We start from the raw sequence: 115,343 nt of genomic DNA, 5'->3' as shown, positions 1-115,343 counted from the left end.
TAGGATTAGCGTAACTTACCAAGAGGGAATATATCCAACCAAAGAGAAACTTCACTTAGGTGGCCAGAGCCTGGTTGCCAGTGCGAGTTACGATTCTTCATTGGGCGTAATGACTCTATTTGAGGATTTTAACCAACAACAAACTCACATACAGTATGACGGCCTTGGCCGAGTCACTGATATCATTGCGCCGGGCGACAGCACTAGTGCGCCCACACAATCGTTTGAATATCATTACCAGCAAAATTTTGATGGCGTCATGGTTAACTGGATCCGCAGTTTACAACGTCTTGAAAAAGATGGCCGCCATATTGAGCGCCGCCAATATTATGATGGTGGCGGGCGCAATCTAATGAACGTAAGCCAAACGGAGCAAGGTCCACGCGTCAGTTTGAAGAATAATTTCGATAGCCGTGGACTACTGGCCACTGAAAGCATGCCCTATTTTTCGGCGAGTATGGCTTTTCATTCTGGGATGGGGTCACAAGTCATTCGAAACAAATACGACGCGACCAACCGTACAATCAGTAAATACCTACCAGCCACTGTCTCGCAAGGTGAAACGTTTACCTACAACGAGTACTTGCCTCTTAAGTCATGGGTACAAGATACCGCACAAACGGTTATCGGAGGCCAACACAGCGGAGCCGGTAAATGGTTAATATTTGATGGCCTAGGTCAATTACGAGAGGTAAAAGAATACGTTGGTGTGGATGTCAATGGTGAGCAAAGCACTCTGCAAGATTGGACCACTCGATATGAATATGACGCGCTCGACAATTTCACTCGCTTAACCGATGCATTTGGCAATACCCGAACTATGCTTTACGACGGTTTAAGTCGTCAAACGTATCGAGATGACCCAAACCGTGGACAAGCTTGGTTTAGCTATGATGCTGCGAGTAATCTAGTTGGTACCATAGATTCACGAGGCATGGCACACACTTACCTTTATGATGGCCTTAGCCGACAAATTGAAGAGCGTTTCTATCAAGACCAAACGGCTATCCCAGCAACAGGTTTCCATTCGCTGATTCTCGATCCAACCAAGGGCCGTATCTCTAAGCGGTACCAATATGATAGTAATCTAGATAAACAGCTCCATCATTTGAAAGGCCGACTTGCACAAGTTATCGATGAAGCAGGAAGCAGCTGGTTTGGTTACGATCAAAACGGTCATCGTACTGTTGAAAAACGTCAAATCAAAGCCTTTGGTCAACAATCGGATATTTATACAACTAAGCGAGCGTTTAATAGCGCCGGTAAATTAACACAACTGACTTACCCAGACAGTACCCATCTTGACTACCAATACGGTCAAGGCGGTGAATTATTGGCGATGGGTAACATTATCAACAACATTTCGTATAGTGCCTCTGCGCAATTGAGCCATGTTCAATATGGTAATGGCATGCAAAGTGACTATGAATATGATGCGCTGAACCGACTTAAGAGCCGAGAAACCACTCGTCATTCGGACAGAACACGTCTTCAGTCACTCAATTATCAATATGATGAGGTATCGAACTTACTCGGCATTACCGACCAACGAACAGAGCAAGATAAAAAGACCATTGCCAAAGAACTAGGGATCGAGAATCAATATTCTGAGCTCGACCAAACGCGTTTTTATGACTACGACGATTGGTATCGAATTGCACTCGAACAAAATAAGTTAAAGCTCACTCAATACCGTTTTGATCCAATTGGTAACCTTATTGCTAAAAACACCAACGATCCAATCCTAGGTGACAACAACTTAACCTTACGCTACGGCGGAAACACAGGCACTGGAGAAGATAAACGCTACAACCGACAAGGGTTACGCACAACCGATACAGCAGGACCACAAGCGCTCACCCATGCTGACGTAGGTATCAGTTATGATGCGGTAGGCAACCAGCTACGCTCAGGGAATCAACAATTCCAGTGGGATCATGCGAACCGCTTGAAGCAAGTCGATAACCCGAAAAACCAAGCAAAGTACGCCTATGACCACAACAATAAACGACGCCTCAAAGTCGTTAAGGACAGAAAAGGAAAGGTCACAACAACTTGGTATATCAGTGATGATGCTGAGATTCGTGAAGGTCAGCTGATCAAGTTTGCTCGTTTAGGCAGCCACCGTGTAGCCAAGACAAGCAAAAGTGATGACACCTTCACTCCAGAAGTTTATTATATTAAACAGCACCTTGGCTCAACAGAACTGACTGTGGACAATTCTGCTCAAGTCATCAATGCGTTCAATTACGAACCATTTGGTGATGTGGAAGCGCAATTTGGTCAATCGGATAAAACGGTTTATCGTTTTACCGATAAAGAGCAAGACAAAGAATCTGGACTTGGTTATTTCTCGCAACGCTATATGAACCACAGCTACGGGCAATTCATCACCCCCGATCCTGTGTTTGCAAGAGAGGCCCGATTCACGGATCCTCAACGCTGGTCACCTTATGCCTATGGGCGAGGTAACCCGATTGCTTATGTTGATTCTGAAGGAAAGTGGGTAGTTCAATTTACTGCGGGGGTTATTGGTGCAGCTGTGGCGGGATTCACAGAGGCAATGGACCCGAACCATGATGCGTGGTCTATTACCCGGAAAGCTGCGATTGGCGGTTTGGTAGCTGCGGCATCAACAGTTCCCGGAGGCGCGCTTGTTGCTGGAGGTGTAGGAGAAATGGTAGAACAAATTGCAACCGATGATTATGATGCGATAAAAGTTGCTGAGCAGGCAGTACTAAATATGGTGTCAGGTAAATTTGCATCTAAGTTAACCAAAGGGCTACAACCAAAACCTTTACCTAACAACAACTTAACACAATCCATGAACGGGATGACCCCATCAACAACACCACGTATCTTAGCTAACTCTGCAAGCTTGAAGGCAAAGGCTAAAGCTCCAATAGTCAAAGAAGTCCTTTATGGTAGTGCTTTTACTACAACCTATTCTACAGTAAAGAAATCTCTAGAATCCAAATTAGATTCACCTGCTTCGCATCTTTCTCAAGGTGATTCTGAAAGCGGAGGAGATGGTTCTATAGGGGTAAACGGAGGGGATAGCCCTGGTCCAAGCGATGGGGAAGAAGGAGATGCTAGTGACAAAAGCGAGGATTAACCACAAAATTATACTGGTAAAGTTAAATATAAACCTTTAAAGAAAGCGACTTTATATAGGCCCCCGTGGGGGCCAAACCTAACGTTATGATTTAATGAGTTCACCCCAATTTAAATATACTGAATAACTAAAGATCCAAAAATAAAAATTATCAATAGAATTGAGAATGATAGTATATTAATCTAGTGCTAGTTAATAGAAGGGAGCATGACCATTTTAAATTATTAAAAAAACCGAATAGATGTAAAAATCCAATTAAGACTATCGATTGAGACTATAATAAAGCCATATGAAAAATTTATTTCCATTTTTTAAATTTTCTTTTTTTCTGATAGGCTATGCTGTTGTATCTTTTGCACTTTACGAAGTTGTTGGAGATACATACAAATTCTGGACATCTGGCATAGAAAAACAAGCAAAAGTAATACAACTTGATCATATTAACGTCCATATGAGAGGGTTAAAAACCTATTACTATCTATTAGATATAGAGGGAAAGCGCTCTGTACATAAGTTCAATTTTGAATTGATAGAGAAGCGATACTATAACGTATTATCTATCAACGATGGGGAAAAAATAATACTAGGAAATAAAAATAGTAGCCTACTTGATGTTTATTCATCCTTGTTTGGAACACTTCCTGCTTATATGAGTATTGCAGTGCTTTTTTATTTACTTTATGGAGCTTTAAAGTCTCATTTAACAAGACCTAGAAATCCATACGATTAAACATAATCGCATGGATTTGTTCAAACATGGCAATCAAGTACTGTTGTTAAGGTGACAAACTTTAAAGCAACTCAGACACCACATCGGCTAACAGGTGGAATTGAGTAGACGGCTAGTGACGAGTCTATATAAATTTAATTAAATGTTACTTAAATAGCCCCTCTGGGTCTGAGGGCTCCCCACAACTAGCATAGAAAAATCATATAGATAGCATGAAAAAGTAGGCAGATTCATTTTAGTCGGCAATCATAGCATCAACTGAAAAGAACTGATCGACGAGTCCTATGAACCTATCCCCGATCCTGTGTTTGCAAGAGAGGCCCGATTCACGGATCCTCAACGCTGGTCACCTTACGCCTATGGGCGAGGCAACCCGCTGAGGTATAGCGATCCTACGGGGGAGTTTCCTCAAATAGTAGGAGCTGTAATTATTGGGGGAGCCGTCGGAGCCTTTGCTAATACTGCAGGTCATATGTTAACTAGTCGTGACTGGTCACTAGACACGCTGCAAGAAAAAGCGTTGGAAGGTGCGGCTTGGGGAGCATTTGGAGCATTGACTGGCGGGGTTGGGATAGCCAAAAACCCTGTAGCTAATAATATGATTAGTTGTGGAGTAGCTATGGTACAGGAGTTTGTATCAACAAAAATGAAAGATAACTATGACGCAAAATATACACAGGCCTGCATAAATGCAGTTGCCGGCAACTTCGCTAGTAAAAATTTAATGTTAGCAGAAAAACAAGTGTTGAACCCCTATGGTCGACATCCAGTAAACAAAAACCTACCAAACAACCTGAAAAAACATGTTAGTCAAGGTCTTTCTGATAACGAAGTTCCTTTTAATACTCTAAAAGATATTTCCGCAGCTACCTCAGTAACTACGTTGGCTAATTCATTAATGAGTACAAGAACGCCTAAAGATGATTCGAAGGAAAATGGGTTAAATAGTAACCCTGGTGATAGTACTCAAGGGGCACTCAATGACTCACAATCAGAAGCTGGGCCGACAAAGGTCTCAGATTCAGATTCAGATTCAGATTCTTAATTAAACTATAAAAAGGAGCGCGAGCCGCTCCTTTCTAAACGGTATCTTCATGATGATTATTGCAACTAAGCTAATAAAAATAGCATTAATAATAACCTTTGGTGCGTTCTTTAGGTACCTTTGGGAATCATTAAGACTATGGTTCGATGATTTCAAATCCGTAATAACTTCCAGCACATTAGCAAATAATGATTTAGCAATGTTTTTTTTAACTCTAGAGTGGTGGACTTTTTTCATCTCAATACTGTCCTTATTGGTGATTTTTGACGCGTGCGTTAGCTTTCTATCAATTTTCATGTTTACAAGCTCAAGGAAAATAAAAAAACATCTATCACTCGCCAACGACTTTTAATTTTTATATATTTTTAAACAAGGCTATTTATCCTGTCAGTAGTTTCCTTGCCATGCTTTACATATTTATATTTTCACACAAATTTATACCATATGTAGAATTAATTTTAAACTCAGCAAAAGTTACAAACGATGCGTCAGAAAAATATATCGAAGATATGAGATTTTTTTCACATATACATTCCCTACTTTTGGTTATGTTATATTAAAATCAAAGAAAAAATCGAAAAATACATTGAAAAATCAAAGTTAAGTTAAAAAATCGATTCAATCAGTTATTATTGTAAGATAAAAACTATATAAACAAACCGACTAATCAGAAAATAAAAATCGACTAATATTAATTAAAATCCAATAAATCTACTGACGGTAAGAAAAATGGAAATAATGGTGGAACCAATCATCGAAGTAGTGATGGTCTAGATAATGATGGAGAAAGTACCGGTGGAGCAAATAGTGGAGCTGAACAGTCATCAAACACTAAGCTAGACTAAGATGACAAAATAGATCAAAACATAGCCCTGCTGAACAGGGCTATGCTATTTTTAATCAATATATAATAGAGGGATAGGATGAATAAAGAAGATACAATTAAAACGAATGCTTGGTTTTTATTTTTTACTCTACTCCTTTGTTATTCAATTTTTTTTGGCCTAAAGTCATGATAGGTAAAGGAGAAGTGTATTTTTTTCAACAGCTTCATTCTCAATTACAACCATTTTTTTTGTATTCCTTTCACCCTACTTTATCTACTTCAATTACAATTTTCTGACGGGGCATGTAAACAAAGACCTCTCACGTGAAGTATCCATTTTTATCTTAGTGCTAGCGATTCTCACCCCCATTTATCCTAGTTTTGTGTATTACTCAGATCTTGACACTTTGAAAGCTCAACATAGTGAATACTATTGCGGTACAGAACTTAAAATAGGGCGCTCAATGCCGTTACTCGAAAGGTTTTCATTTAATAAACAGTGTGAAAAATAAGAATAAAGAATGGCTAAGAAAATATCAGAACATGAGTACTCGATAATATGCTTAGTAATCATTACTGAAAAGCGAGCCACTAGGGCTCGCTTTTCAGTATTTAGATTTAAGCTAAATTACAGAAGTTCTACTGACTGCTGAGCGATAACGAACTCTTCGTTGGTTGGGATGACCATCGCTACTGCACCTAGCATCTCTGACTTAGCGATGATGCCGTCAGCACCAAAGCGAGCAGATTCGTTACCAGCGACATCTTCAACAAAACCTAGGATCTTAAGGTTTTTCAGGATCTCACGACGGATTGGTAGAGAGTTCTCACCGATGCCACCTGTGAAGATGATGCCGTCTAGAGAATCTAGTGTTGCAAGGTAAGAAGCAACGTATTTAGCTACACGGTATGTGAATACTTCGAAAGCCAGCTTAGCGCCTTCATGACCCTCTTCCATAGCTTCTAAAATGCCACGAGCATCGCTCGTAAGACCAGACACACCTAGAAAGCCAGACTCCTTGTTAAGAGAGTTGAAGACTTGCTCTTGTGACCAACCTTTCTTAAGAAGGTATTCAATGATGCCTGGGTCTAAGTCACCACAACGTGTACCCATCATGAGGCCAGAAAGTGGTGTGAAGCCCATTGATGTATCAACACTGTTACCGTCTTTGATAGCACATACTGATGCGCCGTTACCTAGGTGAACAGAGATGAAGCTAGATTCTTCAACAGGCTTGTTTAGCATCTTCGCAGCTTCACGGCTTACGAAGTAGTGGCTCGTACCGTGGAAGCCGTAACGACGTACACCAAAGTCTGTGTATAGCTCTTTAGCGATTGCACCAGTAAATGCGCGTTGTGGCATTGTTTGGTGGAAAGCTGTATCGAATACAGCGAACTGAGGCAAAGAAGGGAAAGCTTCAATCGCAGCGCGGATGCCGATAGCACCAGCTGGGTTATGAAGTGGAGCAAGATCAGATAGGCTTTCAATCTCGTTCGTTACTTCTTCAGTAATACGAACCGTTTGAGTGAACTTCTCACCACCGTGAACGATACGGTGACCGATAGCCACGATATCTGCCGTGAAGCCAAGGTCTTCCATCAGGCCTACCAATTTGCCAATAGCAATCTTGTGGTGGCTACCTTCACCCTGAATAGCAATTTCAGTTTTCTCGCCTTGGTATTTCCAGCTCATACGAGCATCTTCAAGACCAAAACACTCCCCTAGGCCACTTAATACTGCTTCACCAGAAACAGAATCGATTACAGCAAATTTAAGGGATGAACTACCCGAGTTAATAACCAGAACAAACGAATTAGACATTGGATATGGATCCTGTTTCAGTACGAATTAGATGAAGCGTTTACTTCAATTTTAGTTAAGCCCATTATTCAATAATTTTTGAATCTTTCAACTTTTGTTTTGAAAAAATCACCAAATGAACACAGTTAAGTTGATCTTAGTCATTAATTTATTTATTTCGAGAGAAAAATTAAAAAATAGTTGAATAAGAAAGTGAATAAACAGGTGACGCAAACGACTGCTAAAATTATTTTTAGCTAGATTTAGTCATTTGGCGTGTTGTTCAAAACGTCACCGCTATTGAGTTGAACCAGCGAAGTTCCGATACCTACCTCCACTAAACATGACCTCAGCCTTCCTCCTAATAAACCACCTCACGGCAATTTAAACAGCTTTCTCTCGTTTGGCCCTTAGCTTGTAGCACGTCATTTAAGTATAGCCTTACAACGCGATACAGGTACGTTCACGGCGCTAAAGAGAGTGCTTTACCCCTTTCGTAGAAAATCGGGGTCGTTCACTTTTAATGTTGGCCTAAAGGGATATCAATTTGGGCGTGAGATGGGGTTTTTAACTGCAAGCGATGCGGTCGGAAAGAGAAACGAGTAGGCACAAAAAAGCCGAGCATGTGCTCGGCTTTTAAATTCAGTGTCTAGACTAGAGCGTCTAAGCTAAAGGTTGATTAACCTTCGTTGCGCTCTGGACGACGACCACGGTTACCGCCGTTGCCATGGCCACGTTCGCCACGGTAGTTGCCACGGTGATCGCCACCACGGTTACGGTCGAAACGACGCTCGCCATCACGGCCGCCTTCACGGTTGCCATCGCGGTTACCGTCACGGTTGCCACGGTATCCACCGCGACCGCCTTCACGATTACCATCGCGGTTGCCATCACGGTTTCCGCGGTAACCACCACGACCACCATCACGACCACCACGGCCACCGTTACCACGACGTGGTTCACGGAAATCGTTGAAGTCTACAACAACAGCACCAGCTTCTTTTTGACGGATGCGTAGCTTGCTTAGTTTACCAGCAGTTTCAGAGTTCATTGCTTTTGGCAGTTGAACGTAAGTTGAACCTTGGTCAAGTTTGATAGCACCGATAGAACCTTTAGTTAGGCCAAGTTCGTTTGCAAGTGCGCCAACGATATCTTTAACCTGAACACCTTGCTCACGGCCAACTTGTAGTTGGTAAGTATCCCAGTCTTGAGTATTGAAGTCACGGCCACCGTTATCACGGTTTTCACGACGCTCTTTACGACGGTTCTTGTCACGCTCGATAGCAGCGATCATTGGGTCTTCACCAATGTAGAACAGTGGGCTCTTACCTTGCTGACGCTTAAGAAGCATTGCAGCTAGAGTAGCAGCATCAACGTCTAGAGACTCTTGCAGGGTAGTAATAAGACCTGCGAAGTTTTCTAGAGCTTTGCTTTCTTTCTCTGTTTCAAGCTCAGCGCCTAGCTTAGCAACACGTGCTGCAGCAACTTGGTCACGTAGAGGAAGTTGGATTTCTTCCATTGTAGACTTAGTTACGCGCTCGATAGTGCGAAGCATACGAATTTGGTTTGTGCGAACTAGAAGGATCGCTTTACCTTTACGTCCAGCACGGCCAGTACGACCAATACGGTGGATGTAAGATTCAACATCGAATGGGATGTCGTAGTTGAATACGTGAGTGATACGTGGAACATCAAGACCACGAGCTACAACGTCAGTTGCAACTAGGATATCGATAACACCTTGTTTGATGTGATCAACAGTACGCTCACGTAGAGACTGAGGAATATCACCGTGCAGTGCAGCAGCTTTAAAGCCACGTGCAGATAACCAATCAGCTAGACGCTCAGTGTCTTGACGAGTACGTACGAATACGATTGACGCGTCAGTTTCTTCAGTTTCTAGAAGACGAGACATTGCTTCGTCTTTTTCTACGCCTTTAACAACCCAGAAGTTCTGTGCTACTTTGTCAACTGTGTGGTTAGTACCAGCAACGTCAACTTTTGCAGGGTTACGTAGGTAACGGTCAACAATAGTCTTAACCATTGGAGGCATAGTTGCAGAGAAAAGTACACGTTGTGCAGTTTCTGGAGCTTGCTCAAGAATCCAAGTAACGTCATCTACGAAGCCCATTTTTAGCATTTCATCTGCTTCATCAAGAACAAATGTGTGTGCTTCATCTAGGTGTAGACGGTCACGAGTTAGTAAGTCTTTAACACGACCTGGAGTACCAACAACAATGTGAGCACCACGGCTTAGAGCACGCATTTGGTCAACAATTGAAGCACCACCGTAGATTTCAATAACTTTAAGACCTTTGATGTCACGGCCAAGGTTTTTGATTTCCGCAGCAACTTGGATCGCTAGCTCACGAGTAGGAGCCATGATAATTGCTTGTGGTTTGTGTTGGTTTAGGTTGATTTTGTTTAGTAAAGGCAGAGAGAATGCTGCTGTTTTACCAGTACCAGTCTGTGCTTTACCTAGTGCGTCACGGCCTTCAAGAAGAAGAGGAATAGCTGCTGCTTGGATTGGAGTCGGAGAAACGAAACCCATGCTATCAAGAGCTGAAAGGATGTTTTCGTTTAGGGCTAATTCATTAAATTGAATTACAGATTCGGACATTGGGATCCCACTATATATAAGTAAACAAAAGGTCCCGGGAGCTCTACCATTTCCAATACTGATCCAATCAGATACTGATTCCATTCAGAGTTACGAAGCAGTAATAAAACACTTCAAGCCATTAGGGACGTCTAAGGGAGGCGGATTATTCCTTAAATGCATAAAAAAAGCCAGAAAAAATTGAATTACATCACATATTTTTCGGTTTTCTTTCAATGCTGGCTATCATATCGTCAAAACTTGATGAATATCTCGTCATAGCCGTTTACATCAATTGAATTGAACATAGTAAATAAGAAGGTAATTTATTTGCTCTCCCTTCGGCTTTAAGTAGTAATCAGGCCCCGCAATGATTATAGTGTGCTCAATTGTTCTCGTAAGATAAAAGTAAGATGTTTCAAGATAACCCTCTACTCGCTCAGCTTAAGCAACAAATCCAAGAAACCCTCCCAAAAAAGGAAGGCACAATCAAAGCCACTGAAAAAGGGTTTGGTTTTCTAGAAGTCGACAGCAAAACAAGCTACTTCATTCCGCCTCCATACATGAAGAAATGTGTGCACGGTGACAAAGTGATTGCCATCATTCGCACCGAGAAAGAGCGTGAAGTTGCAGAGCCAGAAGAATTGGTTGAACAAGGTCTTACTCGCTTTATTGCACGAGTTAAGCTTTTCAAAGGCCGCTTAAACGTTGTACCTGACCACCCTCAGCTTAAAAAGCTGCAATTAAAAGCGAAAGCAAAGAAAGGCCTAAACCCAGAAACGCTTAAAGAAGGCGACTGGGTTGTTGCTCATATCATTCAGCACCCATTGAAAGGTGACAACGGCTTCTTAGCTCAAATTTCAGAAAAGATCACTGACGCTGACGACAAGATCGCACCTTGGTGGGTAACACTTGCACAGAATGACTTACCAAATAGTGAACCTGAAGGTATCGATAATTGGCAAATCAATGACGATGCCGATCTTGAACGTGTAGACATGACCCATGTTCCTTTTGTGACTATCGATGGCGAAAGCACAAAAGATATGGACGATGCACTTTACGCTAAGAAGAAAGAGAACGGTGATTTTGAACTGACTATCGCGATTGCTGATCCTACCGCTTACATCTCTCCTGATGACGCAATGGACAAAGTGGCGCGCGAACGCGGCTTCACGATTTACCTGCCTGGTCGTAACATCCCAATGTTACCTCGTGACCTTGCAGACAACCTATGTTCGCTTATCGAGAACGAAATTCGCCCTGCCCTATGCTGCACAGTAACCGTGTCTAAAGATGGCGTTATTGGCGATGACATCAACTTCTTCGCGGCGAACATTAAATCTCACGCTCGTCTGGCGTACGACAACGTATCAGACTGGCTAGAAACCGGTGCATCAGAGAAGTGGCAACCATCTGAAAAAATCGCAGCGATTGTTTCTGACCTACACGAATTTGCACAAGCACGTTCAGCATGGCGCTCAGCAAACGCAGTGGTATTCCCAGATCGCCCTGACTACCGCTTTGAACTTAGCGAAGATAACGATGTTGTTGCTATTCACGCAGACATGCGTCGTAGTGCGAACAAGTTGGTTGAAGAGTCGATGATCAGCGCAAACATCTGTGCAGGTCGAGTATTAAAGGAAAGCTTCAACCAAGGTGTGTTTAACTGCCACTCTGGCTTCAAAGCCGAGAAAGTTGCAGACGTTCTTGAACTGGTTAATCCACAAGCAGAAACACCGTTCACAGAAGAGCAAATTATTTCTCTTGAAGGCTTTGCTGCACTTCGCCGCTGGTTAGGCTCTTTAGATAATAACTACTACGATAACCGTATCCGCAAGTTCCAAGCGTACAGTGAAATCAGCAACGAACCTGCACCACACTACGCGATGGGTTTAGACATTTACGCGACTTGGACTTCTCCAATTCGTAAATACGGCGACATGATTAACCACCGTATGCTGAAAGCACATATCCTTGGTAAAGCGCCAATTCAAACACCAGATGAAACGATCGGTGATGAACTTGCACTACACCGCCGCCATCACGGTATGGCTGAGCGTAATGTTGGTGATTGGTTGTATGCTCGCACGCTAGCTAACGCACCAGCAGAAGAAACACGCTTCCAAGCAGAGATCTTCGACATTAACCGTGCTGGTATGCGTGTTCGCTTGCTAGAGAATGGTGCCGCTGCATTTATCCCTGGTTCTCTCATTATTGATAATAAAGAAAGAATCGAGTGCAACAGTGATATGGGTACTGTATCTATCGATAAAGAAATGGTATACAAACTGGGAGACGTTTTAGAAGTAGTTCTCTCTGAAGTTAATCAGGAAAGCCGTAACTTAGTAGCAAAACCTACTCAAGTATTTGCGGACTTGCCTAGCGAGCCTGAAACAACAAATGAAACCGAAGCTTAATAGCTGTAAAGGATAGGCCTTTCAAGGTCAAAGCTTTCAAGGTCATAAGCTTCAAAGGTTCACTTCTAAAGGCGCTAATTATTAGCGCCTTTTTTGTAAATGTCTCATGCTTAAACAATACTAAAATTAATAAGCAACTCGTTTACAACGTCAAAGAAGCACATTATGTCATCAATAACAGTTACTCAATTCAGAAACTTCATCCCCAGGAAACGAGAACGGTACCCCGCCTCTAAAAATGGTATTTTCATCGTTTCAAAAGGCAGTATCTCTTTCGTGCTCCCCGATGGCACCGAAGCCTCATTGCAGGCAGGCGATTTCACACTTTATAACTCAGGCCAAATCAAAGACATCACAGTAGATACAGAAAACGGCGAATTCAGCGCAACCTGCTTAGATTTTGATTTAGATATTTTCCAGAAGTTCATCAACCAATTCAGCGACCTAGAATCCACTCGAGTCCCCAACCTGTACATCAAATTCAACCAAACCGATACTGAGATCTGCGAGCTGAAAGATCTCATCATGTCTTTAGCTCATTCTTCAGCTAAAAATGACTACGCACTCACTCAATTAGGGTTAGGTTTACTTTCACTGATGGTCGAACAATACCCTGCTCTGCTGGTTATCATCGCACGAGCTTCAAGGTTAACGGTGACGCAAAAAGTCATTCACTACATTGAACAGAATATTGAAAATAATATCTCTTTAGACACACTAGCCAGCTACATGGGAATGTCGCCAGCCACACTGAAACGCCGTTTATCGGCTGAAGATCTTTCATTTTCAAACTTATTAAAGATTAAACGTATTGCCCATGCCGCAACGCAACTTAGAACGTCGACTAAATCCATTACTCAAATCGCGTACGAGTCTGGCTTTAAGAGCGCTGCGCACTTCAGCACAGCCTTTAAAACGTATCATGGGAAGACACCGAAAGATTTCCGTTCTCTCATCGCACAATCTCAATTACAAAGCATGAAACCACAAGTGTAAGACGCGACCTGACACCTAGAGCAAACTATTTGCTTGATTGAGAATGAACAGAAGGCGTAGCTCTAGTGCCACGCCACCAGCGAATTAAAACAGACCTTTATGACCAAAAATACGATTTAGGGTCTTTTTCTATTTCAGACAACACAGCATCAAGGTCTTTGGATTGAGGAAGGTACGGATAAGGCCCCCAAGCGATGATATCGGTTGTTTCATCACTCTCTAATGGCACAGTAACCAACCAGCAAGCAGAATGCTCATCAAACGTCACGCAGGCAATGTCGTTTGTGTAATCACTATGAGATGAGTCGAGCAGATAATGAGCCTGTGAGAACATCACGCCGCCCTTACACTCTTCATATAACGATTTACCGAGTTCGACAGGTAAACTGCTATTACGGGAAGTACAGAGCTTTTCAGCCCCAACGAGAAGGCGATTAAGTTCGATATGAATGACGGACATAACACTCCTTGTAACTTCATAGGCATTCTCTAAGTAGGAATCCCTTTAATTAGCTTAGGACTCAACCAACATTTTAGCGAACGTCCTCATACAAAATCACAATCACGCTCCCATTAACGGATTTTGTGTAAATAAACTTACCACTGTTATTGCTGAATTACGCGTTCATTGACTCATTCAATCACCATACAAAGAGCGTATGGAATTTCACAAAAGTGTCATATAACCGACCTATCATATGCGACAAATGTTATTAACTAGGAGTTGTTTATGTTACGAGTCGCGCTTGCCTCTCTTTTATCCTTAGCCCTGTCTTCTCAAGCTGCTTTTGCACAAGAAACCAATATTTCGGGCTCCACTTCTGTTTCTCGAGTGATGGACGTATTAGCTGAGGAGTACAACAAGACTCACCCTGATAACTACATTGCCGCTCAGGGCATCGGCTCGACAGCGGGTATTACCATGGTTAATAAAGGTGTGGCTGATATCGGCATGAGCTCACGCTACTTAACTGACCAAGAACAGAGTGACAAACTCAAGGTATTCCCTATTGCCTTTGATGGTCTAGCTGTTGTAACTAACCGCTCAAACAGCGTGAGTAACGTTTCTCGCGAGCAACTGTTTGATATCTACAAAGGTAAAATCACCAATTGGAAAGAAGTAGGTGGTGCCGATCAACCTATCGCGGTTGTGACACGTGAAGCGTCTTCAGGTTCACGCTACAGCTTCGAAAGCTTACTTGGTTTAACAAAGATCATTAACGACCGTTTAGTGTCTGACATCAACCCAAATAACTTAGTTGTTAACAGCAACAGCATGGTGAAAACGATCGTAAATCACAACCCACACGCTATCGGCTTTATCTCTGTTGGTTCAATCGACCGCTCTATCAAGGCCATCACTTTTGAAGGCGTAGAGCCGACATCTAAAAACATCGCAAACCACAGCTATGAACTGGCTCGCCCATTCTTGTTGCTGCACAAGACGGATTCAGTTTCTGAAGAGAGCAAAGACTTCATCAAGTTCGTGAAATCCAAACAAGGCCAAGACCTGATTGAAGAATACGGCTACACTCGCATCAAATAAGTGAGTAAGTTTTATCTTATGAAAACAAAAAGAGAGAGCATCACGCTCTCTCTTTTTTTTGAATCTTTATAAATCGCTTACTTTCAAACCACTTAGAAGTGAAGTTGAATCACTGAAACGATAACAGCGCCAGGACGACGAACACCTTCGATTTCTACACGAATCTCGCGCTCAATCTCTAGGCCTTTCTTAATAGGCGTTACTTTAGTTAACGTACTTTTTGCACGAACGTTGCTGCCCGATTTAACAGGGTATGGAAAACGAACCTGGTTAAGGCCAATGTTCACAACCATCTTCGCTGTTGGGAATTGAGATTTGTCAGGATCAACGCTATCGGTTAGACGCGGAAGCAAAGACAAAGTTAAGAAACCGTGTGCGATGGTCGTTTTGAACGGAGAATCAGTTTCTGCTTTCTCTGGCTCAGTATGGATCCACTGCATATCTTCAGTCACAAGACCAAATTGGTTGATGCGATCTTGGCTTACATTGATCCAATCGCCAGTATGAATAACTTCACCAATCTTCTCGTTTAGCTCATCAAACACAAGTTGTGCTTCTGGCTTTAGTACGATTGGTTGCTCTACTGGCACATCTTCGTTTACCGCAGGTTTGTGGTGATCACGAACCCATGCAAAGAAGTGACTATTTTGTGTACGGTTCAGAAAGTCGCCCCAGTACTCTCTAAGAGCTGGAGACATCCATTGCATAAACTCTGAGTGTTGCGATGACAAGCTGTCGCCTCGGTGTTTAAATAAATCAATGACCTTCATAAGAACCTCAATGCACAAAAAATTTCAATATAACTTCGTAATTTTGAAACAGTTCACACTATTGTGCAAATAGTTTCGAGCATACAAGCGTTAGCTGAACACCTGTATTTCATTATTAAACAGCAGCTTACCAATAAAACATCATTTTATTAGAAAACACAAAATAGAGTGTTAGCTCTATCACATAATAAAGATTTGATTATATAAAAAGCATTTTTATTACTCTGACGCATAAAAAAGGCTTAGCACACTGCTAAGCCTCAGTTTTTACAAGGATTAAGTTTTTACAAAGAATCCGCTTTATGAAGAGTGACCTCTTCTACTCATCATCAAGTGGCACTAATTTAGTATTACCGCCGTGTGCTTTTTCACGTTTACGCTGCACAAATGCATAGAAGCCTGGGATTAGGAACGTACCTGCTAGTAATACACATAACAGACCACCAATCAGTGAAATACCAAGAGAGTTCTGGCTCACGTGACCAGCACCCGCCGCAAAGATAAGCGGGAAGATCCCTAAAATGAACGACCAAGACGTCATGTTTACAGCACGGAAACGCAATGTACCGCCCTTCACGGCTGCATCTTCAATTGGTACATCTTTCTCTTCACGCTCAACTTTCGCGAATTCCACAATCAAAATTGCGTTCTTCGCGGCCAAGGCTATCAAGAGAACCAAACCAATCTGCGCGTAAAGGTTCAACGGTGTGCCTGTTAGGTTCAATGCCAAGAAAGAACCTAAGGTTGCCACGGGTACAACTAAGATAATCGCAATAGGTATTGTCCAGCTCTCGTATTGAGCCACCATAAACAAGTAGATGAAGATCAGTGCCAATGCGAACGCGAAGATCGCTTGGTTGCCTGCTAGTACTTCTTGGTAAGCCATACCAGTCCATTCGTACTGGTAACCTTGTGGCAGAACTTCTGCCGCTACACGTTCCATCGCCGCGATCGCATCACCACTTGAGTAACCCGGTGCTGGCTGGCCTTGGATTACTGCACTGCGGTACATGTTGTAACGCCATGCTACATCGGGTTCAAAGATCTGATCGTAAGTCACAAGCGTACTTAGCGGGATCATCTCACCAGCAGAAGAGCGTACGTGGAATCGTTGTAGGTCATCCATGCTGCTACGGTGGTCACTGTCTGCTTGCATGGTTACACGGAAGTTCTTACCAAACATGGTGAAGTCGTTCACGTACAACGAGCCAAGGTTACCTTGTAGCGTTTGGAAGATTTCCGACAACGGAATACCTAGCTGCTGCGCTTTCTCACGGTCAATATCAACATAGTAGTGAGGTACGTTGGCGCGGAAAGTACTGAATGTATGTGAAATCTCAGGCTGCTTGGTCGCCTCAGTAATCACGTCATTCATCACCATCGCTAGGTCAGTTCGGCTACGGCCTAAAGTGTCTTCAAGGACAAATTCAAAACCAGACGCTGCACCCATACCTGGTACCGCTGGCGGTCCCATTGCAAATACAATCGCCTGAGGCAGTTCAGTCGCAGCGCGTCCATTAATACGCTGTGAGATAGCCTGTGCTGAATGTTGACCATCCAGTGCGTTACGCATGTCCCAATCGTGAAGCTTGATGAACATCGACGCACCATTCGACGCAGAAGCGCCCGTCATGAATGCGTAGCCGTTAACCAGTGTCACACCATCAACACCCGGTTCTTGCTCAACCATCTCTAGTAATTGCTTGGTTACATCTTCAGTACGAGACAAGGATGCCGCATCTGGAAGCTGAACGTTAACCAGCAGAATACCTTTATCTTCTTGAGGTACGAACGCCGTAGACGTTGTCTTCGCAAAGTAAGTCACAGCCGCCAAAGCCACGATGAAGAAAGTGAATAGCAGCACGCCTTTCTTAACTAAGAAACCTGCCACTTGACCGTATTTGTTGGTAACGGATTCTAGGCCACGGTTAAAGGCTTGGTACCAACGAGCAGTGTTACCACCACCTTGTTTAAGAACCAATGAACACAGTGCTGGTGACAGCGTTAATGCGTTGATCGAAGAGATAACAACCGCGATACAGATAGTCAGCGCGAACTGACGGTACATGATGCCAGTAATACCCGGAAGCATTGCAACTGGAATGAATACCGCGAGTAGCACCAAGGTTGAAGTAATAATTGGGCCCGTCACTTCTTTCATCGCGATCAGCGTAGCTTTACGCGGTGAAATCGTTGGGTCTTTAGCCATGGTGGTGTCGACGTTTTCGATAACCAATATCGCATCATCTACTACGATACCAATTGCCAAGATCAAACCAAACAGAGTTACCGTGTTGATGGTAAAGCCCGTCATCTGCATGATGGCAAATGTACCAATCAAAGATACAGGAATCGCAACAACAGGAATCAAGGTTGCACGAGCACTACCCAAGAACAGGTAAGTAACTGCGATAACAAGCAAAATAGCTTCGATCAGCGTTTTTACTACCCCTTTGATCGACTCAGCAACGAAGACTGTCGTGTCGTAACTCGCTTCATAAGCAACACCTTCAGGAAAGTTTTTGCTTAGGTTGTCGAGCATCGCCATTACGGCTTTACCACTTTCCAACGCGTTAGCGTCTGACTGAAGTGACAGCGTTACGATCGACGCATCTTGACCACGGTATTTACCATTACCGTCGTAGAACTTTTTACCAAGCTCAACACGTGCAATGTCTTTTAAGTAAACCGTTGAACCATCTTGAGTGGCACGAAGTACAACGTTCTCAAACTCATCCGCCGTTTCCAGTCGGCCTTTTGTTACCAAGTTGAATTGTACTTCTTGTGCGTTGTTATAAGGTGCAGCACCAATACGACCAGCAGCAACTTGAACGTTCTGTTCCGCCAAAGCACGGTTCACGTCAGAAGTGGTGATATTGAGGTTAGCCATTTTCTCAGGATCTAACCAGACACGCATCGCGTATTCACCACCACCTAGCACGTTAACTTCACTGATGCCCTTCACACGAGCCAGTTGGTCTTTAATGTTTAGGTTAACGTAGTTGATCAGGAATTGATCGTCGTACTCACCATTTGGAGAATAGAAGTTCAATACCATCAAAAGGTCTGGCGAACGCTTTTTAACAGTGACACCCACCATTCGAACTTCTTGTGGAAGCTTCGATTCGATTTGAGCAACTCGGTTCTGAACGTTGACCTGAGCCATATCTGGGTCAGTACCAACATCAAAAGTCACGTTAAGGTTGTATGAACCATCGTTAGCACTCTTTGAAGACATGTAGATCATATCTTCAACACCGTTCACCGACGTTTCTATGGGGTCGGCTATCGCCTGTTCCACTACTTCTGCACTTGCACCTGTGTAAAAAGCAGACACACTTACCGAAGGTGGGCTAATTTTTGGGTATTCCGCCACAGGCAAGATAGCGAGAGAGATCGCACCTGCCAGCGTCAATATTATGGATATAACAAGGGCAAACTTAGGCCTTTGAATAAAGAAACGACTTAACATATCTCCGCCCCTTACTCTGCTTGCTCAGTCGCAGAAGGTTGAATGCGAACAGACATACCGTTACGAACACGCTGAAGGCCTTGAGTAATAACGGCATCGTCTTTCTCTAGACCAGAGTGGACAATCACACCCCCTTCAACCTGTCGACCCATCTCAATGTTTCTACGCTCAGCGACAGGAGCTGCTTCACCTTCAACTAGCACCATAACAAAGTCGCCTTCAAGGTCGGTTTGAACCGCGCGGCGAGGAATGGTTACAACATCAATAGATTGCTTCTCACGCAGCTCAACACGAACGTGCTGACCAGGAAGAAGTTGCTGGTCTGGGTTATCGGCAATCGCGCGCATCGCGATCGTACCAGTGTTTAGATTGATACGGTTGCCCAAGAAATCGAGCTGACCTAGGTGTTCGAATGCTTCGCCATTTTCAAGCATGATTTGCACCTCAACACGATCAGAATCGCTGCTGCCGTCACCTTCAATACGGTCCATACCTAACTCAATACGCTCACGCTCACTGATACTGAACGATGCATGGATTGGGTCTAAGCTAACTAAAGTCGTTAATACGCCAGAAGATGGAGAAACCAGATCACCCGTGCTCACTTTGGTATCGCTAATACGTCCAGAGAAAGGCGCAACAATCTTAGTATGAGAAAGCTGAACGTTAGCGGCATTTAGCTGAGCTTGACCAGCTTCAAGCTGTGCTTGAGAACCTAATAGGTTTGCCGTCAATGCATCGAATTCCGATTGAGAAATACTGCCTTTAGGAAGTAGGTTCTTACCACGGTTGAAATCTAGTTCAGCCTTTTTAAGATTGGCGTTAGCTTGAGCAACGGCCGCTTTAGCACTTGCGACTTCAGCTTCAAATGATGAAGGCTCAATCGAATAAAGCAGCTGCCCTTTTTCGACCATTTGCCCTTCATTGAAATGACGGCTTTGAAGATAGCCAGAAACCTGCGCAGTAATTGCCGTATCTTCAACCGCTTCAATACGGCCGATGTACGACTTACTTTGCTGATGAGAAATAACGCTAACATCCTGTACAGCTACGAGAGGTAATGGCGCTTGCTTGGCATTCTGGGCATCTTGCCCACATCCAGCAAGAATAAGAGAGCTTGCAAGAGCCGTAAGGATTAACTTTTTACGCATGGTTATACCGTCACTTATGAGAAATTGAACAGCATAAAAGTTACGTAACACAATTGCTTCAAATGTCCGAGGAATATCAATTATAACTCGCAAAAGTGTTTCAACTTGTAAATTGAAATTGGATATATATCAACCCTTTACAAACCATCAACAATTCATGATCAAATATACGTTTGTTACTTCCCCTCTCTGTATATATTGTCTAACATAATATGGTTTCAATAATAAAAACTCATACTTCCTTGTTAAGGTAATTCGAATGATTTCAAAATGGGCAAAACGTTTCTATCAAATGGCGGAATTAGTCGGTTCCTGGAGTAAAGATCCGTCCACTCAAGTTGGTGCAGTTATCACCAAACACAACCGTATTGTTTCAGTTGGCTTTAATGGCTACCCTCATGGCGTATCGGATAGTGCTGACACTGATGATCGTGAGATGAAATACCTAAAAACGCTTCACGCAGAAGAGAACGCAATCTTGTTTGCTAAGCGTGATTTAGACAGCTGTGAAATCTGGGTGACTCACTTCCCTTGCCCAAACTGCGCAGCGAAAATCATCCAAACCGGTATTTCTGCGGTTCACTGCCCAGAGCAAAGTGAAGACTTTCTTTCTCGCTGGGGAGACAAGATCAAAGTGAGCCAAGATATGTTTGAACAAGCAGGCGTGCAAGTCGATTGGTTGCCACTGGCAGACCTAGATTAAGCGAACAGATAGTTAGAACAAAAAAGCCGAGAGTCGATATTATCGCTCTCGGCTTTCTTTTGTTTGGGGCTCAGCGGACTGCAGGATTAAGCACTGACAGGAAATGCTTCAGCGTATGCTTCCATGAAATCTTTACGAATCTCTTGCTCTAGATGAACCGCCTTCTCGGTTGGACAGAAAATCATAAAATGGACTTCTTGCTCACCGGTTGAACTGCTTGTGATGTGGATATGCGGCTCAGAGCCAGGAAGGTCGACACCAGCGTGTTTTTCGATAACGCCGTTATAACGACGAGCAACATCGATAAACTCTTCACAATGCTCTTCAATTTTGACAATAAGACCCGGCACCATTGGGTACAGGTTCACGAAGTCTTTCACCGTCACCGTAAAGCTATGGTAAACGTAACGCTTCATGAAGTTGAGGTTCTTTACAGGATAAGTAAAGAACATGCTGTTAGGCAGCGTAGCGGTCTTGCCAGTGAAGTGGTATTGCCCATGATACAAGTCGATTTCTTGAATCACAGTCGCCATCAAGTTGTGTTCAATCACCTCACCACTGATTTTACCCACTTCAATCCAATCACCAATTCTAAATGAGCGTGAGCTAGCACGTTGAATAGAGCCGGTGAAACACAAGATGATCTCTTTTGACGCCACCACTATCGCAACGGCAATTGCTGTTACTGAGAGAGCAAACTCACTGATTTCAGATTTCCAGAGAAGAAAAAGCGTTATAACAATAATCGCAAAGGTGCCGTTTTTAGTACGGGACATCCAATTACGTTGGTCTTCGCTAAGGAAAGCAACGTCACCCCTAATTTGAGATAAGGTGATTCGGCGGATGATTAAAATAAGACTGATAATCAGCGCACTAAAAATAAACTTATGAGCGAGTAGGAAATCTATTACTTGCCACACTTTTTCCATTACTTAATCCTTAGCATTACAACATTTAGCTCTACAACGTTTAGCTTTACAAGAAAGCCGCTAATATCAGTGCTATGAAAAAGCGCTCAACTCCAGAGCGCTCGTGTTCATTCTGATATTAACTATTAGGGCGTGTTGACCTTTCGCGGTTAAATTTCGTTCGGATGGGGACGCCTAGTCAAAAGCGTTTTAATCGCGGCGAGGGAGATGTAGCATAATCATTCTAAGCAAATATCCCTCACAAAGAGTAAAACGCTTTTTGCGGGTCGCCCAGCTCGAACCCTTCGGGCAGCGTTTGCTGGTCATTTCTACTACGTTATCGGCTTCTCATGTAGGCTAGCAACACATCGACGCCTCTGTCTTGTATAAATACCCAGCAACTCGCTGCGAAAATCAACTCGAAAGAGCAACACGCCCTAGAAGGCTATCATTTTATCTTGGCAGAAGTAATAAATTGGCCAAAAGTTTCACACCAAATCACAACGGTATTAAATCGATTAAGATCAGTACCTTCCGGTAGTTCAACCATAAACCGGTCAAATGTTTTGACATCTCCGACTCTGAGTAACTCGCTCTTACTGTCATTAAAGGCTTGCTCGGTTTCAATGAACTTAGGAGATAGATAGACCTTGTAGTCCGGTCCAGGAGCAAGTTCGCCTTCAAACGCAATCGCGCTTTCTGAGACCGACACGACCCCCTCGCCCCAGTGCAAGAAATCGCTATCTTGGCGGTCTTTAGTGAACTCACCAGTATAAATCGCCTGCTGGCTGATCGCTTGCACTGAGCTCGAAGATGGAGAATCAGGCTCAATTAAGATGGGTAATGCGTAAACACCAAGCCCAAAACCAACAGCACCCACGGCTAAGTGGGTGCAAAGTAAAACTAACTTTTTCATCGCGTACTCCCTTATGCTTAAAGAGAGTATTATTGAATACTCTCAAAAATACAAAGAGATATCGCGCTAAAGGCCGCTATTTTTGGTAGTGAACGGCTGTGCGTTGTGACAGTTCAACAATCACTTTCACCGCTTGTTCCATGCCTTGAATGGTAATGAACTCGTGAATACCGTGGAAGTTGTAACCGCCAGTAAAAATATTCGGGCATGGTAAGCCCATGAATGACAAGCGAGCACCATCTGTACCACCTCGGATCGGTTTGATCATCGGCTCCACATCGCACTCGATCATCGCTTGCTTAGCCAACTCAATAATGTGCTGATGAGGTTCAACCATCTCTTTCATGTTGAAATAGCTATCGGTAAGAACCAGTTCAACACGGCCTTTCTCAAGACGCTCATTTAGCTCATCCACTTTTTGTTGCATGAATGCCTTACGCGCTTCTACGCCTTCGCGCTCAAAGTCGCGAATGATGTAGCCAAGCTCAGAGCGAGCGACACCCATTACCGCTGACTTCAAGTGGTAGAAACCTTCATAGCCTTCAGTGCATTCTGGCGTTTCTTGTGATGGCATCATCAATTGGAACTGCGCAGCGATGTTCATCGAGTTCACCATTTTACCTTTCGCAGTACCAGGGTGAACGTTCACACCGTGACAGATAACATCAGCACTCGTGGCATTGAAGTTCTCAAACTCCAGCTCACCAACAGGTCCACCATCAATAGTGTACGCCCATTCGGCGCCAAACTTTTCTACATTAAATAAATCCGCACCACGGCCAATCTCTTCGTCTGGCGTGAAACCAATGCAAATATCACCGTGTTTAATTTCAGGATTTGCTTTGAGGTAAGCGATAGCACTGATGATTTCAGCGATACCCGCTTTGTTGTCGGCACCAAGCAGAGTAGTACCATCGGTTGTAATAAGGTCATGACCATGAAGAGCATCAAGATCTGGGTATTGGCTTGGGTTTAAGCTCTCACCACTTGTGCCTAATTCTATCGTTCCGCCTTGGTAATCTCTAATCATCTGTGGTTTCACGTTCGCACCTGATGCGTCAGGAGCGGTATCCATGTGCGCGACAAACCCAATCGCAGGTACTGGATAATCGACGTTCGACGGCAGTTTCGCCATCAAATAGCCATTTTGATCTAAAGAGACATCAACTAACTCTAATGCGATCAATTCTGATTTTAAGACTTCTGCAAAGGTGATTTGACCCGCTGAACTTGGGCACTGTGGGTTAGAAGGGTCGGATTTCGTATCGAAAGTAACGTAATTCAGAAAACGTTCTACAAGCTTTTCCATAATTCATCTCACCATGGATTAAGTAATTGATTTACTGACTTAATAGTTAGGGCGCATTGATAAGTAATTTGTTATTAGAAATAATACGTACGCAGAGTCAGTAGCGAGGTTTTTCATCTTACGCCCCTGACCATCTATGTATTTGCTCTAAATCATTATTGTGTGAAATTAGAGAGGCTTCCTATACTTGAAAACAGAGGGTTTCGTCAGTTCCAATATTGCATACGGATGATAAGCGGTCGCTTTGTACGCATTCTACGCCCTTCGCTCTCAGCCTAAAAAAAGTACAAAGTGGATGATGATCACAGTTTATCCTTGATGCAGAATCTGTCATACGTTACACGGAGATATAGTTATGACGATTAATAAATATTTCATTTTCTATCCTCAAGCCTCTGAGGAAACACTTCAGCCAGTATTAACTGAGAAAGAAGTTCAAAGGCAGGAAGCTCTAAAGCAGGCGCAGACCCAAGGTGGGTTCGATACAAACGCAGCCTAGTAACTGAATGGATCTCTAGTACCATTAAGACCCCTATAAAAACGCTCTACTCACTATCCGGTAGAGCTTTTTTATTTCTAATGCAGTACTCATTACTCGGCGTTCGAATGCGCTAAAACTGTCGTTACATTACCTTTTCCACTAATCCCTTCTTGCATACCATTTTCACAACTAATGCTTGCTGCTCACAGCGCTGAGAAATGACTCATTAAAGTACCTCAAGCCATACCTTGTCTTACCATTTTGTGCTAATAATTCATATTCGTTTTCATTCCTCACTCGCCCTCTTTTCAAAACTATAATGCGAGTACCAGAGAACCCAACAACAGGAATCCTGAATTCAATGGAATATTCAAAGTTAGGAAGTAGTCAAATTCCCGTTTCCCGAATCTGTCTTGGTAGCATGACTTGGGGGCTGCAAAATACTCAGCAACAAGCTGACCAACAAATCGAATACGCATTAAGCCAAGGTATTAACTTTATTGATACTGCAGAAATGTACGCAGTGCCGCCTTCTCCTGACACCTATGGCAAAACCGAAACGATTATCGGTGACTGGTTATCACGCAATCCAAAGCGTCGCCAAGAGTTGATCATTGCCAGTAAGATTGCCGGCCCTGGCTTACCTTGGGTCCGTAACGGTGGCCCTATCACAGGTGAAGCGGTGATCGCCGCAGTTGATGCATCACTAAAGCGTTTGCAAACAGACTACATCGATCTGTACCAACTTCACTGGCCAAATCGCACAACACCTCACTTCGGTAAACATTTCCCGAATCAGATTCGTTTTAGCGACATCGACCGACAACAGCATGAAGCTGAAATGTTGGAGATCTTACAAGCTCTGGCAAGCTGTATTAAAGCCGGCAAAATCCGCCACGTTGGTCTATCCGATGACAGCACTTGGGGCATTAACACTTACCTAAAGTTAGCCGAGAAGCATGACTTGCCGCGTATGGTCTCTATCCAAAATGAATTCAGCCTGCTACACACGAAAGACTGGCCATATTTGATTGAAAACTGCGTGCATGAAGACGTCGCTTACTTACCGTGGTCACCTTTGGCGGCCGGTATGCTTAGTGGCAAATACATTGATGGCGCAAGGCCGGAAGGCAGCCGTTGGACTTGCATGCAGCGCAAAGGCATTTTCCGTGATACTGAATTGGCTAATGAAGCAGTTAAAGGCTACGTAGAAGTGGCAAACGCTCATGGATTCACGCCGAGTCAGCTCGCCTTAGCATGGTGTAACCAAGTGGATGGCGTTACCTCAACCATTATTGGTGCAACCACCATGGAACAGCTCAAAGAGAACATAGCAGCGTTCAGCAAGCCGCTTTCTGAAGAGATTCTGACTGATATCAACACCGTCTTTAAGCGCTATCCTGTACCGTATTAAGCAGTAGGCTAAGCTTATCAGGTTCTGTTGAGCTTAAGTTGACCCTATAAGAGCGCACTATTTAGTGCGCTCTTGTTTTTTCAGTGGGTCGCTTTTGCTTTTATATGGATCGCATTAGCTTATCGCACTTTTGGTTATCTAACCTTTGCTCTATAATGCGCGGGCTTATATCTAGGATAAAAACATGATTTCAAAAAACCAATTAAAACTCCTTCGTGCTTTGGGCCAAAAGAAACAACGTAAAGCCCACGGCCTGTTTCTAGTTCAAGGTGAAAAGAACGTTCTTGAGCTATTCAATAGTGACTTAGTCGTGAAGAACGTCTTTGCTACTGCTGATTTCTTATCTGAAAATCACGCATCACTGATTGAGTTTGATTGTGTTGAAGCCTCGCTAGACGATCTAACCAAAGCGAGTACTTTGGTCAGTAACAATGCGGCAATTGCCGTGGTTGAGATTCCAAAGGTTGAATTACCGGAAGCGACAGGTTTGATGATCGCGCTTGATGGTGTATCTGACCCGGGCAACCTAGGTACGATCATTCGCGTAGCAGACTGGTATGGCATTAAGCATATCGTTGCGAGCAGCGATTGCGCTGACCCATACAATCCTAAAACGATCAGTGCGACCATGGGTAGCTTTGGCCGAGTACACGTAAGCCAAACAGACTTACCGGCTTACTTAGAGCAAGCTAACCTGCCAGTTTACGGCGCGTTTTTAAAAGGTGAAAGTGTTCATAAGACTGACTTCACTGCAAATGGCATTTTGCTGATGGGCAGCGAGTCTCACGGTATCCGTGAACATGCGGCTAAGTTCGTGACGGACAAAATCACCATTCCAGCATTCGGTGGCGCTGAATCTCTAAACGTAGCAATGGCGACAGGTATCATTCTTGACAATATGCGTCGTCAACATAGTTAGAGCTCATTCACTCACTGACTAACAAGCAGTGTGCAGATATTAAAAAAGGCGTATTGATTAAATCAGTACGCCTTTTTATTTGAGCTTTTAAGGATTATTTCTCTAGCATTGCCAACTTATCAGGCACACCATTCCACTTTTCCGCATCATCCATCGCTGGTTTTACTTCTGTTTGCACAGGCCAAATCTCAGCAAGTTCTGCGTTCACTTCGATAAAGATCTTTTGATCTTCTGGCAACTCATCTTCTTGGAAGATCGCTTGAGCATCACATTCAGGTACACACAAGCCACAATCAATACATTCGATTGGGTTAATTACCATGAAATTGGGGCCTTCATGGAACGCATCTGCGGGACACACTGCCACACAGTCTGTGTATTTACATTGAATACAATTATCGCCTACGACAAATGCCATGATGCTCTGCTCTATAAGTTAGTCAAAATTGAAGAATGGGGATAATACTCATCCCAAAGCAAAATTCAACATCATACGGCTCTAATATCATGTCTATTTGCTTCATGTTTCCAAATTAGTATGACAGATAAATCAAATTCTCGTAAAATGCGCGCCATTGTGAGCTTATCGCTTCTTCCCAACATCAGTGTTACACCAAACTCTGCATTCACTAGAAGCGGTCTAGCTAAGACACCTATAAGAACGAGACATCGAAATGATACGTTTAACCGAAATTAAACTTCCACTAGACCACGAAGAGTCTGCCATTCAAGAAGCGATTGAAGCGAAGCTTGGCATCAACTCAGATCAGGTTATCTCTTTTAATATCTTTAAACGTGGCTACGATGCTCGTAAGAAATCAAAGATCCTGCTTATCTACACGCTGGACGTTCTCGTTGAAAACGAAGCTGAGCTACTAGAAGCCTTTATCAGCGACCCACACGTAAAAGTGACTCCTGACATGGAGTACAAGTTTGTCGCTAAAGCTGTTGAGAATCAAACTGAGCGCCCTGTTGTTATCGGCTTTGGCCCTTGTGGTCTATTCGCTGGTCTAGTGCTTGCTCAAATGGGTTTCAACCCAATCATCGTTGAGCGTGGTAAAGAAGTTCGTGAACGTACTAAAGATACTTTTGGTTTCTGGCGTAAGCGCACTTTGAACACGGAATCAAACGTACAGTTTGGTGAAGGTGGCGCTGGTACATTCTCTGACGGTAAGCTATACAGCCAAGTAAAAGATCCAAAACACTACGGCCGTAAAGTAATCGAAGAGTTCGTTGCAGCTGGCGCACCAGAAGAAATTCTATACGTAAGTAAGCCGCACATCGGTACCTTCAAGCTGGTTACCATGATCGAGAAAATGCGCGCTTCTATCATTGAGCTAGGTGGTGAAATTCGCTTCAGTACTCGCGTAGACGACGTTCACATGGAAGACGGTCAAATCACAGGCTTAACGCTTTCTAACGGTGAAGAGATTAAGTCTCGCCACGTTGTACTAGCTGTTGGCCACAGTGCTCGTGACACGTTCGAAATGCTACACGACCGTGGCGTTTACATGGAAGCGAAGCCTTTCTCTGTTGGTTTCCGTATCGAACACAAACAGTCAATGATTGATGAAGCTCGTTTTGGTAAGAACGCAGGCAACCCAATTCTAGGTGCTGCGGACTACAAACTGGTTCACCACTGCAAGAATGGCCGCACTGTATACAGCTTCTGTATGTGCCCAGGTGGTACTGTGGTTGCAGCAACCTCTGAAGAAGGTCGCGTTGTAACTAACGGTATGAGCCAATACTCTCGTGCGGAACGTAACGCAAACAGCGCAATCGTTGTTGGTATCGATCCAGAACGCGATTACCCAGGTGACGCTCTAGCGGGTATCCGTTTACAACGTGAACTAGAAAGCGGCGCGTTTGTACTAGGTGGCGAGAACTACGATGCTCCAGCACAGAAAATTGGCGACTTCCTGAAAGGTCGCGATCCAAGTGCTCTGGGTGATGTACAACCATCATTCACACCGGGTATCCACCTAACGGACATTTCAAAAGCGCTGCCTGACTTTGCAATCGAAGCGATTCGTGAAGCAATCCCAGCGTTCGAGAAGAAGATCAAAGGTTTCTCTACGCCAGACGGCCTACTAACGGGTGTTGAGACTCGTACGTCTTCTCCGGTATGTATCAAGCGTGGCAAAGACTTCCAAAGCATCAACCTAAAGGGCTTCTTCCCTGCAGGTGAAGGCGCAGGTTACGCAGGTGGTATCCTGTCTGCTGGTATCGACGGTATTAAGGTTGCAGAAGCACTTGCACTGTCTATGGCAGAACAGAACCAAGCTGAGAAGATCGAAATCGCTTAAGAGCTCAGTTAACGGTCTAAAACAAATATCAAAAAGGGCTCAATGAGCCCTTTTTTAGATCTTAATATTAGCTATCCTAGCGCAGCCGTTACTTTTCATCTGCCTCTAACTGCTTAGGGTTCCACTTCCCTTCATGAATCGCCGAGTTGACATCTCTTCTTGGTAGCCAACCCATGGTTTCAAGTTCTGGTTTATCTTTGAAGTGATCAACGTAGCCGATACACAAATATGCAACGATATCGATGTTCTCTGGGATATCTAGAGCATCACGTAGTGTTGAGTCGTGAAGGATACTTACCCACCCTAACCCTAGGTTTTCTGCCCTTGCCGCAAGCCATAAGTTTTGAACTGCACAGACTGTGCTGTACAAATCCATCTCTTGTTTAATGGTTCTGCCGAGCACAACCTTTCCAGTTCGATTGCGATCGCATGTCACGCAGATGCCGATAGGTGATTCAACAATACCTTCCAACTTTAAGCGCTTATACATCGCCTGCTTTTCATCGGTGAACATTTCAGCGGATTCTGCATGCGCTTGATTGAAGCCCGCTTTGATCTGCTGCTTGGTTTCGATATCACGAACAACGACAAAGTCCCAAGGTTGCATAAAGCCAACGCTAGGCGCATGGTGCGCCGCAGTTAACACACGTATCAATACGTCTTCAGGGATCTCATCAGGAAGAAACTGACCACGAACATCTCGGCGAGAAAAAATCGTTTTATATACGGCTTCGCGTTCATCTGGTGTAATTTCCATACTTCCCTGTCTTATCGTCGTGTTGTTGAGCCAGTATTATCCAACTAAAGTGTGTATGTTGCTAGCAGTACACAAGCAACATGGTAGAATGCCGCCATTAATCTTATCCTTGTATAAGATTGTTGAACCTTTCCATCGCTATTTAGCCAAATCATACCGAGAAACTTATGCCATTTTCCAAGCTTGGATTAAGCTCACCTATTGTTAAAGCCGTTGCAAAACAAGGCTACGAAAAGCCAACCTCTATTCAAGAAAAAGCAATTCCAATTGTACTTTCTGGTAAGAACCTTATTGCGGCAGCACAAACAGGTACAGGTAAAACTGCGAGCTTTGTTCTCCCTATCTTAGAAATGCTAAGTAAAGGTGAAACACAACGTAAGAAACGCATCCGTGCTGTGATCCTTACACCAACGCGTGAGTTGGCGGTTCAAGTTGAGCAAAACATCAAGAAGTACGCGAAGTTTTTAAACCTAACGTCTTTAGCAATGTACGGTGGCGTCTCTTACCAACATCAAAAAGATCGTCTGATTGAAGGTGTTGATATTCTAGTGGCAACACCAGGACGTTTGATCGATATGTACGGACAGCGCGCGGTTCACTTTGATGAGGTTGAAGTGTTAGTACTGGATGAAGCAGACCGCATGCTAGACATGGGCTTCATCGAAGACATCAACAAGATCATCGCTCGCTTACCGCAAGATGTGCAAAACCTGCTGTTCTCAGCAACGCTTTCTACACCGGTTCGTGCACTAGCGAAGAGTGCTATCAGTGATGCTGAAGAGATTTCAATTGCCAAGACAGACGCTTCGAAAGCGAACATTGAGCAATGGCTAGTAACAGTAGATAAAGACCGTAAATCGGCACTACTGAGCCACATGATTACTGAAGGTAACTGGGATCAAGCGCTTATCTTCATCGAAACCAAGCATGGTGCAGCAAAATTGGTTGCTCAACTTGAGAAACGTGGCATTCAAGCTGAAGCGTTCCACAGTGGACGTAGCCAAGCGATTCGTGAAAAGATCTTAGCGGACTTTAAGAAAGGTCACCTTAAGTTCCTAGTGGCAACGGGCGTTGCTGCACGTGGTATTGATATCGATAACCTACCACGCGTTGTTAACTACGATATGCCTTTCCCAGCAGACGATTACGTTCACCGTATTGGACGTACTGGCCGTGCTGATGCAACGGGTGAAGCGATCTCTTTCTTATCAAAAGATAACTTCAAGAACCTATGCATTATTGAAAAGCGCCTTGGTCACTTAATTGAACGCCGCGTGGTTGAAGGTTTCGAACCACGTAAAGAAGTGCCTATTTCGGTGCTGAACTTTGTTCCTAAGAAGAAAAGAGAACAGCAAGCAAAAGAAGGCAAGTAATTAACCGAGCTTGATTTCAAGCCACAGCGTATTGCCAAATTATGACAAAACGAAGCCAACTAAGGCTTCGTTTTGTTCTGTAAACCAGTGAGAGTTAGAGGGAAGCCAATGATCACCCCAATTGCAACACGATTAACCCGAGGCCAAGACTTAAAGCTTGAACTACAAAAGCTAGTGACCAAACATAATGTCGCAGCGGGCTCTATTGCATCTTGTGTGGGCTGTGTCTCCCAACTCAATATTCGCTTAGCAAACGCAAACCATACAAAGTTAATTCAAGCGCCGTTCGAAATCGTGTCGGTCATGGCAACACTAACGCCGAACCACCAGCACGTTCACATTTCGGTAGCTGATGAGAATGGCGATGTGATTGGTGGTCATTTACTTGAAGGAACCATCATCGCAACCACCGCTGAATTGATTCTTCATCGCTACGATACCTTGACCTTCAGCAGAGAGCATGATGATTCGACAGGTTACACTGAGCTCACTATCAGTGATAACCCGCAATAAGCTGGCTACACCGATGGCAATACCAACGCTTATATAAAGCGATACAGATAAACAGTTATTAGGAAACACCATGGCTCCACACTCCGCAGACTCCGTTATCGTTCTCGATTTCGAAACCACTGGCTTGTCCCCAAATATGGGCGATCGAGCGATAGAAATTGGTGCCGTGAAACTCGTTAATGGCGAAGTGGTCGACACCTTTCAACAACTGATGAACCCGGGATTTCGCGTGAGTGGGTTCATTGAGGGCTATACCGGAATCACTAATCGTATGTTAAGCAGTGCTGCAAGCTGTGGAGAAGTGATGGATGAATTTGCAGACTTCATTCAAGACAGCCAATTAGTCGCTCATAATGCCTCATTTGATAAGCGCTTTCTTGATGCAGAGTTAGAAAATATTGGTCGTGATTACAGTGGACAATTTGCATGCTCAATGCTGATCGCTCGCCGCCTTATCCAAGACGCACCAACTCATAAGTTAGGTGACCTTGTGCGTTTCAAGAGTATCGATAACGATGGTACTTTCCACAGAGCGTTAGCCGATTCAGAGATGACAGCAAGACTATGGTTATTAATGATTGATGAGTTGCAGAGTGACCACGGTATATACCAACCTAGCTTCCAGTTGATGCAGAAAATATCGAAGACAGCCAAAGGTGCAATTCCAAAGCTCCTGATGAGCAGCCGAGGTTAAGTGCATTCGCAATAATTAGAATAAGTAAAGGCTGCTCTATATTTCTAGAGTAGCCTTTTCTTTTATTGGCAAGGCTTACTTGCGCCCTACTCTTGCAAGGTAATCAATGTTGACTCAAGGCTCTCTAATTCATTCATGAAATAAGACCATTGCTTATCACTACTTACCGCTGCGATGTCCACTAAGAACTTGGCGGATGTCTGCATATTCTTGTTGAGTTGAGATTCCAAACCGTCAGGGTAATAAGACTCATTGTTCAAAAGCAACTTCATAATAATCGGCTGAGAGATATGCAAGTCGCTCTTCTTTTCCATGAGCAGAGTGAGATCTTGATAAGTATTATTTTGATACTCTCGCCAGCCATCATTGGTATTTATCCACTCTTGAGACCACGTCATAATAATCTGTTGTTGTTCTTTAGATACCGATCCTAACCATCGCTCTAGTCGTTCCTCTATTCGCTCGCGATATCGTTCTCTAGAATCATCATCATTCAAAGATAATCTCTCTTCGTAAAACTCTTGCTGCTTTTTTCTAAAGCTCATTAAGAATTCACTATCCTGCTTTGGGGTAAGCTGCATACTTAACGCATAAATATCAGGAGAGAATTTATTAACGATGGTTCGAATGTGATTCTTTATTTGCTCACTTTGCTCAACAACAAAAGCGGGACTCAACTCTGAACGATTGATATTTTTCAGCACTTGTAGCTGTTCAATATAAAGCGGCAGCTGAGTTTGTTTGTGCCATGCTTGAAGAGAGTCTAAACGAGCCTCTAACTCAGACTCTTGGCTATTAGAGAGAGAAACAAAGTCTTCTATGTAACTCACCGCAAACCAACTGATGTTGTTATAAGCGAATTTAGTGCCGCATCCAACAAATAGGAAACAGACAAATAGAAGTAACCAACGGCATTTTCTCATTACACCCTCTCACAGCCTATTACAAATCAGTAAACCCAAACGACAAGATAGATTTACTCTTGATCTTATAACATTAGCTATAAAAGCAAGTTCTCGTAAAACTTTCAGATAAATTGAGACTTAGCCTTGCCAAATAAGCTATTTCGGCAAATTATTAAAATAAAACCTATTGTTAGCAGTGATATTATTCGGCTTTTTTGCTTATTTGAAATGCAAGTTGGAAATAGCTGACGCTTTAAATGAGTATCGAATGAACAGTATTTGGGAGGGAAGCTTATGGCCGCTATTCCTGAAAATACCAGCGCGTTAGAATACGAGCTTTGCTATTTTGACGATGGGAAAGTAACTACTATGACCATAATAGCGAGCAACCGGCAGGAAGCGATGACTTGGTATCTTAACGAAGGGAAACATCTGAACGACCTTTATTCGATAAGGCCCGATGAATAGAGAGCAGATTAATCCTTATATAGAATGGGTAAATAGACCACCCCATTAAGAGACACCCTTTACTGCACCGCGCTTAATGTGACAGTAAAGGGCTAGAATCTCGAATTACTTCAGAATTCGGGCTCGGAATTGACGGCCCTTCATTTTGCCTGATTCGATCTTATTCAATGCTTTCTTAGCAACAGAACGCTCTACCGCTACGTAAGCACGCATTGCGAATAAGTTAATCTTACCTACTGATTTACCATCGATACCACCTTGACCAGTCAGTGCACCAAGAATATCACCCGCACGAAGTTTAGCTTTCTTACCACCATCAATCTGGATGGTTACCATGTTTGAGTAGTAAGGCTTAGCAATTGGTTTTGCCGGTAACTCAGATGGCTCAATCGGCATGTCCATGTACTCATCAATTTGAGCAACACGGTACATCTCTTTTTCGCTAAAGAAGCTGATCGCCACGCCTTTGCTACCTGCACGACCTGTACGACCAATGCGGTGTACGTGAACTTCTGGGTCACGAGATAACTCGAAGTTGAATACTGCATCTAGGTTATCAACGTCTAGACCACGAGCCGCAACATCAGTCGCTACTAGAATCGAGATGGTTTTGTTTGAGAACTGGACCAAAGCTTGGTCACGTTCACGCTGTTCCATGTCGCCATGCAGCTCGATAACACTGAAGCCACGGTGGCTAAGTTCGTCAGTTACGTTCTGTACTTCTTTCTTAGTGTTACAGAACACAACCGCAGATTCTGGTTGGTGATGAAGTAACAGCAACTCTAGAGCGTCATCACGAGCTTCAGAACCCTCTAACTTGTAGAAGTGTTGTTGGATGCTTGAGTGATCGTGCGTTGATTCAACCTTCACCATTTCAGGGTTGCGCATGATGCGGTCTGCAACAGATTTGATCTGTTTAGGGAAAGTCGCACTGAATAGCAGAGTTTGACGTTCTTTTGGTGCTGCATCGATAACTGCATCCAACGCGTCTTGGAAGCCCATCTCTAGCATGCGGTCCGCTTCATCTAACACAAGCGTGTTCAGCTCAGACAAGTCAATGCGGCCTTTTTCTAGGTGATCGAGAATACGACCTGGTGTACCTACAAGAATGTGCGCGCCATGCTCTAGTGAGCCAATTTGCGGCCCCATTGGCATACCACCACATAGTGTCAGCACTTTAATATTGTGAATGCCACGAGCAAGCGTACGAATCTCTTTTGCTACTTGGTCTGCCAGTTCACGAGTCGGACATAACACTAAAGACTGAACACGGAAACGCTTAACGCGCAGGTTTTGTAGCACACCTAAACCAAAAGCAGCTGTTTTACCTGAACCCGTTTTACCCTGACCGATAACGTCCTTGCCATTTAGGATAGTAGGAAGACTTAACGCTTGGATCGGCGTCATTTCAGTATAACCAAGAGAATCCAACGTATGCAGAAGCTCAGGTTTAAGGGCGATTGAAGAGAATTTTGAAGTGCTCAATGGAAATATCCAACTGGTGAAAAACAGAGTGCATTATGAGTGTTTTTGAAAATTATTCCACCTTAATCACAGTTTTGAAGAAATAGGTCGGGCGAACACAAAAAAGCCAGCTTTCTTAGCTGGCTTTCGCTTCTATATGAATTGCTTTCTATGGCACACCGTGACCTTTAGAAGCCACCCACACGCGATACCATTGCTCGCGAGTCAGTTCGATTTTCAGTGCATCAACAGCTGTCTTAACGCGTTCAATCTTACCAGAGCCAATAATCGCAATAGGATTAGACGGTAAACGACGTACCCACGCGTAGATGACTTGATCAATGCTATCAGCACCCACTTCTAAACGAATCGCCTCAAGCTCTTCACGAACGCGAACCGCTTGTGCAGATTCACCACTGAAGATGCTACCGCCACCTAGGCAAGACCACGCCATTGGACGAGTGCGGTTCATCTGCAGCTGATCAAGCGTGCCATCATGGGCAACGTCGAAATTCAATGGGTTGATTTCAACTTGGTTAGTCACCAAAGGTTTGCCCAGTCGAGATTGCAGTAGCTCGAACTGTCGTGGCGAAAAATTAGAAACACCAAAGTGTTTAACTTTACCGACTTTGTGCAGCTCAGCGAACGCTTCTGCCACTTCATCAGCATCCATCAATACATCAGGACGGTGAATCAGCAGCACATCGATATCGTGAACGCCTAGACGCTCTAATGAGTTATTTACTGATTGGTAGATATGCTGTGCGCTGGTGTCGTAGTGATTGATCTTACGCTCAGGAGTGTGGTCACCACACAGGTTGATATCGCACTTGGTGACAATTTGAATCTCGTCACGAAGGCCAGGCTCTAGTGCAAGTGCCTCACCAAACAACTTTTCACATTGGTAGTTACCATAGATGTCTGCATGATCCACCGTTGTGATACCAAGATCTATGTGTTGCTTAAGGAAAGCTAGACGTTGTTTCGGGGTCATGCCCCACTCTGCTGTACGCCAGTATCCTTGCACCAGCTCAGATACTTCTGGGCCTTGTGGCGCTATCGTTACTTTTGCAACCATGGGTTGTCTCCTTTATCAATACTGAGCGTATCCTATGCTCGTTTTACCGAGGGCTCAACGTTTAACAAATGGCAAAGGTAAACGCTTGCTAAAACTGTGAGAGCAACAGAAAAACCAACACTCAAATCAATAATAGCTTGCTGTCTGGCTCTCAGGCGTTCTACGAAAAAGGTGGTTTACTCGAATGAAAAATAACACTTTCTATAAATTTGAGTGATTAAAAGCGATTAAGTTCCACGGTCAGACTCGCACCGTCATTGATGAGCTCAACCCAAGGTGATTCAACATTAGGGACATTCCACCGGCTTATTTGCTCCGAAGAGTTGTGCGAACCATTCATAAACTCGATCAACCGCTTGTCCACGATGTCAGCACTTACTCCTTCCCTTTCTGCCTGCTCAAGTTGGCTCACAACATCGAACTCATCTTCCCCAATACGAATTGAACTGAGCGCAAAACCATCTTGGCGTAGGTAAGCTTGAAGTTTGGTATAACTTAATTTGGAATATGGCAGGGTGAAACGAACGGCTTCAACACTTGATTCTCTTAAGTCCAACTCTACATACACATCAAGATCGTAGTACTGCGTTAGGTCACTGCACAACTGAGTGCCTTCGACTTCGCCACAATCCATTAAATCTATGTCGTTAATATAGTGCTGGGAACTAGGCTGAGAGGGGCTCGTGTTAAACACGGTTCGCAGCCACCAGCTTTCACTCGCGTATACAGAGAAAGACAATATATTGAGAGCTAATAGTATGGTGAGGGCAGAAAGACTTTTCATTAATGTTGCTTATTCAAATCACTAGACGTGACTCATTATACGTGACCAATCAACCAGCAACCTGTTGAGCCACAAATTTTAGGCGAAAAAAAACGGGCATACATGCCCGCTAGATAAATTCATCGCCGAATAACGTAATCCGTCACGTTGAGAACCATTACGGAAGTGAGAATAGCACTCTTCCATAATGGTTACAATACGACATCCCAATTATTTATAACCACCTTCGATAGCCGGCTCTTCAAGCGACAATCTCACTTTGTTACGTTGAATCGCTTCTGGTGGCAAACTGATGAAACCGTACTGATTCAACACTTCTTGATGTGCTTCTGAAAGAGTTAGGTCAATAAAGAATTTCTCTTGTTCAGTAAACCCTTTGCGGTGTGCAGGGATGTTCAAGTACATGTAGTACACAGTCGCTAATGGGTAACGCCCAGAGAGGATGGTCTCTTTGTTAAGGTCGTAATTTACCCCTAAGTTATCGACAACACTTAGCCATTTCACATCAGAGATTTGATCCGAGTATACGGTGTAACCAATCGCCGCCTCTTCGTCTTCAATCTTGTTTATAAGATGCGGCAAGTCCGATAGGAATTGAGTATGTGCATATTCTCCATCGGTTCCGCACTCAACCCAACTCGAAAAGGTGGTATGGCCTTTCAAGTTATGGTCAATGGCGAAAGGCAACATATGAGTGTCGAGGCTTTCGCCGTTGCGAGCATCACTACTTGACGACCATTTAGGGTGCTTAGGATCATTCGAGCATCCAAACACATCGATAAGTTCAGCAACCGTAATGGAGGTAGCAGGGTTATCCTCATTGGCCAGAATCGCAATCACATCGGCAGTAAACATAAGCTCTGTCGGTCTATAACCGTAGCGCATGTCAAACCTTGCCATCTCTTTGTCGGTCCACTTTTTCGAAGTAATACCCACACGCGAACGCTGCATGATCATTTGTTCTGGCACGCTGTCACTCAACAAAAGCTCCAAGTCGATCTCTTGACTCTTAAGCAAGTCTTCAACCAAGGCTTCCATATTAGGCTCAATAGCGACTAAGCCGATCTCAGTGACGTCATTCGCTAATATTACTGGTGAGAAAAGGACCGGTATAGTGGCAAGCAGTAAGCCAGATTTATTCGATAGACTCTTCATTACTGGCCTCCTTCCGGGTCAATCATTATCTTAGATTCAACGTCACTGTTACTATCTAACTGCATCTCTGAGGTGAAAATATTCCAAGATGGATTCACTTCCATACTCTCGGTTTTTAACACAGCAATGGTTCTACGTTTACGCTTGTGAAGATGCTGAGTTAGGCTGGTTATCTGCGTAAATTCTTGTTCAAAGATACGCTTGCTATCGATTCCGCGGTCGATCAGTGCGTCTCGGATAACGCCCGTTCTTTTCTTAGCCAATGCCTTGTTGTAAGTGTTGGTACCCTCTGAGCTGGTATCACCCACCAAGGTTACTGAAGCGTCCGGTTGCTCACCAAGCAAACGAACTAGCTCATTCAACACCGCTGTATGCTCTGGTTTAAGGTCGTGCTTATCGAAATCAAATGCCACGCTGAGTACTTCAACGTCTTCTACGATCTTCCAGTTAGCACAGCCTTTGATATCAACGGTTACGCCTTCAGGTGTGTCTGCACACAGGTCTCGTTGGTTGATGACACCATCACGGTCGTTATCCGCTAAATCATCAATTTGGTGGCGAGTCATGGTGGTGTCTGGCGTTTCTGCACAGCCCATCAACAAAATAGAACTAAGTAGTGCGAGTTTAAAATGTTTCATTACTTGTTCTCCCCTTGCCACTCGTCTGGGTGTTCAACCCTCAATGCGTAGGTCAACATACCCATCGCATTCAATACTCGGTATGCTGCCAATGTCTGATCGTATTCAGTGCTGATGAAATTTCGTCGAGCTAAGAAAACCTCGACCTTGGCATCGAGAACATCCAGTAGGCTTCGTCTGCCGACATTAAATTGCTGGATATAACCTAGCTCGGCTATTTTGGCAGCATCGACGTTCTGTTGAAGCAAAGACTTTTGCTGTTCGAGCATTTTGTAAGCATTCCAAGCGAGTTGAGTCCCCTCTTTCACTTCGCGTTCAGTTCTGACTCGAATCGCTCTAGCCTCTTCTACGCGCCACGCTGATGATTCGACACGTGAATCTGTAGAAAAACCATTAAACAGATCGTAATCCATGGTCAGCATGATTCGCGCATCTTCGTCGACACCACCTGGCGGGTTTGAGACGTTGTCATTCTTATTCGCGTGAAGCTCTAATTTGACCTCTGGGTAGTAATCGCCTTTCTCTCTACGCATCTCTTTACGAGCGGCGTCGATATCAAGCAACGAGGCTTTGATTTCTGGGTGATTCTCGACAGCCTGTTCAAGAGCAACTTCAGCAGAACTTGGTAACAGAGCGTAATCAAAACGTGGATACACCAAGTTCACCGCAGGCTTACCCACTAATCGTAAGTACTGGGTCTGCAAATCAAACAGATTGTTTTGAGCCGCGATCAATGAAGATTGTGCCGTCGCGACACGAGCCGAGATCTGAGCTAAGTCTGAATTACTACTTAAACCTTTGCTCTTTTTATCCTGGATATCTTGATAGATCTCTTGGTGCTCTTTCACGTTACGTTTGGAAAGCTCCAAAAGCGTCTCTGCTTTCAGAATATCAAGGTAGTTTCGCACTACATCCAGTGACACATTTTCAGCACGAGAAATCAGCGTTAAACGCTCCGCTTCCGCTTCATAAGTTAAACGGTCGACATTCGAAGTCGTTTTGAAACCATCGAACAGTAGCTGAGAGACTTTAACGCCAATTTCTGTTCGTGTTAGGCCTCGGTCGTCGGTATCAAGTTTGCTACCACTGTTGTAGCGCGTCTCTTCATAACCTGCCGCTGCGTACAAATTGACTTGCGGCATATACAAACCACCGGCAGCGTCACCGTCTCTTATCACCGATTGGTATCGGGAGTACTGCGCCAATATCTCTGGGCTATAGTCTATGGCAAAGGCCACGGACTCTTCTAATGAGGCTGCTTGAGACAGTCCGCTCATGAGTAAGCAAGAAGAGAGTAAGAATTTTGAATGCATTACACTTCCTTTTATATTTATGCTTTAACTCACTTCATCGTTCGCGAAGTGAGTTTTCCTTAGCTCGTAAAATAGGTTTTAACCAATAACTCAATACTGTTTTTTCACCGGTTAAGATATCAACCGCCACTTGCATCCCTGGGATAATGCTAAAGGCAGAGTTTTGTTGCTGGTCTTCGTTTAATTGAATATGGGCTCGGTAATACGCGTTGCCGTCTTCAGTTTGCAAGGCATCGGCACTCACGTAGGTCACCTCGCCTTTTAGCCCGCCATAAATCACAAAATCGTAAGCCGAAAACTTAATGGTGGCGTCTAACCCTTTGTGAACAAAGGCAATATCTTGAGGGGAGATCTTAGCTTCCACAATCAGCTGACTGTTGGATGGGATCAGCTCAATAATCGGCTCACCAGGGCGGACAACACCACCGATGGTGCGAACAAAGATCTCTTTCACCGTGCCGTCGACAGGCGCTACGATTTCCGTTCGCTTAAGTTGGTCGGCGATTGCCTGTTGGCTTTCGTTAAGTTGCGCGATTTTGCTGGTTACTTCGTTGAGCTGACCTTGCACCTTGGTTCTAAAATCCAATGCGATGCTGCGGTGATCGGCAATAGATTCTGAGTACGCCGCCATCTGTTTCTGAGCTGCCACTCTTGAACTCGCAATATCACCTTTAAGCTTTACTACATCGCGATTCAGTTTTAATAATTCAACTTCTGCGACCGCACCGCTGGCCACCACATCTTTGAGCATGTTGCGCTCTCGAATCACGATATCTAAACTGCTCTCAAGAGTCTGAATGTTATTCAGCGTATCAACACGAGCCTGAGCTTGTTGCTCGATACGTAGTGCCGCCTCTTCCAGTTCCGACTTTAATTGCCCCAAACGCTCAAGATAGTTCGCTTTGGCGTTCATTAATGCAGGGTGGCTTGATACATCGACAACAATGTCTTGTGGCACCAATACCACTCGCTCATACCACTCTTTAGCATCGTTGTTTAACACCACTGTTGAGAGTTCGGCTTTTAGCCTCAACTGTTGAGCCAGCAAAGTATCCGCTTGTTGAGCCGACTCTAAAAATGCCGCCTTAAAACGCGTGTCTTCTAATTTCGCCAGAGGCTGCCCTTTCACCACAGATTGACCTTGTCGCACCATGATCTCTTGAACCAAACCGCCTTCTAAGCTCTGGATCGTTTGTACGGAAAGGCTAGGCACCACTTTGCCTTCACCAATCACCACTTCTTCGAGAGTTGCCCACGTCGCCCAGCCAATGATCGACACAATCAACAGTGCACTTAGCCAAATCAACTTACGTGAACGAAATGCTAAGTGGTTATTGGTCCATTGAATATCGTTACTCATTACGACCTCCCTTTACCACTGAAACCGTCTTAAAGCGGCTCGCTCCTTTGGGTACGCTTCTCTTCTGCAGAGATAAAATATCTTTGGGCTCACCTTCCGAGACTATCTGACCTTTATCTAGAACAATCACTCGATCGCACATCATCAAGAAGGAAGACTTGTGCGAGCTGATCAGCATAGACGTTTCTCTCGGCATGCTTTGCAGTGCATTGAAGAACTGAATTTCCGCTTGGTTATCTAGCGCGCTGGTTGGCTCATCCATAATCAATAATTTTGGACAGCGGTATAGGGCTCTTGCAATGGCAACAGCTTGACGTTGGCCCCCAGAGAGCAACCGGCCGCCCTCGCCAACTGGCGTTTCCAAGCCATTGCTTAAACGTCCCATATAGCCGTTCAAACCCGACTGCTGTAGTGCAAGTCTTAATTTCTCTTCGTCAACGTTGGTCGCACCTAGGGTCACGTTGTCGTATACGCTACCAAAAATAAGGTTGGTGTTTTGCCCTACCCAGCCCATACCACTTCGTAAGACACTGGTTGGCCAAAGTTGTCCATCAATTTCTTGATAGAACGCTTGCCCTGTCGTGGGTAGATACTGGCGAGCAACAATCGATAGTAATGTGGTTTTGCCGGCACCTGCAGCACCAATCACACCCACTCGCTCACCCGGTTTAATCTCCAGTGAGATGTCCTTCAATACAGGGCTTTGCGTCTCTGGATAAGAGAAGGTCACTTCATCAAGCCTCACCCCACCATCAAAGTCACCCTTGTCTATCACTTGGTGTTTCGACTCTTCCTGAGGCAACTCCATTATCTGGTTCAAGCCTTCAACCGCCGAACGAGTTTGCTGAAATCTCAGCATGAGAAGTGAAAGTTGATTAACCGAACTCGCGGCTCTGCCACTCAACATCACGACAGCAATTAAGCCACCCATGCTGAGCAGACCTTCGGAGATCTGATACACGCCGAAGATAATGAGTGTGATAGTGACAATCTGCTGACTGGATTGAATTGAGTGGGTCACGATATTTGAGTAATGACGAGACTGAGTCTGCCATTGAGATAGCGAGGAGATCGTCTGCTCCCAACGCTTTTGAGTAATGCCTTCCGCGTTGTTCTGCTTGATATCGGGAAGTGTTGTCAAACAATCGAACAGCTGTGCTTGTCTTTGTGTCGATAGACGCGCAGTTTCATCAAACGTTTTTTCTACTTTGCCCTTCATGGCAATGCTGAGCACGATCAGCACAAGCATAATGGCAACTGGAATGAACATCATCGCACCGCCGAGCCAACCGATAAGTAAAAGGAACAACAAAGTAAACGGTAAATCGACCAGCGTTACCAAAGAAATGGAAGTGAAGAAATCTTTTACGCTATCGAAATCTTGAAGCTGCCGTGCGAATGCACCTACCGATTGCGGTCGGTTTTCGAGCTTCATTCCAAGGACTTTTGAGAATAGTTGGGAAGACAGCTTATTGTCTATATAGCGCCCTGCCATGTCCGTCACAGAGCTTCGTGAGCTTCTCAATACCCAATCAAAAATAACCACGATACCAACGCCGGCGGCCAGTACCCAAAGTGTGTTGAACGCTTGGTTTGGCACAACACGGTCGTACACATTCATGGTAAACAGGGGAACAACTAGCGCAAGCACGTTGATCAAGAACGAAGCGATAAACAGGTCTCGGTACCAAGGTTTCACTTCTTTGACCACACGCCAAAGCCAGCGCGTATTTGCTTTACTATCACTGCGCTCATGTGCCTGAACACGGGCGTCATCAAGCGCTTGAGCACCGACTTGCCAAACGTACGATTCGACTTGTGCGACCAACTCTTTTAACGAGATAGTCTGACTAGAATCAGTTTCACAATCTAAAACATCAAAGTCATCACCAGCGCCTTGGATAACAACTACGGGAGCTCCTGTCGCTGATTTCACAGCAACAACCGGAAACTGACATTGAGTCAGCAACTCTTTTTTTACATGACTCAGAGTCAACCCTGATTTCTCAATCGCTCTTGGGAAAAGGGACTCATTGAGCTTTCCTTCGACTAAAGGTAGGCCAGACACTATTTTGGACGGGTGGCTACGCACATTAAAATGTTCGCATAACCACCCCACACAACCTAGCCAGCTGTCTTTTTGTTCTACCAATCTAAAACTTCCTTTTATAGACTGTACATCTAACTTACAGCGTTAAATTATTGTCTTCTATCATTTTTTGTAAAATTTGTGCTTCTAATGCACTGCTGCTATCACCCTGATACAAATCATCATACGTCACATCGGCGAGCAAGATATTTTGTTGGACGTCATCGTCTCCATTGGCCTTGATCGAAATCGTTACGCCTTCCGTTGATTCTTCTAGATCGAGGTACTGTGTCGCACCAATGCCCGTCGCGATACCTAAGCCACCCAGGATTCCTGACAAATCAATCGCATCCGTGTCTGGTGAGGCATCAAAATCTTGAACCACATCGAAGCTCGGCGAATCTGCACTGCCTAAACCTGAAGATTCAAATACAAAGCTATCCGAGCCTGTACCACCAATTAGCAAATCGTTGTCATCTGTTGCGGTAATCGTAGAGTCACCTTCAGCCACAAACTCAACCGATACGGTTTGTGGGAGTCCAACCGCTTGGTTATTGCCAATTTCTGCTGATGGCTCAATCGTTAGATCAAATTGATCACCACTGTTATAGCCCCCGGTAATCGCTAGATTAGGCACATCCGCTAATTCCACGACATACTGACCATCAACCATAGAACCATGCGAGAAAGTTAAACCTGCTGGGATGTCATAAATGGTAATAAAACCTTCTTCTGAATCGGCAGGGTTAACCAGAGAAAGGTCTAAACCAAGAGGAATCGTGCCGCTTGCTTCAGCGACAATTGATGGGTATTCAAGGCTTAGCAACGGAGCATCGGGCTCTGGTGTAATCACCAAAGTCATATCTTGTGAACTTGGTTCGCCAGTATCTGTGACCAAATTACCGAGTACCGTATTTTGGTCAACCGTTTGACCTGTGATCGTAATATCGAGGTTGCCCCAAGCGTCTCCAGCAAAGAACTCAAGCTCATCAACGGAACTTGCTTTAACGAGGATCGTAGCTTGTATAATGCCGCCAACATTAGTGAAAGAGCTTGTTTCAGAACCAATGCGAATTCTATCGAGCCCAGTTAAACCCGAAGGATCCGAAGTCCCATTCACCGTGACTGTAATTAATAAGAACTCATCACTGTTGGTCTCGAAACTATTCGCATCAAGTGGAATAACAATGCCTTCATCTTCACTTCCCGTCATCTGTTCAGGTAGGTCGAAGAACTCAACCTTGTCACCGATAGGATTCACCCCTACGGTAAATTCAGATTCGGTATAACGAATTTCTGTGGTACCGATTTCTTGAGTGATGGCCTCAAGCACAAGGTCCATATCACCACTGAAATCTCTTGGCGGCATAATCACTAAGTTAACCAACTGGCTTGGATCTAATTGCCACTCATAAGTAGGGTTGCCGTTGAAGGTACCGCCATCTGCGCCGTTATTTGGAACCAACTCATATGAGTCCCCCACTTTTATCGCAACGACAGCCCCTTCAGGCACACCTTTTAGTGCCAAAGACATATTTTCAGAACCATCTTGGTCAATCAGTTCTGCACTGAGTGAGGACAATGAGATATAAGTGTCTTCATCACCAATAATGTCTTGTGTGACTAAATTCGCCTCATCCGCGACTGGCTCAACCGTGATAGTCACAACCGTGGTTTTATCTTGCGTATCGGTTTCAGTGACACAATCCGCTTCATCAGTAATGTTGGCTGTCACAGTCAGGGTAATTTCGCCACTATAATGTTCAGGAGGCGTGACTAACACATCACTCAATCGGCTAGGGTCTGTAACCGTCCATGTACCGTTGCCATTATCAACCAACAAACCTGTATCTGAAGGACTTTCCGACAGCGTACCGCCGTTTGATATCGTGATGGTCAAAGAGTTAACGGTCTCTTTACCAGTCGCACTATTACCCTCACCAGTGATTAGCTGACCGTCTTCGACACTGTCACCTAACACAAGCTCAAGATTAAGGTCTGTCGCTGTGTCTTCTTGAATTGTCGTGGAGTCAGCTTCCACTGTAATGTCATCAACAACAGGCAGAACTTGAATGCTAATTGTCTGTTCTGTGGTTACGGTCTGACCGTTACATGGCGAGGTCTCAATGGTCTCTATCGTAAAGTCGATACAACCAGCAAAGTCTTCATCCAATCCGGTTAGGGTTAACTTTGACAAGCCATCAGCAGTAATCGAGTAACCCACAATTTCACCTGATGCGTCGTATTCTGCAATCACACCATCACCAGAAATTTCTACGCCTTCTGGCAGTGAATCTGCTGGAATATAGAAAGAAATTTCATTGTCAGGGTCACTCGCCACATCGGTATTTAGCAAGCCCGTTAAGTCGATATCTTCACCTTCGGGAGTCTTAATCTCACCATCAGGTTGAATTGGGCTAGGTGGTCCAACAGGGTCACAAGAGCCTCCACCGCCATCATGCCCAGTGATCTGAATTTGAAATGAGGTATTAATGTACTTCGAGTCTTCGCCATCTATAACACGAGCTCGGACAACGATATCTAAAACCGGCGTATCATTCGGGCTAGAGATTGTCATACCACTCAAGATTTCTTGAGCCAGTTCTTGAATAGAATCACTCGTCAGCCCATTAGCCGAGATAATCCAGTTACCAGAGCCATCTTGAGCTGCACCATTAGGGTGATCGATAATCAAAGAATAGCCATCAGGCACGTCGATCAGGATGTAGTCTAAGTACTCAGAGCCATCGATATCAGCATCAACAAAAGTGACCGCGTCCGATACATTAACTGGAGAGCCATCATCACTGATGTATATTTGCCCGGAACTCTCTAAACGAGTATCTAATTCAACTCTCGCATCTACGGTGACACTGATTGTGCCTGAAATGTCTTTTACATCCGTTGCCCCTGTTGGCGAGGTGTCCGTCACTTCATAGGTAATTGGTATTGTGAACGTGCCACTCAAATCTTCGGTTGCGGTTACCGACAATCTGCCACTGTTCAAAAGCTCTGAAAGAGTTGGTGTTGTGCTATCTAATAGACTCTCTAGATCTAAACCTGAAGCAGGCACTTCAATTACACTGCCATCAAAGTAAAGAGTCAGATCAGCCGGAAGACTGTCAATGACATACCCCGTCAAGGACTCACTACCATCCACATCTTGATTCACAGATGGCTCTAGGTTCAAACCTATTTGGCTGTCTTCGATGCCTTGAGTGTTAACGACTTGACCATCTTCTTGATCAACGACAGGTGCTAGCTCGACCTTTAAGGTCATCGGAAACTCGCCCGAGTCACCATCAGGTTCCGTTGAGATAGCAATGACTGTGAGCTCCAATTCACCACTAAAATCAGGAACTGGCTTGAGGTATAAGTCATTCAGTTGAGCGTTAGAAACTTGGAATACTGGTCCTGTGACATCATCAATGTACGCAATCGTCAGCGATACTGGCTCGCCCAACGCATCCACCAGCAAAGTGCCTTCAGGGATGTTGGTAAGCAGTACGTTAATCTCTTCTGATACATCGTCGTCTGAAGTTTGGACCACAAAATCCAGTCGGATCAAACCATCTTCGTTAAGCACCGATTGATTACTGATAACTTTAGTATCGCTATCGTATTCCCAGTGCGCGTTGCCCCCATCCACAACGATCGGCTCATCGACCACACCTTTGAGGAAAATATTGATGGTTTCAGTGTCGCTAACCGCCTTAACGTTGACAGGCGCTAGCGAGTCAATAGTCGATTCATAAGAGACGGCCGTTACCTTAATGTATAGGTCTTCTGTAAATGAACTGATGTCTTCTTTTGGTATTAAATAAGCGGTGCCGTTCTCTATCGCTTCTGCAGATACCAGATAAGTGTTAGGACCAATCAGATCAAATAACCCACCTTGAATTGACCAACCGTCTTGTACTTCGATTTGATAGCTTAAGGATTCGGAGCCATCGGTATCAGTCAGCGCACCACTGATTACGTTCTTCAGGAAAATGTTCTCATCTTCCAAACCTTTGTAATCTTTGACAGATAGAATTGGTTTATCCGCATCAGGAGAGATCTCTACGATGACAGTATGAACATTATCAGCCGTTTTATCGGCAGGGTCAGCGAAGGAGTTTCCGGATTCAGTGGCAATCGCAGTAATTTCAAATTCAAATCGACCCGCTAAGTTTTCATCAGCTCTGATTTCCATTTTGCCGATTTGATTCTGAGTGTACTCCTTACCCTCTTTAACGGCATTTCCGTTCAAGGTGATATTCAGACCATCTGGAATGCCACTTATCGTATAAGTTAGTGTTTCCGACAAATCTTGGTCAACGAGTTGAGCGGTAATATCAAGCTTGATAGGGTCTGCATCATCTTCCACTGATTGATAAGTGAAGACCGAGTCAGACCAATCCGGTGCGTCAGCTACAGGTAAAACAGAAACAGCAATATCGGCGGTGAGCTCTTTTGGTGTCGTGTCGGTACTAATGATGGCATTGATTGCCAAAATAACCGTCGACGTAGTATTAGATTCATGAAGCGCAGGGCGATAGGTTAACTGCCCGTTAGGCCCCGTAAACTGACTATCAATCATCGTCAGCTGGCTTCCAGATAAGGTGACCTTGCCGTCGACAACTTGAAGCAATACCCCATCAAGATACAAGCTACCGCCATTTAATGAAGCTTCGGAGAACTCGATAGCGGTAACGGTTTCACTTTGGTCAATATCACCCGTTGAGACACTGACTACAATAATCGCATCGTTATCTTCTGTGGTTTCAGAATCTTCATAACGAATAAAACCTTCGTTATCGTCCAGAACAAGCTCTGCGTTACTGGTGACTTCATCACCATCCGCATCTCGCACCAAATAATCAATGTCATCAACGATTTTTGGATCATTTGGATCAGTCGTTACATTAGGATTCGTAGTGAGCTGGTAACTACCATCAGGTGAAAGCGTAAACTGGCCGTAAATTGACCCGTTGTCATAATCATTAATCAATTCGATCGTGATTGGCGTACCTGCGCTGTCAAACGTATAAGTGACATTACGATAAGTGACGCTAATGATTTCTGCACCGTCGGCGCCTGCAAACTCTTCGGTTAAGAATTGTCCAGTAAGATTATCACCCTCGACCATTTCAATAGAACCATCTCGAGCAGTCGGCACATCATCTTTTACGTTAACAGAATAAATAGCAGGGTCTGAGCTGTCTCCATCCGCATCGTTCACCACTAACTCAAAATTAAGAGCTAAGTTATTCTCACCATTATTACCATATGCGTGATCTAGTGGTGCATAGAGATCAAACTCAGTCGTCCCATCAGTATTAAAGCGAATCCTAAATACGTTATTGCCGTCAGTGTCTTGCCCATAATACCAACCATCAGAATCAACAGCTTGAAGGGATATCGCTTTACCGGCACTGGTGTAGCCAAGTGAATCAAAAGCAGCGGTGTTGACCGTGACAGAAACAACATCATCGGAGCCTTCAATTATACCTAAAGAAGGACTGCTATCTTCGACTCCAATTTGCTGACCATCTCCCAGCAAACCATCTTCATCAACTGAGATGCTTCCAGTCACCGAAATTTCAGGATCTTTACCGTCATAGATTTTAATATCAGACTCTTGCGTGTCTCTCGAACCATCGGAATCAATGGTGACGATAGAAGCTGGAATCGTCAGTTCGGTGTCTTTAGAACCTGAGCCATGATCAATGGACTGATACAGTTCAATAACGACGTCAACATTTGTTGAACCATTGGCTTCAAGGCTGAAGCTATCTGGTAATTTGATTCTGAAAACAGCATCGCCATTACCAAGAACTGCATCAAAGGTACCATTACCGTTATCACGCCAAGTCAGCGCCTCACCATTGCTGGTTACCGCTACACCATCGCTATCAAGAACAGCTTGGCCCGTGGTCACATCCAGACCTAAGAAAACCAGAGGGTCATTGCCCGCGGTAACGGCTAAGCTCACGTTTGCTGTTGACCCAACTCCCGATGGAGTACTATCAGCAACAGGAATTTCACTCAATTCAACCATTCCAGAACCGATCGTTGGCTCGCCGCCATCAGTCACTGATACATTCAAGGTTAACTTGGTTTCATCGTTGTCATCATCTCTGGCGGTAACAACAAATGGAAGTTCGTCTGTAATGTTATCTTGGTCGAGTCCCTTAAAGAGTTCAAAAGTATAAGTAACATCAGTATCCGCCTCACCAGAAGGAGAGGTAAAGCTCAAGGTGAATGCTTTATTGTCAGCACTTTCAGAGCCAACATAGCCAATAAGTTCACTTCCATCCGCAGAGACCACATAAATGATCTGTACACCGCCACTGAATAACTGCGGCTGATCTGCAGCATCGAAAAAGACTGACTCGACAAAATCACTCCCGACGTTGAGATTGAAAATACCAGTATCAGAGACATTGCCATTAATAAGATCAGATTCGTCCACAGCAGCATTGCTAGTTGACGTTAATACCGGATCAACCCCATCCTGGAGAATCCAATCGAATTGCCCTTGCTCTAAAGCAGTACCATCTATATCTTCCCCATCAATAATAAGTGGTAAAGTAATAGAATCGTTGCTGATCAGGTGGTTTATAGGCTGCTCTAACACTAAAGTGACATCTGCTAGAACATCAATCCCACTGGCAACTGCGCTCAACGATAGCGTGAATATCGTTTCACCATTTGCTTGTGCGGTAATCGTTTTACCATCATTGGCTAACGTGTAAGTTAGAGGAAACTCCTCATCCCCAGTCGTCAAGCCCAGGGCATTTAACTGCACTAAGGTATTGGCATTAAATACAATCGAGGCGGGATCTGGATTGTCTGAACCTGCGGAAACAGTAAACTGACCGACGACAGTTTGGACTCCATCAGATACGTCACCTTCAGAGCTGGTCGTTGTCCCATCGACAACTAACCCCGCATCACCATCAAAAATATCGATAACCGCGGTGCCATTTCCGAAGTCATTACTGCTATCGCCGGCAACATAGTTGAAACTGATGTTTTGAGCTACGGTGTGATCTAAGTTTCTGTTGGCGACAAATGTCCAATGACCATTTGCAAAGACGGTTAAAACACCTTCATCTAGAGTAAATGATACCGGAGCGCTGCCGGATATTATTTGTGTCGACCCATCAACTTCAACGCTTCTTATAGTTAGCTGAGTATCAAGATCGATGTCGTTGTTAAGTACATTGCCAGATACCACTTCACCTTCAATAACTTCATAAGATTCATCAAAAATGAGTGGGTCCGAATCTTTAATAACAATAGGCAGATGACCAATAACGAGCTCTGTGGTGCCGTCCGCATCCGTTTGTAAACCTTCAATGACCAGTGCGGTCTGAATTGAATCTAAACCAGCCTCTTGGTCGATCGCCTTATAGAAGTTGATGTTTACGTTACTGCCGGAAATAGCAGCATCGAATACAATTTGGCCATCGCTTCGTGTTCCAACCAAGCTTTGCTTGTCAGCAGATACTGCGACAGTGATCGTTAAGCCTTGAGAGGTTAATAACTCAGCTAGACTTTGATCATCACCAAATGAGAAGTCTGCAAAATCGATGCGAATATCGGATGTTTGTGTTTCATCGCCAAAAATACCGATGACGTTTTCCGAAAACACCACAGATTCTGGAAGAATAATCGTCGGCATGTCATCAATGGCCTCGTTGCCGACGGTATTGAAAACTTTTGCGTCAACCGTCCATTCTGCAGATGAATCTAGGGCAGAAATATCAATATTTTCCACCAGCCAGTTACCCGCAGAATCAACAACACCTTCAAAGACTAGTGTCTGAGTCCCATCGCTTACTTCAATGTAAACCGGGAGCCCTTCTGCAACATTGGTTGTACCCTGCATGGTGGTAAGTTGGCCACTACGAAATGCCAAAATACTAAAGCCATCTAACGTATCAATATCAATAACTGGCGAAACAGTATCAATAACAATAACCCCTGCACTATTTACTGCATTCGCTGGGTTACCTGCGATATCAATAGTGTCAGCCTCAATAGAAATACTGCCATCTGCAAAGCTCGTTAAATCGACACCTTCGACAGACCAAGCACCATTCACAACCGTTGCCGTTAGAACGATCACGTTGGTGGTGCTGTCTGAAATTCGGATGTTGACCGTTTGGCCATCCTCAACATTTTGAACGATACCGAAAAATTTAGCGGATTGAATTTCGAAACTGTTGAGGACACCATCTCCGCCATCATCAACACTTGCAGTAATACTCGCAAGCGTATCTTTGACAATGGTGTCAGTCGCTGTGGTTGGGTTTCCGGCGATATCTATGGTGTTAGCAACAACCGTCAGCTCCCCTTCCGCAAAACTTGAATAGTCTTGAAGGGTGAGAGTCCATGTACCACCCGATACAGTCGTTGTGTATTCTTGGGTGAGGCCTTGGCTATCAGTAATGGAAATGCTTATCGTCTGACCATCTTCAACATTGGCAACGGTGCCGACTAGCGCTCCGTTGGCAATTTCGAACTGGTTGTAAAACTCATCACCAAAACCATCAAAATCGACATCGATTGTGGCTAGGGTGTCTTTGATTGTTGAGTCATTAGCTGCAATGCTATTGCCAAACTCATCAGCAATCACCGCATCGACCTTGAGATCACCCTCAGTTAATGAAGAGAGATCAACGCCGTTTACTACATAAGTTTCATCGCTTGTGATTGCCGTTGTGGTTACCGTATTACCATTAATGTCAGTGATCGTTAGCAGAACGGTACGCCCGTCTCGAACATCAACAGCAGTACCCGTTATCGTAACCGAAGGCACTTCGAACTGATTTTCGTACCCATCACCACCATCTAAAATATCTACGGTTAACGCGGCACTCGGTAAAAGTATGTCGAGGTTGCCTTCATTCGATGTTGCGTCGTCTTCAAAGTATTCTGTTGGTCGAGTATCAAAACCGGCTTCTGCCAGGGTTTCGTCTAGTGTAGATCGGACATAGGCAATAAAAGAGGCACTAGCGCTAGGTTGGTCGTTTGAAGCACTCGGCTGTTCTCGCGAGCTTTCAATGTTGTTTACAAGCTGTGTCACAACCTTTTCCAACTGTTGTTCTACCGCTTCTATTTGTGGTTCTGTCAGAGGTTGAGTCTGGTCCAAGTTTTGAGGTTCAATACTCACCACTTGCACGCCATCGACCTTCGCTTGCGTAGCGGGTAATAGCTGCCAAGTACCGTCAGGAAATACCTGCCAAATTACCCCGCCAACTTCGATATATAAAATAGGATCCATCCTAAACCTCTTCCTTACAAAAACGCTGACCTTGAGAGCATCAATTTACTCAATAAAAGGCTGGAGAAATCAGCGAACTCTCTCTCATAAATACTAGCAAACAACAAATCATTAACAGTTAATTAATTACCATTGATACGCTGTAAAGTAAACCGATATGCTGTGACTTGCATTCAGTTATATCTATCGTCACAAAATACATTCAATGAATGTGTCATAATGTTGAAATTACTGGTTAATTTTCAAGGAATGTCATGACTGCAACGAACTATCTCAACCAATTGAATCAAAAGTATCTTGCGACTCATAAAGCGAAAGAGGACTTCTTTTGGGATACCTATATGGGAATCAGTGACGACCACGATGGTTCGACACTCGCGCAGACTCAGTGGACCGAGTTTCTAAGCTCTGCCGAACAGATTACCGCTATTGAAATGCAACTTACTGCGATCGATGAAATTCAAGATCCCCAAGAAAAAGAAAGTACGTTTATTGGCTTAAATGGTTGGTTAGCGACCTTTAGAGCTCACGCTATTGAGTCTGAGCAGTCACAGAAGCTTAAGGCAGACCTCATAAAATTTGAGGCTGAACTGTTTGAGAAAAAACAAAATCACGTAATGACTTACGTAAATGAAATGGGTGAAGAAACAGAGGGCTCCTTACCAGTTCTAGGCTCAGCAGTTAGAAGTAATAGTAATGAACAAGTAAGGTTTTCTGCACACCAAACACTATTAAATTTAGAACAATGGCTGCTGACTAACGGATTTATTGAGCTAATCAAAAAGCGTAATAAGTTTGCTCAATCTCTAGGATTCAAAACATTTTTTGATTACTCAGTCGTTAAAACTGAACAGATGACCACTGAGCAACTGTTCACGATTCTGGATGACTTTGAAACACGTACCCGTGATAGTCACCAACAAAGCTTGAAGAACCTTGGAGAGCAAAAGGGTCAAAGCGCCCTCGAAGGCCATAACTTCACCTACTCTTTTGCGGGTGACGTGATGAATGACCTCGACCCTTACGTCCCTTTCTCAAAGTCATTGAGACGCTGGATTGAGTCTTTTGGCCGCCTGAATATCGAATACTCTCAAGCCACCTTGAAGTTAGATTTGCTAGATCGCAAAGGTAAATATCCTAATGGTTTCTGTCACGGGCCTATTCCTTCTTTCTATGACCAAGACACTTGGGTGCCAGCTCAAGTCAACTTCACGAGTAATGCTAAGCCCGATCAAGTAGGCAGTGGCTATGATGGGATCAACACACTGTTTCACGAAGGTGGGCATGCAGCCCACTTTGCTAACGTGAAAATGAACGCGCCGTGCTTCTCTCAAGAGTTTGCACCGACCTCAATGGCTTACGCGGAAACGCAATCCATGTTCTGTGACAGCTTGTTGAATGACGCCGATTGGCTAAAACAGTATGCGGTCGATGCAGATGGCCAACCAGTGCCTGATGAGCTCATCAAAGCAATGATTGATAGCAAGCAGCCATTCAGAGCCTACCAAGAGCGCAGTATTCTTGTGGTGCCTTACTTTGAACGAGCGCTGTATGAGATGGCTGATGAAGATCTTACGCCTGAGAAGATCACAGAACTCGCTCGTCGTAGCGAAAAAAGCATACTTGGTTTGGATTGTAGCCCACGTCCATTAATGGCGATCCCGCACCTGTTATCAGACGAAGCCTCTTGCGCATACCAAGGTTACCTGCTGGCTCACATGGCGGTGTATCAAACGCGAGCTTACTTCACTGACAAGTTCGGTTACTTAACAGATAATCCTGAGATCGGCCCTTTATTGGCTAAGCACTATTGGTATAAAGGCAATAGCGTAAATCACAATGGAACAATAGAGAGTCTGACTGGTGAGGGCTTCAATGCCAAATACCTTGCTGACGAGTGCAACTTAACACCTGATCAAGCATGGGTAATTGAAGAGAAGAAGATCAAACAACTGGCTTCTCGTGAACGTGCACAAGTCGCAGATTTAAATGCGAAAATATCGATCGTCGACGGCGCAACTGAATTAGCGAATAATGAAGAGTCGAATGAACAAATGTGTGATGATTTTGAGCGTTTTATTATTGAAAAATACGGACGATAACCAACGTTCGCTATCACTCGTTGATTAAACGATAAAAGTAAAAAAGGACGATATTAATCGTCCTTTTTATTTTCAATATTGGCATTACGCCGTAGCGCACGCCGAGCGTGTTTCGGTATCAAATTCAATATCAACCGATTCAACGCTTCTCAAAGACTTTCTATGAATGCCATATACTTGTCCCGTCAAAACAATATAAAACTTTTCAGTTTTCAGTAAATTCCATGCTTCATCTAAAGATTCTGCGTAGACTTTGTTTTGTGAGTCTTGTGGACGAGTACCAGCAGCTCTTCCATGTTTACGTGCCAATTCAAACAATCCATTTCGATTAGGCTTGCACGTAAACAGAGTCTCATTGCCATAAATGACACCCTTGCCAGATATGCTCTTAACCATTTTGTATCTCCAGATAATAATCCACTCGTAACGCTTGAGTGGCATACCACATGTCGAACAGTGGATGCTTAAGCTGCGCAAAGAAGAGAATATGGTGTAAAGACCGGGCAGCAATTACACCATGACGTTCAGTCTCAATATTCGAGTTTTAAAGTCTTAGGCTCTCAAGCGCGCCTAAGCCTCGACACTACTCTTAGAAGTAGTAGTAAGCAGCTGCGAATACGTGTGTTTCTTCGTCGTATTGCGTGTTACCAATTGAGCGTGCACCTTCGATATCTTGTTTAATATCAATACCCATGTCTGCGTTATCAGCAATACGGTACATAGCTGCAACGTTGATGTACGAAGAGTCGACATCTGATAGGTTATCTTCTTCGTTAGTATTGAAAGCGTAACCGGCTGCAATCGTTAGGTCATCAGACAATGTGTAACCGCCAGAGAAGTAGAAGCCTGTATTCTTCATCTCATCGTTTTGATCGATCCAAGAGTTAAGACCTAGCTTCATTGAACCTAACTTCATACTGCCAGTTACTGTGTATACTTCGTAATCTTTCTCATCGTCACGAGCTTCGTAACCAGCGTATACGCTAAATACTTCTTGCTCGATACCGATGTAGCCGTTAACGCCTTTATCTGCGTCGTTATGGTCATCATCAGTCTCAAAGTAAGAGATTGCGTAAGCAATACCGTTAGTTGCGCCTTGGAACTTAACGACGTTGAATGCATCAGAAGCGTCGCCAGCAGAAGCACCAAACTCGTAAGTGTTATCACCAGCTCCGTCAACCTTATCTAGTGCCGTATCGTTTTCCCAACCGAATGAAGCGATACCGTAACCAGTGTCGAAACCTAACCACGCTTTATCAACGTCTGTCGCTGGGCCTGTATCAATGCCATTCACCCAACCAGATGTTGCTGCGTCGTTCGCTGCAACGTTATTGTCAGTTGTGTAGTTCAGCATCATGTCAGTTTCGAAGTAACCAACAAAACGGTTGTTACGGTAGCTTACCGCCAGTGTTAGACCAGTCGCCCAGTCATCGTAAAATGCTTTTGAACCTGTGTCGTAGTAACCACCAACACCGAAAGAACCTGCTACTGAGAATTGATCTTTGTGCATAGAATCAAAAGCAAACATCTCTTCATTCTGGCTATTTTGGCTGCTTGTGTTTACAGCGAATGCTGAAGTTGAAATGCTTGCAATCGCAAGTGCTACTAATGTTTTTTTCATGATTACCACTACCTATATATTGATTCGGCCTTGTTAGTCCGGCCTTTTGGAGTGGCGCTATTGTTCAAAAATTACAGTTATTGATATACCGTAAAATTACTGAAATTTTATAGGCAAGATGAATTTAATTAAATAATCATATGTTGATATCGCTTTTATATTGAGAAACGTAAGTCGAGCTTAAAACCGATATCGGTACTGTGATCCATATTACGAATGTTCTCAATCATCAAGGCTTCTAAAGCAAGGCGGGACAAACGATAGCTATACCCTACAACCACCTCGTTGGAAGATTCAGAAAAGTCCGGGCACTGGTCGCCCATATACTGGCCTGCGTATAAGAGGACTTAAACTCAATCGTCCCAGTCCTATTTGGTTGAGCAGTACGAAGCTGTTTAGAGAGCACGTTCGAGTGAATTGGAGATTGTGCGTAAACAAATATTGGGGAGGCGAATGCGTCTGAAAAAGTCAGTACACAGAGAATTAGCGTCAATATTGCTCGCAGTATGCTCACTGTAACTAGCCGAAAAGAAATACCCGATTTTATTAAAAACACCGTTCAATTAATGCGGTAAATATACTGCTTATTGTCGCGCAACATAGAACTAAGAGTTATAAAAAGAATAAAATTAGAACCTATAATGTATATAAGAATCTTATCTTGCACTGCAAAGCTTGAACGAATATCTTCTGTGCCATTGAGTAAATGAATATGTTGATAAAGGCAAAACGTGTCCGCTGTTAACCTAAGTTTTGAACAACTATTAATGAAGCAATCCACTACGCTCATCAATAGTGATCCGAACAACTTTCATGCGACTTGGGCTGAGGCAAGTTTCGATGTACTTAATTGGTTTGGAATTGACCGCTTGACACTTTATCCCAACTCAATGGTATTGCTAGAAGATGGAAAAACGTGTTCCGTGTCCAAAGCACACATTCCACCAATTAATAAACAAAATTATGTTGGTGGAAATTACCTCGATTACTTAAAGCTTTTAAAAACCAGTGAAACTTATCTCGCTTTTACTAAGAACGAACTCGTTTCAAGTAAAAATTACGTTCTAAAAAAGCTCTACAAAGAAGGCGGAAGGTGGCACTGTATCATTCCTTTGCAGTTATTTAACCAACGTTGGGGCGCCCTTTCATTTACTAACTTTAATGATAACAATACAACTTTCGAGCTCGAAGACATTGAACGCTTAAAGCTAGTCTGTGAAATATGGCTTTGTTACTGGCAGCATTCAACATTAGCGCGAACGTTGAATCAAAGTGAGAACTTGTGGGAAGACGATAGTGATAAGCTGTTGTTGTTATCGAAGAAGCAAACCAAGGTGCTATCACTTATCGCTCAAGGGTACACTGCCAAAGAGTGCGCAGATAAATTGCACCTCAGCCCACGTACCATCGAATCGCATAAGTACCGAATGCTTGGGTTAATGAACCTAAATAATCACAATGAATTGGTTCAATTTGCTTTGCGTAACGGCTTAGGAATTACTGAAAATAGAGACGCGACTCGATAGGCTTGTTTATCCTGGTTCCGCTACCCATCAGTTACTCGTTGCCTTCACTTAACGCGAACTTTATCTCATCAGATGAAAAACCTTTACGACTGAGCATCGCATAAGCCTTAGAGCGCTCTTTGTGGTCGTTAAGATCGTAAGACTTTTTCTGCAGCTGTTCTAAACAAGACGAGTAGAAGTCCAGTTGCTCTTCGTTGATTAATCGATCGATTAACGCAGATAGCTCGCTAGTGTCGATTTGTCGTTGTTTCAGCTCTTGCTGAATGGCAGTCAAACCCTTCCCTTTTCGCGCGTACTTAAGCACTTCTTTCTCCAAATCAGCTTTCTCGGCCTTGATCTGAATATTACTCTTAAGCTCATGAGCTTGCGGATGCTGATCGATCGCGATTTTGACTTGTTGATAGCTGAAGCCACGTTTTTGCAGTGTCGCTACAAGCTTTTCACGGCTCATGGTAAAGCCTGAATAGTAATGATTGATTCGATCGATCAAGATGCTTTGTTCATCGATGTTTTTATCAGCAGATACCTTATGAATCGCATCCGAAATGACCGAGTCGGTTAGCCCTTTCTTCTTCAACTTTTCAATGATGTATCGCGATCCAAATTCGCCAAAGAAAGCTTGCTCGACAAATTGCTCAGCAAAATCCTGATCAGACTTTAGATAGCCGTAACCTTTCAGGTTCCTCAAGGTTTCGTCGATCCAATCTTGATTGTCCGTTTTCACTTTCAGTTTCGCAGTCAACTCACTTTCTGTCATATCCCTCTGGGTTAAGTGCCACATGGCAGAGTTCATGACGCTTTCGATTCGTCGCGCTTTTCTTACTGTTGTTTTTTTTGTGTTAGGGTTTTGCTGTGAATCATCCATTCGATTTCAACTATCCAGACTGAGCCAGCCCCATGATAACGTAATTCTCAGTTGGGTGAAGGGAGATAAAAGAGTGAAAATAAGATACACCAACAAAAAATGGACGCCTATTCAGCGTCCATTTAATTACCACGTTAATCAATGAGTGATTAGCTCTCTTCGTGATTGTATACATGCACATCACGTTGAGGGAATGGAATAGTGATGCCTTCTTCGTCGAAGCGTTTCTTCACGGTTTCCGTCACATCCCAATACACATCCCAGTAATCATCGGTCTTAACCCATGGTCTTACCACGAAATCTACAGAAGATGTGTTCAAGGTATGCAGCTTGATCATGTGCTCTGGTTTTTTCAACACAAGAGGATGCGCAACAATGATTTCGTTTAATACTGCTTTCGCCTTATCAATGTCATCAGAATAGCCAATGCCAAATACCATATCGACACGTCGCACACGTTCTGCAGTGATGTTGTTGATCACATCACCCCAAATTTTATTATTTGGAATCACCAAGCGCTGGTTATCGATAGTCTGTACTGTGGTTGATACAAGGCTCATGTCTTTTACCGTGCCTTGAACACCAGCCACTTTCACCATGTCACCCACATCATACGGGCGGTAGATTAAGATCATCAAACCAGAAGCAAAGTTAGATAGCGTATCTTGCAATGCGAAACCAATGATCACACCGGCAACACCGAAACCGGTTAGTAGTGGTGCTAGCTCTATCCCGATTTGCGACAGCGCGATAAGCAAACCGATAAACACGACTGCTTTCGATGCAATTGACACAAAGAAGTCCTGCATCAATACACTGAAGTCCATTTTCGAATGCGACACACTCTTACGAACGGTTTTACGTGCAACGTTCGACAGTAGACGCGTTACATACAAAATACCTAGGAACAGAGCCAGTTTAACAACGAATGATGGCGTGTTCTCGAATGCCCAAGCACTGAATGAGCGAAGCCAACCATCTAAAAGCTCCAATGCAACATCAACGTCTAACACATCAGCATTAATGTCTCCCGTTGTCGCCAGCAACACTCGCTTGTATGAGGTCACATCGACGCCAAACGGTTCCATCAGAGAGATTGTCTCTTCTAAGCTGGCCACCATCACGCTTGTGCGTTCACTAAAGCGTTCAAGCTCCTTCTTAATAGTCGCTTTCTCTTCTTCGTTAACAAAAGATAAGCGAGCTTCTAAATCTTGTCGCTGCGTATCTGTGTAGAGAATCGCGTTTGTTAAGTATTTAGAACGAGAAACTAGCGCCTTTTTAAGCGTATCTTCCGATGCTGTAACATCGACACCACGCTCTTTTGACCATGCTAATGTTTTAGCGAGCTGCTGGTAGTAGGTGTCCATCATTCCGATTCGTTTCTGAATGCGTAATTCAAGACGCTTCTTAACATCACCTTCAGCCGAACGGTTTTCTTTACTCATTGAAACGATTTTATCTTCGTTCAATGTCAGTAGCTTTTGTAAAAGTTCAACCTGCTGAGCCAGAACGGCATCTAGCCCTTCTTTCTTGTCTGAAGAGAGTTGTGTAAAAATCTCCTCACGTAGCCCTTGGTTTTTGCGTCTCAAAATATCTTCAAGAAAGGGTTTCTCAGCATCATGCGCCGTTTCTAATGTTGCCAGATCGAGCATAAGTTGATCTTGTACTTGTGTTATCTTATCGACACTTTGCGCGAAACTTCCAAATGCGACAAACGTCAACATTAACAATAGACAACGCCAAACCTTCATCATATTAATTCCTATTACTGTCTAAATTGACCCTATAAATAGTAGTAAAAAGAAGATGGATAACAAGCATTTAAACGTATGTTGTGTTAAAACTTCGCAAAATATCAGCCCGTATCTAATATTTGAGAGTTCCAATCCCTCTCCATGACCTGTAGAGTACGCATCCAACAAAGAATAACGACTGAGATCGGCTTTAGGCGCATGCTTTGAAACGCCTTATTAACCGGTATTGGTTACAGCAAGAGAATGAAAAAATGAACAACGAACTTGATGTAATTAAAACACTTGAAGAACTAGAACAATTCCTAATTTCAGTAGAAGCTGGCGGTTTAGGCCTAGAAGGTGTTGAAGGCGTTGGTATGGCGACCAATAACTCTGACGGTCGTCACTTTGTTGCTGTATTCAATAGCAGCCACCAAGTTCTACTTGCTCGTTGGATCACTGACGAAGTCTTTGAAAACGGCAAAGACCTAGTGCGTAACGGTCCACGTCGTAGTCACTAAAACGGCTAGCAGGAAGTTGGAATACTAGGGTTTCTTCAGCCACAGATAAAAATTTAACAAGCCCAATCAGCTCCCAAGTGAATGATTGGGCTTTTTTGTACCCGAAATCATCGCAAGCGTTTGTTAGCAGCACCGTAAAAAGAAATATTAAAAAAAGATCAGATTCTTATGAACTTAACTCTAATCGCGGTGCCTTAACGTCTAGGTTTGGGGGGATGTACCTTTGGGCTTTGACAGTTTTATGACTTGTAGCACGAAGCAAAGTTATCTGAGCTAGCCGCCATGAAATGAGCTGTTTGATTACTCGGTGAGTAAAGATAACTCGTCAATTTAAAGACCAAGACCCGATATTAACTGATTCTATTACTAATTGATTTGCTAAGCACACCTAGATTCTTTTTATCTCAACAAAACCGCCAACAAAAGCAATCGCTTTGGGCGCTTTTCCTTACCGGACTGGTTATTATAACCTGTCTGGAGAGTACGCTGTCTGCAAATAAAGTGACGTTTTCCAACTACTCTGTTAGTCAATCAACACGCCTTGGTACTGAAAGCAGTGACCCGCAAGCCTCTACGGCTTCGTCGGAAAAAATGTCTGAGCTTTATTCCAGTGTATTCGGTTCTCAAGCATCTAAATCACTGTCTGCGCCAACTTCAAGTGCCTGTGACCTGAGCTCCCAATTGCTCACCTTCGCGACACCTAAAACTGGCTGGCTGCTCCCTTTTATTCTTCTGATCGCTGTAGCATTCAGCCTTCCACCTCACATATCGAGATTATCTAGAGACAATCATCGCTCTGCTCGACCAACAAAGCACCGCTTACACTTAAAGCACTGTATATTTAGAGAATAAATAACCGGGCCATTACACCCTTTTATTTATTTTTTGGAGATACATTTGTGTACAACACAGTTCTAACTAAGTTTGCCGATTGTTTGGCATTCTGCATGCGTACATGCGCGAAAACTATAGTCACTGCACTACTGCTAATGACGTCATTCACCGCTCTGGCACAAACGACCGGCTGGCTAAGCGTGCCTGAGCATCCGCCTGTAAAAATGCGCATGATGTCGACTGGTGAGCAGTCGGATGACGGTTCTAAGGTTCAAACCGTTCTTGATGTTGAGCTCGACGGTGATTGGAAAACCTATTGGCGTAGCCCTGGAGAGGGTGGCATACCGCCGAGCTGGGACTGGTCTGGTTCAACCAACATCAAGTCAGTGGAATGGCATTGGCCGATTCCTAAGTATTACGAACAACTCGATGTGATGACGCTAGGCTACAAGCATCATGTGAGTTTTCCGATCACGCTGACATTGAAAGACAACACGCAACCAGCACTATTCAGGGCGTCACTCACCTTTCCGTCTTGTACCAATATCTGTGTCTTAACCGACTACGACATTGAACTGCCGATCGATCCTCACTCCTTACAACTTGATGAGCAAGCCATGTTCTTGTTCAACCAAGGCATGAGTCAGTCCCCACGTGAAGCCAACCGTACCTCAGTCAATGGACTATTTTGGGATAAAAGCAAGCAACAACTGGTAACGCAACTAACTAGCAAAGAAGGTTGGGATAAACCACAAGTGCTTATCGATGGACAAGAGGTTATTGATGACTTTTTCGCTCAACCAAAGATCCATATTACCGATAATACTCTCACGGCTGTTTTCGATGTCAGTAATTGGCTTGGTGAAGTCGACTTAACGGATCGCACGGTGAGTGTCACAGTATCGGACACGAACTTTGCCGAGGAGATGACTGCGCAAGTGGGCTCAGACCCGATAGCTTATCAAGAGAGCAGTAACGGCTTTATCGCGATGATCGGTTTTGCCTTAATTGGTGGCTTGATCTTGAATATTATGCCGTGTGTTTTACCTGTATTGGGGATGAAACTAAACAGCATCATTCAAAACCAAGGTGCATCAAATCGTCATATCCGACTTTCGTTCTTTGCTTCTGCTGCCGGTGTTATTACTTCATTTGCGTTGCTCGCTCTTGGTATGACGCTCTTAAAAGTAGGTGGTAATGCGATTGGCTGGGGAATTCAATTCCAGAACGTTTGGTTTATCGGTTTCATGCTCATCATCACCTTGCTGTTCTCAATTAACCTATTGGGTTTATTTGAGTTCCGACTGCCTTCAGGTTTAAACACCTGGATGGCAACCAAAGGGGACGATTCACATTCGGGTCACTTCGTTCAAGGCATGTTTGCAACGCTATTGGCAACTCCATGTAGCGCACCATTCCTAGGAACGGCTGTCGCTTATGCGCTGGGTGCTAGCTACCAAGAGTTATGGGCTATCTTCATCGCTCTCGGTATCGGTATGAGTGCACCTTGGCTGGTTTTTGCTGCCTACCCACGTCTAACCAAGCTAATGCCTAAGCCTGGCGTTTGGATGTTCACAGTTAAGTTGATTTTCGGCTTAATGATGTTCGCTACCAGCCTATGGTTAACGAGTCTACTGAGCCCATTCATTGGAAAATTCCCAACGATAGTGCTTTCTGTTTTGATCCTAACAACAGTATTGATTTGGATTGGCAAGAAGCTCGGCACTAAGGTACTCGCTCCTATCTTGGCTACCACCACAATAGTATTTGGTGCAGCGCTTATCGTAGGCAGCGTCACTGTGGATAACTGGGCGACCCCGATTGTCGATGACCTACCTTGGCAGAAGTTAGATGCTAAACAAATCCCTCAGTTAGTTGAGGAAGGTAAAACGGTATTTGTCGATGTAACGGCAGAGTGGTGTATCACCTGTAAAGCGAACAAGATCGGAGTGATTCTCCAAGATCCGGTATACAGCCACCTACAGCAAGAAGACATTGTTTTGATGAAGGGCGATTGGACCACTCCAAGCGAAAGTGTCACCTCATACCTGCAAAGTAATGGCAGATATGGCGTGCCATTCAACATTGTGTATGGCCCAAGTTACCCAAGCGGTATCCCTCTTCCCGTGATCCTCAATAGTGAAACCGTTGTTCAAGCCATCGATGCAGCGAGGTAGTTGATGAAGACTCAAAATAGTGCAAAGAAACCAGATACGACGGAAGACGACTCTGTGAAAAGCGAAACCCAAAAGCCAAGTCGCCTCAAAAAATGGGGAAAGGAGCTCGTTTCAATGATACTGATCGTTGGTGTGGTTTCCTTTGCGATGGATTTTTATCACAGCAGAAGTATGCCTCAAGGAAACGCGGTTCCAATCGTTGGACAGTCAATCCAAGGCGAAGATATTGATGTTATTGAGCTAAGCAAAAACGGTAAGCCTGTCATCGTCTATTTTTGGGCAACTTGGTGTGGTGCATGCAAATTTGTTAGCCCAACCATAAATAGCTTCAATGACTCCCATCAAGTGGTCTCTGTAGCGCTTTCATCAGGCCCCAATGAACGAGTTCAACGCTTCATGGACGCCAAAGAGTATGACTTTCCGGTGATCAATGATCTTTCAGGACATATCAGTAGAGACTGGGGAATCAATGTCACTCCAAGTATCGTCATCATCAAAGACGGAAAGATTAGCAGTATCGCAACAGGCGTGACTTCTCCAATCGGACTTTGGCTAAGAACTTATTTTGCATAACTTATCTGCAATTAAGTCAATTTAAACCAAATAAAGAACATTAACGCGAGCGCAACCCAATAGGCGCTCGCCATTACAAGAATTTGAGATTATTAACATGAAAAAACTTCTGATTAGCACTCTGATTTTAGGCTCACTAATGAGCACAAGCGCTTTCGCAGAACTAAGCAAAGAACAAACACAGCAACTTGAAGAGATTAACCAATTCCTCAAAGATAACCCTTCTACAATTTCGGGCCTACACACCAGCTTAGAGCAGTATGTTGCAGGACAAGCACAAGCAAAGAAAGCCCAAGCAGAAAGCCATGATTGGCTGTATAACAACGATGCCCATCCAATTACTGGAAACCCGGATGGTAAGTCGGTGATCATTAACTTCACCGACTACAACTGCCCATTCTGTAAGCGTTTAGAAAAAGGCTTAGTTCAATTAGCTTCAGAAGACAGTGATATCAAGGTCATCAATGTTTACCTGTCGTTCAAGCAGCAGCAAGTGAGCGGTCTTAATACCAATGCGGCATTATATGCGATGAAAGTATGGAAGGATAAGCCAGAAGCTTTCCCGGAAGTTGATCGACTATTGATGGCGAAAAGTGGTATCCACACCAAGTCATCACTGCAAGCTGTCGCGAAAAAAACGGGAACAGAAGCACAATTAGAAACTACACCTGATCAAAGCCAAACACTGCTAACCAACCACCAAACGTTTAGTGCACTTGGTTTAACAGGCACACCAACATTGATGATGAATGGACAAATCTTACCAGGGTATGTTCCTTACGATCGCTTAAAAGAAATCGTGGATGAGGCTTTTTAATCACGCCAGTAAGTAAAGATAAAGCCACCCATTAAAAACCCCAAAAGCCTACTTGTTTAACTCACAGTAGGCTTTTTTGTTTATCAGTATTTGATCGCAGCGGTTAGAGGTCATGACTGTAAGGTCATCATTTTGAAATAGAAAAACACTCTAAGTGTCACCGTCTCGCAATGGATTCTTAATCTATTCTCGTTAGCCTAAAAGCAGTTTTGTCGAAGAGTGCGAAGACGTGTTAACTCGAGACAACTGTCCTTTGACCGAGCTTGGCTCGGTCTTTTTTTAGGTGTTTCAAAGGTGATAGAGCAAGTGCCTAAAGGTGAAAGTCGATAGGAGCTAACTCAATAAACGACAGACAAGCGCACCTGGTTCTCTCAGCGCGTCCACGTTATAGCTAAGGACACGTCCAGCAGATGGCGCGTGATAACGACGGCACTCATTACCAAACGCATCATATTGAACAGCCAACAAGTCATCCTTATCTACACTTTGTAGAAGTTCAACTTGAGGCAGCACAAATCCACCAATATCAGCACGAATCGACACCACGTTGTTGCCTTCAACCCAATCCATGCCAGGTAACTGCTTGTTTATCTGGTCACAGGCTTGATCAGATTCAAACATGTCATAGTAAGAGAGCATATTAAATACGCCGTCAACCGCTCTTTGAATCATATCGGGCTGAGTAAACTTACCCATCCCTACTTCAACCGTAATACTTGGAATTCCACTTCGATTCCAGACCGTTTCAAGAATGCCGGGATCGCCGGGATCATTGAGCACGCAGTCTGGCTGCATCAGTCTCGCCATCTCTAAACATTGGTCAATTCTGTAATCCGCAAATACATATAGCGGGTATACCGCACCACGAGTTTGGGTATGTAGGTCGACGGCGAAAGTAGCATTGTGCTTGAGTAAACGCTCCCATAAAGAAGCAACAAAGCGCTCGGCTGCCAAGCCATGTGGGTCTCCGGGGAAAAGTCGATTAAGGTTGGCAGGGCAAGAACCTGGGTCCGAAGAGATGAAGTCTCGGCTATGATTCAGTAAACCTGACAGATTCACCGTTGGTACAACAGTCACGGTTCCTTTTAGCTCTTTCCCCACTAAGTCTCGGATAATTTGCTGTGCAGCCAGCACACCATTGAGTTCATCACCATGGATACCAGCGGTGATCATCAACTTAGGTCCATCTTGGCTACCTTTAAAAACAGAGACCGGCATATTTTTTGGTTGTCCTAATCCATCGCTAGTGACTTGAAACCAAAACTGATGCTCTCCAATCGGCAAGTCCTCAACATTCAAAGAGCCAACAACCTGCCTACCTTGTAAAACATCGCCTAAGTACTCTGTTCTCATCCAACTTCTCCATGCTTTTGAACAAAATCTATTCTGTTGCCAGTTTTTGCATCATAGAGGATATCGTAACCAGTACAAGCAGTTAATCAGCCAAAGAGACGCTACTCGTTTGCTCTCCCTTCCCACTTCCTCAATTTATCTTTCAGATTGAGACCGCCCCGGTTACCACTCTCCAATTACTCTATTTGGATAACTATTCACTAATCACTCAACCAGTTGAAACAAAAGTGCAATAAAATCAACACTTAAAAAAGTCCCCTATTCACTGAAATGTAATTTTATAGAAATGAAAGCTTAATTTAGCTGCTCTAAATTAGCTTCATATCGAAACGGAGAGCACTTCGCTCACGGATTTTAAAATACAAGGTAAGTGATTATGAAAAAGGCAGTTCTAGCTTCTGCAGTGGTAGCAGCACTAGTTTCAGGTTCATCTCTAGCAGGTACCGTTTACAGCTCTGACGGTACTGAGCTTAAGATTGGTGGTCGTGCGGAATTCCGTGGTGACTTCATTGGTTCAGGTGGTGCTGAAGTTGAAGGTACAATGGAAGATAAAACTCGTTTCCGTTTAAACCTTGGCGGTAAAACAGAACTTACCGATACGGTTACTGCATTCGGTTTCTACGAAGCAGAGCAAAGCACTGGCGATAGCGAGTTTGATAACCGTTACATGTACGCTGGTGTGGATTTCGATGGACAAGCAGTTTCAGTAGGCCGCCAAGACATGGCTTCAGTCATTGTATCTGACTTTACAGATATCACTGAGTTCTCAGGTGTTCAGCAAGTAATCGATGCAGCTTCAGATAAAGAAGATAGCGTATTTGCATACCGCGGTGGCTTTGATGCCCTTCAGTTAGAAGCAACTTACCAAGCAAATAGTGAAAAAGACACTGATGGTTACGGCATCTCTGGTGTTTATTCATTGCCAATCGGTCTAGACCTTGGTCTTGCATACTCTGGTCAGGATCTAGGTGCAGGTAACGGAAGCGCAAACCAAATCCTTGCTGGCCTAGCATATTCACTAGATAACCTTTACCTAGCAGCAACTTACTCAACGGGTGACTTAAACGATAAAGCCGTTGGCCCTATCGCTGAGTCATTCACTGCAATGGAATTCGCAGCACAATATAAAATCACTAAGCAAGTTTCTGCTGCAGCAGTATACACATACCAAGAAAATGAAGCGGCAAACGGTTCTACAGCCGACTCTGTAGATGGTATCGAGCTTGTTGGCTACTACAAACTAAACAGCAACTTCCGTACATACCTTTCTTACTACATCAATGGCTTAGATGAAGTGAAAAACGTAACTACAGGACTAACAACTGAAGGTGAAGATACGCTTCGCCTAGGTGTTCGCTACGACTTCTAATCTAAATTTACTTTAGGTAGACGCTAAAAAGGTTGGGCAATTGCTCAACCTTTTTTCATATTCGAATATTCTGACCAACTTCATCAATGCTTTTTTCTGGTTAAGTGGTGCTAAATCCGTATCATAGGCAAACCACATCAAATAATTAGAAACATCATGTCACAACACCATCCGATCCAAGGCGCTAGCTGGATGCTTACTGCAGGTTTAGCCTTTGCCGTAATTAACAGCCTGACTCAAATTGCTAGCATTCATTTCGGACTGACTTCTACTACCGTTGCTGTCATTCAATACGCCATCGCTTTATTAGCCATTCTTCCCTACTTGAAAACACTAGGCATTCGCCGTGCACTCAAGACCGACAACCTCAAACTGCACGTGTTCCGTGTCTTTTTGTCAGTCATTGGAATCCAGCTTTGGATATGGGCGCTCGCTTACCCAGTGCCGATTTGGCAAGGTATTGCCCTTCTCATGACGTCACCCTTGTTTGCGACAATAGGCTCAGGATTATTCTTGAAAGAGAAAGTCGGAGCTGCGCGTTGGGGTGCAACCTTGGCAGGCTTCATTGGTGCAATGATCATTCTAGAACCGTGGGCGGAAGACTTTAGCTGGGCAACCTTATTGCCAGTTGGCGCTGCATTCTTCTGGGCGTGCTACTCGCTGATGGTAAAGAAGCTGTCATCACAAGATAGTCCGTCAACTATGGTGGTCTATCTACTGTTGTTGATTACACCATTCAACATCATGTTAGCCATACCAGACTGGCAAACACCGAGTGGCGTTACCATATGGGGTATTTTAGCCGTCATTGGTGTTTTAACCGCCCTCGCACAATGGGCCATTGTAAAAGCTTACTCAGTGGCTGATGCATCCTTTGTCCAACCCTTTGACCATGCAAAATTACCTCTAAATGTGCTTGCTGGATGGCTAGTTTTCAGTTGGGTACCGCCAGGTCGTCTATGGTTAGGTGCGGCAATCATTATTGCGTCTGTCGCCTTCATTACCCACTGGGAAACAAAAAAACCAGCTAAAACGAAGAAAATTTAGAAGGTTTGAAATAAATAGTTCTGCTGTCCGTTCTATATTGATAAGAGAATTTGAAGCGAGGTCGTAACCATGAAGAAACCAATCAAGATTACACTATACCGTTGGGCAGGCAGCTGGGGTCCATTTAAAGTAAACATCCCATGTGGAGAATGTACCCTTACCAAAGACATTCTGAAAGACACCTTTGAGAATGAACTGGCAGATGTCGACGTCGAACTAGAAGTGAAAGATTGGTTGTCTCACTGGTGGGAGCCTCTAAAACTTGGGGCTTGGCATGCTCCTATCTTAGTTGTGGAAGGCAAGGTAGTAAGCCAAGGTGAAGCGCTCAACCGTGGTGTACTCGTCCAATCGGTAATCCAAGAGTGGACGAAACGAGACAGCCTAAAAGGCAACATTGTTTACGGCAAAGCGACCTGCCCTTACTGCGTAAAAGCTAAAAAGATGCTAGATGAAGCAGGTGTCGAGTATACCTACCATGACGTGGTTAAAGACAGTGCTGCTCTGTATCGAATGATTCCAGAGGTAAAGGCACATATTGGTGAAAAAACGCCAGTGACCGTGCCTCAGATCTGGCTTGATGGTAAGTACATCGGCGGGGCTGATAACTTGGAAGCATGGATGAAAGAAAATGGTTTAGACAGCATTCCAAATAACGTCGTCGATTTATCCAATCAATCAGCAGGCTGATCTTTCTTAGAATATTTCAGTCGCCCATTAATGTTTTTTTGTCCATCCACAATAGAACAAAGCGATAAGAACACCTATCGCGCATACGAAAAAGGCCTTAAACTTCAAAGAGTTTAAGGCCTTTTAAAATTCCGTTTTGAAAAATGCTTACTTAGCCATTTTCTTCATCATTCGCTTGATGAATGATGCTTTTTTCGGCTTTGACTTACCGTACATTGCTTCGTGCATCATGTTTTTTGCTGCCATTTGACCAAGGTATGCGTGGCCTAGTTCGTAGTTCATGCTTATCTCCGCACATAATCAACTTTCTTGTGCGCGGATTCTACACTGAAAACGCTCAAAAACAAGATCCAAATCACACTTTATTGCAAGTCACCTATTTTTATTACAACACACCTTTTATGCGTAAGAGCGGCTTGAGATATTCACAAAAAAAGCAGCTCAAGTGAGCTGCTCTTTATGAATGTTTTGCTTTACAACAGCCGTTTCAAACTATCGCTATGGCTGTTAGCGACAACGAACGTTTAGCTACGCTTTGGCTGTCGGTAAGTTTTACCAGCAATTTGATAAGTCTCTTTTTGCTTTAGTTCGAACATTGTTTCAAAGAACCAAGCGGCAAATTTGATCAAGTCATCGCCTTCGTTCATCACATGCTCGATGTACTCTTGCTCTTCGCCTTGTTCGTTTTCTTGAAGTGTCACGTGATAAATGCGCTTTTCGCCTTCCACTTCAGCTAGCGCAAATTGACCAGTCAGTGATGCGGCAGCCTCAGCGACTTCAGTATCCTCATTGGATTTTAATAGCTCAAGTGCCTGTGGCAGGCCATCTAGTGCGCAGATAGCTTTTACCAGTACTTCAAATTCATTTTGCTGCATGTTTTATTACCTATTAAATGGACGCCAGTATTGTAGAAAACCATCTATCCAAATACAACGTCTTAAAGGTCGTATACACAAACATCAACACAGGAAACTAACTGTATTCGACTTCGGTATCGCTAAGCTTCTTTTTCATTCGTGTTGAAGACCACAACACCGAGCCCATACCCGCGCCGATCACCAGGTAAAACACACCAAGTTGTAGATGAGTCGTTACCCAACTCTCAACCAAGTACCCGCCTAACAAACCCGCTAAGCACATTTGAATAGACCCAGATAATGCAGATACCGCACCCGCTTGTTTCTTATGTGGTTCCAACAACATACTAATAGAAAGGGGGAATGAGATGCCCTGTGCAATGGTCAGCCAAGTAAACGCCCATACTAAGTTAAAGATGGTTAATTCATGTGTCAGCAACCAAGCCCCAGACGCCAAAATGATCAAGATTGCAAAGCTCATTAATTGAGGCGTACTAAAGCGACGATTCAGAACATTCAATGCCACACTGCCAATCAGCAAGCCCGCCGAAGGCACAATCATTAATGAGCCGTATTCCGCAGCTGTCAATCCTAATTGCTCCTGCATTAAGAATGGGAACAAGGATAACGATACCAAACTCGCCATGTAACTCATCCAGTTGTAACTAGCGCTACTTAACACTTGTCGATTGGTTATCAAACTTCCGTAGTTCTTAACGACTTGGCTCACTTGGAAGCGACTCTTACCGTAGGGCAGCGTCTCGTGAAGAACAAAATAGCCCAAAGTGAATATCGCAAGTAGATAGAGTAAAACAAACAAGAACACCGCTTCCCAGCCAAGGTGGAATGATATCCAGCCACCGAACACAGGCGCTATGATCGGCATGATTGAAGCGGTAATCGAAATATAAGACAACGCTTTAGTAAGCTGAGCGCCATCATAACTATCGCGGAGGACGCTACGCCCGAGCACCGAGGCACTACCTGCCCCTAAGCCTTGTAACAAACGGCCTACTTCTAGTGCTGTCATGTTGTCAGAAAAGACGACACAAACAACAGTACCAATCAAATAAACACCCTGACCTAACAAGAAGATAGGTCTTCGTCCAACTGCATCAGACATCGGTCCGTAAAATAGTTGAGATAAACCAAAGCCCACTAAAAATAGTGTGACGAGCAGCTGTACATCAACTTGAGTGACACTTAAGTCAGCAGCAATCAGCGGCAGTGATGGCAGGTAAATACTGACACCCACTTGCCCAGTAGCAATGATCATCATTGCCAACAGTAATGGTGTTTTTTTAAAGATCGATTGGCTCAAAAAATTTCCTTTACGTTTGTTATTTGTTCAAAGATGAGTTTACATTCAGAGCCAGCAATTGATAATGAACCAAATTGGAATTTGATTAAGTCCCAACAGGAAAGAATATGGATTGGATACTTAACGTAAAAAGTTATGTAAAAGTGGTGGAAGAAGGCAGTTTTAACGGTGCTGCCCGCAAGCTCAATACCACCAGCTCAGCAATCAGTAAAAGAGTAAACTGGCTTGAAGAGCGTATCGGGACTCAGCTGCTAAAACGGACGACTCGCTCGATTAGCCAAACCGAAGCAGGCGCACTCTTTTACCAACGAGCCAAAGATCAGCTCGATAACTGGCAGTCGATCATTGATGAGACTCGCTCAGTTAACCAAACCCCTGCTGGCCTATTAAAAATTGGGGCGACCATCGCAGTTGGCTCTAAATTTTTGGTCCAGCATATGGACGACTTCCTAGAAAAGTACCCGGATATTAAAGTCCAGCTCATCACCACAACCTCGGGACAATTGCCTGAACTTGGCTTAGATCTGGTGATAAGTCGCGAACTTGAACAACTCAACTCGTTAAGCTTTAAAAAGACACCTTTGTTCGAGCACAAAGCCGGTTTCTATGCCGCTCCGAGTTACTTGGCGAAACACGGCTACCCAAGCTGTGAACAAGATTTGGAACAACACAATTCGCTGATTTGGGGTGAGCGCCCTACTCGTGAGGTTACCTTAACGAAAGGGCAAAGAATTACATTGAATGGAAACTTTGCGACAACCAACCCTGAGGCTCTATTTCACGCGGCCAAGCGAGGCATGGGCGTGTTATTGACCATCAAAGCCATGATCAAAGAAGATCTAAAACAAGGGACATTAGTTCCAGTATTGCCAAATATCACCGCTGATGAGGTGATGGTTTACGCTTACTACCCTAAGCTTGATTACTCGCATACACGAACCAAACTGTTTTTGGATCACCTTAAAGATAGGCTAGACAAAGAACGTAGCACTCAGATTTTGTGAATCTAATCACAAATAAATTTGAAAAAATATGCATCGAGGACAATAATAAACAAGACACATATCACAATTGTACGCGGTGATTCTGGTTAACTATGGATGGTGACTATGACTCAACATACACAGAACGGCATAATAAACACAGAGCGCATTGGTCGCTTATTGAAGTTGGAAGGTGTCGACCTTCTTGAGTCTGCTGTGCTCACCTTACACCAAACCTTTGATACGCAGTACACCAGCATCATTGAGAAGAAGTACTTTCCAGACCAAATCGTTCCTCTCGTCATCGCGCACTCTGATCATGTTTTACACGATAAGATAAATGCACGTCACGGACATATCTACCAGCAGGCTGTTAATCAAAAACACCCGGACTGTTCGTTTGCTCAATATGTTGTTCAATCTCTACCTACATCGGCCTTTCGGCAGGAGATCACTTCACAAAACTCTATCGCGATCCCGACTCGTACTCAGAGTGGTGAAGTGATGGGCGTACTATTTTCAACTTTCACGTCACCACTTAGTCCAACTCAGCAACAAGAGGTCATCAAACATCATCAGCTATTCGCTGACATCATTATCCATACATTAAGGGAGATGTGGTTCAACGACCGTTCTGAGCAACTGGTGAATCAACTTAGCTATGAAGTCTCGCACGACAGCTTAACAGGCTTACTCAACCGTAGCTGCTTGTCAGATACGCTAGAGTCAATCACTCAGCAAAGCGTGACGCCCTTTTCTGTTGCCTTACTCGATATCAACAGCTTTAAAGCTATCAACGACCAGCACGGAAACTATATTGGTGACAAAGTGCTACAGTTCGTTGCTGAGACGTTGCGCCGCACCTTACCTGAGAACAACCTTACATTTCGTACCGCAGGCAACGAGTTTGCTTTCATCACCTACCACTCAGACCCAATCGCCATTTGTGAGCAAATACTAGCGAAAATCAAACACGGCTACTCAAGCGTCGACATCAAGATCGACTTTGAGGTCAGTATTGGTATTGCCCGCTCAGAAGGAGACAACAAGGATGTCGAGCAGATCATCTTCAACACCAGCTTAGCTTTAAAAGAGTGTAAACAAAGCCCCGATACCCATATTCAATGTTATGACACCCATCTAAGGTTTCGCTACCAAAGAAAGGCGGAGCTCATTGCCGCACTGCGAAGTGAACTTGAAAACCCTATTTCCAATAACCTAACGCCAGATGGCAATGGCATGTACGTGGTTGCCCAGCCTATCGTCGGCCAGGGGGAAAAACGTTGGGAATACTTTGAGGTGCTGACACGCTGGAAAACCGCTCAGCATGGCGATATTTCTCCAGTGGAGTTTATTCAAGTAGCAGAAGAGTCTGGATTGATTGTTGAATTGGGTGAACGCATCATCGAGTTAGTGTGCCGTGCAAAGAAAACGTTAGAGCAAGGGCTAGGCTATAAAATCAAGCTCGGGATAAACTGCTCTGCCCACGAGCTTACCGACTCTAAACGTTATATCTCTTACCTTACTCGAACCATTGAGCAACATCACTTTGCAGCAAACGAGTTTGTTATCGAGCTAACCGAGACCGTATTGCTATCACCGACACAAGAGACAAAAGCCGCACTTAACTACCTCAGAGAGCAAGGTTTTACTATCGCTTTGGACGATTTCGGTACTGGCTACTCCAGTCTGAACTACATTCACAGCTATCCGATCGACTGCATTAAGATTGATGCTACTTTTATTCGCAATTTGCTGACTAACTCCACCTCGGAGAGCGTCGTTTGGTTGATTGTCCAACTGGCGCATCGACTGGATGTGTCACTCGTGGCTGAGGGTGTTGAGAAACGGGAACAGTTAGAAAAGTTGCACGCAATGGGGTGCGACAAGATCCAAGGATATCTCTACTCTCCACCAATGAGACCAGAAGCGATTGTCAGCTACGTGACACATTCTGAGCCACTCGCTTGAGCATACCTAGCGTAGAAAAAGCCCCTAGCCTTGAGAACAAAAAAGCCGCGATACATAGCCTTATAATTCAAAATTAGGCTCAATATCGCGGCTATTTCAATAGTGTGGTCTTAAAAAACTTACTAATGACGACTAAACGTCATTCATTAACTCTTGTTTGATTGCGCTTCTAATTCTTGCTGTAGCAAGGCATCCGCTTCGTCTCTCGCCGCGATAAACGTTGATTTTTCCTTTTTCGGCACAGAGTCTGCCATTGGAATATTCGCTTTCATCGCATCGACAGGACGACCACGTTCAATCAGTTCGTAATGAAGGTGTGCGCCAGTAACTCGACCCGTTTTCCCTGATAACCCGATACGTTGGCCACGAGAAACTGTTTGGCCTTTACGAACTAGAATCTTGCTTAAGTGCAGGTAACGCGTTTTATACGTACTACCGTGTTGAATCACTACGTAGTTACCTGCATAAGGGTGTTTACGCGTCATGATCACTTTGCCGTCACCGGTTGCCTGAACTGGCGTACCAATCGGCGTTGCGAAGTCAGTACCGTTGTGAGGTGAAATTCGGCCTGTCACAGGGTGCAAACGCTTAGGGTTGAATTGAGAGCTTTGACGCCAGCTGCTGCTTACCGGATAACGCTGGAAAGCACGTTGCAAGCTATCACCGCTTGCATCGTAGTACTGCCCATCAGTATGTAAGTACGCAGAAACAACGCGGTTCTTGTTGATGATCTTAATCGCTTCAATTTCGCGCTTGCCAGTGGCAACACCATCGACAAACTGTGCTTTCTGCAGCACTTCAAACTTGTCGCCAGCACGTAGGTCGCGGCTAAAGTTCAGCTTATCTTTTAGCAGCGTAACAATGTGGTCGATCTCAAGGCTATTCAAGCCAAGTTTGTTTGCCGAAACAGAGAAGCTGCCTTGAATGTCACCCACTAAAGGTTTTTGCTTCCACTCACCAGGAATCGAGATGTCTTCAAATTCATAAGAGCTATCTTCAAGCAGACGATAAACTACCTTGTCGGCAACGCTGAATTGAAGTTCCATTTTAGAAAGATCGCCAGTCGCTTCATCACGCCAAAAACGTAACGTATTACCAGGGCGAAGCGTGTCGAGTGCAAGGAAGTTTAAGTCGGTTTCCATCACACTCATCATCGATTTGTAAGAGAAACCAAGCTGAGTGAAAATGCTACTTAAGTTGTCACCAGTTTGAATTTGATACTCAAACGTTGGCGGTTCAATAACCACAACAGGAGAAGATGACAAGATAGACTCAATCACAGTTGAGTCAGGTAAATTTAAATCGATCGTTTTGGTTAGATTCGATTGTGACGATTGCAAAGCAACACCAATTGCTGCAATAAGTGGCAGTCCTAAAATCGCAACTTTTTTTACAGGTGAAAGCTCAGCAAACGGAGAGGAAAATATTTTTGAATACACGGTAAACAGGTCTTTCTACGACATAAAGGCATAGGATATGCTTTTCAAACGCATAAATCATCAATGCATTGTCATAATATGACGCGAATCTTGCTCAGTATCGCTAAGTCATTGAGTTGCCGTGACTGAAACCGTGCTTATCTTAAAATAAAATTAACCGCTAAATTTGAAAATAAAAAAGCAGAAACGGCTAGCTTCTGCTTTATATTGATTTACGTTATTCCGTTTCGATTAATTAATAACCGGAGCGAATTCGTTGATGGTTCCAGCGAATAGCCTAGTGCACTTCGGCGACTCTACCAACCAACGTTTGGTAAAAATACTAATTTCAAAAATGAGCGATTAAGCACTCACCGTCGACACTAAACAGTTGTCTTCACCAAACTCATTTGGGATGTAACGATCGGCATTAGCATCGTTTACCCATTGCTGGTCGTCAACAAGGTAGCGGAATTGAAACTCGCCATCTTTAGGCAGGCGAGTTTTGAATTTGTAAACCTTCCCCTTCGCCAACTTTTTCATTGGTGTTGCTTTCCAATCAAGAAAATCAGCAACGATGGATACAGAATTCGCTTCTTGAGCCTCTAGCTCAAAAGTCACTTCCACTTCATCTTTCGTTTTAAAAAAACGTTTATTAATCATTCGCAAGCTCCATTTGTAAAGTAAGCAGACACAAAGCTATGAGTGTCTAAATTTCATTCATCTACCTAAGATAATATGTAATTTGGCTCACATAAACAACAGATCCTCACATTAACGAAAACGTTATTGCTTACCAATTGATTGCGTATCAAAAGAAAAACTCATTAACACCTTTTCAGATGGGGCTTCTACAAAAGATTGTTCCGCAGAATGCTGAGTAAAACCGATAAAACCTTCCCCGTTTTGTTTACCTTTTGCTTGAGTGACGTCCGGCTGAGCAACCTCTAAAGTTTGAATTTGTACGCGATCACCAAGGAAAAGTTGGTCAACCAATACCACGCGGCTACGCTGTTGATCATGCTTAAATAAACCTAAGTAATAGAAGACCCCGCTGCCTTGGTTAGATACCCACATTGGCGCAACGAAAATGTTGGTATCTCCCAATTCAACACCCAACAACTTTTGAGTATCTACCGTCACCACACCTCGCTCCACGCCCGAGTCGTAGCGACCAGAGGCCAACGACTTAGCTTCATTGACTTCATTAATAAAGGCGTAAGCGTTCGTTTCAGGTACTTTGATTGTCCATGGGTTGGTCGTCTTCAAATCAAACACGGTTTCAACAACCGTGTCATAACTCACTTGAGAAGAAGGGAACTTCGCCAAGATCTCTTCATCAGTTAAACTGAAGCGGTATACGCCCGCCACCACCACGACAACCAACATCACAATTGGAATCAGTAAGATCAGGGGAATTGGTAAGATTTTCTTTTTCATGAGCAATTTTATTCTTTTGTTTTCATCCTGTTGTGCAGACCATAAAGGGCTTTAGTATAATTATCAATACAGGGCTAATCAGAACTGGAGCACGGATGGATATCAATCATAGTAAAGATAAAAATATCAGAAGTTGCGAATGTCGCTGCGGTGCGGTCAATCTCGTGTGTAGAGGAGAGCCTCAACGAACCTCTGTCTGCCACTGCTATGAGTGTCAAAAACGAACCGGCAGTGTTTTTGGTGTACAAGCTCGATTTCTAACAGAGCAAATTTCCTTGAGTGGAGAGGTAACCTCTTTTTCACGCATAAGCGATACTGGCAATGAAGTTACTTATCAATTCTGCCCTAAATGTGGCACTACTATGCTGCTCCAATCCGTTGCTGCCGCTGACTTTTACATCATCCCGCTTGGATTGTTTAAAGAACAAGACTTTCCGTTACCGAGCTTTTCTGTCTACGAAGAACGTAAACACGGTTGGGTCAAATTTGACCATCAAATGAGCCACTATAATTAGTAGCTTTCATCTGCCCAATATTGCGATTACATTTGCAAAGAAACTAACTGCAATAGTGTTGCCTAAGATCAAATATCCAAGCCCCACAGCGCTAGCGTATCTTTTCGCTAGCGTTATAATTTGCCCCTCTTTTTCAACCCAAGGTGAACAACATGATTTCTAAGCTACCACGTTGGGTTGAATACGGGGCTCTCCTACTAGCAGCCCTTGCTGGCAGCGTGAATGCTATCGGACTACTTGGCTTTCAACACCAAGCTATTTCGCACATTTCAGGTACGGTCTCTTTATTGGGGAGTAGCTTGCTCACTCCAACCTCTGCTTCAGTACATCTATTACTCGTCATCATGAGCTTTATGCTAGGCGCTGCTTTCAGTGGTTTTTTCATTGAAAACCAGGCTCTAAAATTAGGTCGTCGATACGGCGTTGCTCTGTGCATTGAGGGTGGCCTACTATTTTTAGCATTATGGGCACTGCTACAAGGCTACACATCCGGTCAGTACTTTGCTTCCGCGGCATGTGGCCTGCAGAACGCAATGATCACTACCTACAGTGGCGCCATTATCCGTACCACACACATGAGTGGGATCATCACGGATCTTGGTATCATGATTGGCGCGCGCCTCAAAGGTATGCCCTTTGACCGCCGTAAAGCCAAACTGCTGATGTTCATCGTCATGGGTTTTCTATTTGGCGGCTTAACGGGTGCTTGCTTATTCCAGCGCTTTGAAATTCTCGCTCTGGCTTTCCCTGCCTCTTTTGCCTTTTTTATTGCGTTTAGCTACTGGCTCTACCTGTCCTATCGAACTGATACATCAGTGAATTTATAAAAAACTGGCAATATATCCTCAAATTACGTAACATCCGCAACACTTTATTCTAAACTCTTAATGGTTAGCAGAATAACCAGCATGAATATTTAGCGATATTTGATGAATAGTATTGCAAGCAATATTAATACTGGGTAATCTTGCATCCATTAAGAAAACACGGACGTTTAGTGAATAAAAATGCCAAGGAAGTGGCTTTTTTACGTGTAGAAATTCGAGAACAATAACATGTCTAACAACACGAATACTGCTCAAACAGAGAAATCTAAAGGCAGTTTCTGGGTTTTCCTAATCCCATCATTGATTGGTTTATTCCTTTTCATGGCTCCAATTAGCTACCAAGGCGATCTCACTATCCCTGTTGCTATCCTAGCCAAGTCAATTCAAGCAGTTTTCGGTGAATACCTAGTCTCAATTATCACTGCAATCGTCGCTTTCATGTCTGTAGCTTCCGTTTTAAGCACCATTTTCAAGCCTACATTCATCACATCGAATTCATTCTTAAACGGTCTTTTCAACCCTTCTCCCCTGTGGTTGTTGGTTCGTTTGATTGGCGGTGCAGCAGCGTTCATGGCGTTCTTCCAAGTAGGTCCTGAGTTTATTTGGGAAGAGAACACCGGCGGCTTAGTGCTAGAAGGCCTGCTGCCTACACTATTTTCAGTGTTCATTTTTGCTGGCCTGTTACTGCCTCTTCTACTTAACTTTGGTTTATTAGAACTGTTCGGCACACTACTAAGTAAAGTCATGCGCCCTATCTTCAACCTGCCAGGTCGTAGTGCTATCGACTGTATGGCTTCTTGGTTAGGTGATGGCAGCGTTGGTATCCTGCTGACAAGCAAACAGTACGAGAAGAAGTTCTACACACAGCGTGAAGCTGCGGTTGTAGGTACGACTTTCTCAGCGGTATCTATCACGTTCAGTCTTGTGGTTATTGCTCAAGTAGAGCTAGAGCACCTGTTCTTACCTTTCTATGCAGCAATCTGTCTAGCGGGTATCGTTGCGGCGGTAATCATCCCTCGCCTACCACCTTTGAGCATGAAGAAAGACACTTTCATCGATGGCAGCAAGCCAGAGAAAGATGCAGATGCAATCCCTGTAGGTCACTCAACGTTCTCTTGGGGCCTTGAGCTAGCAGTAAACAAAGCATCACAAGTTAAATCAGTTAAGTCTGTATTTAGCGAAGGCGTTCGTAACGCAGTGGACATGGTATTTGGTGTACTACCTGTGGTTATGGGTCTTGGTACAATGGCGTTGGTCATTGCAGAGTACACTTCTGTATTCTCATTCTTAGGTCAACCTTTCATTCCGTTCCTTGAGCTATTAGGCGTTCCTGAAGCGGTTGCAGCATCAGAAACCATCGTGGTTGGTTTTGCAGACATGTTCATCCCAGCGATCCTTGCAGCGTCTATCGATAACGAAATGACTCGCTTTGTAATTGCAGCAATGTCGGTAACTCAGTTGATTTACATGTCTGAAGTTGGTGCTCTACTTCTAGGTAGTAAGATTCCTGTCAATATCGCAGAACTGTTTATTATCTTTATTCTGCGTACATTAATTACACTTCCAGTTATTGCAGGCGTTGCTCATTTAATATTCTAAATTAGATACTACTTATATAATAAAGTAAGCAACCCGAATTATAAAGCCTCACTTTTGTGGGGCTTTTTATTGTCCAAAATATGGGCAAATTATAAATTCAAACCCATTTATGTTTAAAAATGGCATATCATTTAAGTTCATATCTTTTATCTAAAATGCCTACCGTATATAGAAAACCAAACGCATAAGTGCAAAATTAATACATTTTTAATTTCATCTTAAACACCCAGTTTGCTTATTCTTCAACTCATTGAAGCAATTACTAAAAGTAACAAATATGTGATTTAGTGAATTTTGTATTGTTTAGATTGTTGTATTTTTGTAGTCTATTTTGTGAATTTACATTCAAGTAAATTTCCATCCTGTCGATACATATAAATACAAAAACACAATTAACTTTAGTCTTCGCAAAGCCTGTGAGAAGGGGAAAATTCAATGAAATTTAGCCATAAGGTGGTTGCTGCATCATCAGCCTTGCTGCTAGTGACAGTATCATTGCTTTCAATACAACAACTTTACACTGTGAGAAGTGCTGTACAAAACAACGTTAATGCGAGCCTAGAAGAAATGGTATCTGGTGTAAAAAACACCGTAGTATCAGAAATGAACGCCAAAAAAGCATTGGCGCAATCGACGACTGAAGTCATCGAGATAAACCCTCAAGACCGCACCTACGTTAAAACTATTCTAGAAAAACCAAAACTGAAAAACAGCTTTCTAGCGGTTGGTTTTGGTTATGAAGCAAACGGTTTCGTTATCGAGAATGATGACGGTTGGGAAGCAGGTCCGGATTACGACCCTCGAATTCGCCCTTGGTATATTGATGCTAAATCCCAAAACAGTTTAGTTGTTACCGCTCCTTATGTGGACGCATCAAGCAAAAAAGTAATTATTTCGGTTGGTACACCAGTTAAAGATAACGGACGCTTCACAGCAGGTATGTTCTACGATTTGGAGCTTACAAACCTGGCAACCTTGGTTAACCAAGTAAACTTATTCGATGCCGGTTACCTATTCCTTGTGACTGCTGATGGCACAACGATTGCCCATCCAAACGCTGAGAATAACGGCGAAAAGCTTTCAAGCTACATGCCACAAGCAACCATTCGCGAAGGCTCTCAAGAGATCGAAGTCGACGGTAAGATGTTCCTAGTTAACTTCACTCATATCCCAAGTGAAGATTGGTACATTGGTGCCATCCTTGATGAAGAGATCGCTTACCAAACGGTCGAAGACTTGAAAAACAGCTCAATGATCTATTCTTTGATCGCTGTGATTCTTAGTATCGTTGCACTCACGGTTCTGATTCGTGTGCTAATGCGTCCACTCGATGCTCTTAACCAAGCGATTCAAGACGTGGCTAGTGGCCAAGGTGACCTAACTAAGCGTCTAGATACCAATACAGATAAAGAGTTCTCTGACCTAGCGAAAGGCTTCAATACCTTTACTGAAAACCTACAAAATCAAATCATTCAATCGAAAGCGATTGGTGTGGAGATTAAACGTGGTACTGAAATCACAGTAAAAGGTGCTGGAGAATCAGCAAGCGCGATGAACACGCAACTGCAAGAGCTAGAACAGCTAGCGACCGCAATGAACGAAATGGCAGTAACGGCAACAGAAGTAGCCAACAATGCTCAAGGCGCAGCGGCAGCAGCTCGTGAAGCCGACGACGCAACACTAGACGGTACTTCTGTAGTAAGTGAAACTACTCAAGCGATTGATAACCTATCTGAGCGTATCGACCAAGCAGTCGCTGAAGTACAAGTTCTAGAATCAGCAACAGCTAACATCGAGACAATTCTTAAAGTTATCAACGATATTGCTGACCAAACCAATCTACTGGCACTGAACGCGGCAATTGAAGCAGCACGTGCGGGTGAGTCTGGTCGTGGTTTCGCAGTCGTAGCCGATGAAGTTCGAACTCTAGCGCAGCGTACTCAAGAGTCGACAACTGAAATCCGCAACATGATTGAACAGCTACAAGCCGGTGCTAGCTCAGTATCTAACGCGATGAATCAAAGTAAAGATACTGCCACTGATGCCGTTGAACGTGCTCAGCAAGCAAACTCTTCACTGGACCGTATCCGTGACGCGATTCAGCGTATCTCTGATATGAACATTCAAATTGCTTCAGCAGCAGAAGAGCAGAGCTTAGTAGCGGAAGAGATCAACAACAACACAGTTAAGATCAAAGACCTTTCAACACAAGTGTCGACTGCTGCTCAAGAAGCGAATACCGCGATGCAAGTACAAACCGACAATGTTCGCCAGCAAGACGAGCTATTGAATAAGTTTACGGTGTAGTTACTTTTGACTGCTAGGAACTAGTTTCTTAGCTTCAAATTAAAAAGGCCCGCTACTCACTCGAGTATGCGGGCCTTTCTTTTGGTCTTTTCATCTTCTGGCTGATCTATTGATCTTTATGAGGCTCAGATTAGTTGGTTATCAACATCATGCATTGATTAGGTTCAACCTTGATCGTAACGGTGTTATCAACACACTCAATCACATCACCGGACAATAAATCCGTTACAGGCCCAGTCCAAGTCAGCGAAGCCGTTTTGCTGCGCTTCGACTTGTTGATCACAACAATGCCTTTGTCTCCACGAACAAACACCATTAAGTCATCATTTGCTTCAACCACACGCATCGCTTCACCATGAACATGATTGTGGAATTGAATCATGCTTTTCATGTAAGGCGCTTGCCAATCATTGAGCCAACGAGGCTGACCATTCTGATCCAGGATACCACTTGTGCTTAATTCACTGTAAACCAGTGGTACACCGCCATCTCGACCAAGAATGAAGGCATGAGCCAAACGCTCGTCCACTTCATCCATTACATGCTCCAAAAACACCTCGTTGTTTGGAATGTCATGGGTTACTGCAAAGGTTATCGCTCTCATGTTCGACAAAGCTTGCCCAAAACAGTACGGGTTAATCAAAGATTTAAAACTGCCCTGCTCTTCAAAGGCTTTGAAGATAGTATTGAACAGTGGGAAATCGTAAGCTCCTAAACGAGTGTGCTTTAGGTAGGGCTCAAGAAACAGTTGGTACTCTTCCTCTGTCGCGCCACCATCGGTGATGATCTCACCAAAGATGTGCATTTCTTCGCAGATATCATCCGTCCACACTTTGCGCAAGTGTGACAGTGTCATGTGCTTTGCAGCATCAATGCGGAAACCTTTCACACCAATCGCTTTCATAGCTTTTAGGTAAGCTCGCTGCTGTTCAACCACATTGTCGTTGTCTAACAGGGTTGGTAAGCCCGGATCGCTGGCTCCGCCAGTAATACGTCCATTCTGCACTTCCCATGTGTCTTTCCAGTTTTTGATTCCAAACGCTTCTACGAAGTCATTTTCATTAAATAACGACTCAGAAAGATCACCAAACAAACGGATAGATTCATAGTATTCTGGGTCTTTTTGGTAAGACGCCATATCTTGTTCATTTGGATAGGTCAGATCACTGCGGATGTCAGACTCGTTTGCCATGTGGTTGAACACCACGTCCACATAGGTACGCAGCCCATGTTGCTTTAACGTGTCTACCATCGCTTTAAAATCTTGTGTGTCACCCAACTGATTATCAATCACACGATAATCTTGTGGCTGATAACGTTGCCACCATTGAGTGCCAGACGCTCTATCGGCGCCCTTAGGGCCGCGCAACGACTTCATCGCTGGTGAAACTAAAACTGATTTATAACCCAACTCTTGGATCAGTGGGGCGTTCTTCATTACGTCAGCGTAGCACCAGTCAAAGGCATGCAAAATAACATCTGTCGCTGGGTTGCTTAACATAGCTGAACTCTCCATGTTGTTCTCCTACCAAACTCGTTTACAACTTTCTAGATAAGGCAAAGGCTAAAAGGCAAAGCTGCTTAAATTTCCTCAAGAATGGTGTTTATTATATGAGTTACTCATTAAAAACCCTCATCCTCCTGCCGATTAGTCACGGCGGATAGTTGAGGGCGTAGCAACAATTATCGCATAACGTCTGGGATGAATACTCAGCCATTATTCACTGATAAGTTACAAAAAAGGAGCGTATATACGCTCCTTTCTATTCCATCTAACACATATCTTACACTAGGTTCTATAAAGAACCTTAACCACGTGCCAGCCGAATTTCGTTTTAACAAGATGTGGGACCAGCGTCTCGCCAGAAAAACAAACCTTATCAAACTGAGGCACCATTTGACCTTTTTGGAACTCGCCTAAATCGCCGCCCTTTTTGCCCGATGGGCACGTTGAGTGCTTCTTCGCTAATGTTTGAAATTTAGCGCCCTTTTTTAGCTGCTTGATGATGTCTTCTGCTTGTTCTTTGTGCTTCACCAAAATATGAAGCGCTGCTGCTGTTCTTGCCATGATAACTCTCAGTTTGTTGCTGTCTGCTTGCCGACTTGCATTCGTCGACAGCGAGTATTTAGCGTGATTTTAACCCAAGAAACACCATTCTTCACTCTATAACCGAAAACAACCGCCTTAAAGCCCCTAAAAACAGTAGAGTTACTTGCCGCGACTGCTATTTCCCTTTAAATTATTCTTTATAAATTAAGGGTGTAGTAAATAGGAGCCAATTATGGCCAAACCGATCAGTAAAGCGAGTCAGTCACAGGGAATGTTGATGTTCAAATTGTCCCTCACTCAAAGTTTTGCGATTGGCACGCTTAAAGTCAGGGAAATCGTGCCTTTTCAACCGATGACCCAAATTCCCTACTCTCACCACCATGTGATTGGCACCGTGACCATTCGCGACCTTACGGTTCCAGTGATTGATATGTCTGCAGCGATTGGCTTTCGCCCAATCACTCCCGCTGAATACAATGATTGTGTACTCATCGTGACCGACTGCTTAAGAACGGTCGTAGCATTCTTAGTTCGCTCAATCGATAAAATAATTGAATGTGATTGGAAGAGTATTGAATCACCACCTGCGAGTGTCGGTCGTAATGTATTTGTGACGGGCATTACTCGTTTTGAAGATCGTATCGTGCAAATGCTCGATGTCGAACTACTGCTCTCTAAGATCTACCCAGATTACGAGAACGCGCATATTCCAATGCTGACCGATGTAGAAAGGGAGCGCCTCAAGGCACTAAACATCTTATTGGTGGATGACTCTTTGATTGCGCGTAAGCAGCTATCTGACGCTCTCGACAGCATCAACATTCCTTATAGCATCTGTAATAACGGTTTGGATGCGATTGACCTAATGCGACGCCAAGCTAGCGTGGGTAAAGCGATTGACCTTCTTGTCAGTGACATTGAAATGCCGGGATTGGATGGGTACGAACTTGCATTTGAAGTACAAAACGACAGTGCATTGAGCCATGCTTACTGTATTTTGCACACCTCGCTATCGAGTGAGATCTGTGTTGATCGTGCGAATCAGGTAGGTGCTCACGAAGCGCTTGAGAAGTTCAATGCGGGTGAGTTAATCGAAGCAATGCTACGCGGAGCAAAAGTCTTAAACGACGCCTCTACGGCTGCTTAGGGCTCTTCACAAAGCTAAACCAGCATCATGCTCAATGGTTTAGCTTCTAAGTCTCTTATTTCTTCAAATATCAATAAGTATAGAGCTAATCGCTAGCCACTCTTTTTCGGCGTAGAGCTTTTGGGCATAGAATAGCTCTTACTCACGAATTCCACTTCCTCTACTTCATTGACATGATTAGTGAAAGACGCCAATGCATACAGTGTGTTCGCGACTAAGTTAGCGTATTTAAAAAGAATCGGATCCGGTGACTTTTTGCTTTCATGGTGCTCAATGCTCACCAAAGCTCGCACCACTTTCTTAGCCTGGCAACGACACAAATGAAGCTCGCTCGATACTCGATTTCCACCAGGTAATACAAACCCTTTGAAGCCACCTTCTAGCTGCTCACGGATATGGTGGTAATCTTGCTTAAGCTCGACCAGTTCGGATTCAGTAATCGCTAATTTCCCACGCACTGATCCATTTAAATGATAGATGTTCGGCTGTAGGCGTTGCAGGATCTCGCGAACTTGTGGTTCTAATTCCAATGAAAGAACCAATCCAACTCGGCAGCAAAGCTCATCCGATAGAATCTCAAAATCACAGATAGGACTGTCTTCATAAATAAACGGGTAACAAAACTCGTCCCAATCTCGACTTACTGGTTTCACGTAGCGATCCTTACACATAAATATTAATCAGACGCCAATATACCAAACTCTTTGATTTAGTCTGCTTTTTCTCACATCAACGGTAGTGTGTTTACAACGATTTTTAGACGTAAAAAAGCCCTCACATTGGAGGGCTTCTTAAATAACCAGTTACATGAGGTTACTCGTTAGATACTTTTTTGTGGCCTTCTTGCAAGTGAACGAAATCTACTAGATCGTCACCCGATACTTGGTATGCCTGACCAAAGCCTTTAACGAACAAGCCGTTCTCTGCTTTAAGATTGAACAGAGAGAAATCTTGAAGCTGGCTCAAACCATCAATGATCTCGCCGAAACGCTCTTGCATCTGGCCAATCACTTGAGTCCAAAGCTCGGTTTCACGCTCGACAACACTTGCTTGTGCATCAAACGTTAAACGCTTACGAGCGTAAAGCTGCTTTGAGCTCTCTTCATCTTCAATCATCATCAAAGAAACTTGTGGGTTCTCTTTCAAGTTACGAGCGTGACGAGCAATATCAGAAATTAGAACAAAGTAACCTTCTTGGTTTTGAACGAAGGGTGCGTAACTCACGTTCGGGCGGCCCTCTTCATCAACCGTTGCCAGTTGGAGGGTACGGCGCTCTTGGCGAAACTCTTTAATTTCTGGACCTAGGCGACCTTGTAGACGTTCTTGTTTTACTTGCTGTTCCATGGGTAATTCCTTACTTCGCTTTCTCAGATTTATTATGTTTGCCCGAGGTTGAGCGACCCTAGTGGCGATTTACAATGACCATTAATCTATGTGGTCCTCGAGCATGAATGTGTTATTAACTGCTGCTGATTTTTCTTAAGCTTGTTCTTTTAGTGCTTTGAAGCGTTCTACTTGGTCAGCAATAAGCTCACGCTTTTCATTGCGGCCTAGGTAAATCTTGAAAATATTCTCACCCGTTTCACTGAAGAAACCAAAGTAATGGCTTTCACGACCCATGAACGCTTTGCTCACCAAACCGATATGTTTGATATTGTCTAACTTAAGGTGACCGTGAAGCTCGCCCTCTTTGCCCATAAGGTTGTAGTAACCACGCGCTACTTTGCCTTTCGGGAACGGCGCTTTTACTTCGAAGATTGAGCCAAATGAGTGTACGATCGTGGTCACTGGTCCCCAACCCACTAAGCCTTCCAAGATTTCTTGAGCACGGCTGCCATCTAGCATCACTGCCATGTCGTTTGGAAAAGCAGCGACTACCTCAACCTCTGAAACGCCAAGCTTCTCTGCAATTGCAGTTGGCAGCAGTTTTGGTTCTTCCTCTAGGATGTGCGCGACACGTTGCTCTAGAGTTTCGGTTACTTCTAATGTTGTATCTGTCATTGGATATATTTCCGTATAAACAAGTAATTACGTAAGTTATAAAATGAAAATTCGATATTAAGCGTGCTTCAAGCTTGCATGCGGGTGAACACCCGAAACTGATGCTTTCGGCGCTGGGTGCATCGCTTGATACTCAGCGTTAAGCACTTGAATAACACTCTGAGCTAGGCTTACTGCCCAGAAGCTGCCAGCGATTGTGAGAGTCAGGTAGTCTTCAGATAGCTCAACTAAACCATTCTGTTCCCAGTGTTCGAACAGCGGTTTTAAATAGTCGAATGTCTCTTGTCCCATAAAGCTTGGTAGCGTACTTCGTCTAACAACACCAGAATCGAAACCTGCCTTTAACGTTGAGAACATCGGTTCCAAAGCGCTCTGCTTAGTCATCATGGCAATAGGTAATTGGCCTAGCTTAATAGACTCCATGTAGCTATCTAAAGTTCGATGTTGCATCACACCATGGCCGCCAATGTTGCCACCAGCACCACAACCAACCGGAAGCACTTCGGCATAAGTTTTCGCTAAGCTGTTGTAAATGCTGCGTTCTCGGTTATCACGAGTCCAGTGGTTTACGCTCAGTTGCTTGACCTTGTGCTTTGCCATGAACTCCACACCTGCCAAATACATGCTCGCCTTATCTGGCGTATTTGCAGGTGGTGGGATTTTTCCTTTTTCAACAAGATTAAGCATAGGTGCATTGCCCGCAACAATCAGTTGGTAGAGGTCAATGCCATGTGCGCCAGTAGACATGTAGTCTTCTAAATCTTGTTGGAACACTTCCATAGATTGATGTGGTAATCCGTATAACAGATCAAGAACGATTGGCGCTTGCTCGGTACGACTCAGTGAACTGATACGTTCCAGTACCACCTCTCGGTCATCTAGGCGCTTAGCACTACGTCGAACTTGAGTATTGAAACTTTGAATACCGAATGAGAAACGATTGAAGCCACCTTCAAGCGCACGATCAAACATCTCGTCGCCAAATCGATTGATGCGTCCTTCCAATGTCATTTCCACATCGTTTGCTAGTGGGAAATATTGACGAATCGCTTTACCCAGCTGCTCAACTTGTTGAGGAGATAAATCGGTGGGCGTTCCGCCACCAATATAAACGGCGTGAAATAGTCCAGACTGAGCCCAAGGCGTTTTGGCTTTCTGCTTTAGCTCGACCATCAGTGCATCGAAATACTCATCTACTAATTTACGGCTTGCGGCATTTTGGAAGAAATTACAGAACGTACAGCGCACCCGACAGAAAGGAATGTGGATATACAAGCAACGCTTATCCTGTTTTTTCCCTTCACTCAGCATCAATTCATCAAAGAGTTCTAACTTCTTACTGGGGTCGACCGGAATTGAACTTCCTCCGGCGTGGGCAGAATGCTTTTTTGCAAACGCAAAACGAAGCGGATCAGGGCTAGAAACACCCAAGATTGATTCGTCAAATTTATAAATATCAAGACTCATATAATCTCTCTAAACACTTACATAGCAAAGCCTGGAAGACTATTCGCTAAAAACTGAGAGAATCATAAATACACGCAAATGATAATGCAATTGATAATTGATCTTATTTAGATTCTAAGCAATAATCCGATACAGAATTTTGATTTGGTAAAGGATTGATTGTGAACGTTCCTAGATATGTTATTGCAGGCGGTGCATCGTTAGTGATTCATGCGGCGCTATTATTTGTCGCTCAAGAATCCAAAGTATTTGCGATGCCTGCAGGTAGCCAATCGAACACGGTATCGATCAACTTCACTCCAAAGAGCATGCCTTCTCAAGCTCAACAAAAAACTGTCACTGAGCCCGTTGAACCAGAACCAATCAAAGAACCTGTTTCAAAGGCTGAGCCTAAACCAACGGAGCCAAAAGCCGCTGAACCCAAGCAAGCTAAACCAACACCTAAGAAAAAGGCGATCACCAACAAGCCACAGCCAAAGAAAGTAGAAAAAAAGGTCGTTGAAAAGAAAGTCGAGAAGAAACCGGTTCAAAAGAAACATGTGACTGAGAAAAAGGTCGTGAAGAAAGAACGCCCTAAACCAAAAACAGAATCAACACCACAACCTGAAAAGTTAGCCGACAAGAAAGTCGATAAGAATATGGACGAATCTGCCAACCAGCCTCAGGAAGTAAACCAAGGCGTATCAAACCAAGAGCCAGTCTTAGTCACAAAACCTTCATTCTCTGCTCGTCCTACCCCACCGAATTACCCTCGACAAGCACGACGTCGTGGTATTGAGGGTGTAGCTACTTACGAGATCTGGCTAGACGCTGAAGGTAAACAAGTTAAACAAGCATTAGTAAATTCATCAGGCGCACTGATGCTCGATAACGCCGCATTAGAAGCCATTAAACAATGGAAGTTCTCACCTCACACTGTCAACGGCCGAGCAATCGCTCACCGTGTACAAATACCTGTTCGTTTTAGGTTGGATTAATCATGCAACAAATCAGTTACTTACAAGATCAACTTGGCTTAATGACTTGGCCTCTACTTATCTGTTCAGCACTCACGGCAATGATCATCGCTGAGCGAATCTTCCAAGTCATGCTCAGTATTGGTGTTGGCAAGCGTGCTATTCGCCGCGAGCTCAACCAAATATCACCAACCAACAGCCAAGAAATTGAAGCGCTTGCTCAGTCGATTTCAGGTAAGCGACCGCTGTTGTACAAGGGCGTGTCAATGTTGCTTGCTCACCACTCTTTCTCAAAAGGGTTACGTGAAGATGCTGCGGGGATCTGGCTACAAGAAAAACGCCACCAATTACACGCAGGCCTAAGACTGCTTGGCTTAATCGGCGTGATTAGCCCACTGATTGGGCTGCTGGGCACGGTACTTGGCCTTATTGAAATGTTCAAAGGTGTTGCCGCGACTACAGGCAGCATCACACCAAATGATCTAGCAGACGGCCTTGGATTAGCAATGAGAACGACCGCTGCAGGCTTAATGATCGCACTGCCTGCTATTTCAGGTGCACAACTATTGGGCCTTTGGGCTGACCGAGTGCTTGCTCAACTAGAACACACTCTGAATTACGTAAATGTATGGCTAGAAGGCATGTCTATTCAAACAAACCAGTCTGGCGATGTAAATCATGCGTCTGCAAGCCAAGCCTCTGTAGGTAATGTGAGCCAAGCATGATTAAAACGCCAAACTCATCCCATACGCAGAGCCTAACTCCAGACTTAACGCCTCTGCTCGACATCATTTTTATTGTGATGGTTTTTCTACTGCTTACAGCTTCGGTAAAGCTGGAATCACTCGAAGTTGACCTACCAAGTTCGGACGTAAAAAACGTTTCAGAGGTCCACAAAAATTCGATTAGCGTCAATATCTTAGACCATGAACCTTACTGGGCTATCAACGGAAAAGAATACATTGACTGGGAAAATTTCAAGATCGCCTTGCTCGAAGAGACAGGTTCAACGGATAAAAAGCCGATCATCATTGGCGCGGATAAAGCCGCCAACGTGGAGAACCTAGTGAAACTGCTGTCTTTCCTTCAAGAGAATGGAATTCCTGCAACTCAATTACTCACTGACGATGGCTAGAGCGACACGCGATATTCAGAAGATTTGGCTCTTAGTAACTAAGACCAAGTAGTCGGATCTGAATATCTCCATTGATTAGAACTCACATGCGAACGGACTGCTCACTGAGTTTCTTCGCGATACAAAAAGATATAAAGAACTTATTATGAATAACTTAAACGTGCTCAATAAATTAAAGACCAAGACTCACCTCCTTTCAGTGGCCGCTATGAGCCTGGTATTGACTGCGCCAACTGCGATGGCAAACGACGTCGAACAACCTCGCATCATCAGTGCTGGCAGTGCCGTTACCGAATTAGTTTTGGCGCTTGGTGCAGAAGAACAATTGGTGGGTATTGATGTAACCAGCCGTTTCCCTCAGTCTGAAGACCTACCAAAGATTGGCTACCATAGAAACCTCTCAGCTGAAGGCTTGCTTGCTCTCGAACCCACCACATTGATTGGTTCTGATGAAATGGGACCAGACAACGCGATCTCACAACTTAAATCTGCGGGCGTCGATGTCGAAATCGTGAACACCGAGGCTAACGTTGAAGGGCTACTAAAACGTATCGACCAAATCGCAAAGATCACACACACCGAAGATCACTCACAACAAGTCAAAGCCGATGTGAATCAAAAGATTGCTGCACTAAAAGCAAATCAAGTACCGAAGAATGAAGCAAAGAAAGTACTGTTCCTATTGCTGCACGAAGGTCGCCCTGCGAACGTTGCTGGCGGTGAAACATCACCAAATGCGATCATTGAGTTGGCTGGCGGTATCAACCCAGCCGCTCAAAGCCTTACATCTTACAAACCATTATCAATGGAATCGCTTGTCGAAATGCAACCTGATGTCATTTTAGTGAGTGGCCGCAGTTACCAAAAAATGGGCGGCGCTGATGCGATTCTTAAATCATTACCCATGTTAGCGGCAACCCCTGCAGGTATGAACAAGCAAATCATCACCGTGAATGGCAGTGCTTTGGTTGGTGGGCTTGGCCTAGAAAGTCTCTCTGAAGCCAAGCGTTTAAACGCACTTATCTACCCGCTATAACTCGACCACCCTATTTCTGCTATCGCTAATCCACTCCCCCTCACCACAGACTCACGTTGTTAGTAAAGGGGGTTAAAGTTAGAGATAGATATTGAGGCCCTTTATGTTGTTACGATCCGTCCCACTGAAAACATCGATGTTCGGCCTAGGTGCAACCCTAGCTTTTGTCGCACTGTACTCGATTACTGTTGGGCCAATGAACATTAGCTTAGCGGACAGCGCCACAAGCTTAATTCAACCAAACAATGACTTAGCACCTCACATCAACTTGGTGATTCAAGAAATTCGCTTACCTAGAACCATCTTGTGCATGCTGATTGGTGCAATCCTCGCCTTGTGTGGCGCAGTAATGCAGGGTTTGTTTAGAAACCCACTTGCAGAACCTGGCATCATCGGTGTGTCTGCGGGCGCAGCATTAGGTGCAGCATTGGCGATTGTTTTGTTTTCTGAGCTTTCACTTCAATACCCGGCATTCATGAACTTTGCCGCAGTGCCTGTATTTGCCTTTTTGGGTGGCGCTCTAACCACATTGCTGGTTTACAAACTTGGTACTGGCAAATTCGGCACCTCAGTGACTATCATGCTATTGGCAGGTGTGGCGATCAGCGCACTTTCAGGTGCAGGGATTGGCTTCTTAAACTTCATCGCAGATGATCAAATGTTGCGTGACCTGTCGCTATGGTCGATGGGGTCATTAGCAGGCGCTAAATGGTCAGGGATTATACTTGCTGCTGTCACCCTCGTTGGGCTATTCGTCGTTTTCTACCGCCAAGCAATGTCTTTGAATGCCTTACTCTTAGGTGAATCAGAAGCGCAACACCTAGGCATTCCAGTTCAAAAACTGAAACGACAGCTGATTCTACTGACGGCTGCAGGCGTTGGGATCACCGTTAGCCTGTCCGGCATGATTGGCTTTATCGGGCTGGTGATCCCTCATTTAGGCCGCATGTTAGCGGGTCCTGATCACCGAGTTCTATTGCCATTGTCAGCGGTGCTAGGTGCACTACTGTTAACAGCGGCAGACATGTTCTCACGCGTTGCTCTTGCACCAGCCGAATTACCGGTAGGTATTGTCACTGCGATTATTGGCGCGCCCTTCTTCTTGTACCTACTATTCCAACAGAAAGGGAGAATCCTTTAATGTTTCCTGCAGCGTTAAAAGCAACCGACATCGAAGTGAAGTTCGGCAGCAAAGTGATTTTAGATGGCGTTTCTATTGAGATTGAAGCAGGAAAGGTAACCACACTACTTGGGCCAAACGGCGCAGGCAAAAGCACACTGCTCAAAGCCTTATGCCAAGAGATATCAAGTATCGGCGACATTCAATATTTTGGGCATGCTAAAGACAAATGGCCTTCACACAAGTTGGCGAAACATCTGGCTATGCTTCCTCAACACAGTACGTTGACCTTCCCATTTTTGGCACGCGAAGTTGTCGAGCTTGGTGGCATTCCACTGCAAGAGTCAAACAAAACACTGACCAACATCGCGAACCAAAAAATGGACATCGCCGATGTATCTCACTTAGGAGAGAGGCTATACCCTTCTCTGTCTGGCGGTGAAAAGCAGAGAGTTCACTTGGCTCGAGTACTCACCCAACTCCACCACTCTGGCGATCAATGCATCTTAATGCTTGATGAACCCACCTCTGCATTAGATCTTGCCCACCAGCACAACACGCTAAAGATCGCGAGAGAACTTGCAGACAATCATAATGCTGCCGTTATCGTGGTATTGCACGACCTCAACTTAGCGGCTCAGTACTCAGACCGATTGGTGGTTCTGAAAGATGGCAACCTAGTGTGCGATGGCAGCCCTTGGGAAGCACTCAAGCCGTCAATGATTGAAGATGTTTATGGATATAAAAGCATCGTAGAAAAGCACCCTACGATGAGCTTTCCTCAGGTACACCCCGCACAATAAACTCGATTCAGATCCTGCTCATTTTGAGCACCCTCTCCTAATAACAATTAAGTCACTATAAGCTTCGATTTTATCGAGGCTTTTTATTGGCTCATAGCCTCTCTCTCGCCTTAAACTCAATTTTATTAGCAACCATAGCAATGAACTCCAAAACGCCTCACTAAGAGCGTTTGAGGCTCTATAAGTGAACATTATCAATTAGGGTTGCTTAGCTTTTCACAGTAAGGGCGAAGGAAGGGCATGAATGTAAACGGTTAAAAAGAAAAGAAATAACGACCTTGGATACAAAGAAATCAGATAAAGAAAGCGCGGTGAGTACGATGGAAAAAGAACAAGAGTACAAACGATAGGCACAAAAAAAGCTCCCGTAGGAGCTTCTTTCAGAATGCGTTGATTATTGGCTCATACGAATCAATGATTTACCAATCAACCACTCAAGTTCTTTACCGCTTGTATCGCCAAACTGAGTCTCGGTCAGCTTGTAAAGACGATCAATACCGTTCGCCGCAAATTCGTGCGCGCTTTCAGCAGTAACGATATGATGGAAAAGTAAACGTAAGATTGCTAGGAACTCCGCGTCTTCAAGCGCTTTAACCCAGCTAGCTGAAAATGCATCAAGACCATTTTCGAAATCAATGTGCTCCATGAACATCTTAAAGATTCGACCGTCTAGAGCAGCTGTGAAATCTGTTTTCTTTGGAAAGTGGTGGCTTATACCTGTACGAGAAACGCCCGTTTGCTGACTCAACGTCGTGTATGACATCTTGTCGTAACCCAACCTTAGTAACTGGTCTACAACGGCATCCATGATCTTCTGGATTGTGATTTCTGTATCTTCTTTACTACGCTTTGGCATATTCAGGCTCTTCTCTTTGTAAATCCATCTAACTCAATCAAATGAAGTCAGAATGAAAATTGTTATCAGCATTATGTGAGCAAGGCATTTTTTCGCAAGTATTTCCATTAAAATACCCGCCAGTACTTCGCATAAACAACTTTACAGTGCTGCCTCTTTGGGCACTTTGTCTAATTATTCTTCGAAAGTAACCTTACCGCTCTAAGTGGTTAATCTAAAATAACTACTTAGAATATCAAATACCCAACAATAAATTCATTGTATAAATACCTATCAAGCAATAGATAGTCTTATAAAATTAGTCACGACGCAACTAACTGAATGATATTCTAACAAATTAATGACACTGCTTTTCAACAAAACATGAGATAGATCACATACATATTTGTCGGCGCGAATGTACATATTCATTTAATCCCACAACAAACAACATAGCATACCAGTACAAATTAGTTCAAAGATTTTAATTTTTGTAGATACAGTTCAAATTGCTCGTTAGAATAACCTCAGATTTTGTAAGAGGATTATTTATGAGCCAAGATATTGGTAACAACGACGTATGTGAAGCTTGCGGCTGCGCGGGCGAAATCGGGTTCATCATCAAAGAAGGCGACGATGTTGCTGAGGTAACGGTTTACGGTAACTCAAAAGCCCTAATTGAAACTGAATTTGCAAAGTACGTAGAGCTAGCAAAGCAAGTATCTAGCAATGTTGAGTATGAAGCGTCAGAAATGACCGAAGAAAGTACTGAATTGCATGCACGCTTCAAGTTCGAAGTAAGCGCAGAAAAGATTATTTTCGAACTTAAGACTCGCTCTCTAGCGCGTTAATATAAGCATTTATGCTCTTATATAAAGACGAGTAAAATTACTCGTCTTTTTTTATTTGTATCCAAGCAAGTGCCCCATTCGTTTCAAAATCGTTTTCCGCAGCACACTGAATCACAACACCAGAGACTTCGAGTACCGCTCCAATACTGTATGCCTTGTCATCGTAATAACAAACTCGTTGCTGTTGACCGCTTTGAGTAACGACCACCGCAGCCTTCCCCGGCGTTGAAATTACTTTATTCGCATTGGCAGGCATTGAGCAAAACATTGCACTTGCTACCAAGACGCTCTTAATTATTTGTATATTTACTCTAGTCATCCATTTACCTGCCATTGTCGCTGAATTTCTGATTGGCCAAACGATTTCTATTTTATCTACCGCCAAATGGGTAAAACACTGTGCGAGAATAATTTTTCCATTATAGTGTTAACGTCTATCGTAATAAGAAGCCTGTTATGCTCAGAATAATTGCACTTATTATTGGTTCTTTAACCATAACAAATGTCAGTGCAGAACCAATCGATCACTATCAAATATTGAACCATCTGGACAATTACGGAAACTTATATCTCCGAAATAAGCCTTACACAGCGCTTCCAACCGGTTTAGTGGTCGATGGTAATCTTAATATCGAAAACACCCCGATCACACGTTTACCTAAAGGGCTTGATGTTAACGGCAGCCTCAAGGCTTCTAATAGTCAGCTAACCAGAGTAGCAAGTGGTGTAAAAATCAAAGGCTACGCCGACTTCATGGGGAGCAAAATCACCAGCTGGCCTAAAGGTGTAAGAGTCGGCGGGTTCATTAATTTCACTGACACTCCATTGCAAAGGCTGCCCAACGGCCTGCGAGTGAGAGGCGACCTCAGTGTGATTCGCACCCCTTTAACCGAACTGCCGAATGGCATTGTGATTGATGGTGACCTGTATATCGGCGGCTCAGCAATTACTGCATTCCCAGAAACGATGACGGTGAAAGGCAATATCTATTTAGGTGGCAACACCGTCACGACTTGGCCAACAAATTTAGAACTTGGCGGTGCAGTGGCGCGCTAGCCTTGCCTATGGCTTAGCCTCTTACCATCAAAAAGTATAAGTAAAAAACAAAAAAGGAGCTCAAGGCTCCTTTTTCAATTCAATCAATTAAGCGAAATCTTCGTTAACCAATGTTCTTCACTGGGTTCGCGTAGCTGTCGATCAAGTACTGACGCGCACCTTTTGGCAACGTTGCTAGCTTGTCTTCGAACTCTTTCTTAACCGTAGCTGTGATCGAGTCATCTTCTTTCTCTGCCGCCAGCAGGTTTACTGGGAACAGCTTGTAGTTATCATGGATCTGACGGTCAATCTCTTCAGCCAATGCTTCTGGAGTCTCAAAGTCTTGATCGATAACCTGACCAAATCCAACGTGGATGCGCCCTTTATTACCCACGATACCTTGGATAATGCTCTCGATATCTTCAAATTCGCCTTTTTCGTAACTGCCGTTTACATCTTTTTCAAACAGCTCGATCGCTTTAGCCGTATCACAAGGATCATTCTCATATGAGATAGAGACAGGGACAATCTTCAGTGACTTCACGTATTCAGGGAACGCCAGCTTCTGCTTACGTCCTTCAACATGAAACATTTTAAGGATTGCAGGATCAGTGAAGTCATTACCGTCTTTTGCACGGCCTTCTTTCTGAGCGATCCAGATAGAGTTACCAGTATCTAAAGAGTGCTTAATGTAAGAAGAGAGCTGGCCTAACGCTTTCATCATTTCACGCGGCCCTTTAAGCGAGCGCTTAACGATAAAGCTCTTATTCAAGCGCATCAACTCTGTCGCACACGGCTTCTTCAAAAGGTTATCACCGATCGCAATGCGACAAGTTTGGTGATTCTGTTGATGCAATGCGTAGTTCACCAACGCTGGATCCATAGCAATGTCACGATGGTTTGATACAAACAAGTATGCTTGATTCACATCCAATGACTCTAAGCCTGTGTACGTCACACCGTTTGTGGTGTTCGCTAGCGTGTCACGTAAGTACTTTTTCACTTCAATCTGAATGGATTCAACGCTAGTCAGCTTGCTCCACTTCATTTTTAAGTAAACACGTAGAATTGGGCTCATTAATGCTTGGAACCAAGCTGCGTGATTTGAAAAACGGTAGTTCAGAATCGCACTGATGAACTCTTCATCATTAATAAGACGGTTTAGTGCCGCTGGAATTTCATCATCGCCGTAAGGGCGAATATCAACATATGGATCGGTTGGAGAGGTCATTTTTTCATTCATATAATAAAAAGCTGGCTCATTCTACGCGTTGTTTTGACTTCTCGCAGCTACAGAGCCCATACTTTTGACAAGGTCAGACCAGAAACAGTGAAAATCCCCTGTTATTGTTGGCATTCTTTAAGATTAACGGTAATCTTGACGCCCCAAAATTAAGGTACTATCTATGAACTTCGCTATTGAATATACATCGGCTTACTTTTCACACTTGGTGATCACACCACGCAAGAAAGTACTAAAACATAGCCTTGTATCGGTTCAAAGTGGCTTGGTTTTGATCAAACTGGGTAAGCAAGAGTACGCTGTTGAACCTGGCCAAAGCATTTGGATTCCCTTTGACTGCTTAACTTCGTTGACTTACTTCCCAAACACTCAAGTTAGCCGTGTCGATTTCTCAGTGCGACTGACAGATGCCTTCCCGCGCCAAGCTGGTTACATCACGCAAACTAACCTCTCTTTGGCGTTGCTAGAGAAACTAGAGCTGACTCACGGCCGAGCTTCAGGTGCGAACAATACCGAGCAAGCGTGTAAAGATATGCTCTCTGTACTCAAGCAAGAAGTGTTGGCATTCAAGCCACTGCTTTGTGAAAGTGCGTTGTCTCAACGATTCAATCAGTGGAACATTGATGACTCTAACCTGCCACAAGAGCACACCTTAGTCATGGTAATGCGCGAAGCTAAGAAGCGCATGCAATCAGGTCAAAAGCGCTCTGCCGTAATCGACGACTTATTCTCAGGTAAAGAAGAAGAGTTTGAACAGTTGTGTATGCTGGTGTTTGGTGATGACCTATAGTCACTAATCAGAGCGATCGTCGCTAAGAAAAGCGAGAACCTAGATACTAAAAAGCCGCAAAAACTGAGTTTCTGCGGCTTTTTTAATTCTTAGTACTAATTCAGGTAAAATAGAAGCTAAGTTAGCAATCTTGAAGAACAATAGCGTCCTTCTAAAACGGTAACTCGACCTGCATCATCAAATCGGCATCTCTTGAATCATGCCAACGATAATCAAAGCGCATACGAGGTTGCCCTTCTACTTTCTCTCCGAAGCCAATGCTTAATTGCAAACCGTGATTCAAAAGCCACTCTTCAGTAGACATATCATATTGCGCATCTTCTAAGTCTTCAGGAAACCACATCCCTAAGCCAACATAATTTGACTCAAGGCTTTGAGTTAACAGTGGTGCATCTTTGGTTTGAAGTACCCAGTCAGACCAATAGTCTGGTGTGCTCTCGGCTTCGTCTTCACTCATACCAGTGATTTCCAGCATGCGCTCACCAAAAGACTCAATGCTCGTAGAAAGATCTAGACAGCTATTCTCATCATCAGAAGTCAGCATGATTGAATCTAAGCTAAAAAAGTCACATTCAGCCTGTGCAGGTAAACTGCATGCTGCAATGATCATCGTCGCTGGTATCGCGCGCTTTAGCATAGTCATCAGACCTCTTGAATTAGTGAATCTACATTATTGTATACAGTCCACTATCTTGCAACATCTTTGTAACTGACTTTGTGCTCAGTTTTGATACATCGCTTCCACTTATCAACGCATTACGAATGTCTGTGCTACGGATCTTCACCTTCTCTGGGCAAGCCATTACAGACCATCGCTCGGTAATCTCACCTGATTTATAGAAAGATGAGAACTTGAAGAAGTTGTCCGGTCCGATAACAAACGTGAGTTCAGCGTCACCATGTAACTTTTGTAATTCACTGAGTACAGCATAAGTTGTCACACTTTCACCGGGCGTAAACAAACTCTTTTCGATCAATGATAGTTCAACTTGATCCAATGAAAGATCACTAATAAATGCGTTAACTAACTGACATCTCGTATCAAAGTCTAGCATCTCTTTTCCCCAAGCATGGGCAATACTTGGTACCAGAAGAATCTTGTCGAAATGAGCCAGTGAATCAATCACACTTTTATGCCCTAAGCTCGGCGGATTAAACGCACTACCGAAAATGGCTATTTTTTCCATTATTAATTGCTGCCTTCTCTTTCTAAGCTTGTGCAAAGAGGTTTTTAAATCGAATGATTTAGGTATGATAACACTAGATTTTTAATTTGCTTGCAGGAAAGGAATACGAATGGAACAGTTAATTCGTGACGAAATGCGCGTACTACCTTCAATTGACCCTCACTTCGAAGTGACTCGTCGTGTGGACTTTATCAAAACGAAACTTCAGCAGTCAGGCTGCAAGTCCCTGATCCTTGGTATCAGTGGTGGCGTAGACTCGACTACCTGTGGTCGTCTAGCACAACTGGCTGTTGACAGCTTGAATGAAAACTCTGGCAGCAACGACTACCAATTCATCGCAGTTCGCCTACCTTACGGTGAGCAAAAAGATGAAGATGAAGCACAACTTGCTCTCTCTTTTATCCAGCCTTCTCAATCAGTTTCTGTGAACATTAAAGCAGGTGTTGATGGACTTCACGCGGCTTCTCACGTTGCACTTGAAGGAACGGGTCTACTACCAACAGACTCTGCGAAGATCGACTTTGTAAAAGGTAACGTAAAAGCTCGAGCTCGTATGATCGCGCAGTACGAAATCGCAGGTTATGTAGGTGGTCTTGTGATTGGTACTGATCACTCAGCAGAAAACATCACTGGCTTCTACACCAAACACGGTGACGGTGCCTGTGATCTAGCGCCTTTGTTTGGCCTGAACAAGCGTCAAGTTCGTGAACTTGCAGCAACGCTAGGTGCGCCAGAGCTATTGGTTAAGAAAGTTCCTACTGCCGACCTAGAAGAGCTTGATCCACAGAAAGCCGACGAAGCAGCATTGAACCTTTCTTACGATCAGATCGATGATTTCCTTGAAGGAAAAGAAGTCCCTCAAGATGTGTCAGACCGCTTAGTAAGCATCTACAAAGCGACACAACACAAGCGCCAACCCATCCCGACGATCTACGATTAATAGTCTAAATTAATCTCAGAATCAAAAAGGCCGTAAGTTCAGTAAACTTCCGGTCTTTTCTATTCTATGTGCGGAATAACTTAACTAGTTAATCAACAACTTCGATATCGGTTTGAGGCACACTGCAACACGCCAGTATCTGTCCCATGTTCCGTTCATGTTCTTGCAGCGCTGGTACATCCGGTTGATGAACTTGTCCTGACTCAAGGGTCACTTTACAAGCACCACAGAAACCTGCACGGCAGCTTGATGCAATAGGCACACCGGCCGACTCGGCTTGCTCTAGTAAGGTTGACTGGTTATTACCTTCGAAAAGATAGCCGTTAACACTCAGTTGTAATTGCTTCACGGCTTCTTCAGTAGCCTGAGCGACACCAAATGCTTCTTGATGATAATGCTGAGGGTTAAGCCCCATTTGAATCAGCAGTTTCTTGGCATTATCCATAAAGCCATCAGGGCCACACACGAACGCTTGGCGCTTGTGTAACTCATCAATTTTAGCGACATGAGACACGCTTAAACGACCAGACAAACCATCCCACTCTTTCGTTGGTTGGCTCAATGAATAGATCACACGTAAACCTTCATGCTCTTTGGCGATCTGGTCAATCTCTGCTTGATAAGGGATATCTTCTTCGCTGCTGCATTGATGATAGAAAACCACATCATTAATCTGACCATGGTCTGCTAAATAACGAAGCATCGACAGCATAGGCGTGATACCGCTACCCGCAGAAAGCAATAATAAAGGGTGCGTTGGGTTCTCTTCTAAGTAGAAAGCACCATCCGGGTTTTGCGCCACTAAGGTATCGCCAACTTGGAAATGGTCGTTCAACCAATTAGAGATCTGGCCATCATTGACGCGCTTCACTGAAATCGCTAAACGACCCGCGCGAGATGGGCTCGAAGATAACGTGTAACGGCGAGACACTTTTTCGCCATCAATCACCATTTCAATCGGTAGGTGCTGCCCCGGCTGATAGCTTGGTAATGAATGGTTCTCTTTCGCTGGCTCTAGCCAGAAAGTTGTAAAGTCTCGAGCGATCTCTTCACGCTCGACGCAAGTTAAGTGCAACGACTCTACCCATGTGTCTTCATAGTGCTCTTTCTCTTTGGTTTCGAGTACTTCCACCACGTCACCCGCTTTCACCAGGCCTTCATTTTTCGCTACAAGGTTCTGGCCAAAGAAAACACCACCGCGTTCATTAGCTCTGAATTTAGAAAAGGTATTGAGCGGCTCTTTTGTCGTTCTAAATTCGCCACTCTCAACATCGACTGTCGTTAAAATACAGCGCTCACAAGGCTTCACCGCTTCGAATTCAACCTCACCAATTCGGATACGCTTCCAACCGTCTTCGGCAAAGGCTTCTGTATTTGAAACAACAAAGTTAGTGCGGAACTGATCCATGGAATGCGTTTCAGGACTACGACGATTCAGCTCATCAAGAGAGGCTTGGCTGATGATTAACATTGGGTAGCCATCGGCAAAGCTCACGTTATGACCAAGTTTTTCACGAACACGATTCGATTTTTCGCCCGAAAACAGTAATTCAACACGCACGCCCAACACATCGCTGAACCAATCATCGGCTTCATCACATGTCGTGTATGCCGTGAAGCTGTCTTTCCACACCGTTGCTGGTGCTTCTTGCATCTTGAAGTTTGCATACTTGAGGCGCAGCGGCTCTTTGCCTTCGTAAGTAAAAATCAAACCATCTGGCTGCAAGCTTGAAGACACCTTGACCATTTTCGGATATTTACGCGCCGTAACCATTGAGCCGTCAGCCAATGCCAGCATGAAACGTCTGTCAAAAGTGAGACCTTGTTTTTCAACCCAAGCAGAAGAAAGCGCAATGCCGCCCACTGATTTAACCGGAAACACATTGATTTGAGATAAGGAAGGAGCTTGCTCTGAAGCCTTTCGATCTAGAGGTGACTGCGACATAACGATTCCAATGTTTTGTAGTTTGTCCCAATGCTAACAAATGGTTATAAATAGATAAACTGGCAGCTATTAAACACTTGATACTAAGTAGACATAGGTAAAATGTTAGAGTCACAATATGTTCTAGTAGATCTACAATCTTAGAAGCTAACGACGATGATGCCAGACAAACTAATATCGCCCCTTTGTTATCCAACAGCATCAATATTTTCTTGCTATAACAACCAACAAAATTCAACTTCAGCTCCAAGTCCCCTTACGGTTCAATAAACACAATGAACCCAAAACTACATTTAAGGAGATGAGCAATATGCTGTATGTTTTTTTGACAACTGATTCAGTGAGCCCGGCTTACCCAAGTAATACCCTTGGAAGTAAGCTATGCCCTGTGCCTTGGCAAAACGCAGGTCTTCATAACTTTCAATCCCTTCTGACAGCAATTCAATTTGATATTTTCGAGATAAAAACCTAAGACGCTCCCAAAAAGCCGAATGCTCACTCCTGTTTCTCATTAAAGACCTATCAATCTTTAACACGTTTGGTTTAACTACACTAAGTAGAGCTTCACCAACGTTATATCCGCTGCCATAATCGTCTAACGCAATCTTAATCCCAAGGCCTCGACATACTCCAAACTGTGAGACCATCCGTTTCTTATCTATACCTTCTGGATATTGTTCATTTTCTGTAATCTCAATCCAAAGGGTGATACCTAACTTATTGCATGCCTGCCAAATTGGGTAAATATCACGAATAAAAGTAAAGCTCAAAACATGTAATGGAGAGATATTAATCGTTAGAAACTCTATATCAGTCTTACGAGACAAAAGCTCTTTCGACACAGCGAGTAAGAATTTTTGTGTAAACCATGCAATCTTCTCAGAGTCTAATAGACAGCGGATTGACGATTCAACGTCATGCCCTCTTTCCCAACGTAATAAAACCTCAGCACCGACAGTTCCATTGCCATTAGTTATCGGTTGAAAGACAGGGTAAAACAATCCCTGGTCAACATCTTCAATAAGTGCTTCGGCTTGCAAATTTTCAGACAACATGCTCGTATTCATAAACAAACCTCTTTTTGTGATTGATCGATACTACAGAGCAATAGATGGCAATATTTAGCACGAACAAATCACATGTTGCTTTGAATGCCTATTTCCTGACACCAGAAGAGGACGAGAACACAAGCAGTTAAATGAATTTATGAGTCAGCTACCTTTAGGTATGTTACTAAAAAGACGCCATAATCCATCTTGACTAGCTATACTTCAATGAAGTCAAATTACACATAGAGATAATGGATGTTTGGTGACTATTTAAAGGAATTGAGACTCTCACTTGGCCTTACTCAGAATGAACTTGCTGTTAAGTTAAACCTTGCAGATGAAGAGTTTCGCTCTGTAGACGTAGTAACGCTAAGCCGCTGGGAAAGAGGAAGAACTAAGCCAACGCTTGCCAAGTGCCTTAGAATCTTGCGTTGCTTACAACTTGACTTGAGCGATTTTTATGAATTAATACCAAACCCAAACGAATCAAAATTATTAAATGAATTTTCTAGACTACGTTTTAATAACCAGCTGAGCAGGCTTTCATCGTCAAATTACGAAACGACGCAAAAGCCACAAGTATGTTTGATTACTGAGTTGCCACTTCTTCTGAAAGACGATGATAAAATACTATATAACCTTAAAGCTTTTTACGAAACGGCCAGCTATATTCCCAAAGGTCTATTCGACATCAATTTATACGACTATCAGCAAAACAAACGAGCTATTTTCAAAAGGTTTACGACAAAAAGTGGGCAACTTATAGGCCATTCACTTAGTTTTATCTTTGAAAGTGAATATTTTGACAAGGCAATCCATTCCAAAAACTTCAACATCAACCTAAAAAAGACTGTCAGTTATAAAAGTACGACTCCACTAGCCGTCTGTAACTATAACCGTTACTCTACTAGTTTCGAGGTGTTTAGGTGCATGTTAGTTTCTCAGTATATAAATCTAATCCGCTATTCAAATGTGCAACGTTATTACTTCTTTAATGCCCTACCTGAAAGTGGACAAATTTTAGAACAACTTGGATTCACGAAGGTAGCGTTTGATATTGAGTCAGATACCGGAGGTTTTAAATTGGGTAACCGAGCATTCGAACATTGTTTGTATGAAATTGATACTGCGACACTTCTTTCTCATCCTGAAATAATAACTCTTATAAAAACAACACAGTGGAATAATCAGAACTTAACACAAAGTAATTAAGCAAACCCAGAAAGTGCATACACTGTGATACCTACCAGATTAGAACCCCATACGTTCTATAATGTGAACACGGTTATCGCATTGAACTTTCATTGAATAAAAAGGATTTATCATGAACAAACTCGTCATTATCATTTTATGTGTACTGCTTCCGCCTGTTGGTGTGTTCTTCGCTCGTGGTGCAGGTAAAGATTTGGTGATTAATATCATTCTTACTTTCTTCTTCTGGGTTCCAGGAATGATCCATGGTCTGTGGGTAGCCACCCGCTAACCCTTATTAGCAAATAGATACCGAATAAAATATCCATAAAAACAAGCTCCTAACCCTGAAGAGTTAAAAATAGGATGAAATGAAAGTGCTTTTCCACTATCATCCTGTCGCCTAAACGTAAGCGATTGCTTTCACAGATTTCGCCGAGTTTAGGCTCCAACTACATAACACTTCAAATGGTGGGAGCCTTCAATGACACAACTTACGATTACTCGTCCTGACGACTGGCACGTTCATCTACGCGATGGCGAAGTATTAAAAGATACAGTGCGCGATATCAGCCGCTACAATGGTCGAGCGTTAATCATGCCAAACACCATCCCACCGGTAACCGATACCGAAATGGCTTTAGCTTACCGTGAGCGCATCATGGCAGAGCAGCCAAGCGAGCAATTCCAGCCTCTAATGGCACTTTACCTAACAGACAACACAACACCTGACGAAATTCGCAAAGCGAAAGAGTCTGGTGCAGTAGTGGCAGCAAAGCTTTACCCAGCAGGCGCGACGACTAACTCTGATTCAGGCGTAACGTCAGCGCAAAAGATTTACCACGTGTTAGAAGCAATGCAAGAAGTGGGTATGTTGCTGCTGGTTCATGGTGAAGTAACCACTCACGATGTTGATATCTTCGACCGTGAGAAGCAGTTCCTAGACACAGTGCTAGCGCCGATTGTGAACGACTTCCCTAACCTAAAGATTGTTCTTGAGCACATCACAACCGCTGACGCAGCAAACTTCGTTAAAAACGCGAACGACAATGTAGCGGCAACTATCACCGCTCACCACCTGCTTTACAACCGCAACCACATGTTGGTTGGCGGCATTAAGCCACACTTCTACTGCCTTCCTATCCTGAAGCGTAACACTCACCAATTAGCGCTTATCGAGGCTGCAACAAGCGGTAGCAAGAAGTTCTTCTTGGGTACAGACTCTGCACCACACGCAAAAGGTGCAAAAGAGTCAGCATGTGGTTGTGCAGGTTCTTACACAGCGCACGCTGCCGTTGAACTGTACGCAGAAGTGTTCGATTTAGAAGGTAAGATCGAGAACCTAGAAGCGTTTGCAAGCCACAACGGCCCTGATTTCTACGGTATTCCACGCAACACAGACACTATCACTCTTGTTAAAGAAGAGTGGAACGTTGCTGAAACCATGCCTTTCGGTTCAGACATCGTTGTGCCAATCCGTGGCGGCGAGACGATTGCTTGGTCTGTAAAGTAAACGCTTGGTCGGTAAAAATAAGCGCTTATATTGTAAAATAAGAGCGTGGTGTTAATTAAACACGATCCATTAGATTAAAAGGGGCACCATAATGATTATGGTGCCCCTTTTTCGTTTCGTAGAGAGATAATTTTATTAAGATCAATAATGAGAGATTACTTACCGCGAATTTTCCCAATCGCAGTCCAAACAGCAACAACGATCAATCCAGCTAAGACACCAATAACACCGTTCAATAGCGTTGGTACAACCGCTGTCGCTATCGTATGTCCACGAAAATCCATAATAATTGGCTCAATTAAGTGATGAATCGCAGGAACGTTGTGCACCACAATACCACCACCAACCAAGAACATCGCAGCCGTCCCAACCACCGCAAGCGTCTTCATTAACTTTGGCGCAAAGACAACAAGCCCATTGCCAAGCTTTGTTTTTACTGCACTACCGTTAGATGTGCGTTGAAGGTAGAAACCTAAGTCGTCCAACTTAACGATCCCTGCTACTAAACCATAAACACCAATCGTCATCACAACTGCAATTAAACTTACGACAAGAACCTGAGTAAGGATACTTGTACCTGTCACAGTACCCAGTGCTATCACTATGATTTCTGCAGATAAGATGAAGTCGGTACGAATCGCGCCTGCGACCTTTCTCTTCTCATATTCCTCTATGGATTCACCAGTACTTGTGTCCTCCCCCTTTTCATCGTCTTGATGAGCATGAGGAAAGAGCTTCTCTAAGATTTTCTCGGCACCTTCAAAACAAAGAAACAGACCACCAATCAAAAGCAAAGGCATGATCAGCCAAGGAATAAAGGCACTGATCAATAATGCCGCGGGCACCAAAATCAACTTGTTTTTAAATGAGCCTTTGGCAACCGCCCACACCACTGGGATCTCTCGTTCAGCAGAAACACCAGATACCTGCTGAGCGTTCAGCGCTAAATCATCCCCCAACACACCAGCGGTTTTTTTCGCTGCGACCTTGGACATCAGTGCGACATCATCCAGCACGGTTGCAATGTCATCCAGTAGCGTTAATAAACTTGCTCCAGCCATTTTATGGTCTCTTTTAAGGGATTAAACAATTGATAAAATGTAACACCATCAATCCACTCATCAAAGTTATGAGTCTGTAAAAAATAGAGTCACAAGTTGTGTTTTCTATTGCCGTCTCAGCTAGACAGGACTAGTCTGTCTTCATCTTTCGCGAACATAAAAGAAGAAGTATAGATGAAAAGTGAATACTCCTACCCAATTGGTGAGCCAGGACAAAAATGGCAAGAAGCAGAACGTCAAGCATGGTTCGCTCAAAGAACCGTTAAGCGTGAATACCAGCAAGAAGTCGTGCCAAAAATCCAAGCATTGGCAGACCGCTTTGACATCGAGCAATACGGCGCATTGAGCTACGATGAAGGTCGCTTCCCGCTTTTCGCAATCAAAAGCAAAAACTGGGACGCATCAAAACCAACTATCCTTGTAACCGGTGGGGTTCACGGTTACGAAACCAGTGGTGTGCATGGCGCTATCAAGTTCGCGGATACTCAAGCAGAACAATACTCAGCGCACTTCAACATTGTTGTTGCACCTTGTGTGAGCCCTTGGGGTTACGAAGTGATCAACCGTTGGAACCCAAATGCTGTCGATCCAAACCGCTCTTTCTACGACGGTACGCCAGCAGAAGAATCAGCAAACCTACGTGCGTTAGTCGCTTCTTTACCAGAAGTGTTGGTTCACGTTGATCTACACGAAACGACGGATTCTGACGAAACAGAATTCCGACCAGCACTCGCAGCACGTGATGGTATTGAGTACATTGAAGGTATGATCCCTGACGGCTTCTACACGGTTGGCGATACAGAAAATCCGCAGCCTGAATTCCAAGCGGCGGTAATTGCTTCAGTTGAAAAAGTAACGCACATTGCGCCAGCAGATGCAGACGGCAAGATCATTGGTTCTGAAGTTACTCAACATGGTGTAATTAACTACCCAATGAAGAAGCTTGGCTTATGTGGCGGTGTGACTGATTGTAAGTACGGCACAACCACTGAGGTTTACCCGGACAGCGACAAAGTGACAGACGAAGAGTGTAATGACGCTCAAGTTGCTGCGGTAGTCGGTGCTTTGGATTACGTAATTCAGCACGAATTAAACGCGTAAACTAATACCTAGCTCCCTAGAGCTAATCCCTAAAACTAAAAAAGAGCCACAAGTGACGATTCACTTATGGCTCCTTTTGTCCTTTCTGCTTGTCTCTAATTTCTTCTCAGGCATAAAAAAGCTCCCTTACACAATGCAAGAGAGCTTTGAAATCACGCTTAGCGAGGAGTCATTCACTAACTCCCTGCTTGGTTTCTTTAGTTAGCCGTTTCGCTAACGCTTGCTTGCTCTTTATCTACTTCAGTCAGTAGACCTTTCAACAAGCTGAAACAACCAATCAGAAGGATGATCGTAAACGGCAGTGCTGCAATGATCGTGATCGATTGCAGAGCTTGGATAGATTGAGTACCACCAATCCACAGCATTACCATTGCAATAGCGCCTGAGATAACCGCCCAAACCACTTTCTGTTTCACTGGTACTTCTAGTTTACCACCCGCTGTCATGCCATCAATAACAATCGAACCTGAATCCAGTGTCGTAACGAAGAACACAATGATCAGTGCAACAGCAATAACAGACAGAATGCTGCCGAACGAGTACGCATCTAACATATGGAACAAGCTTAGCGATACATCTGTGATGCCTTGGTCGAGACCGAGTTGACCCACGTGGCTGATCACCTGCTCGATAGCCACGCCACCGAAGATAGACATCCAAGCCGAGGTTACTAATGTCGGAATAATCAGTACGCAAAATAGGAACTCGCGAACCGTACGACCTTTAGAAATACGCGCTACAAACATACCAAAGAATGGTGCATACGCTACCCACCACGCCCAGTAGAATACAGTCCAGCCGTGCAACCATGTGGTGTCTTCACGACCTGAACTCTGGCTCAATGCTACGATATTTTTCACATACCCTGTTGCTGCAGTCGCGACAGAATCAAGCACAGTAGTGAAGTTAAGCACAGCAATAAGACCTAAGAACACAAATGCAATAACCATGTTTAGGTTACTTAGGAACTTAACACCACCGTCCATACCACGTAACACAGAGATGATCGCTAAGCCCATGATCAGAACGATGATAGATTGCTGAAGGAAGATGTTGTTATCCAAGCCAAACACGTGGCTGATACCACTTGCTGCTTGTGTACCACCCAAACCTAACGAAGTCGCCAAACCAAACAGAGTAACCAGTACTGTTAGCACATCGATCACATCACCCGTTTTGCCCCACACTCGCTCACCCAAGATTGGGTAAAACACTGAGCGCATAGATAGTGGTAGACCTTTGTTATAAACAAAATACGCTAGGCAAAGTGCTGTCATGCCGTAGATAGCCCAAGCATGGAAACCCCAGTGGAATACCGTTGCACCCAGCGCTAACTCACGACCCGCTTCTGTAAAAGGTTCTGCATTAAGCGGAGTACCAAACCAGTTGGTAAAGAACGCGGTTGGCTCAGCAACACCCCAGAAAATAAGTCCAATACCCATACCGGCTGCGAATAACATCGCTATCCAAGAGGCCATTGAATAGTCTGCTGTTGCGTCTTCGCCACCTAAACGAACTTTACCTAGAGGTGAGCATGCCAAAATAACAGCAAAAATTAACATGATGTTAGCTCCCCACATAAATAGGAAGTCAAACTTTGATAGAACTGCACCCTTGATGGAATCAATTGCCGCTTTGGCATCTGCTGGAGGCAGTGCAAGAAGGGTGATGATGAAGAGAAGAGATAAGCCGACTGAGGCTACGAAAACTGTGTTATGGACATCCATGCCCCATTTACTGACGTTGTCTTGACCCACTTGATAGTCAGTAGAATCAATACTGTACTTTTTTGATTTAAAACTCATAAATTATGATGTTCGCATATCCGATTCAACGAATATAAGGACGCTCTCCATATCCAACTACTACTTGATTGGCTCGCCGCACCGCCTAAATAAAAGGCAATAAAAATCACAATAGTTAGTGATAAATGGACTTACTGGCTCAATCCCAAGGCGCGCATTATAGCACAGCTCAAAGCATTTTGACTGAGATTTCGCTCAATAGTCGCCCAAACCACCGTTGATAATGATAGTTAACCTAATAAAAACAGAATAAAATAAAAGAACAAAATTATTTAAATACAATAACTTAAACCAAAAACACACACTGTAACGTCACATCCAAAGTTTCTGCATATAATTTTGATAATCGCCCAATTTACTTATAGCTCTAATAAAAAAACCCGCTATAGGGGCGGGCAAATTACCAAAGGTAAAAGAGAAATGGATGTTAGCGCTGCGTGCTGCAGCGCTCGACATTAGAGTGCGAAACAGAATCCAAGATTGTAGTCATCACCATTTTTCGCCGTGAACTCTTTATCTTCACTTGATGCATTTGGTCGGCCGCTTTCATCGCCCTTCACTAGGCTAACCCAGTGTCTGATTCCAGAAGAAATACTTGCGTCTGTTTGACCGAAGGTAGTGCATGTCTCTAGTTGGATATCTTCAATATCAACAAGCTCAAGGTTACCTGTGCCTTTCCGAGCGCCCATCGTCACTTCAACGTGCGTACCGCTTTCATCGCGAAACAGGATTGATGATGGTTTGGATTTATCACCTGTGTATGCCACAAAATGCTTAGCACGTTTCAGACCTGTGTGTTCACCATTTTTGAAGTAAACCTGAACATGTCGGTAGTCAATCTCATAGCTCACAACATCTTCATGAGAGCCCGACTCAAGAGGAAATAGAGTATCTAGCAACTGTTTCGCCATCTTCTGCTTTTCGAGTTGCTTGTCTGCTTTCACCATTTCGACGGCAAAGACAGCTTCAGCAATAAAAGTTGAATGGTTTCTGTGAAGTTCTGTTTTGTCTAGTGTCAGCATATTCATAGTCTATCCCTCGTACGGCTTTAAATTTCACTCGGGTCAAACATCCTAATTGACCCTTTTCAGATTTGTTCTTTACTGCTTGGTTTCCATGTTTTTCATACTACTGTTATTCTTGAAACAATTTCACAACAAAAATTACACACTGTGAATTTTACTAAATTGCTTTTTTACACACTCCTATTTTTAGGGGCAAAATGAGCATTAAGTCATTAATTTAAATAGACTTACACTCACCGCACTCTCATTTTTACGTCTTGTTTGATTTTGTGTAATATCCAACCCCTACCAGCTTGTTATCGATGACTCGATAGTAGGTATGCTTGGTTTCGACCTTACTCGATAATGGATTTAACCAGCGGTAGGTGTACACACCACGGCCATTTTCGCGTGCAAGATTCAACATATCGGTGAGTATCGGCTTATCATCTGGGCTCAGGATTTCGTTGTGTGATCGCCCAACTAACTCCGGTGACACGCCATGAGCTAGTAGCTTTCCAGAACTCATGTCCATCACAAACACATACAAATCTCCTTCCACAAAGCTGCCTTCAGCGTCATTGAACTCAACCAAGCTATCTTGTTCAGACTCCACTATCGCAGTCATCGCTCTCGCCAATAAATTCTTTGCCTCGGCCGCACTCGAACGTTCAGGGTAATAACCGACAGCGACAATCACATCGCCTACTCGCTCAAAGAACGTAGTTTTCGGTTCACCCATACGATCAGTCGGGTTCGTCCAGTGATATTTCACCTCGCCAAAACCGTTATGGACCGCTTTTGTGATCATTTCTCGGAAAAATGGATTGCCGTAAACATCTTGTGTGTCCAATACACTGTCGCCCACCAGCACCATGGAAGAGCCGCCACTGGCAAGAAATTGACCATCAATTCCGAGTGCAAACACGTATAACTCACCGTCTATGTACTCAGGGTCACTCATGAAATCTTTGACGCTTTCATCCCCCTCGGTTTGAACGTGGATTACCGCTTTCGCCAGCAGAGTCTTGGCTCTTCTCTCTGCCTCGCTCACCACGTGGGGCTCAGAAATATCAAGCACATTAACAGGCTTAGCTTGTTTCTCTGTTTCAGAATGTTCGGCACGTAAACTAATGCCACTCACGACAGCAAACACAGCACAGCCAATGAGAATGATTCTGGATAAATTCATGGTTATCTCTCCTAATAGCCCACTAAGGACGGAAGCCAAAGCGTAATTTGTGGGAAGAAAGCGATAACGAAAACGCCCACAACAGAAGCAAGAACAAAGGGATGGATCTTCGCGGTGATTTGCTCAACCGTGGAACCCCCTATTCCCGAGGCAACAAAGATGTTTTCGCCAAGTGGCGGCGTAGCAAAGCCTATCGATAAGGTACATACGACCACAATACCCACGTGGGTAGGATCCGCGCCTAACATGTACATGATTGGTAATAGAACCGGCACGATGATCATAATCGCGGCTAAGGTTTCCATGAACATACCGATGAACAACAGCAAAGTAATCGTAAGCGCCCACACCATGTACATGTTGTCAGTAAAACTGAGCAAAGATTCAGCCACCACCACTGGAATTTTTTGTTCAATCAACAAACGACCAAACACAGTAGCGGCAAAGAGGATCAACAACACACGCCCGGTAATCCACGTCGTGGTAGATAGCGATTTCATAACGCTTTTAAATGACAATTCGCGGTGAATAAAGACACCCACAAACAGCGAATAAAAAATTGCCACAACCGCTGATTCTGTTGGTGTGAACATACCGCTGTAGATACCACCTAGAATCAAGAATGGTGCCAGTATCGACCATAAACCTCGACGCAAGTAATGCCTTACATCACCAAATGACCACGTTTCAGTTAACCCTTTATAGCCTTCTCGCTTAGCAATGAAGTAGTTGGTTACCACCAGCGTCGATGCCATGATGAAACCCGGCACAACCCCAGCGACAAAAAGTTTTGGAATCGATAAAGAAGCAAACTGGCCGTGTTGAGCGATGGCTTCTGGCGGTGCCATTAAGCCCATCGCAGAAATACCAAAAATAACCAAAGGAATGGATGGCGGAATGATGATTCCCAAGCCACCAGATGCGGCCGTTACTGCCGATGCGTAGCTCTTATCGTAGTCACGCTTAACCATCGCGGGCACCATTAGCATTCCGACCGCGGCGGTTGTTGCAGGGCCCGAACCTGAGATAGCACCAAAGAAAAGACACGCCATTACCGTTGCCGCGCCAAGGCCGCCTGTTACGGGACCAGCTAAGCTTTCTGCGATATCCACCAGACGTTTGGAGATA

Annotated in this window: 96 protein-coding genes and 1 pseudogene (2 of these 97 running past the window's edge); 46 read left to right on the top strand and 51 right to left on the bottom strand. The window is 43.9% G+C overall.

The window, feature by feature from the left end; translation table 11 throughout:
- The 3 genes from F0251_RS05985 to F0251_RS05975 form a co-directional block, all read left to right on the top strand.
- On the top strand, nucleotides 1–3,115 hold the 3' portion of the coding sequence (locus tag F0251_RS05985; RefSeq protein ID WP_216610904.1) for a toxin TcdB middle/N-terminal domain-containing protein. 2,834 nt of this gene lie to the left of the window's left edge; 3,115 of the gene's 5,949 nt are visible here — the last part of the coding sequence; its start codon lies off the left edge, out of view; it ends in the stop codon at nucleotides 3,113–3,115.
- A gap of 289 nt (nucleotides 3,116–3,404) precedes the next feature.
- Nucleotides 3,405–3,845 (top strand): hypothetical protein, encoded by a 441-nt coding sequence (locus tag F0251_RS05980; protein WP_171730563.1) that lies wholly within the window; start codon nucleotides 3,405–3,407, stop codon nucleotides 3,843–3,845.
- 472 nt (nucleotides 3,846–4,317) lie between these two features.
- Nucleotides 4,318–4,890, top strand: coding sequence for a hypothetical protein (locus F0251_RS05975; protein WP_171730562.1), 573 nt, complete (start codon nucleotides 4,318–4,320; stop codon nucleotides 4,888–4,890).
- A 1,454-nt stretch (nucleotides 4,891–6,344) separates the two neighbouring features.
- Here F0251_RS05975 and F0251_RS05970 read toward each other — a convergent pair.
- Entirely contained in the window at nucleotides 6,345–7,538 is a 1,194-nt protein-coding gene (locus F0251_RS05970; RefSeq protein WP_171368485.1) for an acetate/propionate family kinase, read from the bottom strand.
- 658 nt (nucleotides 7,539–8,196) lie between these two features.
- Entirely contained in the window at nucleotides 8,197–10,221 is a 2,025-nt protein-coding gene (locus F0251_RS05965; protein WP_105058376.1) for a DEAD/DEAH box helicase, read from the bottom strand.
- Between the two features lie 308 nt (nucleotides 10,222–10,529).
- Here F0251_RS05965 and rnb point away from each other — a divergent pair, with 308 nt between their 5' ends.
- Together rnb and F0251_RS05955 are read left to right on the top strand one after the other, a co-directional pair.
- A complete protein-coding gene (gene rnb / locus F0251_RS05960) occupies nucleotides 10,530–12,536 on the top strand; it encodes an exoribonuclease II (RefSeq protein WP_105058377.1) in 2,007 nt (668 codons plus the stop codon).
- Nucleotides 12,537–12,701: 165 nt separating this feature from the next.
- Nucleotides 12,702–13,532 carry an AraC family transcriptional regulator gene (locus F0251_RS05955; protein WP_171730561.1) on the top strand — a complete coding sequence of 277 codons (831 nt, stop codon included), beginning with the start codon at nucleotides 12,702–12,704 and terminating at the stop codon, nucleotides 13,530–13,532.
- Nucleotides 13,533–13,629: 97 nt separating this feature from the next.
- On the opposite strand, the gene F0251_RS05950 is transcribed toward F0251_RS05955, so the two are convergent.
- Nucleotides 13,630–13,992 carry a DUF3024 domain-containing protein gene (locus tag F0251_RS05950; RefSeq protein ID WP_061032260.1) on the bottom strand — a complete coding sequence of 121 codons (363 nt, stop codon included), beginning with the start codon at nucleotides 13,990–13,992 and terminating at the stop codon, nucleotides 13,630–13,632.
- Between the two features lie 270 nt (nucleotides 13,993–14,262).
- Between F0251_RS05950 and F0251_RS05945 the strand changes: the two genes are divergently transcribed.
- Entirely contained in the window at nucleotides 14,263–15,078 is an 816-nt protein-coding gene (locus F0251_RS05945; RefSeq protein ID WP_171730560.1) for a phosphate ABC transporter substrate-binding protein, read from the top strand.
- A gap of 92 nt (nucleotides 15,079–15,170) precedes the next feature.
- Here F0251_RS05945 and F0251_RS05940 read toward each other — a convergent pair whose 3' ends face one another.
- The 3 genes from F0251_RS05940 to F0251_RS05930 form a co-directional block, all read right to left on the bottom strand.
- Nucleotides 15,171–15,848, bottom strand: a complete 678-nt coding sequence (locus tag F0251_RS05940; protein ID WP_105058379.1) for a MaoC family dehydratase — start codon at nucleotides 15,846–15,848, stop codon at nucleotides 15,171–15,173.
- A 319-nt stretch (nucleotides 15,849–16,167) separates the two neighbouring features.
- Nucleotides 16,168–19,320, bottom strand: a complete 3,153-nt coding sequence (locus tag F0251_RS05935; RefSeq protein WP_171730559.1) for an efflux RND transporter permease subunit — start codon at nucleotides 19,318–19,320, stop codon at nucleotides 16,168–16,170.
- An 11-nt stretch (nucleotides 19,321–19,331) separates the two neighbouring features.
- Entirely contained in the window at nucleotides 19,332–20,471 is a 1,140-nt protein-coding gene (locus F0251_RS05930; RefSeq protein ID WP_061032256.1) for an efflux RND transporter periplasmic adaptor subunit, read from the bottom strand.
- A gap of 259 nt (nucleotides 20,472–20,730) precedes the next feature.
- Here F0251_RS05930 and F0251_RS05925 point away from each other — a divergent pair, with 259 nt between their 5' ends.
- Nucleotides 20,731–21,174: a dCMP deaminase family protein gene (locus F0251_RS05925; RefSeq protein WP_004737813.1), complete on the top strand. Its 444-nt coding sequence runs from the start codon at nucleotides 20,731–20,733 to the stop codon at nucleotides 21,172–21,174.
- Nucleotides 21,175–21,260: 86 nt separating this feature from the next.
- On the opposite strand, the gene F0251_RS05920 is transcribed toward F0251_RS05925, so the two are convergent.
- The 3 genes from F0251_RS05920 to pepT form a co-directional block, all read right to left on the bottom strand.
- Entirely contained in the window at nucleotides 21,261–22,103 is an 843-nt protein-coding gene (locus F0251_RS05920; protein WP_102425993.1) for a mechanosensitive ion channel family protein, read from the bottom strand.
- 427 nt (nucleotides 22,104–22,530) lie between these two features.
- On the bottom strand, nucleotides 22,531–22,998 hold the full coding sequence (locus F0251_RS05915; RefSeq protein ID WP_102529939.1) for a DM13 domain-containing protein: 468 nt from the start codon (nucleotides 22,996–22,998) through the stop codon (nucleotides 22,531–22,533).
- Nucleotides 22,999–23,074: 76 nt separating this feature from the next.
- On the bottom strand, nucleotides 23,075–24,307 hold the full coding sequence (gene pepT / locus F0251_RS05910) for a peptidase T (protein ID WP_171730558.1): 1,233 nt from the start codon (nucleotides 24,305–24,307) through the stop codon (nucleotides 23,075–23,077).
- Between the two features lie 355 nt (nucleotides 24,308–24,662).
- Here pepT and F0251_RS05905 point away from each other — a divergent pair, with 355 nt between their 5' ends.
- The 3 genes from F0251_RS05905 (at nucleotide 24,663) to F0251_RS05895 (ending at nucleotide 27,121) form a co-directional block, all read left to right on the top strand.
- Complete coding sequence (locus F0251_RS05905; protein WP_162884312.1) at nucleotides 24,663–24,806, top strand: hypothetical protein; 144 nt, start codon at nucleotides 24,663–24,665, stop codon at nucleotides 24,804–24,806.
- A gap of 343 nt (nucleotides 24,807–25,149) precedes the next feature.
- Nucleotides 25,150–26,202: an aldo/keto reductase gene (locus F0251_RS05900; protein ID WP_171730557.1), complete on the top strand. Its 1,053-nt coding sequence runs from the start codon at nucleotides 25,150–25,152 to the stop codon at nucleotides 26,200–26,202.
- A gap of 184 nt (nucleotides 26,203–26,386) precedes the next feature.
- Nucleotides 26,387–27,121, top strand: coding sequence for an RNA methyltransferase (locus tag F0251_RS05895; RefSeq protein ID WP_171730556.1), 735 nt, complete (start codon nucleotides 26,387–26,389; stop codon nucleotides 27,119–27,121).
- A gap of 94 nt (nucleotides 27,122–27,215) precedes the next feature.
- Here F0251_RS05895 and fdxA read toward each other — a convergent pair whose 3' ends face one another.
- A complete protein-coding gene (gene fdxA, locus F0251_RS05890) occupies nucleotides 27,216–27,539 on the bottom strand; it encodes a ferredoxin FdxA (protein ID WP_004737806.1) in 324 nt (107 codons plus the stop codon).
- Nucleotides 27,540–27,795: 256 nt separating this feature from the next.
- Between fdxA and F0251_RS05885 the strand changes: the two genes are divergently transcribed.
- Nucleotides 27,796–29,427: an NAD(P)/FAD-dependent oxidoreductase gene (locus F0251_RS05885; protein ID WP_171730555.1), complete on the top strand. Its 1,632-nt coding sequence runs from the start codon at nucleotides 27,796–27,798 to the stop codon at nucleotides 29,425–29,427.
- Between the two features lie 88 nt (nucleotides 29,428–29,515).
- Here F0251_RS05885 and bluB read toward each other — a convergent pair whose 3' ends face one another.
- A complete protein-coding gene (gene bluB, locus F0251_RS05880; protein ID WP_171730554.1) occupies nucleotides 29,516–30,184 on the bottom strand; it encodes a 5,6-dimethylbenzimidazole synthase in 669 nt (222 codons plus the stop codon).
- 167 nt (nucleotides 30,185–30,351) lie between these two features.
- On the opposite strand from bluB, the gene F0251_RS05875 reads away from it, so the two are divergent.
- From F0251_RS05875 to F0251_RS05865, 3 genes are all read left to right on the top strand, one after another.
- The gene (locus tag F0251_RS05875; protein ID WP_061032249.1) at nucleotides 30,352–31,557 is read left to right on the top strand and encodes a DEAD/DEAH box helicase; all 1,206 of its coding nucleotides are present in this window, start codon (nucleotides 30,352–30,354) and stop codon (nucleotides 31,555–31,557) included.
- A 108-nt stretch (nucleotides 31,558–31,665) separates the two neighbouring features.
- A complete protein-coding gene (locus F0251_RS05870) occupies nucleotides 31,666–32,070 on the top strand; it encodes a PPC domain-containing DNA-binding protein (protein WP_061032248.1) in 405 nt (134 codons plus the stop codon).
- 70 nt (nucleotides 32,071–32,140) lie between these two features.
- Complete coding sequence (locus F0251_RS05865; protein ID WP_171730553.1) at nucleotides 32,141–32,764, top strand: PolC-type DNA polymerase III; 624 nt, start codon at nucleotides 32,141–32,143, stop codon at nucleotides 32,762–32,764.
- Between the two features lie 86 nt (nucleotides 32,765–32,850).
- Here F0251_RS05865 and F0251_RS05860 read toward each other — a convergent pair whose 3' ends face one another.
- Nucleotides 32,851–33,687, bottom strand: coding sequence for a DUF6279 family lipoprotein (locus F0251_RS05860; protein WP_171730552.1), 837 nt, complete (start codon nucleotides 33,685–33,687; stop codon nucleotides 32,851–32,853).
- A 276-nt stretch (nucleotides 33,688–33,963) separates the two neighbouring features.
- Between F0251_RS05860 and F0251_RS05855 the strand changes: the two genes are divergently transcribed.
- Nucleotides 33,964–34,137 (top strand): hypothetical protein, encoded by a 174-nt coding sequence (locus F0251_RS05855; RefSeq protein ID WP_004737794.1) that lies wholly within the window; start codon nucleotides 33,964–33,966, stop codon nucleotides 34,135–34,137.
- Nucleotides 34,138–34,242: 105 nt separating this feature from the next.
- Here F0251_RS05855 and dbpA read toward each other — a convergent pair whose 3' ends face one another.
- The 9 genes from dbpA to F0251_RS05810 form a co-directional block, all read right to left on the bottom strand.
- Nucleotides 34,243–35,622, bottom strand: a complete 1,380-nt coding sequence (gene dbpA / locus F0251_RS05850) for an ATP-dependent RNA helicase DbpA (protein WP_008215605.1) — start codon at nucleotides 35,620–35,622, stop codon at nucleotides 34,243–34,245.
- 148 nt (nucleotides 35,623–35,770) lie between these two features.
- Nucleotides 35,771–36,679, bottom strand: a complete 909-nt coding sequence (locus tag F0251_RS05845) for an aldo/keto reductase family oxidoreductase (protein WP_008215606.1) — start codon at nucleotides 36,677–36,679, stop codon at nucleotides 35,771–35,773.
- 217 nt (nucleotides 36,680–36,896) lie between these two features.
- Nucleotides 36,897–37,463, bottom strand: coding sequence for a hypothetical protein (locus tag F0251_RS05840; RefSeq protein WP_171730551.1), 567 nt, complete (start codon nucleotides 37,461–37,463; stop codon nucleotides 36,897–36,899).
- Between the two features lie 210 nt (nucleotides 37,464–37,673).
- Complete coding sequence (locus tag F0251_RS05835) at nucleotides 37,674–38,618, bottom strand: PstS family phosphate ABC transporter substrate-binding protein (protein WP_171730550.1); 945 nt, start codon at nucleotides 38,616–38,618, stop codon at nucleotides 37,674–37,676.
- The gene (locus F0251_RS05830; protein WP_017068397.1) at nucleotides 38,618–39,256 is read right to left on the bottom strand and encodes an OmpA family protein; all 639 of its coding nucleotides are present in this window, start codon (nucleotides 39,254–39,256) and stop codon (nucleotides 38,618–38,620) included. The genes F0251_RS05835 and F0251_RS05830 overlap by 1 nt, the downstream gene beginning before the upstream one ends.
- Nucleotides 39,256–40,569, bottom strand: a complete 1,314-nt coding sequence (locus tag F0251_RS05825; protein ID WP_171730549.1) for a TolC family outer membrane protein — start codon at nucleotides 40,567–40,569, stop codon at nucleotides 39,256–39,258. Before F0251_RS05825 ends, F0251_RS05830 begins: the two co-directional genes overlap by 1 nt.
- A 34-nt stretch (nucleotides 40,570–40,603) precedes the next feature.
- Nucleotides 40,604–41,929: an HlyD family type I secretion periplasmic adaptor subunit gene (locus F0251_RS05820; RefSeq protein ID WP_171730548.1), complete on the bottom strand. Its 1,326-nt coding sequence runs from the start codon at nucleotides 41,927–41,929 to the stop codon at nucleotides 40,604–40,606.
- Nucleotides 41,922–44,081, bottom strand: a complete 2,160-nt coding sequence (locus F0251_RS05815; protein ID WP_171730547.1) for a type I secretion system permease/ATPase — start codon at nucleotides 44,079–44,081, stop codon at nucleotides 41,922–41,924. The genes F0251_RS05820 and F0251_RS05815 overlap by 8 nt, the downstream gene beginning before the upstream one ends.
- A gap of 34 nt (nucleotides 44,082–44,115) precedes the next feature.
- Nucleotides 44,116–53,295 carry a type I secretion C-terminal target domain-containing protein gene (locus tag F0251_RS05810; protein WP_171730546.1) on the bottom strand — a complete coding sequence of 3,060 codons (9,180 nt, stop codon included), beginning with the start codon at nucleotides 53,293–53,295 and terminating at the stop codon, nucleotides 44,116–44,118.
- Nucleotides 53,296–53,549: 254 nt separating this feature from the next.
- On the opposite strand from F0251_RS05810, the gene F0251_RS05805 reads away from it, so the two are divergent.
- Nucleotides 53,550–55,397, top strand: a complete 1,848-nt coding sequence (locus tag F0251_RS05805) for a M3 family metallopeptidase (protein ID WP_171730545.1) — start codon at nucleotides 53,550–53,552, stop codon at nucleotides 55,395–55,397.
- Nucleotides 55,398–55,481: 84 nt separating this feature from the next.
- Here the strand turns inward: F0251_RS05805 and F0251_RS05800 are convergent, their stop codons facing one another.
- From F0251_RS05800 to F0251_RS05790, 3 genes and pseudogenes are all read right to left on the bottom strand, one after another.
- Nucleotides 55,482–55,793: a hypothetical protein gene (locus tag F0251_RS05800; protein WP_116871321.1), complete on the bottom strand. Its 312-nt coding sequence runs from the start codon at nucleotides 55,791–55,793 to the stop codon at nucleotides 55,482–55,484.
- Between the two features lie 193 nt (nucleotides 55,794–55,986).
- Nucleotides 55,987–57,018, bottom strand: coding sequence for a porin (locus F0251_RS05795; RefSeq protein WP_105058400.1), 1,032 nt, complete (start codon nucleotides 57,016–57,018; stop codon nucleotides 55,987–55,989).
- A gap of 155 nt (nucleotides 57,019–57,173) precedes the next feature.
- A pseudogene (locus F0251_RS05790) lies at nucleotides 57,174–57,502 on the bottom strand (DUF3187 family protein).
- Between the two features lie 247 nt (nucleotides 57,503–57,749).
- Here F0251_RS05790 and F0251_RS05785 point away from each other — a divergent pair.
- Nucleotides 57,750–58,544 (top strand): LuxR C-terminal-related transcriptional regulator, encoded by a 795-nt coding sequence (locus tag F0251_RS05785; RefSeq protein ID WP_171730544.1) that lies wholly within the window; start codon nucleotides 57,750–57,752, stop codon nucleotides 58,542–58,544.
- Between the two features lie 31 nt (nucleotides 58,545–58,575).
- Here the strand turns inward: F0251_RS05785 and F0251_RS05780 are convergent, their stop codons facing one another.
- The gene (locus F0251_RS05780; RefSeq protein ID WP_116871320.1) at nucleotides 58,576–59,409 is read right to left on the bottom strand and encodes a RecX family transcriptional regulator; all 834 of its coding nucleotides are present in this window, start codon (nucleotides 59,407–59,409) and stop codon (nucleotides 58,576–58,578) included.
- A gap of 149 nt (nucleotides 59,410–59,558) precedes the next feature.
- Nucleotides 59,559–61,163 (bottom strand): mechanosensitive ion channel family protein, encoded by a 1,605-nt coding sequence (locus tag F0251_RS05775; RefSeq protein ID WP_061032232.1) that lies wholly within the window; start codon nucleotides 61,161–61,163, stop codon nucleotides 59,559–59,561.
- 251 nt (nucleotides 61,164–61,414) lie between these two features.
- On the opposite strand from F0251_RS05775, the gene F0251_RS05770 reads away from it, so the two are divergent.
- The 5 genes from F0251_RS05770 (at nucleotide 61,415) to F0251_RS05750 (ending at nucleotide 66,064) form a co-directional block, all read left to right on the top strand.
- Nucleotides 61,415–61,663 carry a hypothetical protein gene (locus tag F0251_RS05770; RefSeq protein ID WP_008215629.1) on the top strand — a complete coding sequence of 83 codons (249 nt, stop codon included), beginning with the start codon at nucleotides 61,415–61,417 and terminating at the stop codon, nucleotides 61,661–61,663.
- A gap of 501 nt (nucleotides 61,664–62,164) precedes the next feature.
- Nucleotides 62,165–62,515, top strand: a complete 351-nt coding sequence (locus tag F0251_RS05765) for a hypothetical protein (RefSeq protein WP_146107452.1) — start codon at nucleotides 62,165–62,167, stop codon at nucleotides 62,513–62,515.
- A gap of 95 nt (nucleotides 62,516–62,610) precedes the next feature.
- Nucleotides 62,611–64,674 carry a protein-disulfide reductase DsbD gene (locus F0251_RS05760; protein WP_171730565.1) on the top strand — a complete coding sequence of 688 codons (2,064 nt, stop codon included), beginning with the start codon at nucleotides 62,611–62,613 and terminating at the stop codon, nucleotides 64,672–64,674.
- Nucleotides 64,675–64,677: 3 nt separating this feature from the next.
- Nucleotides 64,678–65,247, top strand: coding sequence for a protein disulfide oxidoreductase (locus F0251_RS05755; RefSeq protein WP_061032230.1), 570 nt, complete (start codon nucleotides 64,678–64,680; stop codon nucleotides 65,245–65,247).
- Nucleotides 65,248–65,344: 97 nt separating this feature from the next.
- Entirely contained in the window at nucleotides 65,345–66,064 is a 720-nt protein-coding gene (locus F0251_RS05750) for a DsbA family protein (RefSeq protein WP_171730543.1), read from the top strand.
- 333 nt (nucleotides 66,065–66,397) lie between these two features.
- On the opposite strand, the gene F0251_RS05745 is transcribed toward F0251_RS05750, so the two are convergent.
- Nucleotides 66,398–67,417, bottom strand: a complete 1,020-nt coding sequence (locus tag F0251_RS05745; protein ID WP_061032228.1) for a succinylglutamate desuccinylase/aspartoacylase family protein — start codon at nucleotides 67,415–67,417, stop codon at nucleotides 66,398–66,400.
- A gap of 376 nt (nucleotides 67,418–67,793) precedes the next feature.
- On the opposite strand from F0251_RS05745, the gene F0251_RS05740 reads away from it, so the two are divergent.
- From F0251_RS05740 to F0251_RS05730, 3 genes are all read left to right on the top strand, one after another.
- Complete coding sequence (locus F0251_RS05740; protein WP_171730542.1) at nucleotides 67,794–68,786, top strand: porin; 993 nt, start codon at nucleotides 67,794–67,796, stop codon at nucleotides 68,784–68,786.
- 156 nt (nucleotides 68,787–68,942) lie between these two features.
- Nucleotides 68,943–69,833, top strand: coding sequence for a DMT family transporter (locus tag F0251_RS05735; protein ID WP_171730541.1), 891 nt, complete (start codon nucleotides 68,943–68,945; stop codon nucleotides 69,831–69,833).
- A 69-nt stretch (nucleotides 69,834–69,902) separates the two neighbouring features.
- Nucleotides 69,903–70,520 carry a glutaredoxin domain-containing protein gene (locus F0251_RS05730; protein ID WP_061032226.1) on the top strand — a complete coding sequence of 206 codons (618 nt, stop codon included), beginning with the start codon at nucleotides 69,903–69,905 and terminating at the stop codon, nucleotides 70,518–70,520.
- Nucleotides 70,521–70,667: 147 nt separating this feature from the next.
- On the opposite strand, the gene F0251_RS24555 is transcribed toward F0251_RS05730, so the two are convergent.
- The 3 genes from F0251_RS24555 to F0251_RS05720 form a co-directional block, all read right to left on the bottom strand.
- On the bottom strand, nucleotides 70,668–70,802 hold the full coding sequence (locus tag F0251_RS24555) for a hypothetical protein (protein WP_004737777.1): 135 nt from the start codon (nucleotides 70,800–70,802) through the stop codon (nucleotides 70,668–70,670).
- Between the two features lie 242 nt (nucleotides 70,803–71,044).
- The gene (locus tag F0251_RS05725) at nucleotides 71,045–71,395 is read right to left on the bottom strand and encodes a hypothetical protein (protein WP_004737776.1); all 351 of its coding nucleotides are present in this window, start codon (nucleotides 71,393–71,395) and stop codon (nucleotides 71,045–71,047) included.
- A gap of 97 nt (nucleotides 71,396–71,492) precedes the next feature.
- Complete coding sequence (locus F0251_RS05720) at nucleotides 71,493–72,698, bottom strand: multidrug effflux MFS transporter (protein ID WP_061032225.1); 1,206 nt, start codon at nucleotides 72,696–72,698, stop codon at nucleotides 71,493–71,495.
- Nucleotides 72,699–72,805: 107 nt separating this feature from the next.
- On the opposite strand from F0251_RS05720, the gene F0251_RS05715 reads away from it, so the two are divergent.
- Together F0251_RS05715 and F0251_RS05710 are read left to right on the top strand one after the other, a co-directional pair.
- Entirely contained in the window at nucleotides 72,806–73,702 is an 897-nt protein-coding gene (locus F0251_RS05715; RefSeq protein WP_004737774.1) for a LysR family transcriptional regulator, read from the top strand.
- A 105-nt stretch (nucleotides 73,703–73,807) separates the two neighbouring features.
- Nucleotides 73,808–75,652: a bifunctional diguanylate cyclase/phosphodiesterase gene (locus F0251_RS05710; RefSeq protein ID WP_061032224.1), complete on the top strand. Its 1,845-nt coding sequence runs from the start codon at nucleotides 73,808–73,810 to the stop codon at nucleotides 75,650–75,652.
- A gap of 146 nt (nucleotides 75,653–75,798) precedes the next feature.
- Here F0251_RS05710 and F0251_RS05705 read toward each other — a convergent pair whose 3' ends face one another.
- From F0251_RS05705 to F0251_RS05695, 3 genes are all read right to left on the bottom strand, one after another.
- The gene (locus tag F0251_RS05705) at nucleotides 75,799–77,091 is read right to left on the bottom strand and encodes a peptidoglycan DD-metalloendopeptidase family protein (protein ID WP_061032223.1); all 1,293 of its coding nucleotides are present in this window, start codon (nucleotides 77,089–77,091) and stop codon (nucleotides 75,799–75,801) included.
- A gap of 342 nt (nucleotides 77,092–77,433) precedes the next feature.
- On the bottom strand, nucleotides 77,434–77,733 hold the full coding sequence (locus F0251_RS05700; protein ID WP_004737771.1) for an isoamylase early set domain-containing protein: 300 nt from the start codon (nucleotides 77,731–77,733) through the stop codon (nucleotides 77,434–77,436).
- Between the two features lie 123 nt (nucleotides 77,734–77,856).
- On the bottom strand, nucleotides 77,857–78,510 hold the full coding sequence (locus F0251_RS05695) for a hypothetical protein (protein ID WP_061032222.1): 654 nt from the start codon (nucleotides 78,508–78,510) through the stop codon (nucleotides 77,857–77,859).
- 32 nt (nucleotides 78,511–78,542) lie between these two features.
- On the opposite strand from F0251_RS05695, the gene F0251_RS05690 reads away from it, so the two are divergent.
- The 4 genes from F0251_RS05690 to F0251_RS05675 all read left to right on the top strand — a co-directional run bounded on the left by F0251_RS05690 (nucleotide 78,543) and on the right by F0251_RS05675 (nucleotide 83,758).
- Nucleotides 78,543–79,025, top strand: coding sequence for a GFA family protein (locus F0251_RS05690; RefSeq protein WP_171730540.1), 483 nt, complete (start codon nucleotides 78,543–78,545; stop codon nucleotides 79,023–79,025).
- Nucleotides 79,026–79,177: 152 nt separating this feature from the next.
- The gene (locus F0251_RS05685; protein ID WP_061032221.1) at nucleotides 79,178–79,852 is read left to right on the top strand and encodes a YoaK family protein; all 675 of its coding nucleotides are present in this window, start codon (nucleotides 79,178–79,180) and stop codon (nucleotides 79,850–79,852) included.
- A gap of 228 nt (nucleotides 79,853–80,080) precedes the next feature.
- Nucleotides 80,081–81,451: a YjiH family protein gene (locus F0251_RS05680; protein WP_105058409.1), complete on the top strand. Its 1,371-nt coding sequence runs from the start codon at nucleotides 80,081–80,083 to the stop codon at nucleotides 81,449–81,451.
- Nucleotides 81,452–81,886: 435 nt separating this feature from the next.
- The gene (locus F0251_RS05675; protein ID WP_061032220.1) at nucleotides 81,887–83,758 is read left to right on the top strand and encodes a methyl-accepting chemotaxis protein; all 1,872 of its coding nucleotides are present in this window, start codon (nucleotides 81,887–81,889) and stop codon (nucleotides 83,756–83,758) included.
- Nucleotides 83,759–83,888: 130 nt separating this feature from the next.
- Here F0251_RS05675 and F0251_RS05670 read toward each other — a convergent pair whose 3' ends face one another.
- Together F0251_RS05670 and ppiC are read right to left on the bottom strand one after the other, a co-directional pair.
- Nucleotides 83,889–85,274: an alpha-amylase family glycosyl hydrolase gene (locus tag F0251_RS05670; RefSeq protein WP_061032219.1), complete on the bottom strand. Its 1,386-nt coding sequence runs from the start codon at nucleotides 85,272–85,274 to the stop codon at nucleotides 83,889–83,891.
- 273 nt (nucleotides 85,275–85,547) lie between these two features.
- Nucleotides 85,548–85,877: a peptidylprolyl isomerase PpiC gene (gene ppiC, locus F0251_RS05665; RefSeq protein ID WP_081090320.1), complete on the bottom strand. Its 330-nt coding sequence runs from the start codon at nucleotides 85,875–85,877 to the stop codon at nucleotides 85,548–85,550.
- A 163-nt stretch (nucleotides 85,878–86,040) separates the two neighbouring features.
- On the opposite strand from ppiC, the gene F0251_RS05660 reads away from it, so the two are divergent.
- Complete coding sequence (locus F0251_RS05660; RefSeq protein WP_017630084.1) at nucleotides 86,041–86,955, top strand: chemotaxis protein; 915 nt, start codon at nucleotides 86,041–86,043, stop codon at nucleotides 86,953–86,955.
- Between the two features lie 92 nt (nucleotides 86,956–87,047).
- On the opposite strand, the gene F0251_RS05655 is transcribed toward F0251_RS05660, so the two are convergent.
- The 4 genes from F0251_RS05655 to hutW form a co-directional block, all read right to left on the bottom strand.
- On the bottom strand, nucleotides 87,048–87,608 hold the full coding sequence (locus tag F0251_RS05655; protein ID WP_171730539.1) for an ATP:cob(I)alamin adenosyltransferase: 561 nt from the start codon (nucleotides 87,606–87,608) through the stop codon (nucleotides 87,048–87,050).
- A gap of 160 nt (nucleotides 87,609–87,768) precedes the next feature.
- Nucleotides 87,769–88,299 (bottom strand): heme utilization protein HutZ, encoded by a 531-nt coding sequence (gene hutZ, locus F0251_RS05650; RefSeq protein ID WP_102295703.1) that lies wholly within the window; start codon nucleotides 88,297–88,299, stop codon nucleotides 87,769–87,771.
- A gap of 135 nt (nucleotides 88,300–88,434) precedes the next feature.
- Nucleotides 88,435–88,956: a heme utilization cystosolic carrier protein HutX gene (gene hutX / locus F0251_RS05645; RefSeq protein WP_061032216.1), complete on the bottom strand. Its 522-nt coding sequence runs from the start codon at nucleotides 88,954–88,956 to the stop codon at nucleotides 88,435–88,437.
- A 57-nt stretch (nucleotides 88,957–89,013) separates the two neighbouring features.
- Complete coding sequence (gene hutW, locus F0251_RS05640; protein ID WP_061032215.1) at nucleotides 89,014–90,423, bottom strand: heme anaerobic degradation radical SAM methyltransferase ChuW/HutW; 1,410 nt, start codon at nucleotides 90,421–90,423, stop codon at nucleotides 89,014–89,016.
- Nucleotides 90,424–90,584: 161 nt separating this feature from the next.
- Between hutW and F0251_RS05635 the strand changes: the two genes are divergently transcribed.
- From F0251_RS05635 to F0251_RS05610, 6 genes are all read left to right on the top strand, one after another.
- Complete coding sequence (locus F0251_RS05635) at nucleotides 90,585–91,400, top strand: energy transducer TonB (protein ID WP_105058412.1); 816 nt, start codon at nucleotides 90,585–90,587, stop codon at nucleotides 91,398–91,400.
- Between the two features lie 2 nt (nucleotides 91,401–91,402).
- Nucleotides 91,403–92,104: a MotA/TolQ/ExbB proton channel family protein gene (locus F0251_RS05630; protein WP_061032213.1), complete on the top strand. Its 702-nt coding sequence runs from the start codon at nucleotides 91,403–91,405 to the stop codon at nucleotides 92,102–92,104.
- Complete coding sequence (locus F0251_RS05625; RefSeq protein WP_061032212.1) at nucleotides 92,101–92,514, top strand: biopolymer transporter ExbD; 414 nt, start codon at nucleotides 92,101–92,103, stop codon at nucleotides 92,512–92,514. The genes F0251_RS05630 and F0251_RS05625 overlap by 4 nt, the downstream gene beginning before the upstream one ends.
- Before the next feature lie 145 nt (nucleotides 92,515–92,659).
- On the top strand, nucleotides 92,660–93,550 hold the full coding sequence (locus F0251_RS05620; protein ID WP_171730538.1) for a hemin ABC transporter substrate-binding protein: 891 nt from the start codon (nucleotides 92,660–92,662) through the stop codon (nucleotides 93,548–93,550).
- A gap of 103 nt (nucleotides 93,551–93,653) precedes the next feature.
- Complete coding sequence (locus F0251_RS05615; protein WP_061032210.1) at nucleotides 93,654–94,691, top strand: iron ABC transporter permease; 1,038 nt, start codon at nucleotides 93,654–93,656, stop codon at nucleotides 94,689–94,691.
- Nucleotides 94,691–95,473, top strand: a complete 783-nt coding sequence (locus F0251_RS05610) for a heme ABC transporter ATP-binding protein (protein WP_105058415.1) — start codon at nucleotides 94,691–94,693, stop codon at nucleotides 95,471–95,473. Before F0251_RS05615 ends, F0251_RS05610 begins: the two co-directional genes overlap by 1 nt.
- A 394-nt stretch (nucleotides 95,474–95,867) precedes the next feature.
- Here the strand turns inward: F0251_RS05610 and F0251_RS05605 are convergent, their stop codons facing one another.
- Nucleotides 95,868–96,329 carry a TetR/AcrR family transcriptional regulator gene (locus tag F0251_RS05605; protein ID WP_061032208.1) on the bottom strand — a complete coding sequence of 154 codons (462 nt, stop codon included), beginning with the start codon at nucleotides 96,327–96,329 and terminating at the stop codon, nucleotides 95,868–95,870.
- A 530-nt stretch (nucleotides 96,330–96,859) separates the two neighbouring features.
- Between F0251_RS05605 and F0251_RS05600 the strand changes: the two genes are divergently transcribed.
- Nucleotides 96,860–97,159, top strand: a complete 300-nt coding sequence (locus tag F0251_RS05600; RefSeq protein ID WP_061032207.1) for a YfcZ/YiiS family protein — start codon at nucleotides 96,860–96,862, stop codon at nucleotides 97,157–97,159.
- 37 nt (nucleotides 97,160–97,196) lie between these two features.
- Here the strand turns inward: F0251_RS05600 and F0251_RS05595 are convergent, their stop codons facing one another.
- The gene (locus F0251_RS05595) at nucleotides 97,197–97,493 is read right to left on the bottom strand and encodes a YnjH family protein (RefSeq protein WP_061032397.1); all 297 of its coding nucleotides are present in this window, start codon (nucleotides 97,491–97,493) and stop codon (nucleotides 97,197–97,199) included.
- A 122-nt stretch (nucleotides 97,494–97,615) separates the two neighbouring features.
- Between F0251_RS05595 and F0251_RS05590 the strand changes: the two genes are divergently transcribed.
- Nucleotides 97,616–98,215, top strand: a complete 600-nt coding sequence (locus F0251_RS05590; RefSeq protein WP_008215701.1) for a hypothetical protein — start codon at nucleotides 97,616–97,618, stop codon at nucleotides 98,213–98,215.
- Between the two features lie 103 nt (nucleotides 98,216–98,318).
- Here F0251_RS05590 and F0251_RS05585 read toward each other — a convergent pair whose 3' ends face one another.
- Nucleotides 98,319–99,425 carry a 1-acyl-sn-glycerol-3-phosphate acyltransferase gene (locus F0251_RS05585; RefSeq protein ID WP_032498059.1) on the bottom strand — a complete coding sequence of 369 codons (1,107 nt, stop codon included), beginning with the start codon at nucleotides 99,423–99,425 and terminating at the stop codon, nucleotides 98,319–98,321.
- 175 nt (nucleotides 99,426–99,600) lie between these two features.
- On the opposite strand from F0251_RS05585, the gene F0251_RS05580 reads away from it, so the two are divergent.
- Nucleotides 99,601–100,227, top strand: a complete 627-nt coding sequence (locus F0251_RS05580) for an AraC family transcriptional regulator (protein WP_116871306.1) — start codon at nucleotides 99,601–99,603, stop codon at nucleotides 100,225–100,227.
- A 151-nt stretch (nucleotides 100,228–100,378) separates the two neighbouring features.
- On the opposite strand, the gene F0251_RS05575 is transcribed toward F0251_RS05580, so the two are convergent.
- Entirely contained in the window at nucleotides 100,379–100,870 is a 492-nt protein-coding gene (locus F0251_RS05575) for a hypothetical protein (protein WP_116871305.1), read from the bottom strand.
- Nucleotides 100,871–100,892: 22 nt separating this feature from the next.
- The gene (locus F0251_RS05570) at nucleotides 100,893–101,414 is read right to left on the bottom strand and encodes a nicotinate-nicotinamide nucleotide adenylyltransferase (RefSeq protein WP_061032204.1); all 522 of its coding nucleotides are present in this window, start codon (nucleotides 101,412–101,414) and stop codon (nucleotides 100,893–100,895) included.
- A gap of 109 nt (nucleotides 101,415–101,523) precedes the next feature.
- On the opposite strand from F0251_RS05570, the gene nadE reads away from it, so the two are divergent.
- Nucleotides 101,524–102,354: an ammonia-dependent NAD(+) synthetase gene (gene nadE, locus F0251_RS05565; protein WP_061032203.1), complete on the top strand. Its 831-nt coding sequence runs from the start codon at nucleotides 101,524–101,526 to the stop codon at nucleotides 102,352–102,354.
- A gap of 88 nt (nucleotides 102,355–102,442) precedes the next feature.
- On the opposite strand, the gene F0251_RS05560 is transcribed toward nadE, so the two are convergent.
- The gene (locus tag F0251_RS05560) at nucleotides 102,443–104,299 is read right to left on the bottom strand and encodes a hybrid-cluster NAD(P)-dependent oxidoreductase (protein ID WP_171730537.1); all 1,857 of its coding nucleotides are present in this window, start codon (nucleotides 104,297–104,299) and stop codon (nucleotides 102,443–102,445) included.
- A gap of 293 nt (nucleotides 104,300–104,592) precedes the next feature.
- Nucleotides 104,593–105,366, bottom strand: a complete 774-nt coding sequence (locus tag F0251_RS05555; protein ID WP_061032201.1) for an EAL domain-containing protein — start codon at nucleotides 105,364–105,366, stop codon at nucleotides 104,593–104,595.
- A gap of 237 nt (nucleotides 105,367–105,603) precedes the next feature.
- Here F0251_RS05555 and F0251_RS05550 point away from each other — a divergent pair, with 237 nt between their 5' ends.
- The 3 genes from F0251_RS05550 (at nucleotide 105,604) to pyrC (ending at nucleotide 108,052) form a co-directional block, all read left to right on the top strand.
- Nucleotides 105,604–106,560, top strand: coding sequence for a helix-turn-helix domain-containing protein (locus F0251_RS05550; protein WP_061016446.1), 957 nt, complete (start codon nucleotides 105,604–105,606; stop codon nucleotides 106,558–106,560).
- 112 nt (nucleotides 106,561–106,672) lie between these two features.
- Nucleotides 106,673–106,831, top strand: a complete 159-nt coding sequence (locus tag F0251_RS05545) for a YqaE/Pmp3 family membrane protein (RefSeq protein WP_017059962.1) — start codon at nucleotides 106,673–106,675, stop codon at nucleotides 106,829–106,831.
- A 192-nt stretch (nucleotides 106,832–107,023) separates the two neighbouring features.
- Nucleotides 107,024–108,052 carry a dihydroorotase gene (gene pyrC, locus F0251_RS05540; protein WP_086712817.1) on the top strand — a complete coding sequence of 343 codons (1,029 nt, stop codon included), beginning with the start codon at nucleotides 107,024–107,026 and terminating at the stop codon, nucleotides 108,050–108,052.
- A gap of 155 nt (nucleotides 108,053–108,207) precedes the next feature.
- Here the strand turns inward: pyrC and F0251_RS05535 are convergent, their stop codons facing one another.
- Entirely contained in the window at nucleotides 108,208–109,113 is a 906-nt protein-coding gene (locus F0251_RS05535) for a DUF808 domain-containing protein (protein ID WP_061016442.1), read from the bottom strand.
- A 174-nt stretch (nucleotides 109,114–109,287) separates the two neighbouring features.
- Between F0251_RS05535 and F0251_RS05530 the strand changes: the two genes are divergently transcribed.
- A complete protein-coding gene (locus F0251_RS05530) occupies nucleotides 109,288–110,214 on the top strand; it encodes a M14 family metallocarboxypeptidase (protein WP_171730536.1) in 927 nt (308 codons plus the stop codon).
- A gap of 197 nt (nucleotides 110,215–110,411) precedes the next feature.
- Here F0251_RS05530 and F0251_RS05525 read toward each other — a convergent pair whose 3' ends face one another.
- The 4 genes from F0251_RS05525 to F0251_RS05510 all read right to left on the bottom strand — a co-directional run.
- A complete protein-coding gene (locus F0251_RS05525; RefSeq protein ID WP_105058422.1) occupies nucleotides 110,412–112,019 on the bottom strand; it encodes a BCCT family transporter in 1,608 nt (535 codons plus the stop codon).
- Nucleotides 112,020–112,474: 455 nt separating this feature from the next.
- The gene (locus F0251_RS05520; protein WP_061032195.1) at nucleotides 112,475–113,047 is read right to left on the bottom strand and encodes a malate synthase; all 573 of its coding nucleotides are present in this window, start codon (nucleotides 113,045–113,047) and stop codon (nucleotides 112,475–112,477) included.
- Nucleotides 113,048–113,294: 247 nt separating this feature from the next.
- Complete coding sequence (locus F0251_RS05515; protein ID WP_105058423.1) at nucleotides 113,295–114,215, bottom strand: cache domain-containing protein; 921 nt, start codon at nucleotides 114,213–114,215, stop codon at nucleotides 113,295–113,297.
- 11 nt (nucleotides 114,216–114,226) lie between these two features.
- Nucleotides 114,227–115,343, bottom strand: the 3' portion of a protein-coding gene (locus tag F0251_RS05510; RefSeq protein ID WP_017064290.1) for a TRAP transporter large permease. It continues 224 nt past the right edge of the window; only the last 1,117 of its 1,341 coding nucleotides appear in the window; its start codon lies off the right edge, out of view; it ends in the stop codon at nucleotides 114,227–114,229.

The organism is Vibrio sp. 070316B (assembly GCF_013114115.1).
Classification (GTDB): Bacteria; Pseudomonadota; Gammaproteobacteria; order Enterobacterales; family Vibrionaceae; genus Vibrio; species Vibrio chagasii_B.
This window is presented reverse-complemented; position numbering and strand designations above follow the sequence as displayed.

What these genes read in the sequence shown, in the direction of transcription:
- F0251_RS05780 (WP_116871320.1), bottom strand. Translation starts at nt 59,409, where the DNA reads ATGGATGATTCACAGCAAAACCCTAACACAAAAAAAACAACAGTAAGA.
- F0251_RS05855 (WP_004737794.1), top strand. Translation starts at nt 33,964, where the DNA reads ATGGCCGCTATTCCTGAAAATACCAGCGCGTTAGAATACGAGCTTTGC.
- F0251_RS05795 (WP_105058400.1), bottom strand. Translation starts at nt 57,018, where the DNA reads ATGAAAAAAACATTAGTAGCACTTGCGATTGCAAGCATTTCAACTTCA.
- F0251_RS05595 (WP_061032397.1), bottom strand. Translation starts at nt 97,493, where the DNA reads ATGGCAGGTAAATGGATGACTAGAGTAAATATACAAATAATTAAGAGC.
- F0251_RS05940 (WP_105058379.1), bottom strand. Translation starts at nt 15,848, where the DNA reads ATGAAGGTCATTGATTTATTTAAACACCGAGGCGACAGCTTGTCATCG.
- F0251_RS05970 (WP_171368485.1), bottom strand. Translation starts at nt 7,538, where the DNA reads ATGTCTAATTCGTTTGTTCTGGTTATTAACTCGGGTAGTTCATCCCTT.
- F0251_RS05545 (WP_017059962.1), top strand. Translation starts at nt 106,673, where the DNA reads ATGAACAAACTCGTCATTATCATTTTATGTGTACTGCTTCCGCCTGTT.
- F0251_RS05610 (WP_105058415.1), top strand. Translation starts at nt 94,691, where the DNA reads ATGTTTCCTGCAGCGTTAAAAGCAACCGACATCGAAGTGAAGTTCGGC.
- F0251_RS05950 (WP_061032260.1), bottom strand. Translation starts at nt 13,992, where the DNA reads ATGTCCGTCATTCATATCGAACTTAATCGCCTTCTCGTTGGGGCTGAA.
- F0251_RS05520 (WP_061032195.1), bottom strand. Translation starts at nt 113,047, where the DNA reads ATGAATATGCTGACACTAGACAAAACAGAACTTCACAGAAACCATTCA.
- F0251_RS05600 (WP_061032207.1), top strand. Translation starts at nt 96,860, where the DNA reads ATGAGCCAAGATATTGGTAACAACGACGTATGTGAAGCTTGCGGCTGC.
- F0251_RS05875 (WP_061032249.1), top strand. Translation starts at nt 30,352, where the DNA reads ATGCCATTTTCCAAGCTTGGATTAAGCTCACCTATTGTTAAAGCCGTT.
- F0251_RS05675 (WP_061032220.1), top strand. Translation starts at nt 81,887, where the DNA reads ATGAAATTTAGCCATAAGGTGGTTGCTGCATCATCAGCCTTGCTGCTA.
- F0251_RS05820 (WP_171730548.1), bottom strand. Translation starts at nt 41,929, where the DNA reads ATGAGTAACGATATTCAATGGACCAATAACCACTTAGCATTTCGTTCA.
- F0251_RS05730 (WP_061032226.1), top strand. Translation starts at nt 69,903, where the DNA reads ATGAAGAAACCAATCAAGATTACACTATACCGTTGGGCAGGCAGCTGG.
- F0251_RS05870 (WP_061032248.1), top strand. Translation starts at nt 31,666, where the DNA reads ATGATCACCCCAATTGCAACACGATTAACCCGAGGCCAAGACTTAAAG.
- hutX (WP_061032216.1), bottom strand. Translation starts at nt 88,956, where the DNA reads ATGACAGATACAACATTAGAAGTAACCGAAACTCTAGAGCAACGTGTC.
- rnb (WP_105058377.1), top strand. Translation starts at nt 10,530, where the DNA reads ATGTTTCAAGATAACCCTCTACTCGCTCAGCTTAAGCAACAAATCCAA.
- F0251_RS05975 (WP_171730562.1), top strand. Translation starts at nt 4,318, where the DNA reads ATGTTAACTAGTCGTGACTGGTCACTAGACACGCTGCAAGAAAAAGCG.
- F0251_RS05800 (WP_116871321.1), bottom strand. Translation starts at nt 55,793, where the DNA reads ATGGTTAAGAGCATATCTGGCAAGGGTGTCATTTATGGCAATGAGACT.
- F0251_RS05575 (WP_116871305.1), bottom strand. Translation starts at nt 100,870, where the DNA reads ATGACTATGCTAAAGCGCGCGATACCAGCGACGATGATCATTGCAGCA.
- F0251_RS05900 (WP_171730557.1), top strand. Translation starts at nt 25,150, where the DNA reads ATGGAATATTCAAAGTTAGGAAGTAGTCAAATTCCCGTTTCCCGAATC.
- F0251_RS05580 (WP_116871306.1), top strand. Translation starts at nt 99,601, where the DNA reads ATGAACTTCGCTATTGAATATACATCGGCTTACTTTTCACACTTGGTG.
- F0251_RS05895 (WP_171730556.1), top strand. Translation starts at nt 26,387, where the DNA reads ATGATTTCAAAAAACCAATTAAAACTCCTTCGTGCTTTGGGCCAAAAG.
- F0251_RS05700 (WP_004737771.1), bottom strand. Translation starts at nt 77,733, where the DNA reads ATGATTAATAAACGTTTTTTTAAAACGAAAGATGAAGTGGAAGTGACT.
- F0251_RS05810 (WP_171730546.1), bottom strand. Translation starts at nt 53,295, where the DNA reads ATGGATCCTATTTTATATATCGAAGTTGGCGGGGTAATTTGGCAGGTA.
- F0251_RS05980 (WP_171730563.1), top strand. Translation starts at nt 3,405, where the DNA reads ATGAAAAATTTATTTCCATTTTTTAAATTTTCTTTTTTTCTGATAGGC.
- F0251_RS05835 (WP_171730550.1), bottom strand. Translation starts at nt 38,618, where the DNA reads ATGAAGAGTCTATCGAATAAATCTGGCTTACTGCTTGCCACTATACCG.
- hutZ (WP_102295703.1), bottom strand. Translation starts at nt 88,299, where the DNA reads ATGGAACAGCAAGTAAAACAAGAACGTCTACAAGGTCGCCTAGGTCCA.
- F0251_RS05945 (WP_171730560.1), top strand. Translation starts at nt 14,263, where the DNA reads ATGTTACGAGTCGCGCTTGCCTCTCTTTTATCCTTAGCCCTGTCTTCT.
- F0251_RS05670 (WP_061032219.1), bottom strand. Translation starts at nt 85,274, where the DNA reads ATGGAGAGTTCAGCTATGTTAAGCAACCCAGCGACAGATGTTATTTTG.
- F0251_RS05750 (WP_171730543.1), top strand. Translation starts at nt 65,345, where the DNA reads ATGAAAAAACTTCTGATTAGCACTCTGATTTTAGGCTCACTAATGAGC.
- bluB (WP_171730554.1), bottom strand. Translation starts at nt 30,184, where the DNA reads ATGGAAATTACACCAGATGAACGCGAAGCCGTATATAAAACGATTTTT.
- F0251_RS05935 (WP_171730559.1), bottom strand. Translation starts at nt 19,320, where the DNA reads ATGTTAAGTCGTTTCTTTATTCAAAGGCCTAAGTTTGCCCTTGTTATA.
- pepT (WP_171730558.1), bottom strand. Translation starts at nt 24,307, where the DNA reads ATGGAAAAGCTTGTAGAACGTTTTCTGAATTACGTTACTTTCGATACG.
- F0251_RS05570 (WP_061032204.1), bottom strand. Translation starts at nt 101,414, where the DNA reads ATGGAAAAAATAGCCATTTTCGGTAGTGCGTTTAATCCGCCGAGCTTA.
- F0251_RS05535 (WP_061016442.1), bottom strand. Translation starts at nt 109,113, where the DNA reads ATGGCTGGAGCAAGTTTATTAACGCTACTGGATGACATTGCAACCGTG.
- F0251_RS05660 (WP_017630084.1), top strand. Translation starts at nt 86,041, where the DNA reads ATGGCCAAACCGATCAGTAAAGCGAGTCAGTCACAGGGAATGTTGATG.
- F0251_RS05905 (WP_162884312.1), top strand. Translation starts at nt 24,663, where the DNA reads ATGACGATTAATAAATATTTCATTTTCTATCCTCAAGCCTCTGAGGAA.
- pyrC (WP_086712817.1), top strand. Translation starts at nt 107,024, where the DNA reads ATGACACAACTTACGATTACTCGTCCTGACGACTGGCACGTTCATCTA.
- F0251_RS05585 (WP_032498059.1), bottom strand. Translation starts at nt 99,425, where the DNA reads ATGACCTCTCCAACCGATCCATATGTTGATATTCGCCCTTACGGCGAT.
- F0251_RS05515 (WP_105058423.1), bottom strand. Translation starts at nt 114,215, where the DNA reads ATGAATTTATCCAGAATCATTCTCATTGGCTGTGCTGTGTTTGCTGTC.
- fdxA (WP_004737806.1), bottom strand. Translation starts at nt 27,539, where the DNA reads ATGGCATTTGTCGTAGGCGATAATTGTATTCAATGTAAATACACAGAC.
- F0251_RS05745 (WP_061032228.1), bottom strand. Translation starts at nt 67,417, where the DNA reads ATGAGAACAGAGTACTTAGGCGATGTTTTACAAGGTAGGCAGGTTGTT.
- F0251_RS05925 (WP_004737813.1), top strand. Translation starts at nt 20,731, where the DNA reads ATGATTTCAAAATGGGCAAAACGTTTCTATCAAATGGCGGAATTAGTC.
- F0251_RS05965 (WP_105058376.1), bottom strand. Translation starts at nt 10,221, where the DNA reads ATGGAATCAGTATCTGATTGGATCAGTATTGGAAATGGTAGAGCTCCC.
- F0251_RS05740 (WP_171730542.1), top strand. Translation starts at nt 67,794, where the DNA reads ATGAAAAAGGCAGTTCTAGCTTCTGCAGTGGTAGCAGCACTAGTTTCA.
- F0251_RS05525 (WP_105058422.1), bottom strand. Translation starts at nt 112,019, where the DNA reads ATGAGTTTTAAATCAAAAAAGTACAGTATTGATTCTACTGACTATCAA.
- nadE (WP_061032203.1), top strand. Translation starts at nt 101,524, where the DNA reads ATGGAACAGTTAATTCGTGACGAAATGCGCGTACTACCTTCAATTGAC.
- F0251_RS05930 (WP_061032256.1), bottom strand. Translation starts at nt 20,471, where the DNA reads ATGCGTAAAAAGTTAATCCTTACGGCTCTTGCAAGCTCTCTTATTCTT.
- F0251_RS05840 (WP_171730551.1), bottom strand. Translation starts at nt 37,463, where the DNA reads ATGAAAAGTCTTTCTGCCCTCACCATACTATTAGCTCTCAATATATTG.
- F0251_RS24555 (WP_004737777.1), bottom strand. Translation starts at nt 70,802, where the DNA reads ATGAACTACGAACTAGGCCACGCATACCTTGGTCAAATGGCAGCAAAA.
- F0251_RS05830 (WP_017068397.1), bottom strand. Translation starts at nt 39,256, where the DNA reads ATGAAACATTTTAAACTCGCACTACTTAGTTCTATTTTGTTGATGGGC.
- F0251_RS05865 (WP_171730553.1), top strand. Translation starts at nt 32,141, where the DNA reads ATGGCTCCACACTCCGCAGACTCCGTTATCGTTCTCGATTTCGAAACC.
- F0251_RS05530 (WP_171730536.1), top strand. Translation starts at nt 109,288, where the DNA reads ATGAAAAGTGAATACTCCTACCCAATTGGTGAGCCAGGACAAAAATGG.
- F0251_RS05630 (WP_061032213.1), top strand. Translation starts at nt 91,403, where the DNA reads ATGCAACAAATCAGTTACTTACAAGATCAACTTGGCTTAATGACTTGG.
- F0251_RS05805 (WP_171730545.1), top strand. Translation starts at nt 53,550, where the DNA reads ATGACTGCAACGAACTATCTCAACCAATTGAATCAAAAGTATCTTGCG.
- F0251_RS05725 (WP_004737776.1), bottom strand. Translation starts at nt 71,395, where the DNA reads ATGCAGCAAAATGAATTTGAAGTACTGGTAAAAGCTATCTGCGCACTA.
- F0251_RS05860 (WP_171730552.1), bottom strand. Translation starts at nt 33,687, where the DNA reads ATGAGAAAATGCCGTTGGTTACTTCTATTTGTCTGTTTCCTATTTGTT.
- F0251_RS05680 (WP_105058409.1), top strand. Translation starts at nt 80,081, where the DNA reads ATGTCTAACAACACGAATACTGCTCAAACAGAGAAATCTAAAGGCAGT.
- F0251_RS05955 (WP_171730561.1), top strand. Translation starts at nt 12,702, where the DNA reads ATGTCATCAATAACAGTTACTCAATTCAGAAACTTCATCCCCAGGAAA.
- F0251_RS05560 (WP_171730537.1), bottom strand. Translation starts at nt 104,299, where the DNA reads ATGTCGCAGTCACCTCTAGATCGAAAGGCTTCAGAGCAAGCTCCTTCC.
- F0251_RS05845 (WP_008215606.1), bottom strand. Translation starts at nt 36,679, where the DNA reads ATGGTTGCAAAAGTAACGATAGCGCCACAAGGCCCAGAAGTATCTGAG.
- F0251_RS05625 (WP_061032212.1), top strand. Translation starts at nt 92,101, where the DNA reads ATGATTAAAACGCCAAACTCATCCCATACGCAGAGCCTAACTCCAGAC.
- F0251_RS05920 (WP_102425993.1), bottom strand. Translation starts at nt 22,103, where the DNA reads ATGGAAAAAGTGTGGCAAGTAATAGATTTCCTACTCGCTCATAAGTTT.
- F0251_RS05590 (WP_008215701.1), top strand. Translation starts at nt 97,616, where the DNA reads ATGCTCAGAATAATTGCACTTATTATTGGTTCTTTAACCATAACAAAT.
- F0251_RS05710 (WP_061032224.1), top strand. Translation starts at nt 73,808, where the DNA reads ATGACTCAACATACACAGAACGGCATAATAAACACAGAGCGCATTGGT.
- F0251_RS05550 (WP_061016446.1), top strand. Translation starts at nt 105,604, where the DNA reads ATGTTTGGTGACTATTTAAAGGAATTGAGACTCTCACTTGGCCTTACT.
- F0251_RS05825 (WP_171730549.1), bottom strand. Translation starts at nt 40,569, where the DNA reads ATGCATTCAAAATTCTTACTCTCTTCTTGCTTACTCATGAGCGGACTG.
- F0251_RS05605 (WP_061032208.1), bottom strand. Translation starts at nt 96,329, where the DNA reads ATGCCAAAGCGTAGTAAAGAAGATACAGAAATCACAATCCAGAAGATC.
- F0251_RS05760 (WP_171730565.1), top strand. Translation starts at nt 62,611, where the DNA reads ATGCGTACATGCGCGAAAACTATAGTCACTGCACTACTGCTAATGACG.
- F0251_RS05555 (WP_061032201.1), bottom strand. Translation starts at nt 105,366, where the DNA reads ATGAATACGAGCATGTTGTCTGAAAATTTGCAAGCCGAAGCACTTATT.
- F0251_RS05735 (WP_171730541.1), top strand. Translation starts at nt 68,943, where the DNA reads ATGTCACAACACCATCCGATCCAAGGCGCTAGCTGGATGCTTACTGCA.
- hutW (WP_061032215.1), bottom strand. Translation starts at nt 90,423, where the DNA reads ATGAGTCTTGATATTTATAAATTTGACGAATCAATCTTGGGTGTTTCT.
- F0251_RS05775 (WP_061032232.1), bottom strand. Translation starts at nt 61,163, where the DNA reads ATGATGAAGGTTTGGCGTTGTCTATTGTTAATGTTGACGTTTGTCGCA.
- F0251_RS05885 (WP_171730555.1), top strand. Translation starts at nt 27,796, where the DNA reads ATGATACGTTTAACCGAAATTAAACTTCCACTAGACCACGAAGAGTCT.
- F0251_RS05915 (WP_102529939.1), bottom strand. Translation starts at nt 22,998, where the DNA reads ATGAAAAAGTTAGTTTTACTTTGCACCCACTTAGCCGTGGGTGCTGTT.
- F0251_RS05755 (WP_061032230.1), top strand. Translation starts at nt 64,678, where the DNA reads ATGAAGACTCAAAATAGTGCAAAGAAACCAGATACGACGGAAGACGAC.
- F0251_RS05620 (WP_171730538.1), top strand. Translation starts at nt 92,660, where the DNA reads ATGAATAACTTAAACGTGCTCAATAAATTAAAGACCAAGACTCACCTC.
- F0251_RS05715 (WP_004737774.1), top strand. Translation starts at nt 72,806, where the DNA reads ATGGATTGGATACTTAACGTAAAAAGTTATGTAAAAGTGGTGGAAGAA.
- F0251_RS05685 (WP_061032221.1), top strand. Translation starts at nt 79,178, where the DNA reads ATGATTTCTAAGCTACCACGTTGGGTTGAATACGGGGCTCTCCTACTA.
- F0251_RS05770 (WP_008215629.1), top strand. Translation starts at nt 61,415, where the DNA reads ATGAACAACGAACTTGATGTAATTAAAACACTTGAAGAACTAGAACAA.
- F0251_RS05695 (WP_061032222.1), bottom strand. Translation starts at nt 78,510, where the DNA reads ATGAAAAAGAAAATCTTACCAATTCCCCTGATCTTACTGATTCCAATT.
- F0251_RS05615 (WP_061032210.1), top strand. Translation starts at nt 93,654, where the DNA reads ATGTTGTTACGATCCGTCCCACTGAAAACATCGATGTTCGGCCTAGGT.